Consider the following 115,343-nt stretch of genomic DNA (forward strand, 5'->3'; position numbering starts at 1 on the left):
AAATCGCTGGTTTGAACCCGGTCGTCATCAAGGATGTCAACATTCCCAAGGTCACCTACTGCGATCCCGAGATCGCTTCGATCGGCCTCACCGAAAAGCTCGCGCAAGAGAAGTACGGCGCTGAGAACGTTGAGAGCAAAGAGTTCAACCTGGCCGGTAACGGCAAGAGCGCCATCATCGGCACTAGCGGCACGGTCAAAATGGTCCGCCAAAAAGATGGCCCCATTGTTGGTGTGCACATGATCGGCGCTCGGATGGGCGAACAGATTGGCGAGGCCCAGTTGATTGTGAACTGGGAAGCTTACCCGGAGGACATTGCTCCGTTGCTACACGGCCACCCCACCCAGAACGAAGCGCTCGGCGAGGCCGCAATGGCACTCGCTGGCCGCCCTTTGCACGGCTGAACATGGTTCAATACCGCTTAAGCACTAGGCTCATTACCAAGACGAACAAAAGCGCATCGCTGAAGGAGAGACGGGGACGACATGTCTGAATCCGTGAATTTACCGGCACTCGGTGAAAGTGTCACCGAGGGTACGGTTACCCGCTGGCTCAAACAAGTCGGCGACCGAGTCGAAGTCGACGAGCCGCTGTTGGAAGTTTCTACCGACAAAGTAGACACCGAAATCCCGTCGCCAATTGCTGGCGTGATTGAAGAGATCCTGGTAGCTGAGGACGAGACTGCAGACGTCGGCGCACCGCTGGTCCGCATCGGCACCGGCGACGGCGCTGCGGCTCCCGCAGCTGAACCGGCCGTGGCAGAGGCGCCGGCAGAGGCAGCTGCTGCACCAGCCGCAGCGGCGCCGGCAGCTGCCGAGCCGGTTGCGTCCGCACCGGTTGCAGCAAGCGAAGGACACGAAGTGACATTGCCCGCACTGGGTGAAAGCGTCACCGAAGGTACGGTTACTCGCTGGCGCAAAGCCGTTGGTGACAGCATTGAGGTTGACGAGCCGTTGCTTGAGGTTTCCACCGACAAGGTTGACACCGAGATACCTTCACCGGTAGCCGGTACGCTTTTGGAAATCCGAGTTGCTGAAGATGAAACAGCCGACGTCGGCGCAGTGTTGGCCGTAGTGGGCTCGGCTTCCGCCGCGGCAGCTCCGGCCGCACTCGCACCGGCTGCGCCAGTTGCCGCACCAGTGGGGACACCGGTCGCTGCAGCTCCGGCACCGGTTCCTGCCGCGCCAGCTCCAGTTGCTACTGCCCCAGCGGCCGCCGCACCTGCAGAGCCAGCACCGGCAGCTGCTCCGGCTTCCGAATCGAACTACGTCACTCCCCTGGTTCGTAAGCTCGCGAACCAGCACGGTATTGATATCTCCTCGCTCAGTGGCACCGGCGTCGGCGGCCGAATCCGCAAGCAAGACGTGCTGGCCGCTGCAGAGTCGGCAAAAGCTCCGGCTGCTGCAGCCCCAGCAGCCGCTACCGTTGCGGCTCCGGCTGCGCCTTCTGCGCCGTCGCCGCTGCGTGGAACTGTTGAAAAAGCACCACGAATTCGGCAGGTCATTGCCCGTCGGATGCGCGAGTCCTTGGATACCTCGGCACAGCTCACTCAAGTGCACGAAGTTGATATGACCCGGATCGCTAAGCTGCGTAATGCGGCGAAAGCCACGTTCCAGGCACAAAACGGCGGCGTGAAGTTGACCTTCTTGCCCTTCATCGCAAAGGCGGTGGCCGAGGCGCTCAAGCAGCACCCGAAGGTCAACGCCTCCTACGATGAGGAAAAGCAAGAAATTACCTTCCACGACGCGGAACACCTGGCGATCGCCGTCGACACTGACCGTGGTTTACTTGTTCCGGTGATCGCTGACGCTGGCAACTTGAACCTGGCCGGTATGGCCAGCAAGATCGCTGACGTAGCCTCCCGGACCCGCAACAACAAGATCGGTCCGGATGAACTATCCGGTGGCACGTTCTCGATCACCAACTTCGGCTCGGTTGGCGCGCTCTTTGATACCCCGATTATCAACCAGCCGCAGGTCGCGATCCTCGGCGTCGGCTCGATCGTGAAGCGTCCGGTAGTTGTGACCGATGCTAATGGCGACGACACCATTGCGATCCGCCAGATGATGTACCTTTCGATGACGTATGACCACCGGTTGGTTGACGGCGCCGATGCGGGACGATTCTTGCAGACGCTGAAAGCACGTTTGGAAGAAGGCGCTTTCGAGGCTGACCTGGGTCTCTAAAAGCGGCTAGTTTCTCAAAGCCGGGGTAACTAATTTCAATTAGTTACCCCGGCTTTTTGCTGCCCAAATCTGAGCGTTGTCGGTGAATTCACAGCAATAAATCCCGAAAGATGCAGGAAGTTTTTCAATAATTTGAACGGGCACATTTCCATTCAAACGGCGCACAACCCAGCGCCCTGACATTCAGGAAACTTCTCATGATGAAGAAAACCCGATACGGATGACTGGCAGCAGCAGTTGTTGTCGCGGTCTCCGGAGGCACCATTGGCGCTGCCGCCGCGGCTCCCTCGGCAAAACACTCGGACAACGCCGTCCAGGTTATTGAATTCCAAGCCACCGGCATGTACACCGATAAGGTCAAGCCCCTGCTAGCCCCTTACGACGTCGAGGCTACGTCCGCCACGTCAGGCACTATTTTTTGGCAGCCACCAGGTTGCGTTAGACCTAGCAGCCAAAGGCATCAAGGTTGTCAAGGAAACCCCTTACGGTAGCGATTTCACCGCGGCTCCCGCTTCGCGAGCAGCAGCATCTTCACCCTTGCCAGACCGGGTAAAGAACAATACTTATGAAACCTATTTCGGCGGTTATAAAACCATTGCGGCTTATCAAAAACTTGCCACCGATATTGCCAGCGCATACCCGGAATTTGCTCAGTATGTCGATTATGGCGATTCTTGGCAGAAATCCAAGGGACAAACCGGACACGACCTCTTTGCACTGCGGATCACAGCTAACGCGAAAGACAGCAGCGATTGGAAGAACAACACCAATCACAAGCCTCGTTTTGTTTTCAGCGGCCAAATCCACGCGCGTGAAATCATCGGTAGCGAGTTTGTCTCTCGATTCACCGCCGACATTCTCAACGGCTACGGAACCGATGCAGAAGCTACCGCCCTGCTTGATTCGACTGAAGTTTGGGTTGTTTTCGGCACTAACCCGGACGGCATCGCTACCGTAGAGAAGGGCCTGAAGACGGCCAGTACCACTTCAAGTGGCGACGGTAACCCGGCAGCCAACAACACCGCTTGGCAGCGCAAAAACATGGACACTGACGGCTACAACGGTGGTACTAGCGACTACACGCGCAGCCAGCCCGGCATCGACTTGAATCGCAACTGGTCGTATGGCTGGGGCGGCCAGGGCACCTCAAATGATCCGACCGATCAGTCTTACCGCGGCAAAGGCCAGCTTTCGGAGCCAGAGTCCAAACAGCAAGCGGCCTTCTTCACCCAATTATTTGGCTCGCACCCAGTAACCGACTCGAACCCGGCTCCGGACACCACGCAAGGAACCGTGCTCAACTTGCACAGCTACTCCAACCTGGTGATCTATCCGTATGCCTACGACAACACGGTGATTCCGCCGAACATCGATGCCATTAAGAACCTCGGCTTCCGGCAGAGTTTCTACAATAATTTCGAAACCGGCACCGCCGGCGATGTCATCTACAACGCTGCTGGTGGCGATATTGACACCATTTACCAAAACAACGGCGTCCCGGCTTACACCTGGGAGATCGGCACCAGCAGCCAGGGCGGATTCTTCCCCGCGTTCTCCCGGACCGAAGGCTTGTACAACAAGTACCGTGGCGGCATTTTCTACGCTGCCAACGCTGCTTCAGCTCCGTACAAGACACCGGCCGGCCCAACGGTCACGAACCTGACCGGAACTCGCAACAGCGATAAGTCAGTTTCGATCAAGGCAACGGCAAACGACAATGCCTTTGGCACCAACCCTTCAAGCAGCAAACCTGACGCACAGAATGTTGTTGCTGCAGAGTATTCAGTAGGTAAGCTCCCAGCGGCTGCTGGACAAGGAACTACCCTGACTCTCACCGATGGAAATGCTAACTCGACTACCGAATCGTTTAACGGAACCGCTAGCAATGTTCCGGACGGCAAGCAGACAATCTTCGTTCGCACTAAGGACCCAGACGGCAACTGGGGCCCTGCGAAGGCAGCTTTTGTCCAGTAGTTTCTTTCGATCAGTAATATCGCTAAATAACTAGATATTGCAGCAACAAGATGGTGAGGAACTGCCCTGATTCCGGCAGGTTCTCACCATCTTTGCTGCCGCATTGTCCTGCCGCGATGGGGAAGAATAAAAAAGATCCAAAATTTATCGAGAATGTGTCAGTAACATGCTTCTACGTCCCGTAGAATATTTTTATGGACTTCGTCAAATACTTATTGATATTTCTGCACATTCTGGGTGGCGCGGCAATCGTGGGCGGCTGGTTCGCCAACTTTAAAAAGCCCACCATCTTGCCCATCCAACTCTGGGGCGCAATTGCGCAACTTGTCACCGGACTGGCACTGGTTTGCCTAGCGGGAGCCACGCACGCGCCGTTGAACTACATCAAGATCACCGTCAAACTGTTGATCGCCATCGTGGTTTTGGTGCCAGCGATCATTGGCTTCCGTAAAGCACAAAAGAACGAGCCGGTTTCCACCGGGCTGGCACACGCCGTTGGCGGAATGGCCCTGATCAATATCGCAGTGGCAACGCTCTGGCACTAATTTTGTCTAGGGCTACAAATGCACTGGTGTAGCAGTCACCCCGTTGGCTCGCGTCCAATTCCTTGGCGCGAGCCAACTGTGCGTTCAGGCTAGCAACTTGCCTCGGATTGGCAAGGTTCTGGGAATCGATGCCACGAGCTACCTAGGATGGACTAGCAAGTAATTTTCATCCCGAGGAAAGAGCGATAATGGCGACCGTACGTACAGCACACACAGTATGGCAAGGCGATCTGCCCACCGGCAGCGGTCAGGTAACTCTGGACAGCTCCGGGCTGGGCACTTATTACGTCACCTGGAAGGCACGCGCAGAACAAGCCGAAGGCAAAACCAGCCCCGAGGAACTGATCGCAGCAGCACATTCTGCATGCTTTTCGATGGCCTTCAGCCATGCCTTGGGCGAAGAAGGTAAGGTGCCCAACAATGTACAGACGACGGCGGATGTTAGCTTCCAGCCTGGCGAAGGCATCACCGGCATCCATCTGACGCTCAAAGCCTCGGTTCCGGAACTCAGCGAAGAAGATTTCCAGCGAATCGCCCAGGGCGCCAAAACTGGCTGCCCGGTATCAGCAGCGCTGACTGGCACCACGATCACCCTTGAAGCAACGCTAGAGTCCTGATCCTTACGATTCACGGACAAGGCCGCTCGGAAACATTCGAGCGGCCTTGTCCGTCTTAAGCTGGGCAGTATGAGTGAAGATCAAGCACGCCGAATCCGTATTCCGAAACTCCGGCCAGAATTTTATAAATCGCTTTCCGCAATGGATGCGGCTGGCGCTGAAGGCCTCGATGCCAAGCTAGTCGAACTAATTCGAATTCGTTCTTCGCAGTTGAACAATTGCGCATTCTGCCTAGATATCCATCTCACGGATGCACGTGAGAAGGGCGAATCTCAGCAACGATTAGACGTCCTGAGCGCTTGGCACGAAGCGCCGTCGTTTTTTACCGAGCAAGAACAAGCCGCCTTGGAACTCACTGAAACAATGACCTTGCTACCTCAGTCTGGCGTCCCGCACCTGATTTATCAGCGCGCGGCCAACGCCTTCGGCGACGACGAACTTTCAGGTGTGATGGCAACAATTATTGCCATTAACGCTTGGAACAGAATCGGTGTGGCAACTCAGCTCAGTCCGAAGCAGCGCTGAGCTCCCACACCGATTCCGACTACTCCGAGACCTGCGGCCTGGGCGGTAAAGCCCCGGGCCGTAGGTTTCGGTAACCGCTGTGCGCTGGTGCCCGATCAGTGGGGATTTCGCTGAGCATTTCGCGCAATACGCCCAAGCCGTATTCAAGCTGTGGATCAATGCCAGCTGCGTGCGCCTGCGGCGGAAACTGAACCTCAATATCCGGATCGACCCCGTAGTTTTCCACGGACCAGCCAACTCCCCCGCTAAACCAAAACGCGTAACGCGACTGGGTGACTAGGGTGCCATCGGCAAGCGAGAACTTCGCGTCGATGCCCACCACTCCGCCCCACGTTCGCATGCCAATTACCGGCCCAATGCCCCTGATCTTGGCGACCTGAGTGATGATGTCCCCGTCTGATCCAGCGAATTCATCGGTGAGGATCACCACCGGGCCACGCGGCGAAAATGCCGGGTATGTCTGGTCCTGCACGGCCCGCGACCTGGTCCACGCGCTGACTTTCCGGCCAATCAACTCCGCAACCAGTTGCGAGGTATGGCCGCCTCGATTACGCCGCACGTCAATGACTACCGCATCCTTGCTAAATTCCGAATCCAAGTCCCGGTGTAGCTGGGCCCAGCCCCAAGCCTGCATGTCCGGCACGTGCAGATATCCGAACTGATTCTGCGATGCGTCTCGGACAAACTTCCGATTCCGACTAACCCAATCTTGGTAACGGAGCCTGTCTTCATCGGCGATTGGCACAATTGCGACCCGACGTTGGAAGCCGGCTTTTTCACCATGCCCCTCGCCATTGCGCACGGTTAGTTCCACGATCTTGCCGGCGGCGCCTGCCAATAATGGATCCGGGCCAGCTGCGGTAAGCTCAACGCCATCGATTGCCATAATGACATCGCCTGGCTCAATTGCGGCTCCGGGAACCTCAAACGGCGAACGTGCTTTGGAGTCAGACGATTCGCCGGGCAAGACGCTTTGCACCGTCCAACCAGCTTCGGTTTGGCTAATCTGCGCACCTAACCGACCTTGTGGCCTGGTTCCCGGTTCGACTAACACGCGGGGCTTAACGTACGCATGCGACGTACCCAATTCGCCGTGCAGCTCCCAGAGTAAATCGACCAAATCATCGGCTGAGCCCAACCGGTCAACGATCGGCCGATAACTGTCGTACACGCCTGACCAATCAATTCCAGCCATGTCTTCAGTCCAGTAAAAATCACGCTGCAATCGCCAAGCTTCATCGAACGCTTGGCCCCAGACTTTGACCGGGTCAAGTGTTACTCGAATCCGGCTCAGATCAACTTTGACGTTGTCTTGGGACTTCTCATCAGATTTCTTATCGCTTGGCATTACTCGGACCTTTGACTCGTGCCGGACCACGAGCTTCTGCCCATCGCCGCTGAGCTGGAAAGAGTCTGCCTCGTCTACAAGGACCGTAATTTCGTGGCTCTGATATTCAAAACGCTCCAGCCGCGGCGCAACTTCCGGGTCAGCAATATTTGCTTTACCGTCACCGCTGACTCCGGCCAGCTCGCCGTTGAGCCAAAGCAACCCGCCATCAACGGCTAAAGCATCACGGTAATTGCCTTGTGCCACCGGAATCCCGATGATTCGTTGCGGAAGACCGGCGACGTCGATGGTTGTCTTTGCTGGAGAATCCCCTGCGCCAGTTTCATTGCTACTCGATTCCTCGCCGTCTGCTTCGTCACTACTGGGCTTGCCCAGTTCGACGCCCGAAACAACCGGCCCAAATGGTGACGGTGTTTTGGCAGCCAAAGCCAAGAGATAAGGCTTAATCGCTTGGGGAAACGCCAAGTCAAAATTGTGTGTGTCGTAGACCGGATCGAAGCTACGCCGAGAGAGGAAAGCGATGAACTTTCCGTCCGGGGTGAAGGAGGGCGAGAAATCTCGGAAGCGACCATCTGTAGCGTCAATCGGGTCACCGCCAGCTACCGATGCCAATCGAATCTGAGCCCGGTCAGATCCCGCACTCGTGGGCTCAGACCAAACTAGCCACAACGAATCAGGGCTGAACGCCAGTTCATCAATAGCGCCGATCGTGCTGGCAGCCAACTGGCGCAAGGTTCCCGCTGCCACGTCAAGCAAAAGGACATGGCCGTGCTCGGTTCCAATAGCAGCGTATTTTCCGTCCGGGCTGGTCTCCAAGGCGGCGGCCCGAGCCATATTTGGCACGTCAATCTTGCGAGGCTCAACTAACGAAGGTGCCGACCGAGCGGGAACGCCAGGGGCAGCCCCTTCGACCAACGGTGAAGCGGACGACCGAGCAGGCGAAACTCCCAGACTCTCCGCGGAATGGTTAACCGAACTCGCTGAAACCGGTTTGGGTAAATCGGTATCTGGTTCCGAATCCGGCGTGCCATTACTTGCCGCATTTTGGCTGAACTGATTATTTTGGCTGGCCCCAGCGGCCGGTCGATCGAGCTTGCTGCTGGCCAGGACCGGGTCCAAAGGAGCTAGATAAATTGATTCTGCGCCACCATGATCGGCCAGGTAGATCACTTGATCGGCACCTAGCGGTCGAGCCAATCGGGCTCGAACGCCGGGTGTTGCCTCAATCGTCCGGGAAGGACCGTCTTGATGGGTCAGTAAGTGGATCGTGCCGTGTGTTTCAACAAGGCTTGCGCGGCCGCGCTGATCTGGTCGCAGCTCGGCAAGGTGTTTGGCTGCATTCAAGGGGCTCTTGCGCCGTCCGTTAGCTGCGGAGCCAAGCTCAATGTTCAGTTGAACCGGTTCCACATCCAAGCCATCCATTAAGAACAAATGACCCGCGGATTCAAAAACTACCCGTTGGCCATCGGTGCTGGCGTGCCGAACGTAGAAACCTTCATGGTCGGTGTGCCTGCGCAGTTTTTTGCCATTTGGCTTGACCGAGTACAGATTGCCGTAGCCCTCATGGTCCGAAAGAAACGCGATTCGGTCCCCGATCCACATTGGATCAACCAAGTTGCTCTGCAGCTCCGGAAGCAACCTGACGAACTCGCCGGAACCGTCTCGATCGACCCACAGCTTGCCCGCGGTGCCACCACCATAGCGTTTCCACCACGCTGGCTCCCGTGAATATGGCGAAGAAATAACCAGCGGCTTTTCGTCACCAACCACCGGCCCGTAGGCAATGGAATCTATGGGACCGTAGGGAAGTTGGCTGCGCGAACCGTCTGTCGTCGACACGGCATAGCCCAGCGTCAGACTCGATTCAGGCTGTTCAAAGGCGCTTGCGACCAACGCCGAACCGTCCGGCGTGAAGCCGCGAAACTTCGTTGAAGCGTGACCAAACCAGGTCAATCTTTGCAAATCACCGCCAGCTACTGGCACACACACCAGCTCGGGCACTGAGCCTTGGATGACAGTCCACAACAGCTTGCTGCCATCCGGTGAAAAACGAGGGTTTTTGGCTGGCAAGCCCAACGAAGAGACGCGCCAGGCGCGCCCTCCGCTCAGAGGAGCGAGCCAAACATCGTCCTCGGCGACGAAGGTAACCAGGTCGCCATGCAGATGCGGAAAACGGAGATAGTGCGAAGACTGATCGGTCATGAATCGATCTTAGTCACATAGCACTGACAGTCCGAGAGTCCCGGCTGATTGACTTTTCAACCGTAAGAGGTGATCCAATGGAGTATGCGGGTATTAATCTCCGGAGCGTCAGGAATGATCGGCACGGCCCTCACGACGGCCTTGCGCAACAGTGGCGATGAAGTTCGCCGGTTGGTGCGCAGAACGCCGCAGACGGCGGAAGAAATCGCTTGGGACCCGGCGGCAGGGCAGCTGGATCCCAAGGTATTCGACGGCGTAGACGCGGTAGTAAATCTCTCTGGGTCATTGGTTATTCAGCCGCCACGGCGCTGGACACGAGCTTTTATTGAGGAACTGTATTCTTCGAGACTCGAGTCTACTAGGACGTTGGTAGAGGCAATGCAAAAGGCCGATACCCCGCCGCCGGTTTTTGTCAGTCAATCTGGCAAAGATTTCTATGGCGAGGGTGGCGAATTCGACGAAAGCTCAGCGCAAGACCACGGCACCGTGCTTTCGGATCTTTGCGGCCAATGGGAAGACGCAGCAAGTCAGGCACCGGCTGAAACGCAAACTTCCTTCCTACGCACAGGCATTGTCTTGGGACCCAAAGGTGGTGCACTGGGGAAACTGCTCATCCCGCTTCGATTGGGTGTCGGTGGACGGCTTGGCAGCGGAAAACAATTCTGGCCATGGATTGCGCTTCCTGACCACATTGCAGCAATCCAGTTCTTGCTAAAAAACCCCGTCCACGGGCCGGTCAATATGGGCGCCCCGCAGAATGCCACGGTAAGCGAAATTGTCAGCGAGCTTGGGCGGGCGTTGCACCGCCCGACAGTCATTCCGGTGCCTTCATTTTTGCTCAAAATTGGTCTGGGACGAGCAGCCGAAGAGGTGCTTCTGGGCAGCACTACTATGCGACCCGGCGTGCTCTTGACCCAGGGCTTTGAGTTTAAGTACCCAGATCTTGCCAGCGCAGCAGCTTGGGTGGCCGAAGAAATTCGGCACTCCTAGGCTTAGTTGTCCGCTTCGACCTCGGAAATTAGCCATTTTCCTGCATTTTTGACCATGATAAATCGCAAATCTTGGACTCGGGATGAGGCTTACACCTTGACCTTCTCCCGCTGCGCATTGAGCTCGGCAAACGGGCTCAGCTCCACACGAACCTTCAGCTCAGTCCGAGTGTCGATGGCAACAGGACGGACATCAAGAACCACCACTGAGAATCCGTCCAGAAAATGCTTTTGGGTAATCAACTGTTCGAGTTTCTGCTGGTCAATGGCCATCGCCGAAGATCCCATCAGATTGACTTCCTTCAATAGCTCAGCATTTGCTGTTCGAAATTCTTCTGCGCGCAACCAGCTAATGCCACGAATCGCTTGACCTGGATCAGGGTCGTTCAACTCCCGTTGTCGATCCGCAGGAATGGCAGCAGCTGACGCGGTTGCGCCGGCCTGAACAGATTCCTTTCCGTTGCCCGGTAACGATCCGTTGCCCGGTAGAAAGTCATTCAGTAAAAATGCGCCAGTAGCGCCACAGAACACTACGATCACGGCAGCAATGACTCGGGCCGGATGTAATCCGAAAAATTTCTGTGCAGCCCGCTTAGAAAACCGTTCGCGCTGCTTCTTTGCTCGACGGCGTCCGGTGTGCAAATCGGCGTTGGGCATCGGCTTTGACGTGGACCGCACCCGTATTTGTCGTCTAGTTAGCATTTGCGGCAGCACACTAGGGTGCACCGAAGGCATGAGATCCACCGGCTCGGCCGCCGCGCTCCGGTAGATCTCATGGGCCAAATCGTGTGCGTCCGGCCGGTTGGGCCAATCGGCGTCGAGCCCGCTTATCAATGCAGTCAACAAAGCATCCGGCACCATTTGCCGCATCTGATCCGAAATCTGGCCGGTTGGTTCGGGCGCACGGCCGAATAGGCGCCACCACCCGACAGCACACAAAGCGTAAATATCGGCCGCTATGGTGGCGCTCAGACTATTCTCTCCGCTAGCGCGCCTCGATGGTTGGGTACGCCGAAATCCCTGTGGATCGATAAAGCCTTCCGTGCCGATAACAAGATCGTCACTTGATTCACCGATGATCCGCGCTAAGCCCAAGTCAGCCATTAGTGGCTTACCTACCGCGCTAAAGAGAATGTTTCCCAGGGACATGTCTCCGTGCGTCACTCCTTGTCCATGCAGAAATTCAAGTACCTGAAACATCGGGGTCAGCACGGTGACCGTCTCCCCCGGGCTCAAAGAACCGCGGCAAGTCAAAACCGCAGCTAGTGAACCGCCCGCAGCGAAATCCATTAACAATCCCGACACACCACCCCATTCGTCTGTGAGTTTGACCACATAATGAACTGGCAATAAGTGACTATGACGGAAGTTGGTCAAGATTCTGACCTCGCGTCGCAGCTGATCCGCTGAAGTCAGATCCCTGTCGCTGCCAAGTTCCGACATTGCGGGTGGAAAACATTTGAGTGCCCGCTCTAGCCCGTCATCGCCGTGAAGCAACCAGACTTGTGCGGCTGAGCCAACACCAATGAGACGACCTGTCGTAAATTCGCGCACGACGGGTGCTGTGAGCGGAAATCCCTTTTCCATACTCAAGTGATACCCGAATTGTAAAATCTTCGCAGAAGTTATCCAAAGGTCATCAATTTAGGCCGCAGGGCCAACAGGGCTACGCTGTTACGCATGATGCTTGAGTTCTCCGAAGTCAGGTTAGCTCCGAACTTTGTTGACTACATGCAGGCCTGGGAAATGCAACAAAAGCTACACGACGCCGTTGTCGAAGGACAGGCTCCCAGCACTGTGCTACTGCTGGAACATGCTGCGGTGTATACCGCTGGCAAACGTACCGAAGACCATGAGCGGCCTTTCGACGGTACCCCGGTGATTCCGGTAGACCGTGGTGGGAAGCTCACTTGGCACGGACCTGGCCAGCTCGTTGGCTATCCGATTATTGCCTTGGCCGACCCGCACGCGATTCGTGAATACGTTGCGACTCTGGAAGACATTCTGATTGCGGTACTGGCTCAATTTGGTATCAAAGGTGAACGCGTCGATGGACGCGCCGGGATTTGGCTACTCGCCGATGCCAAAGGCCCCACCCGAAAAATCGCCGCGATCGGCATTCGCGTCCACAATGGCGTCACGATGCATGGTTTCTCACTTAATTGCGACAATGATTTAGCCCCGTATGGCCAAATCATCGCCTGCGGTATTACGGACGCCGGAGCTACCACGATGGAGCTTGAGACCGGTCGGAATATTTCACCCGCCCAGGTGCTTCCCCACATCATCAAAGAATTCTCAGCACGCGAAGCAACACTGATCGGAGCACCGGCCCACGAAGCCGTTGTGCCAGCCCGCGCCACAGAAGGAGCAACCCAGTGAGCAGTCAGACCGCCCCAGCACCCGAAGGACGTAAGATGCTCCGGGTCGAGGCCCGCAATGCACAGACTCCGATGGAGCGTAAGCCCGAATGGATCAAGGCCAAAGTCAACATGGGCCCGGAATACATCGGCATGAAAAACCTGGTCAAAAAAGAGGGCTTGCACACGGTTTGCGAAGAGGCAGGCTGTCCCAACATTTTTGAATGCTGGGAAGATCGCGAAGCCACCTTCCTCATCGGCGGCGCCCAATGTACCCGCCGCTGCGATTTTTGCCAGATTGACTCCGGCAAGCCCACCCCGATGGATCGGTTTGAGCCAACCAAAGTCGCGCGCAGCGTAGTCAAAATGAACCTGCGCTATGCCACTGTCACCGGCGTCGCCCGCGATGATTTGGAAGACGAAGGCGTTTGGCTCTATGCCGAGACCATTCGCAAGATTCACGAGCTAAACCCGGGCACCGGCGTCGAAATTCTGATTCCGGACTTCTCCGGAAAGCCGGAAAACATTCAGGCAATTTGCGATGCTAAGCCTGAGGTCTTTGCGCACAATGTTGAAACCGTGCCTAGGATTTTCAAGCGAATTCGTCCCGCATTCCGTTACGAGCGTTCCATGGATGTGATCACCCAGGGCCACGATTTGGGCATGGTAACCAAGTCCAACTTGATCTTGGGTATGGGTGAGACCCGCGAAGAGATTTCCGAGGCGCTCCGCGACCTGCATGAAGCAAAGTGCGATCTCATCACGATTACTCAGTACCTCCGTCCGAGCGAACGGCACCTACCGGTTGATCGCTGGGTCAAGCCGCAGGAGTTCCTTGATCTGCGCGACGAAGCTGAAGAACTGGGCTTCTTGGGTGTCATGAGCGGCCCGTTGGTTCGCTCGTCTTACCGTGCTGGTCGCTTGTGGGCAACGGCAATGCGCAAAAAGGGCCGCGAAATTCCTGCGGAACTGGCGCATATTGCCGAAGGCATTGAAGATTCCGGTCACACCCGCCAAGAGGCTGCCAGCTTGGTGGCCGCGCAAGCCTAGTCACACACTCTTTCGCGATAGCCAGACGGCTTCGGGATAGCCAGATGTACTGTGTTCTTGCTATCCCGAAGCCGTCTGGCTATCGCGAGTAGCGATTGACGCTGTTTCGCTGTTGGCGAGAGCCCTGCCGACGGCGACCGAAGCCGCCCGCTGAGCGGCTAGAATAGATCTACTATGGCCAAGAATTCCGCACCCGACGCTGCCTCCGAACCCAAAACCAGACGTAGCCTGTTTTCGCGTAAACCCAAAGATAATTCACCTAAGCCGGAAAAAAATCCCGGCAGGTTGAAGCAAATGGTGGACATCTTCAAGATCACCCGCCGTAGTGACCCCACCGTGGTCTGGCTGATGATCTTGGTGTTCTTGGGCGTAGTCGCGATCGCTTTGGCGGTTGGGTTCTTCGTGTTCGGCGGCAACTGGATCAGTGGCCTGATCTTGGGCATTCCCTTGGGTATTCTTGGCGCAATGCTGGTGCTCTCCCGACGCGCGGAAAGGGCGGCATTCGCGCAAATCGAAGGCCAGCCTGGGGCTTCAGGAGCAGCACTGGACACCCTCCGACGCGGCTGGATTGTCGAAGAACAGCCGGTTACGGTGAACCCACGCAGCCAAGATGCAGTGTTCCGCGCCATTGGTCGCCCCGGCGTCGTCCTGGTCACCGAAGGTCCAACGCACCGCGTTCGCACCTTGGTGCAAGCAGAGCAAAAGAAACTCAACCGGATTCTGCCGAACGTCAGCGTGCATGTGATCGAGTCCGGCCGCGAAGATGGCCAAGTGCCGCTGAACAAAGTTGCTCCCAGGGTTCGCAAGCTCAAAAACGAGCTGACTAAAGCTGAAGTCAGCGCGGTCAGCAAACGTATCTCTTCTCTGGGTACCCGGTTACCGATCCCCAAGGGCATCGACCCTTACAAGGCTCGACCAGACCGCAAAGCTGCGCGCGGTCGCTAATCACACCACGTAGAAAGCGCCCCTGGCTAATCTAGCCAGGGGCGCTTTGCGGTTAACGTTGAAGAGCTACGAGGCTGCTGCCACCGCCAAAGCTACCGCCTCGGCAACGCCAGGCTGCAGAGGGCTGGGCACGATCATTTCTGCAGTCGGTTCAGTGACAAGCCCAGCAATAGCCTCAGCGGCAGCAAGCTTCATGGCTTCGGTAATTCTTTGCGCACCGGCGTCGAGCGCCCCTTTGAAAATCCCGGGGAATGCCAGCACATTATTGATTTTATTCGGAAAGTCGCTGCGGCCAGTTGCCACCACGCGACAGTGTTTTGCCGCCAGTTCGGGATGAATTTCTGGCGTTGGGTTAGACAGTGCAAACACCATGGCGTCCGAGCTCATTCTCGCGATGTGTTCTTCCGGCACCTGGGCTGAGGAGACACCAATGAACACATCTGCGCCGTCGAGCGCCTCAGCCAGCGCACCGGAGACCTCACGTGGGTTAGTGACTCCGGCAAGCTCAGCCTTGATAGCGGTGAGATCCTCCCGCACGGAGTGGATGATTCCGCGCGAATCGACCAAAACCAAATCTCGGACACCAGCGGCCAGCAAGATCTTTGCCACCGCCACACCAGCAGCACCGACTCCAGAGATAACCACTTTAAGTCCGGGAATGTCCCGTTCCACAACATTGGCGGCATTGATGAGGGCCGCCAAAACCACCACGGCTGTCCCGTGCTGATCGTCATGCATGACTGGGCAGTCAAGAGCCTCAATGAGGTGAGTTTTCAGTTCGAAGCACCTGGGTGCCGAGATGTCCTCAAGATTGACGGCGCCGAAGCTTGGCCGCAAACGCACCAACGTTTCGATAATCTCGTCCACATCAGTGGTATCCAATACCAACGGAATGGAATTCAAACCGCCGAAAGTCTTGAACAGGGCAGCTTTACCTTCCATCACCGGAAGCGATGCTCGCGGGCCAATATTGCCCAGTCCGAGCACAGCGGTACCGTCGCTAACCACAACGACTAAGCGCTTGGTCCAGGTATACACGTCAACTAGCTCCGGCTCGGTAGCGATCGCGCTACTTACCTCCGCCACGCCCGGGGTATAGGCGATTGACAAGTCTTTTTTACTCAACAAGGGTGCGCGCGTTTCTACGCTCAGCTTGCCGCCCAAGTGGGCTTCAAATATTTTCGTCCCGGCTCAGCTCTACGCCTGCGCTAGGCTGGGCATTTACGGGGTTCTCCATCACAAGTTCTCCCTTGAACTTTTTGTGCGCCGTGTGCGCCCTGATGTGAGATTACCCTCAACGTCGCAGTAGTACCGTGTTCATTGCGCGATCATGAAGCCCCCGTTGATCAGGGTCAAAGATGATTGCTGGGATGACCAAGCAAAGCAAAAGAGCACGCACGACGCCGGCTACTGGGCCTGCGGGCAAGAAACCATTGGCTCCTTTGACAGTGTTCGGACCTTGCCGAACTACCTGGATATTGACGATCCGATGGCCGACGCTGAAACCGAGTGTGCCAACCAGCAGTGCCTGCTCAATGAAGAAAATTCCAATAGTGGCCAGCGAGTTTCCTTGAAAGATGAAGTTACTGATCAAAAGACACAAAGCCCAGTCAATGCAGATGGCTAAAATTCGCCGACCGGCTCGGGCAATCGATCCTGGGCCGGATTCCGGCAAGCCCAAACGCTCCCCCGGGTACTTCGAAATATGGGATGTATCAGGGCCGGAGAGCCAGGAGCCAAGGTCTTTGCGATCTACCACTCTTCAAGTTTAGCCGTCATCGCCGCACGCCAAGACCCGTAACCTACTGGAAACAATGTCGATACCGTCGAGAAATGCCCTCTGACTATGCTGTATAACACTTGCAAAAAAATCGACTGCCAGCCGTGCCAGTCGCACCGAAGGAGCATAGATGTTCAAGTCCGCGGACGAAGTCCTCGCGTTTATCAAAGACGAAGAGGTCAAATTCGTCGATATCCGCTTCACTGATCTACCTGGCGTACAGCAACACTTTAACGTGCCAGCGCAGAGCGTGGATGCGGATTTCTTTGTCAATGGTCAACTTTTCGATGGCTCGTCCATCCGAGGCTTCCAAGGCATCGCCGAATCGGATATGCAGCTCATCCCCGATGTGACCACGGCTTTTGTTGATCCTTACCGGATCGAAAAAACTCTCGCCTTGAACTTCTCCATCGTCAATCCGCGCACCGGCGAACCGTACCACCGCGATCCTCGTGGTGTTGCCGAGCGCGCAGAAGCTTACCTAGCATCAACTGGTATTGCAGACACCGCGTTCTTTGCACCGGAGGCTGAGTTTTACGTCTTCGATAACGTGCAATATGAATCGTCACCGCAAGGCTCGTTCTACAAAGTCGATTCGATCGAGGCACCGTGGAACACCGGCCGCAAGGAAGACGGCGGCAACTTGGGTAACAAGATTCCGTTCAAGGGTGGGTATTTCCCGGTAGCGCCGGTGGATCACCAGGCTGATTTGCGTGACGCAATGTGCATCGCACTTGGCGAAGCCGGACTTGAAGTTGAGCGCTCGCACCACGAAGTTGGCGCGGCCGGCCAAGCCGAGATCAACTACAAGTTTTCTACGCTGGTGCATGCTGCCGATGATCTGCAGAAGTTCAAGTACATCATCAAGAACACGGCCTCGGAGTGGGGCAAGACGGTCACGTTCATGCCAAAGCCAATCTTCGGCGATAACGGCTCCGGCATGCACTGCCACCAGTCGCTCTGGACCGGCGGGCAACCGCTGTTCTACGACGAAAAGGGTTATGCTGGCTTGTCCGACCTAGCCCGTTGGTACATCGGCGGCCTACTCAAGCACTCTTCCGCGGTGCTCGCCTTCACTAACCCTACGGTGAACTCTTACCGCCGTTTGGTCAAGGGCTTCGAAGCCCCGGTCAACATGGTTTACTCGCAGGGCAATCGTTCGGCCGGCATCCGGATCCCGATTACTGGTTCCAACCCGAAGGCCAAGCGGATCGAATTCCGCGCACCGGATCCGTCGTCGAACCCGTACTTGGCTTTCGCTGCACAGTTGATGGCTGGCCTGGATGGCATCCGCAATCGGATCGAACCACCCGCGCCGATCGATAAAGACCTTTACGAGTTGCCGCCAGAAGAAGCTAAAGACATTCCTAAGGCTCCCGGATCCCTCGAAGAGGCATTAGCGGCTCTGGAAGCTGATACCGAGTTCCTGCAGGCCGGTGGCGTGTTCACCCAGGATCTGGTTGACACTTGGATCGAATACAAGCGTGAATACGAAATCAAGCCGCTAGCACTCCGCCCGAACCCGTTCGAATTCGAGCTCTATTACGGCGTGTAATCCACAAGCAATGACGACGGCGGCCCGGTCACCTTTTAGGTAACCGGGCCGCCGTCGTCATTAGCGGTTACTCTCAGCCCCTTGCTTCAAAGCTTCAAGCCAGGCCTTGGCCGATGAGCGCTTCGTCTCACTCAGAGAAGCTTGGATGGGCATCTGAATCGCCCCGGTGTGTCCGGAGACTTTCTTGTTTGAGAGGATCAGGACATGGCAGGGAAAACTACGACACGGTATCCGCAGGAGTTGAAGGATCGTGCGGTGCGCATGGTTGCGGAGATGGAGGGTGCATCTTCGGAGTGGGCGGCGATGCAAAAAGTTGCCCAGCTTTTGGGTGTGGGTGTGCCGGAAACGGTGCGTAAATGGGTCCGGCAAGCCGAGATCGATGTTGGTACTAGAACTGGAACAACGAGCACGGAATCGGCCGAGCTGAAACGGTTACGGCGTGAGAACGCTGAGCTGAAACGGGCGAACGCGATCCTTCGGAGTGCTTCAGCTTTTTTCGCGGTCGAACTCGACCGCCACAACACTGATCGTGAAATACATCAAGGACCATGCCGGTCACCGCGAGAATAATGGATTGCGGTGGGGTGTCGAGTCGATCTGCCAGGTGCTTACTGGGACGGGGTGAAGACCACCCCGTCCACGTACTACGAATGGGTGGATAAAACACGATCTCACCGAGAACAACGTGATGAGGTGCTCAAGCCCGTGATCCAGAAGGTGTATGCCGCTAATTACGGGGTTTACGGCACCAGGAAAGTCTGGTTGGCGATGAACCGTGAAGGTGTGCCGGTGGCCAGGTGCACGGTAGAACGGCTCATGGGGTTACTTGGCATACAGGGTGCGGTCCGTGGCAAGGTCAAACGCACCACGATCAAAGACTCGAAGGCAGCCCGAGCGAAGGACTTGGTCCGCCGTGATTTCACACCAACGGCACCGGATCGGCTATGGGTAGCTGATTTCACCTATGTTTCGACCTGGTCCGGGTGGGTCTATGTTGCCTTCGTGATCGATGCCTACTCTCGGAGGATCCTGGGCTGGTCAGCGAGTGCTTCTATGAACACCGTGCTAGTGCTCAACGCAGTTAATCAGGCAATCTGGAGTCGTGAACGGGCCGGGGCTGAGATTTCCGGGGTGATTCATCATCACGATGCCGGGGCTCAATACGCCTCCTTGGCCTTCACCGAACGCCTGGCCCAGGCCGGTATCCGCCCCTCGATCGGTTCTGTGGGTGATAGTTACGACAACGTCTTGGCGGAAACCATCAACGGGCTTTATAAGACCGAGCTGATCAAACCCGGCAAGCCCTGGCGGACTCTAGAAGAAGTCGAAATCGGCACCGCTGAATGGGCCGATTGGTACAACCACCGAAGGCTCTACCAGTACTGCGGAGACATCCCACCAGTAGAGCTAGAAAACCACTACTACAATCACTACCAGAGCACGGCAGCCGCCGACAGGCTCATCGTCTGAGAAACCCTCCGGACACACCGGAGCGATTCAATCCGTTCAAATCCTTCCGGCACGAGCATCGTTTTGAACCCACCGACGAAGGCTGCCTGATGACCGATACGCTATGGGTTTCCGCACCGCTTGGACCGTTGGGCTGGCTGGCAGAGAAGCTTTTTTGAAGTCCTATTTACAGCGACTCATCGAGATTCGCAATGAGTATTTAATTCGCTAAGCACCACGGTCTTAGCTCTTGCCGAATTTCTTATGTACCGCTTGTTTACTGACGCCCAGACACACCGCGATCATTTCCCACGACATGCCGGATTGTCGAGCCCTTCGCACCAGAGCGGCCTCAGTCCGACCAACTTCACGCTGCAATTCGGACAAGGCGAATAAGGCATCTGATGGACTATTCCCGTCCATATCCCCTACTACAGTTTTCATCCGTTCTACCTCCATGCGTCAACTTTAGTTGACAGATGGAGTGGCGTCAACCAAAGTTGACGGAAAGCGTTTAGCCATCACAAATTGCGGGCCAGTTAGTTGGTCGAGGTAGCCACCAACGACGTCGTAACCGGCCTTTCGATACGCGCGCTGACCGGCCACATTCGCTTCGTTTACACCCAACACAACTCCCTCCGCATCCGCAAAGAGTTGTTGTGCAAGTAGCACCGATTCTGCCGCAGCCCGGCTTCCGTAGCCGTGTCCCTGGAACTGAGCTCCAATCAGAAAAGCACGCAAAAGCACCCAGTCTCCTGACCAGTTCAAGGCCTGCTCTGCCGCACCTCGGTGCAGGGTTCCGGTGCCCACCACGCGGGATCCTTCACCATCCACACGGTCAACTATGGCGAAGATTTTCCGAGCAGGCTCCGCTAATCCCCGCGCCACCAATTCACTAGGCACACCAACGAAGGCACCCTGCTCAGGCAGAATTTCCAAAGCGGCCACCGCTTCAATTGCCACGGCCCGTTCAGCTTCATCTAGATCTTTCAAAAGAATCAGCCTAAACACTCAGAGTACCTTTGCCAAAAAGTCCTGGAGCCTGGGCTGCTGTGGTGCATCAAAAATCTGCTCCGGTGCACCCTCTTCACAAATCACGCCGTCGGCCATGAAGATCACCCGATCGGATACTTCACGAGCAAATCCCATCTCGTGCGTCACCACCATGGTCATACCTTCGGCAGCCAAGTCTTTGATCACCTGCAGGACTTCGCCCACCATCTCAGGGTCCAAGGCGCTAGTGGCTTCGTCAAAAAGCATAATGCCGGGCGCCATAGCCAAAGCCCAGGCAATTGCTACCCGCTGCTTTTGGCCACCAGATAATGAGGCGGGGCGAGCATCTGCTTTTTCCGACAGTCCAACTCGGTTCAGCAACTCCATTGCCTTGGCACGAGCCTGCGACTTAGAAAACTTCTTGAGCTCCACCGGGGCCAACATGATGTTTTCCAACACTTTCATATGCGGGAACAGGTTGAAATGTTGGAAGACCATACCGATGTGCTGACGAACCTTGTTCAAATCAACTTTGGCATCGGTCAGATCAAAACCATCCACCACCACTTTGCCGCCGGTGATGTCCTCAAGTTTGTTCAAGCAGCGCAGAAAGGTCGATTTTCCGGAGCCAGAAGGCCCAATGACGCAGACAACCTCGCCCTCGGCAATCTGCGCATCAATGCCTTTCAGCACCTGATTGGTACCGAAGGTCTTCAACAGGCCTTCAACCTGAATTTTTGCCGATGGCAATCCGGTCGCTTCGCTCATTTGTTGAACCTCTTGTCCACGATATTGGAGAGCTTGGTCCGTGCCATGATGACGATGAAGTACATCACCGCAACGATGAGCAAAGTCTCGGAAATCCGGAAGCTATTAGAGTAAATTTGTTGGCCTTGGTAGAGCAGCTCGGCAAAGCCGATAGCCATTAGCAAAGACGAGTCTTTGAGCAGGATGACCAGTTGATTGATCAAGGACGGCGTCATGATCTTGAAGGCTTGCGGCACCACTACCTTACGCATCGAGGTGAGGTACCCCAGGCCAAGGCTACGACTGGCCTCAAGTTGTCCAGGATCAACGGACTGGAGGCCACCCCGGACGATTTCAGTCACGTAAGCGCCAGAGTTCAAGGCCAAAGTCAGTACGCCGGCAACCCAGATGTTGATCGGTTGTCCAGTCAGCTGCGGAATGCCGAAATAGAAGAAGAAAGCCTGCACCAACAAAGGCGTGCCGCGGAAAATATTCACGAACGTCGTCGCGACGCCGCGCAACACAATATTTTGCGAGACTTTCAAAAAGCCGAAGAACAAACCCAACAGCATCGCGAAAGCGAACGAGATGACCGTGACCAATAGCGTGTTACCCAAACCGCTGAGCAAGGCAGGCATGCTTTGCACAACCAAGTCCCAGAATGAACTTGTAGCGCTTGATGAAGCCGCAGGTTCTTTGAGATAGGTATCTAGCAATTTCTGGTAGTCGCCATTAGCTTTCAGCTTGGCCAAGCCATCGTTGAATGCTGCCAATAAGTCCGAGTTCTGCCCTTTGTTCACGGCGAAGCCGTACGAGGCACTCGGGACCTTCTCGGTTACCGTCTTCAAACCGTTGTTTTGCGCAATACCGTAAGCGAGCACTGGATAGTCATCGATTACCGCGACGGCATTTCCCGATTTGACCAGCTCGTACATTGTGGCCGATTGGTCCAGAGACTTGACCGTAAACCCGTACTTATCCGCGATCGACTCTGCGTAGGTTTCACCCTCGCTACCGGTTTTAGCAGTAAAGACCTTGCCACGCAGGTCCTCATAACCCTTGGTCGTTTCGTCGTTCTTTGCCACGGCCATCTGCACGCCGGAATCGAAGTATGGCTCGGAGAAGTCATAAACCTGTTTGCGCTTGTCGGTAATCGACATACCGGCAATGACGCCGTCTACCTGGCCAGAGCTCAGAGATCAGGGCTTGGAGCGCCGCACTAAACCCAAGGGACTTGATTTCAACGTTGAACCCTTGGTCCTTAGCAATTGCGCGCACCAAATCCATATCGATGCCGACTAGCCCACCACCGCTGTCGCGAAATTCGAACGGCGCAAAGGTGGTATCGGCGCCAATCGTGAAGGTTTTGCCTTGAACCGAAGCGTGCTGAACCGTCTGAGGTTGCACCACCGCAGCATTGGTGGCATTGGTGGCATTGGCGCCGACCATGCCAAAAAATCCGGTGCCAAAAAGCACCACGACGGCGGTCAGCACAGTCGCGATCAAAGCGATTACCGGGTTTTTGGTGCGGAACAGTCTGGATCCTGGAGGCTTACGAAAGAGTGATTGCACCAATAGAGAGTAACGAAAAGTGCGTCATATAACGTAATGCTCGGTTCAAGCTGGGCGAAAAATGAGCCAAATGCGCCGAGCCAAAAAATAATCTGCGCGAGTTGTCGATTTCCCAAACTCTTGTTCGACATACAGGTACAGCGCAAACTAAAAGTTAGTGGGCCACTGAAGACAGGAAAATTGAGATGACTGAAAGCAGTAACCTTTCCACTGAGCTGGATGAGTTCTTGATTCTCATTCATGGAAACGTTCGCACTTGGGATGAACGTACTCCGCAGGATCTTGAAGAACTGGGTAGCAATCATGGCAATTTTATCGGTCAGCTCATCAGCCAGAACCATTTTGTGCGCACCGCCGCCCTGGCAGACGGGCTGACCCTGCGTCAGTCAAAAACCGACATCACCAGCACCGGAGCAGAAATCGTTGGGGGCTTCTACATTGTCAAAGCAGCCTCGCTAGAAGAGGCTGCCGAGATGGCGCGCCAGATTCTCGATTTCGACGGCGTCGCGATGGAAATCCGCCCGATCCTCCGTCCCAGCAGCTAGAGCTACCGAAAGGTCATTCCGATGTCCCAGCACGAATCAGTCCCGCAAAAACAGTTTTTGATTTTGATTCGCGGCAATAACGACGTCTGGCAAAATGCTGACCCGGCGGTACTTGCCCCGATCATGCAGCAGTATTTCCGTTTCAATGAGCTTCTCCAACAACGGCAAGGCGAGGTCCCCTCCGCGGAGCTGAAGGAGTAAGGCGTCACCCTGCGCAAATCCGCGACTGAAGTCCTGAGAACCGACGGACCTTATTCGACCGGCGCAGAAATGGTCGGTGGTTTTTATCTCGTGAACGCAGAATCGCTTGAAGAAGCTACCGAGTTAGCCAGCAATATACCGATGTTTGCCGGAGATGCAGTAGAGATCAGGCCGGTCATGACCGATCTGGATCGGCCCGAGGCTCTGCGCGCAACGAACTTACGCTAGTGTCTGAGCGCTTCGGAGATCCAGGAGTCGCCGCGGCCATTACTTCGGCGCACCGATTGCACTGTGCCAGGCTTTTGGGCCTATTGGCGGTTCAATGGCGTGACCTCGATCTTGCCGAAGAGTGCCTAGCTGATGCTTTTGAAACGGCCGTCCGGCAATGGACATTGAGCGGCGTGCCAGATAATCCGCCAGCTTGGTTGCTGATTGTGGCACGCCGTCAGGCCATTGACGTCCGTCGGCGGGCCAGCACTCTTGCCGCGAAGCTACCGGAGCTTACCCCTTCCACTATTTCCAGTGCCGAGCAAACGATGGACGACAGGTTGCAACTCATGTTCATCTGCGCACATCCGGGCCTCAGCTCAACCGACCAACTGGCGTTGACGCTACGTTGCGTCAGTGGCCTAGCCGTTCCTGACGTCGCCAGGTTACTGCTTACCTCCGAGGCAACCATGGCTGCCAGGCTGACAAGGGCCAAGAAACGTGCTGCGTTGACCAAACAAGCATTTCATCTACCAGACGGCACGGAAATTGCCAGCCGAATGACGGCAGTCCTCCATGTGCTCTACACGCTGTTTACCGCTGGCTATGCTCCCGCTACCGGCAGCGGAGTCACTGATAATGCGCTGCTTGACGAGTCAATTCGCCTGACCAGACTGCTTATCGTGTTGCGAAGTTCAGACGCCCGGCCGCGATTCTTGCTGGCCTTGATGCTCATTCAAAACTCCCGCCGAGACGCCAGGACTGACGCCGGCGGAATGCCGATTCTGCTGTCTGACCAGGACCGCGACCGTTGGCGGCAACAAGACCTCGTAGAAGCTCAGAAGCTCTTATCTGAGATGCTTTCGACCGCTCCCGAGCCTTATCTACTCCAGGCGCTCATTGCTTGGGAAAGCAGCTCAAGCCTCCCTAACTGGCAGCTCATCCTGCACTACTTCGACCTGCTCAACAGCATCGCGCCTTCGCCGATAGTCTTGCTCAATCGTGCAGTTGTTTTGGCTGAAATTGAAGGGCCAGCGGCAGCCCTTCAAGAAATCGACCCGCTGGCCAAACCGTTAGCTTCGCACATGATGTATTACGCCATTCGGTCCGATCTCTACCGGCGACAATCGAGTCAGGACACTTCGAAGGTTCGCTGCGCGCTCAATGATTACCGTAAGGCGCTTTCGCTGAGCAGGAATACCGCAAACACAAAATTTCTTGAGGCTCGAATCGCCTATTTGCTGACCGATCCGCCGTCGTGATCGAACGATCAGCCAGCATCTGCAGCCAATTCGATTCGTAGTTCTTTGATTCGTTCCTGCACCGTCACGTAATACTCGTACAGATCGAATTGCGGATTTTCCGCGAGTTGCTTAGCCAAAGTGGTTAGTGGGAAGACCAAGATGGTGCTGCCTGGCACCCGTAACGCTGGGTCAATCCCCTGTTCGTCGTCAACCTGCACCCAGTTCAAACGGAACTTCAGGATCTTGCACTAAAGCATCGCCAAATACCGCACCCATCGCTTGCAGTGCGGCATCGTCGCCGTCGCCGACCCATCCCTCAGTCAAGATGGTACTCAAGATGCGCAATTTCATGCCAAGATCTTCAAAAGCTGGCTGATCTTCAATCGGAAGATGCCCTCGGACCCAAGCACGTAACTGATCGAGGAAATCGATCCGTTCATCATCTAATGCGGTGACGTTTTGCATATGAAAATCGTAACCTTGGCTAGATCGGCTTATTCGCCATAAAACAATCTCTCGAACACTGCCCGCGCTTGCCGAGTGATTCGCAAGTAGTCTTCCTCGAAGGCCCCACCGTGGCCGGGCGGATATCCGCACCAGCGTGCCACTGCCTCAAGGTCTCGACGTGAGGACGGCAAGGAGTCGGAACCCCTTCCCGTCCATAACACGTTGGCAGAACGAATTCGGCTGGCCAATCGCCAGGCCTTGGCAAGCGCATCGGCATCTTCATCCGCCACAAAACCCAATTCAGCCAGGCCGGATAATGCGGTCAGCGTCGACGTCGTGCGCAGCTGCACCTGCGCACGGGCATGCTGCAACTGCAATAATTGCACCAGCCATTCAACGTCGCTCAGCCCGCCACGGCCTAATTTGATCTGCCGTGCTGGATCAGCTCCGCGCGGCAGCCGCTCAGATTCCACTCGGGCCTTGACTCTGCGCACTTCGCGCAGATCCTGCTCTGATAGCTGATCCGGGTAGCGAACGGAATCTACCAACGCCATAAACTCGGCAGCCAATTCATCGCTACCGGCCATTGGCCGCGCCCGCAACAACGCCTGAGCTTCCCAAATCAACGACCATCGGCCGTAATACTCTCGATACGAGTCCAGCGAACGAACCAATGCACCGTTCTTACCTTCTGGCCGCAGATCCGCATCAATTGCCAAAACACGTTCAGCCCGAATCGCTGGTTTCAGCGGTTGGGTGAGCAGCGCAGAGAGCTGGCTGACGATTTGCACGGCCTGGGCCTGCGCTCCAGCAGGATCCACTCCCGGACGCGCTTTGTGCACAAACAGCACATCAGCATCAGAGCCGTAGCCAATTTCTCGGCCACCTTGACGGCCCATTGCTACTACCAGCACATCAGTTTTAGCTTCATCCTGTTGATTCTCAGCGACGTGCAGCGCACCCAGTACAGCGGCACGATCAACGTCCCCCAAGGCGGTACCGATGGCATCTTGGTCCAACAAGCCAGCGCTGTCTGCGAGCGCGATCCGCAAAACTTCGCGTCGCCGAATCAACCGAATAAGCCGCATCGCGCTGGAGGGGTCCGGATGCCTGGACATCTTCGATTGGATCTCTTGCCACTGCGCTTGGAAGCTCAACGGACGCAGATCTTTGTCTGACCCAAGCCATTTCGTCTCCTCCGGCGAGACCTCCAAGAGATCAGCAATCAAATGCGAGCTAGAAAGCACATGACAAAGACGCTCGGCCGCCGCTTGCGAATCACGCAACATGCCTAGATACCAATGCGTAGTACCCAGCGATTCGCTGAGTCGTCTGAAGGCCAGCAAGCCGCTGTCTGGATCAACGCCGTCGCCCAGCCAATCCAGCAAAACTGGCAACAGTTGCCGTTGCAAGGCGGCCCGCCGAGAGACTCCTGTGGTGAGGGCTTCAATATGCCGCATCGCACCAGCGGTATCTTGATAGCCCAGCGCCGCTAATCTCGCTTGCGCGGACTCAGGGCTCAACGAAGCATCTTCGGCACTCAGATTGGCTGCTGCGTTCAACAGTGGGCGGTAGAAAATCCGTTCGTGTAATGACCTCACCCGACGCTTAACGCTCTGCCATTGGTCAAGGAGAACTTTTGCCGACGGCCGACTCATGGCCATTGCACCTTGGCTGGACCGCGCGAGTGCCCGCAAGGCAGGCTCAGCTACTGGCATGAGGTGTGTGCGGCGCAAATGCACTAGCTGGATTCGGTGTTCCAACACCCTGAGGTATCGATACGCGCCGTCGAACTCTGCAGCGTCCGTGCGACCGACGTAACCTGCGGTGGACAATGCTTCGATCGCCCCGGTGGTGTCCTGTTTGCGTAAACTCGAATCGGCTTTTCCATGCACCAGTTGCAAAAGCTGCACGGTGAACTCGACGTCCCGCAAGCCGCCGGGGCCAAGTTTGAGTTGCCGGTTTTGCTCTTCCGCAGGAATGTTGGCGCTCACTCGGCGGCGCATTGCTTGGACCGACTCGACGAATCCATCACGTTCGGATGAATTCCAAATCATTGGTGCCAACGCCGAAGTATATTGCTCACCTAAGGCGAGATTTCCGGCAATTGGCCTGGCTTTGAGCAGGGCTTGGAACTCCCAGCTGGAAGCCCAGCGCCGGTAATATTCCAGGTGCGAATCCAGTGTTCGCACCAGTGGCCCGTCTTTGCCTTCTGGTCGCAAATTCGCATCAAGCTCCCATAGGCCGGGCTCGCGGTCTGGCGCGTTAATAATGCGGGCCAGCAGGGCTGCCAACTGCGTACCGACCTGGATTGGCAGCTCGTCATAGTCGGCAAGACCGTTCGCGGCCACGACATAAATAACGTCAACATCTGAAATGTAATTCAGTTCGCGTGCGCCACATTTGCCCATACCGATTACCGCTAGCTCGACGGCGGTCACTTGCTGGGCGGAAAAGGTGCCGACGAGCTCGGCACGAGCAATGGCTAGTGCTGCGTCCAGTGCCGCTCCGGCGAGGTCTGCCAGTTCGGCAGCAACGATGGGTAAGACGTCTGCGGGATCTGCGGCGCAGAGATCGCGAATCGCCAGCTCGGTGAGATGCCTGCGGTACTGCCTGCGCATCGCGGTGGTGGCCTCAGCAGTCCCCAGTCCAGACAGTGGCGTAGCAGATTCCGGGTCCGCCCCCACGGCTTGGAGCAAGGATGTGCGCAGCACCTTGCCTGGGACGCCGACGGGTTCAGCGCTGACTGAAATCTCTAATGCCGCAGACTGGCCCGGATTACGAATGAGGAAGTCCGCAAGAGCTTCGGACGCGCCAAGCAACCGGAACATTGGCTCGCTCCGCTTTGGGCCAGCTTGAACCAGCCTTGCTACCCGCTCGGCAAGTTCCGCGGGCGCCGCCAACATCCGGACCAGCGATTGCAGGGCTAGATCAGGATCCGCGGCAAAGGCCAGTCCGGCAAAAAGATCGTCCTGAGCAAAATCTAGTAATTCAGGCACTGCCAAGAACCGAGTACTTTTTTCTAGATCAGCGAAGCCTTGTTCGATTAGTACCCGCGGCAGACTTTTCACCATAGTTGCTTGCCCCAAGATTCTTGAGCGCCGCAGCGCTCAACGATCAGAGAATCCCCAAATTGCGCCGCAGCTCGAAAGGCGTCACTTCAAGTCGGTATTCTTGCCAGTCCGCACGCTTATTGCGCAGAAAATGCTCAAAAACCTGTTCGCCCAGGATTTCCGCCATCAGTTCGGAATCTTCAGTGAGCCGAATCGCATCGTCCAGGCTGGACGGCAGCGGGTCGTGCCCCAAAGCTCTACGCTCAGCGGTAGTCAACGACCAGACGTCGTCTTCAGCCGCAGCTGGCAGTTCGTAGCCTTCTTCGATTCCTTTCAATCCCGCACCGAGCAAAACCGCATACGCCAAGTACGGATTGGTCGCAGAATCGATACCTCGGTATTCGATGCGCGCAGATTGGCCTTTGCCGGGCTTGTATAGCGGGACGCGGACCAAGGCGGACCGGTTGTTATGGCCCCATGCGAGATGGCTCGGCGCCTCGCCGCCGCCCCAAAGTCGCTTGTAGGAGTTCACAAATTGGTTAGTGACCGTGGTGAACTCCGGTGCGTGCTTCAAGATGCCAGCGATGAACTGCCTTGCCGTGGTCGATAACTGGAATTCAGCGCCGGCCTCGTAAAACGCGTTCGTGTCGCCCTCGAAAAGCGAAAAATGCGTGTGCATGCCAGAACCAGGGTGTTCGGAAAATGGCTTCGGCATGAACGTGGCATACGTTCCTTGCTGCAAAGCGACTTCTTTGATCACGGTGCGGAACGTCATGATGTTATCCGCAGTTTGCAGGGCATCGGCATAGCGCAGATCAATTTCGTTCTGGCCCGGGCCGCCTTCGTGGTGGCTGAACTCGACGGAGATGCCGACGCTTTCCAGCATTGCCACGGCCGTGCGTCGGAAGTCTTGCGCTACCCCGCCAGGCACGTGGTCGAAATATCCGGCCTGATCTACCGGCACTGGCCGGCCATCTGCGCCCAGTTCTTCGGACTTGAGCAAATAAAACTCAATTTCCGGATGGGTGTAGCAAGTGAACCCCATGTCTGCCGCTTTGGCGAGCGTGCGTTTGAGGACATTGCGTGGGTCCGCCGTGGATGGTTCGCCGTCTGGGGTCAAAATATCGCAGAACATGCGCGAGGTCTGTTCTGTTTCGCCACGCCAAGGCAAGATCTGGAACGTGGAGGGATCCGGCTGCAACAACATGTCCGATTCAAAGACTCTGGCCAGGCCTTCAATGGAGGAGCCGTCGAAGCCTAGTCCTTCCTCAAAGGCTCCTTCTACCTCAGCCGGAGCCAAGGCCACTAATTTCAACGAACCCACGACGTCGGTGAACCAAAGTCGGACAAAACGCACGTCTCGTTCTTCAATGGTGCGGAGAACAAATTCCTGCTGGCGATCCATCGAGGCTCCTTTTGCTCAAATCTGTGCTGCCTGCAAGCTTCTTGCAAGCTCTGCCAACTCTACCGAGCATTCCGTCATGCTGGCATTGTTGCGACCCGAGTCAAGTAGACTCTTGCCATGAATTCCGTTGAACTGCCAGCTCCCTATGGGACGGGCGCGGCTAATACAGCTGCTCATAGTACCGGCCAAAACGCTTTGCCAAAGAAGATTCGGGTGCATCATCTACAGCAGGCCAAAGATGAGGGCCGCAAATTCGCGATGCTCACGGCCTACGATCAGTATGCTGCGCAGATTTTTGACGAGGCTGGCATCGAGACGCTACTCATCGGCGATTCAGCGGCCAATAATGTTTACGGCTACGAAACGACCATCCCGGTAACGGTTGATGAGCTACTGCCGTTGTGCCGGGCCGTCGCCAGGTCTACCCGTAGGGCGCTCGTGGTGGCTGATCTACCCTTTGGCAGCTACGAAGCTTCCGCTGAACAAGCGGTAGCCACCGCAGTGCGTTTCCTTAAAGAGGGTTTAGTTGCCGCAGTCAAGGTTGAAGGAAATGCTCGTCTTGCCCCGCAAATTCGCGCCATGGTGGACGCTGGCATTCCAGTGGTGGCTCATATTGGCTTCACCCCGCAAAGCGAACATGCCTTAGGCGGCTATCGGGTGCAGGGCCGCGGCGAGGCCGCTCAAACGGTCATTGACGACGCCGGCGCCTTAGCCGAAGCTGGCGCCTTTTGTGTGCTGATGGAAATGGTGCCGGCTGAGGTTGCTGCCGCAGTAGATGCTGCGGTCAAGGTGCCCACGATTGGCATTGGCTCGGGTTCAGCTACCACTGGCCAAGTCTTAGTTTGGCAGGATATGGCTGGGCTGCGCGGTGGCCAAGTAGCCAAGTTTGTGAAGCAATACGCAGATTTGCGCACGGTATTGTCCGAGGCGGCAATTACCTTCGGCGCTGAAGTGCGCGACGGCGCGTTCCCCGGCCCTGAGCACTCGTTCTGACCCAGCGACTAGGGAACCAGTGACTAGCTGACCAGGTGACTAGGGGCTGGGGTATTTGCTAGCCACTGCCGCTGGTGTAATCACATATTGCAAGACTTACCCAGACTTGCTGGTGTCTACGGTTACATCGATGCTGAGTTGAAAGCCCAAGGCGTTACCGCCATTGAGACTCACCGTGTGCTCGCGCTCTGGAGCTTTTTCAGCCGCAGCCAGAAAGCTTTCCACATCAGCTGAATCTAGGCCTGTCTTGGCAGCGTCTTCGCGCAGGGTCTGTGCCAGCTCGGCTACGTCGTCGAACGCCAGAAAGTAGCTGATCGTACGAATCTGGCCATCGGCGTCGTCGGCGAGCAGCCTGATGGTGCTGCTATCCGCCACCAGCTCGCCTTGCGAGCCCTTGATGGTGAGGTGAATCGATTTGTCCACCGGCACATTGACATCCCAGAAGGTATCCCCTGCCTGGACGCCGACGTCGCTGCGGTTGAGTGATCCGGAGCTCAGATCTAAGAACGCTGCTCGGCTCCGATTGATCTCTTCAACTCCGCTCTTATTGAAGGAAGAGTTCTTTCCAGTCATAACGGATTCTCCTTGACTCGACTGGGCCGGGGGCGAAACTGGTGTGCAAGCGCTCACGAAGATGGTCACGGCCGAAACTGCGGCCAGTAGTGTGACCTGTACTGCCCAAAGACGCGCCCGTGAAGCCATCTTCGTTGCCCTTTCGCCTGGATTACTGCTCAGCATCAACATCGAAGCCGCTCAATAATCGTTCCACGATCTGTGGAACGTTATGGGTGGGCCGTTGACTTTCCAGTCTCTCATTCATGAATCGCCCCGGTGTGTCCGGAGACTTTCTTGTTTGAGAGGATCAGGACATGGCAGGGAAAACTACGACACGGTATCCGCAGGAGTTGAAGGATCGTGCGGTGCGCATGGTTGCGGAGATGGAGGGTGCGTCTTCGGAGTGGGCGGCGATGCAAAAAGTTGCCCAGCTTTTGGGTGTGGGTGTGCCGGAAACGGTGCGTAAATGGGTCCGGCAAGCCGAGATCGATGTTGGTACTAGAACTGGAACAACGAGCACGGAATCGGCCGAGCTGAAACGGTTACGGCGTGAGAACGCTGAGCTGAAACGGGCGAACGCGATCCTTCGGAGTGCTTCAGCTTTTTTCGCGGTCGAACTCGACCGCCACAACACTGATCGTGAAATACATCAAGGACCATGCCGGTCACCGCGAGAATAATGGATTGCGGTGGGGTGTCGAGTCGATCTGCCAGGTGCTTACTGGGACGGGGTGAAGACCACCCCGTCCACGTACTACGAATGGGTGGATAAAACACGATCTCACCGAGAACAACGTGATGAGGTGCTCAAGCCCGTGATCCAGAAGGTGTATGCCGCTAATTACGGGGTTTACGGCACCAGGAAAGTCTGGTTGGCGATGAACCGTGAAGGTGTGCCGGTGGCCAGGTGCACGGTAGAACGGCTCATGGGGTTACTTGGCATACAGGGTGCGGTCCGTGGCAAGGTCAAACGCACCACGATCAAAGACTCGAAGGCAGCCCGAGCGAAGGACTTGGTCCGCCGTGATTTCACACCAACGGCACCGGATCGGCTATGGGTAGATGATTTCACCTATGTTTCGACCTGGTCCGGGTGGGTCTATGTTGCCTTCGTGATCGATGCTTACTCTCGGAGGATCCTGGGCTGGTCAGCGAGTGCTTCTATGAACACCGTGCTAGTGCTCAACGCAGTTAATCAGGCAATCTGGAGTCGTGAACGGGCCGGGGCTGAGATTTCCGGGGTGATTCATCATCACGATGCCGGGGCTCAATACGCCTCCTTGGCCTTCACCGAACGCCTGGCCCAGGCCGGTATCCGCCCCTCGATCGGTTCTGTGGGTGATAGTTACGACAACGTCTTGGCGGAAACCATCAACGGGCTTTATAAGACCGAGCTGATCAAACCCGGCAAGCCCTGGCGGACTCTAGAAGAAGTCGAAATCGGCACCGCTGAATGGGTCGATTGGTACAACCACCGAAGGCTCTACCAGTACTGCGGAGACATCCCACCAGTAGAGCTAGAAAACCACTACTACAATCACTACCAGAGCACGGCAGCCGCCGACAGGCTCATCGTCTGAGAAACCCTCCGGACACACCGGAGCGATTCACCTCGACTTTGAATCCTCGATTCGCTCAGCAGCTTTGTCCATGATCATGCCGAGCTCGCGCAACTCGCCGACGTTTGCGCCTAACATCTCGCCAGTCATCGCTTACCTCCACCAGTCATCGTCTCAGACTAGTTTCAGCTCACCATTTTCACCATGGGTGAGAACTCCCCTGGCCGGATTCTGGCTCCGGCCAGGGGAACGAGCTACTTCGCCGCGAGCATGATCCGCTCTGCGGTAGCACTGCCATCAGCTTTAACCGCGGACAGGCGGACGCTGTCGCCAACTTTGAGATCTTTGAGCGCTACGGTTGCCGGCTTGGGCCGATCAGCCTTATTTTTGTTGCCATCGCTCGAGCTCTTTGGCGTAGCTGCAGGCTTAGTTGGCGCCTGGAAGACCTTCGTCGAGGAATTCAGCAGATAACTTTGGCTGAAGCCGTCGCTGCTCTTTACCGTAACTGAGGTGTCCGAGATTGATTCGATCGTGCCGGACTGCACATCCAAAGTCACAGTTTTTCCATCACGGTCAACAACAGACTCGCCATGCAAGCATCTTTTCAGCGCCACGATGCCCCGCGTGTTTATTGGCATCCGAGCTGCCAAACTGGCTACTCGACGACGACGGTGAGCTTCCGGATGATGCATCTGCAGCATAAACCGCGCCTACTCCAACGCTGAGTACTATCCCGGCGGTCGCAGTCGCGATCACGGTATTGCGGACCCACCGGCCTCCGGGACGCTTCTTCAGGGCATGAGGATCGTTGTTAATTTCATTGTTCACGGTTGCTCCTATAAATAGTTCAAGAGCTTCCATCGTGACCTGGCAGCTTGTGATCAACCCCCGATTTGGCCAAGCCCTGGCTTTGTCATTGCCAAGATCTCTGTGACCACTTCGCAAGTTTTCACAGCCGATACCCTGCTGACGGCGTTCGTTAGAAAAGAGCTCGGACGGCCTGAACCAGTTTAGGTAAATCAATTTGTTGCGAGGTGTCTAGTTCAAGAACCGGGGAAAGTTCAATCGGAATGGCGCCTTCGGCAAGCCTGCGCCAATGTGCCATAGTGAATTGATCTCCGCTATGCACCGGATGCCGGGCTCTGCTAGCAGCTCGCGCCAGGGCAACGTCGACGTCAACACGACAATAGATCTCAACGACCACTTCTAGATTTGCCCGCTGCAAACCTGCGATAGCAAACTCACGGTCTCGTTCACGGTGCCAATTCGATTCAATGATTGACGCAGGTACCGCGGTGGCGGCAGTCCAAAGTGCCTCGATTGCCAGCATTCCCAATGCTTTCGCTGGAATGCCATCCGGACCAAAATCAAAGAACGTCTCTTTGAAATCGTCTTGACTGAACAATGGTAAGCCAAGCATCGGCGCCAAGTCTCGAGCTAGAGATGTTTTCCCTGCGCCGCTGATCCCGTTGATCAACACCACTCGACCCTGCGGCCTACTCATTGGTTAGTCTTCGTCTTGCGAATCCCAAGCGTCGTTACGAGCCTTTACCTTGGCCAGCGCTTGTTCGGCCTCGGCCCGAGTCTCATAGGGGCCGATCAGCTGCGTCCAATCAGACTGCGCATCTTCTTCGACCTCGTGCGTATTCACGTTGTACCAAAACTGCGGCATGCCCTACTCCGTTCGCCATGATTGCGTTGCCAAGATTTCCCGGCACTGTTTCAGCCTAACTCGATCCGAGCACGACCGCGGTCAATGGCTAGTATGGTTCTATGCTTCATACCCCACTCGGGACCTTAGTTCCCGGAACACTCAGCCCCGCCCGCAACGTACCCACTTCGATTCCGCGACCCGAATACGTCGGTAAAGCTGGCCCGGCCAAATTCACCGGCTCTGAAGTCAAATCAGCTGAGACAATCGCTAAAATCCGCATCGCATCAAAAATAGCCGCCCAAGCCATCGTTGAAGTAGGCAAGCACATTGCGCCGGGCGTGACTACCGATGAGCTAGACCGAATCGGGCACGAATTCATCGTGGCTCACGAGGCATACCCGTCTACCCTGGGATATCGAGGCTTTCCGAAATCCCTGTGCTCGTCACTGAATGAAGTGATTTGTCATGGCATTCCAGATTCCACGGTGTTACAAGATGGCGACATCATCAACATCGATATCACCGCTTTCAAAGACGGCGTACATGGCGATACCAATCACACCTTTCTGGTCGGTGATGTCGATGAAGAGTCTCGACTGTTGGTGGAACGCACCGAAGAGTCGCTGCGGCGCGCGATCAAGGCTGTTGCGCCAGGCCGTGAGATCAACGTCATTGGTAGGACTATCGAGTCCTATGCGAAGCGATTCGGCTATGGCGTAGTTCGTGATTTCACCGGCCACGGAGTCGGCGAAGCCTTCCATACCGGCTTGATCATTCCGCATTATGACGCGGCTCCGGCATACAGCACTGTGATCGAACCGGGAATGACGTTTACCATCGACCCATACTGACTTTAGGCACCGTGGAGTGGGATATGTGGGAAGACGATTGGACCGTGGTCACCCACGATCGCAAGCGCACTGCCCAGTTTGAACACACGCTTTTAGTCACCGATTCCGGTGCCGAAGTATTGACGCTGGCTTAGAACCTGACCTGCTTTTACCACCACCCTCGAACTATCCGGAGTAACCATGTCGAAGAACGCTGATAAGTCGCAAAACCCCCAGCACATCATCGGGATCGACATTGGTGGCACGGGCATCAAAGGTGGCATCGTCAACCTGAAAAAGGGTGAGCTCTCTGGTGATCGGTTCCGCATCGACACACCACAACCGTCAACCCCTAAAGCAGTAGCGGAGGTCGTCAAACAAATCGTCGACGAGCTGATGTCGCGCGAGGATGCCCCGTCCAAGGACAGTCCGGTTGGCGTTGATTTTCCGGCCATCATCGCGCACGGCGTTGCTCGGTCCGCCGCCAACGTAGACAAAAGTTGGATTGGTACCGACGTCGATGATTTACTCACCAAAAAATTGGGCCGACCAGTACATGTCATGAACGACGCCGACGCCGCCGGAGTCGCCGAGGTTGCTTACGGCGTTGGCCAAGGGCAAAAAGGCACCGTGCTAGTGATCACTCTGGGCACCGGAATCGGATCTGCGTTTATCTTCAACGGCAAGCTGGTCCCGAACGCAGAACTCGGACACTTGGAACTGGACGGATTCGACGCCGAGTCACGCGCTTCAGCGTCGGCCCGCGAACGCGAAGATCTTGACTGGGATGAATACAGCAAGCGGCTACAACGCTATTTCTCCCACGTAGAGTTCCTGTTCTCCCCCGAATTGTTCATCATCGGTGGCGGAATTTCCAAGCGAAGCGAAGACTTCTTGCCCAAGCTAGATTTGCAAACCAAGATTGTCACCGCGGAACTGAAAAATAACGCCGGGATTGTTGGGGCGGCACTACAGGCCTCGCGGCATTTCAAGAAAAAATGAGCAGCCGCACTGGTAAGCAACCAGTGATCCTCATCAGTGGTGCAAGCCGCGGTATTGGCGCTGCTATCGCAAGCCAAGCCGCGCAAGCTGGTTTTGCAGTTCTGGTTAACTTTGCCTCAGATCACGAAGGTGCCACCGCGGTAGTGCGTCAAGTGACTGAGGCCGGTGGCGTAGCGCGAGCATGCCAAGGTGACGTCAGCGATAGCGCAATCTGTGCGGAGCTTGTTACCGCCGCCGCGCAACTTGGTGAGCTGACCGCCGTCGTAAATAATGCGGCAATCACCGGCAACGCTCCGGGACCATTTATCGGTCTTGAGGAGTCAGTCCTTCGCCGAACCGTTGAGGTGAATGTCATCGGCACCATGCTGCTCAGCCAAGCAGCCTTGCGTTACTGGCGCGCTCATCCTGGACCTGGGCGTTCGATAGTCAATATTTCCTCGACGGCAACCAAAGCTGGCTCGCCGTCGGAATGGGTGCATTACGCCGCGACCAAGGGCGCCATTGATGTCTTTACGCGCGGGCTCGCCACCGAGACAGCCGCCGAAGGTATTCGAGTGAACGCTGTTGCGCCGGGGATGACTCAAACTCGGCTGCATGAGGATGCTGGGCTGCCGGATCGGGTTGCTAGGCTCAGCCCAACAATTCCGCTAGGCCGTGCCGCACTGCCGGCGGAAATCGCTGATGCAGTTTTCTGGCTTCTTTCGGAAAAATCTTCTTACGTCACCGGTGCGGTGATCCCCGTCAGTGGCGGGCGCTGAGCAACCTCATCCCTGTCAGCAGCCAGCCGAAAGCTGCTATTGGTAGGAAACGAACCAAGGTTGTGGCTGAACCTGCTGCATGGTCTCCGCTGGCGTGAGTAGCTGCGGATCTTCGTCGAGGAAATTTTTCCAACCCACGCGAACGAAAGTGGGCAGCCCAACCTGCAAGGCAGTCCAGGTTGCCATCTTGTCGCCTCGGACCCCTTGGCCATCGGCGTGGACCACTGCCGCCAACCCGGGGAAATTCGTCAGTTGCTCGCGTTCGGTCACCATGCTCCTGCGAAATTGATGCAACATGAATATTTTCTGCGGCAGGTTGGCAGACTTGGTGAGCTCGGCAAGCCATGCTCCCGCAGTATTGACCTCCGCCGCGGTTACCGAGCCGATTTGCGCTAACGGCAACTGTGCCGGCCCCAGTCGCAACTCCGGATCGAGTGCCAGCCTGACGTTGGGCCGCCGCAACAAAGCGCGATACATCTCAGCTTGCGTCGTGAAATCAGATCGACCGGGTTGAAGGTCGAGAACCACGTAAATACCAGCGTTTGCCGCAGCGTCGATCCAAAGTTGCAGTACGTCAACCCGCGACTCGTTGGAATAGTTGCCGTCCGGGCCCGGCTCGGCAGCGGCCACGGTCGCAATGATTTCGAACGCTGGCACCACCGGCTCGGCGGAATAGGGCTGATACTGGGCCGCGAGATCCTTAACTCGTGCAATCGATGCTGGAATATCTTGCTCACCCAAGGCACCCAGGCTCGGCGTTCCAGGGTGACCATAAAGTGCCACAAATCGTCGATCCGGAAAGACTTGTCGGCCGCCGCCAGGTAACACCGGCGACTTCGTCAGGGCCGCTCCGAAAGCTTTTTGTTTCGTAGCGGCCGCTGAACTCGGAGCATGACTATTTTGCGGGTTCTCGGCGCTCGGGCTACTGCTGCCAGAGCTACAAGCTGAGCAGAGCAAAAGAACAGCTGCAACAACTGCTGTGCCGAATACTCGGCCGTTTCGTTTCCGTAAAGTACTGGCTATTTTCGTTGGCTGCACGCCACACCCCGTATCGTTCGTCATCGTCTCGTTTCGTTCGCTCCCCCCGGTCAGAAAATTACTCTGCACCTCGGAAGCACCCATCAACCGTAACAATTCGGCTTTTGAGGACCAAGCGTGCAACGTGTCTAAATAAGTCGGATCCGGAGAAATTTCACACAGTTTTCAGCCTGCTTTCAGTCCTGATCCCTAAGGTCTTGGCACGTACCCAAAGAGCCGCTTTGGGTACGTTCGCCTTGAACATTTCATGATGAGGAATAGCATGGCTATCAGAAAACCCAGCTTCTCAGCTCTAGCCGGCGCCACTGGAGCCGCACTCATATTGCTCAGCGCTGGTGCTGGCATTGCGAATGCACAAACCCTCGCAGCCACACCGAAAGTCGCCCAGCCAGGCGTTACCAGCGCCAGTAATCCCTATGTCCCCACTGGCGCGGCATGGACACAGTCGTACTTTCCCTCCACTGACGACGTCGAGCTGCATGCCGATGTACTCCGACCACAGAACCTGGCCGCGAACGCCAAAACTCCGGTTATCCTTTCGGTTGGCCCGTACTTTAGTCACGCTGGCCAAACTGGCTCCGAAGGACGCAGTCAAACCGGCCCCTCGGACAGATTTACCGATCTGATTGATGGTGCCAAGTTAATGGATCGCGGATACACCGTGGTGCTAGTTGATTTGCGCGGATTTGTCGGCAGTACTGGCTGCTTGGACTGGCAGGGTCCAGGCGAGCAGGCCGACGTCGCAGCGGCGGTCAATTGGGCCGCCAACCAATCCTGGTCTACCGGCAAAGTTGGTCTGTACGGAAAATCCTATGATGCCAGTACCGGGCTGATGGGACTCGGCTCCGGTACTGCCGGGCTCAAAGCCGTGGTGGCCCAAGAGCCGGTTTACGATGCCTACCGCTACCTTTACAGCAACGGTGTGGCGCGACCTAACCATTCGGGAACTCCCGATGCTTATGGCGGCATTGCCAAAATTCCCCCGGTTGGTGGCGCCAATGGCGATGATTCGCACTATGCCAAAAATACCGCGTACGAAAAATCGCACCCGGAGTGCGAAAAGAACAATGACTCGCTGACCCAGAACGCTGATCACTCAGCCAAGTTCTGGAAAGACCGCAATGTGATCACTAAAGCCACTGGTTCAACCGTTCCCCTGTTTCTTACGCAGGGACTCATCGAGCCCAACACCAAACCTGAGGGCGTAGACGAGCTGCTCAGCGCGTTCAAGGGACCCGTTCGTGTCTGGTTTGGCCAATGGGATCACGTACGCGGAAACAACACCGATTCGGATGGCAACCTTGCCATGGGTAGGGCTGGCTGGTTCGACGAGGTCTTACGGTTCTACGACAAGAATCTCAAGGGCATCAGCCCTTCCGTGACCGATCCGGCCTTTGCTATCGAAGGCAGCGATGGCGTCTGGCGGCAGCAGGACTCATGGCCGGGAGAAAGCGTTTCGGCTTCAGCGAAAATCGGTTCCGACAGCTATCCCGCACCAAAACAAAGTGCATTTTCTGCCGACAACGCCGAGCAAGCCAATGAAAACTCGAATTCCAAAGACATGGACTCTGAGCCGAAGACGTTGAGCACAAAGGCAGCGGCCTCAGGAACCTCTGGGGTTTGGTCGCGTTCTCAGCCAGTCAGCGAGCGCACGCGAATCACCGGCACGCCGACAGTTCATCTGCAAACCTCAAAGGCCAAAGGTAACGCGGTTGCAGCACTGTACGACGTCGCAGCGGATGGATCTGCGGTTCAGATCGATCTGAACATTTCGGTGATTTCTGCTTCAGGCCAGACGGACTTTGCGCTCAAATCAACTGATTGGACGCTAGAAAAAGGTCATAGTCTCGCGGTACGTGTTTCCTCGGATGACGCGCGCAACTGGGCGGGCCTGGCAAATAGCGGCGCAATCAGCGTCTCTGGCGGCAGCATTGACTTGCAGCTGCAAAGTCCTTCATCGGATGTAGCTACCAAGGGCGACCGCTCGAGCTATTTGGATAGCTACTTGCAAGGTTCCCAAGCTACCGTGCCGAACACTACGCCAAGCTTTGAGCTGAGTCTCGGTAACTAAGCTGCGTTAGTTAGTTCAACCAGCGGCGACCATTGGATGCCGGTGGTGGCCCGGGCTTCCCCTCCCTGGCCACCACCGGAGTCTTAAGGGCGAACCTGTTTCTTCGCCGACTCTGCCGAACCGTCAAGGTCGGCTTCATGACGCAAGATTTCAATCGCGTGTTCAAAGTCGTCTAGCGACTCAAAAGCTTGGTAAACGCTAGCGAAGCGAAGGTAAGCGATCTTATCCAGCTTCTGCAACGGGCCAAGGATCGCTAGTCCAACTTCGTGAGCTTCAATCTCGGCGGCACCGGAAGCGCGGATGTTTTCTTCGACTTCTTGAGCCAGCACAGCCAAATCGTCTTCGCTCACCGGTCGGCCTTGGCAGGCCTTGCGTACTCCGTTGATGACTTTGCCGCGACTAAACGGCTCGCCAATCCCGGAGCGCTTGATAACGGTCAGGCTGGTGGTCTCTACCGTGGTGAATCGACGTTCGCACTGCGGACATTGCCTGCGACGGCGGATCGATGAGCCGTCATCGGAAACTCGGGAATCAACGACTCGCGAATCTGGGTGTCGGCAGAAGGGACAATACACGCTTCTACCTCCTATCCTGCGAAACTTTTCAACTCGATCTTACAACTACATATAGATGAATTACAAGAACTTAATTACTAGATGTAGTGGTTGAGCTTCGTGATTAGCGCAATCGAATTGAGACGGCATCACCGTGACCAGGCAGCCCCTCAACCTGAGCGAGCGCAATGATGTGACCAGCAACTTCTTCGAGTGCTGATCGGTCATAGTCGATTATTTGAATCGCTTTGAGAAAAGTGTGCACACCCAGACCAGAGGCAAAAGCCGCCGTTCCGCCCGTAGGCAAAATATGGTTCGATCCCGCACAATAGTCCCCCAAGCTCACCGGCGACGATGAACCTAAGAAGATTGCGCCTGCACTACGCACCTTGGCACCGTCTTCAGCCGAATTGACGGTCATAACTTCAAGGTGTTCGGCGGCGTACGCGCTGGCAACGTCAATGCCGGCGGCAATTGAATCCACCAGCACGACGGCGGCTTGCTCACCGCCGAGGGCCTGTGCGACTCGTTCCTGATGTTTCGTCAGGGCCAGCTGGACGACAAGCTGCTCCTGGACCGCCTCCGCCAAACGCGCGGAGTCAGTGACTAGCACAGAAGCCGCAAACGGATCATGTTCTGCTTGGCTAATCAGATCAGCCGCAACAAAAGGTGCCGACGCTGATTCATCAGCCAAAACCATAATTTCAGTTGGCCCAGCTTCGGCATCGATGCCCACCAAACCTTTGACCAGCCGCTTTGCCGTGGCAACAAAAATGTTGCCCGGGCCGGTCACCATATCCACCGGTTCAAGGCCAGCAAATTCCGCAGTTTCCGGAATGCCGTAGGCCAGTGCACCGATCGCTTGCGCGCCACCAATGGCATAGACCTCTTCGATGCCCAGGAGCGCCGCGGCGGCCAAGACACTAGGGTGCGGTAAGCCGTTATTGTCTTTTTGCGGCGGCGAAGCCAGCGCTATTGAACCAACGCCGGCCGCTAGCGCTGGCACAACGTTCATCACTACTGAGGAAGCGTAAGCCGCAAGCCCCCCGGGGACGTAAAGGCCAACTCGACGAATCGGCTCCCAACGCAAAAGCACGTTGGCGCCCGGGGCCAGTTGCACCGGAACATCTTCGGGGCGCTGGGCTTGGGCAACGGCGCTCGCGCGACGAAGAGATTCTTCAAGGGCAGCGCGTACCGCAGGATCCAACTCGGCTAGCGCCTGCTGCAAAGCACTCTGGGGTACCCGCGGCTGGTTCTGAGTTACGCCGTCAAACCTTTGTGCTAGCTCGCGTAAAGCCGTCAGCCCGCCAGTGCGGACCGAATCCAGAATATTTTGCACGCTCGCCTCGGCGTCATGAGCGCTCTGAGCTTCCACGCGGGGCAATTCTCGCCGCAGTTGCATGAGGGAGAGTTTTTGGCCGCGCAAATCGATACTGCGCAGAATCTGGGGATCACGGGTACTGGTCACCAAAAAAGTCTAGCCGCAGTGGCGCTAATTAGCCTTTTCCACCTACGGGCGAACGCAATAAACTCGCTAGGTTGGCGACAAAAAAGACCATCGCGCAAGCAAACGGCCAGAGTGCTAGCACGCCCAGCGAACGCAGCGAGAACGCTACCGATTCCGCTGCCGCGCTGGAGGTATCTGGCCCCCAAAGCACACCCGCAAACGTGCCAAGCTGCCAGGCAATCACCGCACCAACGGCACAGCCTAGGATCGTCACCACGGCGGAAAGCCAAGCGCCATTACGGTGCCGCTGTGGGATCAGTAATGCTCCAGTGATAATTCCGGCAACAAGAGTCAATCCGGCCAGCACCAAATCCCTTGGCAGCCAGGTCAGAGCATCGGCGCCTTTTCCGTAGAAGGCTCCGCCCGGTGCTGCACACCACCACAACAGTGCGACAACTATTCCAGCTGCTGCTGTGCTAGAAAACCAACGCAGCAACGACGCGGGCGGCGGCAAGGTGGTGTCGGCTGGATGTGGGGCCGCATAAACCTGTTGTGCCGTGCCGTAGGGCTGTTGATCCCAAGGCTGGTTTTGCTGCGACATCATGCCTCCAAACAAGTGGGGCCGAGTAAGACTTTCAAGTCACCGAAGAGCGCTGGGTTGGGATTCACGCGCCGGTGTAGCGGCAGTTTCATGACCTTGACGGACGACGATCCGGCCAGATGCAGCCGCACCTCAGAGTTGCCCGGGTGTGTGCCTAAAACATCGCCCAGCGAGGTGATCACGCTTTCGGTCGCCTTGTGTTCTTGGAGCAGGATCACCACTGGACCGCCGTCGCCCTCAGTGATATCTGGCACGGTGAGTTCCATCGCGTTGAGCGTGATCGAACCATCATCTCGCTTCTGCAGGCGGCCTTTAATCGTCACGATCAGATCCTCGGCAAGAATCGTCGAGATTGGTCCGTAAACCTGACCAAAGAACATCACTTCCATTGACGCGCCCAAATCTTCGATCTCCGCCCGGGCATAAGCGTTACCGCTGGCTTTGGCGATTCGACGCGAAAGTGAAGTAATCATGCCCGCAATGGTGACGATCGCGCCGTCGGACAGGCCATCTTCACCGATCAGATAACTGATGGTGTGTTCGGCATGCTGGCTCAGCACGCCTTCCAAACCGCGCAACGGGTGATCGGAGACGTAAAGCCCCAGCATGTCTCGCTCGAAGGCCAGCTTGTCCTTCTTCTCCCACTCGGGCAAATCGGGCACGTCTGTGGAGAATCCCGGCTCGGCTTCTTCGTCGCTGAATCCGGCAAAAAGGTCAAACTGACCCACTGCTTCATTTCGTTTGAGCACCACGACGGAATCGATAGCTTCTTCGTGCACAGCGACCAACGCGCGTCTTGGGTGGCCTAGCGAATCAAATGCGCCAGCCTTGATGAGCGACTCAATGGTGCGCTTATTACAGACGACGGCGGGCACCTTGAGTAGGTAATCACTAAAGTTTTCGAAGGCGCCCTTTTCTTCGCGAGCACCGACCATGGCTTGCACCACGTTTGCGCCAACGTTGCGGATTGCGCCCATGCCGAAGCGGATATCGGTATCTACCGGGGTGAAGTTAACTGATGATTCATTGACATCCGGCGGTAGTACCGTGATGCCCATCCGACGACACTCATTGAGGTAGATCGCAAGTTTGTCTTTATCATCACCGACGGAAGTAAGCAGCGCAGCCATGTATTCGGCTGCGTAATGCTCCTTGAGGTAAGCCGTCCAGTAGGAAATCAACCCATAGGCGGCCGTATGGGCTTTGTTGAAGGCATAATCGGCGAAGGATTCAAGCACCTTCCACAACGCATCCATTGCGGCCTGCGAATAGCCGTTGGTTTTCATGCCCGCGAAGAAGTCAGCTTGCTGTTTATCAAGCTCAGATTTCTTCTTCTTACCCATAGCGCGACGCAAGATATCCGCTTGACCAAGTGAGAAGCCAGCCAACTTCTGCGCCGCCGCCATCACCTGCTCTTGGTAGACAATAAGGCCGTAAGTTGTGCCCAGAATGTCTTCGAGCGGAGCCTCAAGCTCCGGATGAATCGGAGTGATTTCTTGAAGCTTATTCTTGCGTAGCGCGTAGTTAGTGTGTGAATTAACACCCATCGGACCCGGACGATACAGTGCCAGAACCGCGGAGATATCTTCGAAATTATCTGGCTTCATCAACTTGAGCAACGAACGCATCGGCCCGCCGTCAAGCTGGAAGACACCCAGTGTGTCACCGCGAGCAAGCAGCTCATAAGACGGCACATCGTCAAGTTCCAGGCCCTCTAAATCAAGGTCGAAGTCGCGATTGAGTTTGATGTTCTCAATGGCATCCGAAATGATCGTGAGGTTACGCAGACCCAAGAAGTCCATCTTGATCAGGCCTAGGCCTTCACACGTGGGGTAATCGAACTGGGTGATGATCTGGCCGTCTTGCTCACGGCGCATAATCGGGATGATGTCGATCAGCGGATCTGAGGACATAATCACGCCGGCAGCGTGCACGCCCCATTGACGCTTGAGGCCTTCAATGCCAATCGCGGTATCAAAGACTTTCTGCGAATCCGGATCGGTTTTGATCAACTCACGGAGCTCTTCGGCCTCTGAATAGCGCTTAGCTTCCTTGTTATGTACGTCGGTCAGCGCCATACCTTTGCCCATGACATCCGGCGGCATAGCCTTGGTCAGGCGCTCGCCCGTGGAGTATGGGTAGCCCAACACCCGCGAAGAGTCTTTCAGCGCCTGTTTCGCCTTGATAGTGCCATAGGTGACAATCATCGCGACGCGTTCGTCACCATATTTTTCGGTCACATACCTAATAACCTCGCCGCGGCGACGATCATCGAAGTCAACGTCAAAGTCGGGCATTGAAACGCGTTCCGGGTTGAGGAACCGTTCGAAGATCAGGCCGTGTTTCAGCGGATCCAAATCAGTGATTCGCATCGCATAAGCAACCATGGAGCCCGCACCAGAACCACGGCCCGGCCCAACGCGGATTCCGTTGTTCTTCGCCCAGTTGATGAAGTCGGCCACCACCAGGAAGTAGCCGGGGAAACCCATCTGAGTGATAACGCCAACTTCGAACTCCGCCTGCTTGCGCACGTCTGCCGGAATTCCGCCCGGGTAGCGATAGTGCAAACCTTTTTCGACTTCTTTGACGAACCAAGATTGCTCGTTTTCGCCTTCCGGCACCGGGAACCTTGGCATGTAGCTGGCACCGGTATCGAAAGCTACTTCGCAGCGCTCCGCGATCAGTAAAGTGTTGTCGCAAGCGTCAGGGAAATCCCTGAAGAGTTCGCGCATCTCAAGGGGCGACTTCAAGTAGAATTCATCGGCGTCGAATTTAAAACGCTTCGGATCCGCCAAAGTTGAGCCAGATTGCACGCAGAGCAAAGCAGCGTGTGCGGACGCATCTTCGGCGTGTGTGTAGTGCAAGTCGTTGGTGGCCACCAGCGGCAAGTTCAGTTCTTTGGCGAGCTTCAGTAGATCGGCTTTGACGTTGCGCTCAATGTCCAGCCCGTGATCCATCAGCTCACAATAAAAATTGCCCTTTCCAAAAATATCTTGGAAATCGCTAGCCGCTTGCACAGCTTCTTTGTAGAGACCCAAGCCCAACTTAGTTGGCACCTCACCGGAAGGGCAGCCGGTGGAAGCGATCAGGCCTTTTCCATAAGTCTGCAACAAATCACGATCCATACGTGGTTTGTACAGATAACCTTCGAGCGAGGCCAAGGAAGACATCCGGAACAGGTTATGCATCCCCTGCGTCGTCTCCGACCACAGCGTCATGTGCGTATACGCACCAGCGCCGGCGACGTCCTTGCCGGAACCGTCGCCCCATTTCACCCTGGTGCGGTCGTTGTGAGCCGTACCAGGGGTCAAATAAGCTTCGACGCCGATAATCGGCTTGATGCCTGCGTTTTTGGCCTTAGACCAGAAGTCGAAAGCACCAAAAACAAAGCCATGGTCCGTCGTCGCAAGCGAGTTCATGCCTAATTCGGCTGTGTGTTCAAAAAGGTCAGTCAGCCTGGCCGCGCCGTCAAGCATCGAGTACTCGGTGTGATTGTGAAGATGTACGAAAGAAGATTCAGTGCCGGTCACCTGTCCATTCTAGGACCGTTGTGACCGTGAAGCTGACCGACGCGCGCTCAACCGCGCAAGCTACTGCAGATCCAAGATCAGCAAGCCCGGCCAACGAGCTGTTGCGCCCTGTAATGCCGAGATGAAATGCGGATATTCGGCAAAAACCGGGCGCTTCCCTCGATAGGTGCTCTGCCCCAACAACACAGTCCGTCGCTGCCCATCCAAGGCAAACAGCTCAAGCGAATTGTTCTGTCCCAGCCCATAGTTTGGCGGCGAGGCCCGGATTTTACGCAATGAAGCAAAAGGGTAGAACTGCTGCTCCACGTAGATTCCGCCCTGGTCTACGCCAATCTGGCTGGGGGTCTTTCCCTTCACCTTTGCTACCGCGGCTAAGGCAATAAGGCAGATAACGATCACAATCGCCAGGAAGATGAGCAGATTACGACCGCGACCGGAATACGCCTCGCGGTTGAGTACAAATCCTTGGCTCTGAACTGGTGTTGAATACTGATCTTGTCACGAGGTATCAACAAAATACCCAGCTGGCGTAGGAGCGGCTTGCGGCTGAGCTACTGCAAAGCTTTGCAACTGCGAAACCATGGTACTGAAGGCTTCACAGCTGAATCGGGAGCAAACAAAACGCTGCTCTAAGCCGCCGTGATCCACAATCAGGGTACGTGTGGTTGAGCTAGGGATGCCATTGGTGGACTGCTTGAGCACGTGGCTCCGAACCTCTACGTTCCGAGCATCGAACTCGGCGAACGTCCGAAACGCCTTAATGATCGTGACTTGGGAACCTTGGATCCGCACCGTCATTCGCTTCCACCACAACGCGGAAAGCAGCATCAGGATCAAGACCACTCCGCCAACGCTGAAGGAAATCAGCGTCACCAATTGCGGATTAGTCCGCAACGGAATACTCCAACCACGGAGAAAAATCAGTCCGGCCAGCGTCACTAAGCTGGCAAAAAAGTCCACCTAATTATTGCCGCAATCAGCGATCCCACAGACTGCCGATACTCCGTGACAGTGGATTCCTGATAAGTCATCTCAATTCCGATCCCTCTGGTGCGACAACGCGTCTCAATTTACTAATTGAGCCAAAGTTAGCAGAATCAGCCGCGCAGTGCTTGCAGTGCATAATCCAGGTCAGCAGGGTATTCACTGCTGACTTCAACCCACTCGCCCGTCACCGGATGATCAAAGCCAAGCGACTTTGCGTGCAGCCACTGTCGAGTCAGGCCCAGTTCAGCTGCCAATTTAGGGTCTGCGCCGTAGGTGAGATCGCCAACACAGGGATGATTCAGAGCAGAAAAATGCACCCTGATCTGATGCGTGCGTCCGGTTTCTAGATGAACTTCAAGCAGCGAAGCTTTACCAAATGCCTCAAGAACTTCATAGTGCGTCACCGATGGTCGGCCGTCCTCGATCACGGCGAACCGCCAGTCGTGGCCAGGATGCCTGCCGATCGGCGCGTCAACCGTGCCCCGTAGCGGGTCCGGTAGGCCCTGCACTACTGCATAGTAGACCTTATTGACCGTACGCTCCTTGAAGGCCCGTTTGAGCACCGTATAGGCCTGCTCGGTCTTAGCCACGACCATCACGCCAGAAGTGCCAACATCAAGACGATGCACAATGCCAGCCCGCTCAGCGGCCCCGGAGGTGGAAATCCGGTAACCCGCAGCTGCTAACGCGCCCACGACCGTGGGGCCAACCCAGCCCGGTGAGGGATGCGCAGCAACGCCAACCGGCTTATCGATCACTACGAAAGCGTCGTCATCAAGGAGAATGTTTAAATCGTCAACGGCTTCGACGACGACGGCGAGCGGATCACGTTGCTCCGGAATCGAAACCAAAACTGACATTCCAGTGAATAATCGCGCTGACTTGCCTAGCGATTTCCCTTCGCTGCTAACGTGACCTCCGTTCAGCAGCACCGCTGCCGCTGAACGCGAAATCTCCAACAACTGAGCCAGTGCCGCATCAGCGCGGACGCCGTCGAACTCGTCGGTAACGCTCAACCGGACCTTATCTTCAGGCATCGGACGTTTCACTGTCTTTGCTCCGGCGCGGTCCGCCGCCAAACGGAACACCCAGCAAAGTGAGCAAACAGATCAAAATTACGCCACCAACCACAGCCATATCCGCCATGTTAAAGATGGCAAAGTTTGGCAACGAGATGAAGTCGACAACATGGCCTTGGCCAAACGACGGCGGCCGAAAAAGCCGATCAGTCAGATTGCCTAGCGCGCCGCCCAACACCATCCCCAGTGCCACGCCCCACCAGGCGGAACCCACTTTCCAGATTCGCACCACAATAGCCACGGCGACGGCGGCCATAATCAGGGAGAAAACCCAGGTGAAATTCTCGCCGATGGAAAATGCTGCGCCTGAGTTAGTGATGTAGTACCACTGCAGAACTGGCGGGAAGACTGGCGTCTTTTGGTACAGCTCCATCGTGCTAGTAACCCAAAGCTTTGTCAGCTGATCCAAGCCGTAGGCAAGCACAGCAAAGCCGCTGAACCAGATGATGGCCCGCCAAAATATTGGTCTTCTGGTCGGAGCTGGGGTGGGAGGAGTCGCTGTCATGGTCTTCCAGTACGAGAAACGTTTGGCCGCTGCTTGATTTATTCAATGCAGAAGCCGGTGGTGAGCATACCCAACCACCGGCTTCTGTCTAACTATGTCTGATTTAGATCAGGATTCGTTGTTGCTATCCGAAACATCGGGAGCAGCAACAGAACCGCGTGAATCCAGATCGCGCAGCTGACCTTCAATGTAGGTCTTCAGGCGAGCACGGTAGTCACGCTCAAAGCCGCGCAGCTGCTCGACCTTGCGCTCCAGCACTGAACGCTGTTGCTCCAAAGCACCGAGAGTCTTACGGCTCTTCTCCTGGGCATCATTAACCAGGCTAGAAGCCTCAATCTGAGCTTCAGCAATGATCTTGTCACGCTGCTCAACACCTGCGTTGACGTACTCGTCGTGCAGCTTCTGAGCCATCGCAATGACGCCAGCGGCCGATTCGGCGCTTGGCGAAACGGTAGCGGCGGCCGGCACCGGAGTGCTAACCGTCGGCGTAGCAGGCGAAGTAGCGGCCAGCGGCGAGGCAGCAGCTGCGCTCGGCTGAGCCGGCGTGGCAGCAGGAGTCGAAGCCTGCGCAGGAGCAGCCTTCTCCTCAGCAGCGTCAGCCTTGACTGACTTCGCGGCGTCATAAGCTTTGTCATCCTTTGCAGGCGACTTCGGCGCTGAGGCGATCGGAACAGCAGAAGCAGGAACTGCGGAACCCAGATCAGCGAGCTTCTTACGGAGCTCTTCGTTTTCTTGGGTCAAACGTCGCAATTCAACGACGATTTCGTCCAGGAAGTCATCGACTTCATCCTGGTCGTATCCCTCACGGAATTTCGTCGGCTGAAACCGCTTGTTGACAACATCTTCTGGCGTCAGAGCCATCTAGTCACCTCGTTGGGTTTAGTGAGTTAAGACCGCCTGCGGCCATCTTAACTACGATACCTAATAGGATTTCTCTATCGGTAATCAGGGCATTGCATTTGGTTCGCTCGTGAATCTAGAGTATAACTATTCGCAGCCGAAAACTAACCAGAGTTTCCTATGCTGCAAAAGTGAATGTGATCGACATCGCAATACCGGTCACAAACAGTAGAACTAAGAAGCCAATATCCAGCGATACTGCACCCAGATTCAGCGGCGGCAATAACCGTCGTACGAGCTTCACGGGCGGATCAGTCACCGAATAAACTCCAGTCGCAGCAACCAGAGCGATTCCACGGGGTCGCCATTCCCTCGCCAGCTGCTGCACCCAGTCAAAAACTAGGCGCACCATCATGGCCAAGAAGAACAGAAACAGCAGCAGATAGAGCAATGCGAATATCAGAGGCACGGGATAAGTCTAAGACTTAGCTCTGGTTGAAGAAGCTAGCTTGATTCTCGCTGGCCTTTTTGTCGTCGCCAATGACTTCAACAAAAACCGGAGAGAGCAAGAAAACTTTATTAGTCACGCGCTCGATCGAGCCATGCAGACCAAAAACGAGTCCTGCGGAAAAGTCGACTAAACGCTTAGCGTCGCCTTCGCCCATGTCAGTCACGTTCATGATGACTGGAATGCCGTCACGGAAGCTCTCGCCAATGACCTTGGCATCGTTATAGGAACGCGGGTGCACAGTAGTGATCTGGCGCAATCCGGATGAATCATCCCGGTTTGACGCGGCGCGCTTGATCGGAGTCACCGGTGCCCGGTATTCATCTTCGGAAGCCTGATGAGCCGAAGCCGGCTCCGTGTGACGAATTTCCTGGTCCACGTATTCCTCATTCTTCTGTGCGGGTCGCGTTTGCTTACCCTCAGGTTGGGGCTCGTAGTGCTCATCGCCGTCAGCGAGCCCAAGGTAAATCATTGTCTTGCGCAGAGCGCCAGCCATTTTTGCTCCCGTTGTCTAGTATCGTTTCTTGCTGCTGCAATTTCGACGCTACCGCACGGCGGGCCGCGGGCCGAGGACATCAGAGCCGACACGCAGGTGTGTCGCGCCATGCTTTATTGCTGCTGCTAAATCGCCGCTCATTCCGGCCGAAATAGCCTTCGCCGCCGGATGTCTATTCACTAACTCGGCGCTGATTGTGGCGAGTCGAGAAAACGCTTCATCCGGGTCTGCTCCTAGCGGTGTAACCGCCATAACACCCAGTAGCTCCAAACTGTCGGCAGCAACAATTTCATCCGCAATCGCCAACACCTCGTGCGGTCGAGCGCCGCCGCGCGGGCTTGATCCAGGGACCAGCTCAAGTGGGTCTAGATCCACCTGGACCAGACACCCCAGAGTCGTTGAGCGATGGCCAGCTGCGAGCTCCGCAGTAACCGCTTTAGCCAGCGCTTGGACCAGCGCCGGTCGGTCGACGGAATGGACGGAATAGGCGTATCTGGCGACTGATTTTGCTTTATTCGTTTGCAACTGACCAATAAAATGCCAATGCAGGTCAATCCCCGCCCTGGCCAGTTCGGCCTGTTTCGCGGCAGCTTCCTGGTCACGGTTCTCACCAACCTCCATGACGCCAAGGTCGGCAAGTAGTGCGACGTCGGCAGCAGGATGGAATTTGGTCACCACGATCAGCTGCGGAGTATCTACTCGCCCCGATGCCGAAACAGCAACCGCTATCCGCTGTTTTACTGCATCCAAGTTGGCGCCTAGTTCACGCCGACGTGCTTCAGAAGTCATGACGTCTGATTCGTTCGGTAGAGCAGACCAGCAAAGCGGCCAATAGGCTCAGCTCGCCGATGGGAAAAAAGCCGCGGCTCCTGCAAGGTGCAGACCGCTATATTGTTCACTTCAACATCAAGGTGCCTCAGCTGACTCATTATACCAGCGCGCAGATCAATCGACGGCGTACCCCAGGATGTTTGAGCGAAGGCCGCCGGAAAGTCAGCCGCCATCTCGGCCCGCATGGCTTCCGGAACTTCATAGCATTCACCGCAAATTGCTGGGCCGACCCAAGCCGCGATGTTGCTGCCGCCGCGCTCCCCCAACGCTTGCGCTGCAGCCGCCACAATATTTGCGCCAAGTCCTTTGCGTCCGGCATGGACGGCAGCCGCTAGACCTTTACCGTCTTCCGTATCTGCGAGCAGCAGGACTGCCGCGCAGTCTGCCACCAGCACAGCAAGTGGCAAACTGCTCGAGATCAGGCCATCAGCTTCAGGCTGCGCAGAATGTTCGTCTAGCTCAACGACTTTCGACCCGTGCACTTGATGCATAAATTGAAAATCCTGATCAAGACCCAGCTCCCCGCGGACAGCTGCCCGATGAGTGATCCCCGCAGAGCCTTCCGGCACTGAAGTACTCATCGAGCCCGCGCTAATATCAGTAAAAGCGACAGACCATCCTGGCCTGACTTCACGTCGCCAAAAAAACACGCTGCTGCCTATTTGAGGAAGTCGGGCACGTCCAGGTCGTCCTGACGTGCGGCGCTGAGATCGGGCTCGACGACGGCGGGCAGATCCAAGTCGAACCCGTTGTCGGCTGGCACAGAGCTGGCACCATTCTGACTCCAGCTAGACAAGCTCGGCGCTGCGGTAGCAGGCCTAGCAGCTTCGCCGCTCTCGGCGGACTTAGCGGCTGCTTTCGCTACTGGATCGCCAGCGGGCGCGCTAGTGGCATCGACGTTGTCGAAGCCCGCTGCGATAACCGTAACCCGAGCCTCATCGCCGAGGGCGTCGTCAATGACCGCACCAAAGATGATGTTCGCCTCGGGGTGGGCGACTTCTTGGACCAAACGCGCTGCTTCATTGATTTCAAACAGACCCAAATCGGATCCACCCTGAATCGATAACAACACACCGTGTGCGCCGTCAATCGAAGCTTCCAACAGTGGCGAGGCAATCGCGAGTTCAGCGGCCTTGACTGCGCGGTCTTCACCACGAGCCGAGCCAATGCCCATAAGCGCTGAACCAGCGCCCTGCATCACGGACTTCACATCGGCAAAGTCAAGGTTGATCAAACCAGGAGTGGTGATCAAGTCGGTGATGCCCTGGACGCCGGAAAGCAGCACCTGATCGGCCGACCGGAAGGCATCCAGCATTGACACGTTCCGGTCGCTGATCGACAGCAAACGATCGTTCGGGATGACGATCAAAGTGTCGACTTCATCCCGCAGTCCCTCAATGCCAGTTTCGGCTTGATTTGACCGACGGCGACCTTCAAAGGTGAAGGGACGCGTCACAACACCGATGGTCAGCGCACCCAGGGCACGAGCGATCCGAGCTACGACCGGCGCACCGCCAGTGCCGGTTCCGCCGCCTTCACCCGCGGTCACAAACACCATGTCTGCGCCGCGAAGAACTTCTTCGATTTCTTCAGCATGATCCTCAGCAGCTTTACGACCTACTTCGGGGTCTGCTCCCGCGCCTAGACCACGGGTAAGCTCACGGCCTACGTCAAGCTTTACGTCTGCATCAGACATCAGTAGGGCCTGTGCGTCAGTGTTGATCGCAATGAATTCGACGCCGCGCAGTCCCACCTCAATCATGCGGTTGACTGCGTTTACGCCGCCGCCGCCGATGCCGACGACTTTGATGACGGCCAAGTAGTTCTGCGGTGCTGCCACGGTTGCTGTCCCTTGTTCGATAGTGCTTGAAGTTCGTCTACTGCCTGGAATTCATTTACTGCTTGAAGCTTCAAAACCTTAACCCTCTACTTGAGGGTTATAGTTATGTCAAGTAATCCTTGATTGCGACGCTATGGGGCTTAGCCTCGTGTTGCAATAACCTTGCCCGCGTGTCGTGCGAATCTACTCATAATCAGTGTTGTTCATCGAGTTACTGGATGCTTCGGAGCGCTCACATCGTAGAACTTGATCGGCGCCAGGGCAGGCTTTCCCGGTTCAGCTTGCGGCGGATTCTTCAACATGGTCTGCAAGACCTTGGCTTTGAGCGCCATTTGCGAAGCATCGCCCCAGGTTACTTTTTTTCCGTCCACTAGTGTCAGTTCAACAGCGTCCGGAGAACTTGCCGAGGCGGAAGCCATTTGCGCACGCACTTCGGTGGGCAAAGCTGCTAGCACCGCGGTAATGGCAGAAAAGGTCGCCTGTCCAATAACTCCCGTGCCGCCGTCGATCAGCGGTAGCTGAGCCGCCGCTGCGTCGGCCACGGTGCCGAGCTGAATTCCCTGCGGATCAACCAGCACGTACTGTTCACCGTTCTTGAGGACGGCAACCGGAATCCGTTCCACTAGGTGAACTAATAACGTCGACGGTGGACGAGCTTCTACCGTGACGGACTGAACTTGGACCAATCCAGTAAGCAGTTTCTGCACTTCCGATTGATCGATCCGGGGCAACGGTTTGCCTTTGAGCGATGCTAAGGCACTTTGGACTTGATCTGCAGAGGCAAGTTTTGAGCCGTCGACAGTGATGGTTTTTAGTGCCAGCAACGGCGAAAAGAAAACCGCAAGCATCAGCAGAGCCGCTACAACGACTATCGCGGCCAAAGAAGTCCAAAGTCGCCAATGTTTGCGCAGACCAGCACCTGATCTAACTCTGCGCTCTTTGGCAGCCGGAAACGACAACACGTTCGTCCGAGCTGCTGTTCTGGCCTCCGCAGCGTCGTCGTGCTTTTTTGCTTTCGGAGCACGCTTTTGCCGAGGGGCTTTTGCGGCTTCTTGCGACTCCTCGGTCTCGAGTTGCGGCGCTACCTTCGGCTCCGGAAGCGGCTCTACCATGACCGCAGGAACACTCGGGGCGGCAGGAAGGTCGCGCTCCAGACTACGTTCTTTGGCCTGGCCACCACCGGTTGCCGGCACCGGCGGTTTCCGTTTACCCGCCATGGCTGACCTCCTGTGCCGGAGTCGCCAGAGCGTCAAGAATGGCGGCACCAGCCTCGGTAACGTCGCCGGCTCCGACGGTCAGGACAATATCGCCGTTAGCCGTACGCGCCACAAGTTCTTGAATTGCTTTGGCACGGTCCGGTTGGAAGGTGAGTTTCGCGTTAGCCTCGGTGATTAGCTCACCGGTGACGCCCGGAATCGGGTCCTCACGCGCGGGATACACATCAAGGACCATAATCGAATCCGCCAGGCTCAGCGCAGCCGCAAATTCAGCAGCAAATTCGTGAGTCCGACTGAATAAATGCGGCTGAAACAGCACCAGCACATGATGCCCGTCAGCTACCGTTCGAGCAGCGGTCAGTGCTGCCCGAACTTCTGTGGGGTGATGCGCGTAGTCATCAAACACCCGGATGCCACGGACCTGACCCTTGAACTCGAAACGGCGCGCGGCACCGGTGAATCCAGCCAGCGCAGAAAGGGCCTGCTCAGCTTCGACGCCCAGCTCTAAGGCCACAGCAAACGCGGCTAACGCATTAAGCGCGTTGTGCTCCCCCGGGACTTGTAACTCCAAGACCAGGCGCTGTGGGCCAATAGGCGTAATGAATTCGATCGCGCGGTGTGCCCCATCGTTGATCAGCCAAACTTCCGCGGCAGCAGAGCGACCATAGGTAACCACCCGGGTGCCGCGGGCGGCGGCTTGCTTCGCTAAAGCTAGCGCACCGTCATCGTCCGTACAGGCTACTAAGAGCCCGTCAGCCGGGATAAGACCGATGAAGCTTTGGAAGGCTTCCATCACTGCTTCAGCGGTGCCGTAGTGGTCCAAATGGTCAGGCTCGGCGTTCGTCACTACCGCAATCTGCGGCCGATAGTTGAGAAAAGAGCCATCTGACTCGTCAGCTTCAGCAACAAAGATGCCGCCAGCACCATGGGCGGCGTTTACCCCGAGCGCGGGCACCGTCCCACCCACGGCAAAAGATGGGTCCAGCCCGGCCTCACGCAGAAGTACTGCGATCATCGCCGTCGTCGTGGTTTTGCCGTGCGTACCCGCAACGGCAACTACGGTGTCCTGCGCCATTGCCGCTGCGAGCGCTTCCGAGCGATGCAAAACCCGCAAGCCTTGTGTCCGGGCAAATTCAAGTTCAGGGTTGTTAGCCCGGATCGCGGTAGAAATCACCACGGTATCTGCCCCCGCTACATTCTGAGCCGCATGTCCCGCGTGCACAGAAGCCCCGAGCGCGCCAAGCTCCAGCAAGCCCGCTGATTCCTTAGCATCACTGCCGCTGACAGATATGCCGCGGGCCAACATGATCCGCACAATCCCAGACATTCCAGCACCGCCGATGCCAATAAAATGCACGCGGCCCAAGTCATTCAGTTCAACGCTCACTGTGTTGCCTCCGCTGCTTCTTTAACGGCAAGTGCCATCTTGCTGGCCGCATCGCGGATTCCGGATTGATAAGCCTTTGTGCCCAGCGCTATGAGTCGTTGTGGATCCGCTAGCAGCTCGACGACGTAACTGGCCAACCAACTGCCGTTGAAGTCGTTGTCTGCCACCACAAGAGCCGCGCCTTTGCCCACCAAAGTCTGTGCGTTCAGCGCCTGTTCGCCGTTGCCAACTGGCAAGGGGACGAATAGCGCTGGAGTTCCGGTTGCCGCGACTTCGCTCACGGTTCCGGCCCCTGAGCGGCAAATGAGCAGATCCGCTGCCGCATAGGCCTGTTCCATGCCATCAACGTATTCAACTTGCCGGTAGCCCGGAGCACTCACGGGCACCCCGGCAGCATCAAGAACTGATTTTCCGCCGCCGGTAATATGCAAAATTTGAATTCCGGCGGCCGTTATTGCCGGAATCGCGTTGACCACGGCGTTGTTGATGCGCACGGCGCCGAGCGAACCGCCAGTAACGATAAGTGTTGGTCGATCTTGCGCCAGTCCCAAAGCAGCCCTGGCAGCAGTCTTATTGGCTGCTCGATCAAGATGGGCAACCTGTTCCCGCATTGGCATACCGACCCAGGTGGAATCGCGCAGAACAGTTTCAGCGAACGCGGTACCAATGGTCTTTGCATATCGCGCACCAAGCCGATTAGCCAGGCCCGGCTTGATATTGGCTTCGTGGATCACAATCGGTATCCCCGCCCGATGCGCGGCGATATACATCGGTGTGCAGATATAGCCGCCGACGCCCAGAACGACGTCGGCCTTTGCCTCGCGCAGAATCCGCGTCGAGTCCGCGATTGCGCGACGCATCCGCAGCGGAAACTTGAGCGCGGCCAGATTGGGTCGACGCGGCATGGGAACCCGGTCAATAAATGCCAGCTCTAACCCGGCTGCCGGTACCAACCTGGTTTCTAGACCATCTTTACTGCCGACGGCGAGCAGCTTCGACTCTGGCGCAAGTTCGGTCAAAGCCACGGCAATCGCAAGCATCGGCGACACGTGGCCTGCGGAACCGCCGCCCGCTAGCACTGCGGAAAATGGACGGTTTGCGGAATTGCTGGTCATGAAGTTTTAGTTTTCCTGTTCTGTTTTACGGATTTAGCAGCGGCATCGGGTTGATTTCGGGCAAAGGAGAGCACCATGCCCATTGCGGCAAGCCCCACGGTCAGCGCGGTACCGCCATAGGAAATAAAGGGCAGCGGAACGCCGATCACCGGCAGAATTCCGGTCACCATTGCAATGTTGACGAAGCCTTGGCCGATCACCCAGGTCATGATGCAGCCACAAACCACCCGAACAAATAGATCGTTGAAGCGCACGATCACGCGGAACATCGCAATCGCGATCACCGCATACAGCACCACGATGACGACGGTGCCAAGCAAGCCAAATTCTTCACCAACAATCGCGAAGATAAAGTCGTTGTGCGCTTCCGGGATCCAATTCCATTTTTGCCGGCCTTGGCCTAAGCCCACGCCCCACCAACCACCGGAGGCAAGCGCAAACATGCCGTTCTGCGCTTGGTCGCACAAGCCCTGCGGATCCTGGTCCGGGCCACATTTGCCCAACCACGCGCTGAGTCGATCCTGGCGATTGTTATTGGTGAACGCCAAAACCAACCCGGCCAGCACTCCAATAACTGCCGCGCCGACGAAAATCTTCCGCTGAGCGCCAGCGAAAAACAACCCTGAGGCCGCAATAACCATCAGGATCATCGAGGTGCCCAGGTCATGACCAAGCAAAACCAAGCCAACGGCTAAGGCCGCTACTGGTACTACCGGCAAAAACATGTGCTGCCATTTGCCCAAAAATTTTTCTTTCGCGGACAGCACGGTAGCCATCCAGAGCGCGAGGGCGAATTTCGCTAGCTCCGATGGCTGGAAAGTAAAGGTGTCGCCCAAGGCAATCCAGTTTTGATTACCACCACGATTGGAACCAATCAGCAGCACCAAAACGAGCGCAACGAGGGTCAAGCCCATCAAAGGCCAGGCTGCTTTTTTGAACAGCGAGATCGGCATTCGAGAAAGCACGAACATCGCAATGATGCCAACAGCCGCGAACATGGACTCTTTAAGGCCCATACTGAAAGGATTCTGATCGCTAGAACTTAGTTCAACCGCAGATGCCGAAAAACCCATCATCAATCCGATGAGCACAAGCGCGAGCGTTGAGCCCAGAATTAGATAGTAGTTGGACGTTATTGAAATACCCGCACCTTCTAACCGCGGCCAGAAGTTTTTCACGAAACTTCGCAGACGGGGCTCTGGGCGCGTGCCATTGGCTCGTTGGACCGGTGGCTTAGTGCGAGAGGGTGTGCTAACCATTACTACCTTGCCCTTCGCTACTGTTTGCCTTGCCTGTGCCTTCCAACAACCCTCGCACGGCCCCAATAAAGGCATCACCGCGGTGGGCATAGGAAGTAAACTGGTCGATGGAAGCAGCAGCCGGAGCCAAGAGCACCGTATCGCCGTCGGCGGCGATTCCAGCAGCTGCCTGCACGGCCCACGTCATCACAACGTCCCCCCAAGAGGTACGCAGTTCTGACTGGGTCCTGTGTGGGACAGCCACGGCCTGCTGAACCTTTCCAGTCTCGCTCGATTCCCGCTCGATCACCGGGACATTCGGTGCGTGTCGCTGCAACGCGGTACGTAACGCTGAGGTATCCGCACCAATCAGCACCACGGCCTTAATCCGATTTACGTGTTGCTGAATCAGGTCTGAATAATCAACGCCCTTCGCATCACCACCGGCAATCCACACCACGGGATTGAAGGCGGAAAGCGACGCTGATGCCGCATGCGGATTCGTTGCTTTCGAGTCGTTAACCCAGAGCACACCAGCGTTTTGCGCCACTGCTTGGATACGGTGCGCGCCGTTGTCGTAGGAGCGCAAACCTTCGCGAACCGCGGTTGGCTCAACGCCGTAGGCTCGGCTCAGTGCGGCGGCGGCAGCGGCATTTGCCACCAAATGCCGCGGGACTAGATCGCCAATATCTGAAATCTGCGCCAATTCCGCGGCTGAGTCTTTTCGCTCGGCAATAAATGCACGGTCAACCAGTAAACCTTCGACCACGCCAACCATGCTGATCGAGGGCATACCGGTACTGAAACCTACCGCGCGGCAACCTTCAACGACGTCGGCCTCTTCGACCATCCGCTCGGTTTCGATTTGCTCGGCATTGAAAACGCAGGCTTTTTGCGTGTTGTGATACACCTTGGCCTTGTCTGCGGCGTAGGCGTCAAAGCTGCCATGCCAATCAACATGATCTTGCGCCAGGTTCAGACAAACGCTTGCCACTGGCGAGACGGACTCCGTCCAGTGCAGTTGAAAACTTGAAAGCTCGATTGCCAAAACTTCGTAGCCATTTGGGTCGCGGACGGCATCCAAAATCGGCGTGCCAATATTGCCCGCCGCAATCGCTTCCAATCCGGCCGCGCGCAAAATTGACTCGACTATCGTGGTCGTAGTGGTTTTTCCGTTGGTCCCGGTGATAGTAATCCAGTCCGCAGTTTTACGGCCTTGGCGACGTCGAACTCGCCAAGCAAGCTCGATGTCGCCCCAGATGGGGATGCCCGCAGCCGCAGCCTGCGTCAACACAGGGTGCGACGGCGGTAAGCCGGGTGAAGTCACCACTAGCTCGGCAGGTTGTCCATCAACTTCTGGTAATTTCCGCGAGCTTTCCACGCCCAGAATGACTTCGTGAACCCCTACGATTTTGAGCGTATCTGCCGCCGATTGAGCCGCATCATCGTCTGAGGCGGCGACTACGACCACTGCAGCCCCCAGCTCAGCAAGGGTATCTGCAATGGAAAAACCAGTTTTACCCAGGCCGGTCACCACAACGCGCAGCCCGGCCCAATCAGATTCCCACTCCGTTAAGGTCGCCAGACGAGAGGAGATGAGCGAACTTGAGTTATCTGATTGATCGCGCGCAGGAGTGCTCACTGCTAAAATACCACCCATTCGGCGTAAAACGCGCCTAGTCCGATTGCGACCAACAATCCACCCAAGATCCAGAATCGGACCACGATGGTTACTTCAGCCCAGCCCTTGAGCTCAAAATGGTGCTGTAACGGTGCCATCTTGAAAAGACGTTTGCCACCGGTGAGCTTAAAGAAACCGACCTGTAGTATCACCGACAAAGTAATCAGCACAAAGAGACCGCCAATAATAGCCAGCAGAATCTCGGTGCGCGAGAGAATTGCGAAGCCAGCAATTGCGCCGCCGATTGCGAGCGAGCCAGTGTCGCCCATGAAGATTTTGGCCGGTGAGGTATTCCACCAGAGGAAGCCGATCAAGGCGCCAAAAATAATTGCCGCGAGCAAGGCGAGGTCCAACGGGTCCCGAACTTCATAGCAGACCGTTGAGGACACAGCTCGCGGTGAACCACAGCTTTGGTTGGATTGCCAAATACCGATCAAGGTGTAGGCGCCAAAAACCATCACCGAGGCACCGGCCGCTAAGCCGTCCAAGCCGTCGGTGAGGTTTACGCCGTTTGTTGCGGCGGTGATGATCAGGTTAGCCCAGATAACAAAAAGCAGTACGCCTAGGCCAGCGCCAGCAAAGGCCAAATCCAGCCCGGGGATATCCCGCGCGAAGGAAATCTTCGTCGTCGCTGGGGTCCGGCCATTGTGGTCAGCAAAGTTGATCGCCAGCACCGCGAAAAGGATTCCGATGGCGGCCTGCAGAATGAGCTTCGCCTTAGCGTTGAGCCCGAGCGAGCGTTGTTTTGAAATCTTGATGAAATCATCCAGGAACCCGACTAGCCCCATTCCCGCCATCAGCAGGAGCAAGAGCCACCCAGAGACCGAGGGGCCAGGCGCCTTCGGGTTAATCCACCAACTGATCAAGTGGGTGAGCAAATAAGCCAGGATCACCGTGCCAATTACTACCGCGCCACCCATAGTTGGCGTGCCACGTTTGGTGTGGTGCGACGTCGGTCCATCATCACGAATGAACTGCCCATAGCCCTTGCGGATCAGCAGTCGGATGAAAAGCTGGGTGCCAATCATGACCAGAGCGAGGCTGATTCCAGCACCCATAAGTAAAGGGATCATCGTCGCTCAGTCCTCCCCGCGGATCTCGGTTGAGACAACTGAAATGTCGTCTTTCGTGGATGTCACCGTGTGGTGCTCAGAGTCCTGCGTTTCGCCTAATGCTATCCGATCACCCAGTAAACGAAGCTCAGCGTCATGGCCCGATTTGAACAGAACAATATCCCCCGGTTTCAATTCTTCTTGCAACAAAGCGTAGGCAGAGTCGAGGTCTGGCACGTGTACCGACTCCTCGCCCCAAGAACCTTCATTGATCGCGCCAATGTGCAATGCACGTGCCTCGGCACCAATAACCAGCAACCGCGAAATATTCAGCCGGACCACTACTTGGCCTAGCGCGTTGTGCTCGCGAATCGATTCCGCACCCAGTTGGAACATTGGGCCCAGCACTGCCCAAGTTCGGCGTTGCGGGAGGATCTTGCCGTTCTCATCGGCCCCGCCACGGCCCAGCTCAGCTAGTACCCGCAGCGCCGCGCGCATCGAATCAGGATTTGCGTTGTAGGCATCATTGATCACGGTCACACCGTCGGCACGCTCACTGCGTTCCATCCGCCAGCGGCTTTTAGGCCCTTGTCCGTCAAGGCCGCGAGCGATAGTTTCGCCATCTGCGCCGGCAGCCCATGCGGCTGCGGCAGCGGCGAGCAAATTATTTACGTGGTGTATTCCGATCAATCCAGATCTGATCGGCCAGCTGCTGCCGTCGGGGAAGCGCAAATCGAAGGATGGCGTTGCATTCGAGCCAACCTGCACATTGCCAGCCAGTACCGAAGTCTGGCCTTCCGGAATCCGCAGACCCTCTTCACCGAACCACAAAACTGGCGCGACCGTTCTACTGGCCATTGCTGAAACCCGACCATCGCCCAGGTTAAGAACTGCAGTACCGGTAGGGCTGAGAGCTTCAACCAGCTCGCCCTTGGCTTGGGCAATATTTTCGACGCCGCCAAATTCACCAGCGTGTGCCGAACCGATGCCAAGTACGACGCCGATGTCCGGCTTTACTAAGCCGGCCAAGTACTCAATATGGCCAATACGGGTTGCGCCCATCTCAATCACCAGGAAGCGCGTCGTGAGATCGGCTTGAAAAACCGTTAACGGCACGCCGACCTCGCCGTTATACGAGCCTATTGGCGCTACGGTCGGCCCAAGCTGACGGAGAATGCCCGCAAGTAGATCTTTAGTGGTCGTCTTACCAGCAGAACCAGTGATGCCCAGCACGGTGACTTCGCCATTGGCACGAATCAGTTGCACCACTTCGGCGGCAATATCGCCCATCGCCTGCACTGCATCCGCGACGATGATCGCGGGAAAAGGCTGGCCTTGAGCGTCAGCTATCTCGCGTTCAGCAATGATCAGAATTGCGCCGGCTTCGATTGCTGCCTCAATGAAGGTATGGCCATCACTGTGCTCGCCAGGTTTGGCGACATAAACCGACCCCGGTTGCACCTCACGTGAGTCAGTACAAATCTGAGCGACGTTGATGCGCAACTCATCGGCGACGGTGCGGCTCAGCCGTCCGCTAGTTAAGGCGGCGATGCGCGGCGCGGTAAGTTCAATCATCTCGGTTTAGGACTCTATCTCGGGAACTGGCACAGCTGTGAATCCATACCGAACTAACGCTCGACGCAATTCGTCCCGATCGTCAAGCGCAATATTGACCCCTTGGACTTCTTGCCAGTTCTCGTGACCACGTCCAGCAATCAAAATCGCATCGTCTTTTCCAGCCAGTGCTACTGCCCGATCTATCGCGGCAGCACGCGGTGCCACCAGCTCAAGCACAGTGTCCAATTGGCCAGCTTTAACTGCCTTCGCAGCGCCGTCGAAAACCTGGTCACGTATCTGCTCTGGATCCTCGTCATGCGGGTCATCGTCCGTGATTATTACCACATCAGATCCACGTGCCGCCAAGGCACCCATGATCGGGCGTTTGGTCTGATCCCGTTGACCAGTGGCACCAAAAACCGTGATCAAACGACCCCGAGTTTCATTATTATTTGGCCGAACTGCATCCATAGCGCGTTGTAACGCATCTGGATTATGTGCGAAGTCCACTACCGCAACCGGCTCTTGGCTAATCAGCTGCATTCGGCCAGGCACATTGATACTCAGCGGATCGTGTTCATCAAGAGCCCGTTGCAGCGCCCCGGTATCAACCCCAGAGGCATAGACCATCAAAACGGCCAATGCCGAATTAGCAATATTGAATTCGCCAGGCAGGCTAGTCGTAAATTTGAAAGAACGCTCGGCGCCATCTGCCTCAAAGCCATGCAGTTCGATTCGCCAACCTAAGCCAAGGGGCTCAGATTTCAGCACGCGCCAGTCCGAAGGGTCCTCGAGCGGGGTTTCAGTCGGTTGAATTTGTAATCTCAGTACCGGTACGTCAGCCCTAGCCGCAATCTGGCGCCCCCACTGATCGTCTACCGTCACCACAGCACGTTTGCTGCGTCGAGAACTAAAAAGCTCGGCTTTTGTCGCAGCGTATTCTGCCATGGTGCCGTGTAGATCCAAATGGTCTTGCGTCAGGTTGGTGAAACCGGCCACGTCAAAAACCAAGCCGTCCACTCGGCCATAGGCCAAAGCGTGCGAGGAAACCTCCATCACCACGGATCCAAGATTCTTTTCCGCCATCAATGCCACCAGCGCGTGTACATCTGTCGCCTCTGGCGTAGTCAGCGTGGAAGGGATGACCGTCTCCCCCGCGAGCATTTCTATCGTGCCAATCAGCCCGCTGCTGCGCTCTAGCGCCGCCAGAATAGAACGGATGAGATAACTCGTTGTGGTTTTGCCATTCGTGCCGGTCAAGCCGAAAAGGTCCAGATGCGGACGTTGGTAGATTTTCGCGGCAAGCGGTCCGGCTAGCGCCCGCGGCTCGGCAACGCCTAATACCGGAACGTGTTGCGGAACCTCGGCGGAGGCGATTTGCGCACCGGCCCGATCAGTCAGGATCGCAACGGCTCCCGCTGCCACCGCCGAAGCAGCAAACTTAGCGCCATGCACCCGGTCACCGGGGAGCGCTAAATAGAGATCGCCGGGCAAGATTGTTCGGGAATCAAGGCTAATTCCAGTCACTTGTAGCTTCGAGTCCAATTCGATCCCACAGAATCTAGCCAACTCGGTCAAAGGCACCGGAACGACATTGCTCGGCCGCTGCGCTGAGGGCGAGTCATGAGAGGGCGATTGGCTTGCGGTCACGCTGTAATTTCCTCAACTTCGATTGGTCTGTCACCAGGTCTGCGGGAGCTTCACCGGTGGGGTGTTCGACGGCGGCACTGAGTAATCCTGCAGAACCTGAGCCATCACCGAGTTGAATACTGGCCCCTGGGTAATGCCATAGATATTACCCTGCGGATGCTGAACAGTAACTAAAACCACGTATTCGGGGTTTTCCATCGGCGCCATTCCGGCGAAGGAAGCGGTGAAGCCACTGAAACCGTCTGCCCCGGGAGATTCGGCAGTACCTGTCTTGCCGCCAATCCGGTAGCCCGGGACGTCAAGCTTGTTATAAGCGTACTGCGTGGCAACACCTTCCAGCATGTTTCGCACTTGCTGTGCGGTGTCTGGCGAGATCACCTGGGTAGCCGGCGCGCCCGGCATTTTGTGTTCGGTACCATCTGCGTCGATCACTGAGTCCACGAGCCTAGGCTCCAACCGGACGCCATTATTGGCAATGGTTTGGTAGATCATCGCGGTCTGCAACGGCGTTTGTGATACACCTTGGCCAAAGAGCACCGTGTACTGCTGCCGAACATCCCATTTATCCGGCGGAGCCAAAATGCCGCTGTTTTCACCAGGCAACGGAATTCCGGTTGCCTGGCCAATGCCAAACTTTGTCAGATAGTCAAAACGTTGCTGCTTGGTCAGTTGCGAGCCAACCATCACAGTGCCGGTATTGAGCGATTCGCCAATGACCCCAGCGAAAGTCTTATTGATAGTGCCGTGCTCTTCTGCATCCGCAATCCGTTGACCATCGATCAGCAGAGTGGGCGGCAGCGTCAACTTGGTCTCGGGTGTGACCTTACCTTCTTGAATCGCCGCAGATGCGGTCACTGACTTTTCCGTTGAACCCGGTTCAATGGCGTTGGTGACCGCCCGAGAATCACGAGATTCAGGCGGCGTAGCACCAGGATTATTCGGGTCAACCGTGGTGTCCTCAGCCAGCGCAATAATATTGCCGGTCTTGACCTGAACCACGACGATATTTCCCCAGGCCGCTTTGAGATTCTTCACCTGGTTAGAAATTGCCTGCTGCGCAAAATATTGAATGTCAGAGTTGATAGTCAGTTTGACGGTTTTGCCATCGACAGCGGGCTTGATTTGTGCTGGCGCATTCGGAATTGCGATGCCATCCCGGCCACGCTGATAGGTGCGGGATCCGGGCTGACCTTGGAGTTTTTGGTCGTAAGTAAGCTCGATGCCGCCACCGGGGCCATTCGCACCCGTGAATCCGACAACGTTTCCGCCCACCTGACCCATCGGATAGACACGCTGCTCAAGGGCTTGCGAGGCAACGCCAGGGACCCTGAGAGCGGAAACTTTAGCTTCCACCTCGGGTGTAACAGCCTTAGCCAGTACCGAGTATTTGGAGGTTCCAGTGGCTAGTTTCCGGACGTCGTCAACCTTCATGCCCAAAGCAGTTGCCAGTTCTTGGAGCGCCTGGTCGCGGCTGATTGTCTCGGTCTCGCCCTTGTCTTTGTTGTACCGCTTATAGCCCTTTTCCGAGATCGCCACGTTGTTAACCTGATCCACCACAATGTCGTAACGCACTACGGATTGCGCCAAGATCTTGCCATTGGAGTCAACAATCTCACCGCGATTCGCGGCGAGAACCTGCGTTTGCGTCAATTGGCTTGTCGCGGCTTCGGCGTAATTACCAAGGTCTAGCCCTTGAACCAGAACCAGCTTTCCAGAGATCAACAGCAACAATGCGAGCACAAAGCCCAAGCCAAAGCGCAATCGTCGTCGGGCTTTGAGCGACATTTTCGCCTGGGTCGTTTTGTTCGGCCGGTTGGGGCTGTTCAGCTGTCCTGCCACGGAAAGACCTCGTTACGTTTCACATCGTTTATCGGTTATTTCTGGGGAGCTTTTTGTTCCGGCGGTGGGACGGTGCCACCATGCAAATCTACGGGCGGCACTGCCGGTACCACGGGAGGCGCGACCGTTTGTTGACCAGTTGTTGCTGTTCCCGAAGTTGACGTACCAGCTGCTGCATCGGCAGGTTTCGTGCTGCCTGGCAAAGCTGGCGCGGCAAGAACTGGAGAGGTGGCGTCGGGCTTCGTTGCTGGTTTAGGATTTCCAGCGACTGTTCCTGCCTCTACATTGATCTGCCCCGTCGACGTCGAATTGATCATGCCCAATTCTTGCGCCTTCGAGACCAAATTCTGCGGAGCTTGGAAGTTTTGTACCTTCTGTGTCAGATCCTGATTTACCTTGTTCAGGTTGCTTTGCTCTGTTTTGAGCTGAACAAGTTCGTACTGGCTCGAAGAGACTGAGATGTTCAGCACAAGAACTGTCGCTAACGCGCCAACAAGTGCCAAGAAGCAAAATACGGCGAAGGGCGAACGACGCCGGGCTATGGCTTTTGGTACCACTGACAGCGGAGTGCGGACCCGTTTCGGTGCGGCACTCGGCTGCCCTGGGGTGCGCTGCGGGTTGAGTTTTCGAGCGGTATTTCCGATGACGGGTCCGAAGGATCCCGCACGGGCTTTTCCGGCGTTTTGCGCAGCGGTGCTCATGATGTTCTCCTCGGTCGGATTCGTTCAACTGCTCGTAGTCGTGCGGACGCGGCACGTGGATTCTCCGCGATTTCTGCTTCAGTGGGCACCTCAGTGCCTTTGGTTAAGGTCTTCAGCTCCGGCTTTTGCGAGTCGAGCTCAACGGGAAACCCTGGCGGGGCAGACGAAGTTACCCCAGTGCTAAAGAACTTTTTCACAATCTTGTCTTCAAGCGAGTGGTAGGACATGACCACAGCTCGGCCACCGATTGCTAAGGCGTCCACCGCGGCCGGAACCGCACGTTCAAGCACAACGAGCTCTTCATTTACTTCTATTCGCAATGCTTGAAATGTCCGCTTCGCTGGATGCCCTCCGGTGCGTGCGGCGGCAGCCGGCACCGCTTTTCGGATAACTTCAACGAGCTCGCCGGTTCCTGCGAAAGGTTTTTCCGCTCGGGCAGCAACAATGCGATTTGCGATTCTGCCCGCAAATTTCTCTTCGCCCCAGCGCCGGATGATCGAGACAAGCTCGGTTTCGGAGTATGAATTGACCACATCGGCCGCACTCTGGCCACGACTGGTGTCCATCCGCATGTCTAAGGGCGCATCGTAAGAATAGGCAAAGCCACGTTCGGCCTCGTCCAGCTGAAGCGAAGAAACGCCAAGATCCATCAAAACGCCATCGATGCTTTCGAAGCCTAGATCGTCAAGAACCTCGGTGATTTCGTCGTAGACCGCGTGGACAAGATCGGTGCGGTCCTCAAACGGTTTTAGCCTAGCGCCGGAGAGATCCAGAGCTTGGGTATCACGATCGATCCCGATCAAATGCAAATTTTCGAATCGCGTTAACATCGCTTCGCTGTGCCCACCCATGCCAAGGGTGGCATCGACGACGACGGCACGGCGACCTGCGAGGTTAGCAGCTTCAATTGCTGGCGCTAGCAGATTGACACAACGGTCACGAAGCACCGGAACATGGCGGGGAGCGTCGGCTGGCGGTGGTGTCGTTGCCACTGCTATCCCCTGTCTGAATCGATACTGCTGTTTCTTGCCGTGCGATGAGTCCCGCTTTGGTTCTGAGACCAGATCCCCCTCCGCGCCGTTTGCCCCGCCTGACACCGGGGAAGGTGAGTCAGGATGGGCCGGGCGGCTGGAGATCTCGTCCAAGAACCGTTACAGAATTCCTGGTATGTCGTTGTCGTCGGTATCCGAGAAGGCGTTTTCCTTCTCTTCGAGGTATTCCGCCCAAGCGGTGGCGCCCCAAATCTCTGCTCGAGAACCAGCACCGATCACGGCAAGCTCCCGATCCAGTCCGGCATATGCACGAAGCGCCGCCGGGATGGTGACGCGGCCTTGCTTATCCGGCATTTCGTCTGAGGCTCCAGACAGGAAAACTCGAATGTAATCACGGGCCTGTCGGGACGAGATTGGCGCGTCCCGCATTTGCTCGTGCACACGTTCGAACTCGCGCTGGCTGAAAACGTAGATGCATCGTTCTTGACCCCTGGTGAAAACAAGCCCGTTGCCAAGTTCATCTCTGAATTTGGCTGGAAGGATCAAGCGACCCTTCTCATCAAGACGCGGCGAATGAGTTCCAAGGAACACATCACCACCTCCTATACACCATTACCCTCTTATCTGCTCCACTTTACTCCACAATGCCCCACCGTCAACGCGACATTGCCCTTTTATTCCCGTGTGTCGTGTGCGTAGAGCGAATTTTTTCCCGAGATCTCAAGGTTTTTGCCGACTGGGAGGAAAGTGGAGGGATTTTTTGGCAGATTTTGCACTGGAAGGTCACAGAAAGCCAGAATCGCCAGCGAAGCAGGAGAATCCGGGCCCCGAGGCGCGCAAATCAACCAAGCTAACTTGGTAGTGGAGGCGCCTGGGTGCGCGCCCCATACACCGGAAGCTTCCGCAGAATTGACGGTGCGGGCTGAGTCCAGAAATAGCCGTGACCCCGGAATTTACTCCGGGGCCACGGCGATCTGGTGCGAATCCTAGTTGCGCGCGGATCCCTTTTCCCAGCCAACAACAGTCCAACCGCGCAAGGCAAAGAGTTCCGGACCCCAGTTAGCTAAGCCCTTCTTGACTGCGAAGATATTTGGCCCGTTGTAAACCGGAAGAATTGCGTACAGTTTGGAGAATTCCTTTTCCACTTCATTCGCAGCAGCCATTCGCGCCTCCTTGTCCGCGATGGCTGGAACTTGCTTGATTAGCTCGTCGATCTGAGCTGTGCCAGCACCGGTGGCGTTGCCAGGGTTTTGCGAATTGAACAACTGAGCTAGGCCGGATGTTGCATCCGCGCCCACGCCATTTCCTGAATAAGCCGTGCTGAACTTCTTTTGCCCCATGTAATCAGCGAAGGCCGCGACCGGTTGGGAGTCAATTGCTACCTCGACCCCGATGGCTTTCATCTGAGCTTGAAAGCTCTGGGTGAAGGCCGCAATTGTCGTGTCGTCACCAAAGTAGGTTGCTGCAGTGCTCAATTTCTGGCCATCTTTTTCGCGAATACCATCGGTTGAAACTTTCCAGCCCGCATCGTCAAGAACCTTTTTTGCGCCTTCAACATCAAAGCTGAATGCTGCGTTGTCTGAATAGTTTGGATCAAAGGGCATGAGTATCCAGCTATTTGGCGCTTTTCCGTCCAGTTCAAGCCGTTGAAGATGATCTTGGTCAGCTTCTCTCGATCAGTTGCCATAAACATTGCCCGGCGAACATTCACATCAGTGAGTGTCCCTTTAGCGGTGTTTAACACCATGCCAAAGACTGCGGTCTTCTGTCCGCGGCGGATTTCCGTGCCTGTGACGTTTTCTACCTGCTTATAACGGCCAAGTGTTGTTGCCGGAGTCACGTCAATTTCGCCGTTTTTGAAAGCTGGGATTGTTGCATTAGCTTCCATCCCCCGAACCGTTATTTTGCTGAGCACCGGCTTCGCGCCCCACCACTTTTCGTTAGGCACGAAGGCTGCGGTTTTGGTCGTGTTATCTAAGGCATCGAGCTTGAACGGCCCCATCCGCCAACCAGGCTTCAGATCGTTGACGAAGCCATTGTTAAAAACTTGCGGATCTACATCTGACTTTGGATGCATGAATCCTGAAGCGCCGTTTCCGATGCTAAATAGATCGGTATACGGCTCATAAATCGACTTCATCTTCACCAAGACTTCGCGGTCGTCTTTGCCCGCAGTCACTGATTCAATCAGATCGTAGCCCTGTGTTGAGGGCACATCGAAGTTCGTATTTGATCCGTTGAGCGCTTGCCACTGATTCGCAAAGGTCTTCACATCAATCGGCGTGCCGTCGTTCCAGACTGCTTTGGGATTGAGCGTATAGGTAATGGTTTGCTGGCCGTCTTTTATCTCCTCCTTGACGTCCGTGCAGTAATCCTTATTCAAGACCGGTGTGCCGTCGAGCGTTAATTTGTAACAGCCGGTGTTGTCAATTGGCTGCAACGTCTGACTCACGCCGTCGGAAAACCCGGAACTTGTGCCGAAGTTGAAGTTTGGACCGAAGTCACCCACCGCGAAAGTGAAGCTACCGCCTTGTTCCAGTTTGTCGATCGGTTGCGGATTGTTGGCAGCCAATTTGGCAGTATCCGCATCCGAGGTTGCCGACGCCGGCCCAGATGAGTTATTTCCTCCGCAGCCTGCCAGAAGCAAAACTAGTCCAAGCGCTGCCGCACCAGCGGCTAGGTGACGTCTTATCATCGGGTAAATCCTTTCGTCATTTTGCTGTCCTCACGGGCATATCTCGCAGAATTTAACACAGCAATCCCCGGAGAACCTGGCAGGCGAAAGGTGCCTGGTTTAGCGCTTACCAAACGCAAAATGCCCCGGCATCATCACCGGGGCATTTTGCGAAATATTAGGCTGTACGGCTACTTCACCGTGAAGTCAGTTATTTATTCAACAGTTCATTCGCCTCTGCGACGTTCGTCCCAGCGGTCTTCTAGCGAGCTCATAAAGCCAGTCTTGCTACGCCCGACCTTTGCGCCATCGTCCGATGCCGGGGTCTTAGCGGTTCCGCGCCGAATTGTTGCCACATACACACCGACACCCATCACCAGGAATCCTAGAACTCCGACAATGATTTGCTGAATGGTTACACCAAAGAGCAATACCAAGATGCCAACAATGCTGATCAAGACGCCAAGAATGATGTGTCGAGTTGAAAGCGTTCGGGCACGATCATCACCCAAGGCACTTGCAAACTTCGGATCAGTCGCGTGCAATTGCTGCTCCAACTGATCGAGCAACCTCTGTTCGTGCTCCGACAGGGGCATCACGACCTCCTTAAGGCCAATGCCATCTCCATGACCAACCGTTGACTGTGAGTTACACACACTCAACGAATTATGCCCTGGTTCTGGTTCCCAGTGTTGACGGCAACTTCAGCGATGGGCTGCTGCCCAGACACTTTTAGTCGTCGTCTTAACTTTAAGAATAGGCTTCTTGGCCCAGAACCGAAAGCCGGAGAGAGCCAAAGAGCTCAGTCGTTACTCATCGGTAAGTTTTTCGGGCCGTTTTGCAGCGTCATTCGCTCGTTTAAGTAGCCTTGCCGGAAGTATCTGATCTGCACCGAAACGCGCGCCTAGCGCATCAATAACCACCTCCGCACTTCGCCAGTTATCTTCGCTGCGTTCCAAGCTCAATTGCACGGCAACTTGGCCGGCAAGTTCCAAGCCTTCGCCACGCAAGCCGATCAATCGAACCGCCATTGGACGCTTACCCAAGGCTTGAAAGAGCTTCAACCCTTCCTGATACAAAAGCTGCGCGCTATTGACCGGCACCGAAAGCGTTCTTGATCGAGTAATCACGGAGAAGTCCTCAAAACGAATCTTGATTGCCACGGTTCGAGCCAGATAGCCAGCAGATCGCAGCCGCTGCCCCGTCCGGTGTGCCAACCTCAGCAATTCTCGATGCAAAATCTCATCGTCTCGAGTATCTTCTGCGAAAGTTTCCTCTGATCCGATGCTTTTGTCGATCCGCACCGGAGTAACTGCTCTGGGGTCGATTCCCCAAGACAGTCGATAGACGTGATCGCCCGTTGCACCTAGCACTCTTCGCAACATATGCACCGGTGTGTTGGCAATTTGAGCCACCGTGTGGATACCCATATCTGCTAAAACTTTTCGAGTTTTCGCGCCCACTCCCCACAATGCTTGCGCAGGCAAGGTGTGCAGGAATGCGACCGTATCTTCGTGGGGAATCAGCAATAAGCCATCCGGTTTGCTCTGGGTAGAGGCAATTTTGGCGACAAACTTTGTTGAAGCGATCCCGACCGAAGCGGTAATGCCCAGCTCGTTGCGCACGCGAGTTCGGATAAGGCGAGCAATTTCCAGAGCTGAGCCGAGCCGCCGACGCGAGCCAGCAACATCGAGAAACGCCTCATCGACGCTGAGCGGCTCTACTTTGTCTGTGATTGATTCGAAAATCTGCATCAAGACTTTAGACACTTCGTAATAGCGGGAGTGCTTAGGCTCGCAAATTACTGCCTGCGGGCAAAGTCTCATAGCAGCCGCCATCGGCATCGCAGAACGCACACCAAAGGCACGCGCCTCATATGAGGCGGAAAGAACCACCGAGCGACCCTGCGGGAAGCCGACGATAACCGGTTGACCAACTAGCTCTGGGCGTTCAAGCAACTCGACAGCTACAAAAAACGCATCCATATCCACATGAAGGATGGTGCATTCTGAGTAGCCGCTAGCCACCTCACCACCGGGTCCCTGAGTCGGTCCAGAATTAGTGCTGACCATAACTAAAGCCATAATAGTTGGGGGCACCGACAGTTAGACTGGCAAGCATGACTGAACGCCAAGCCTTTACCAAGGTCGCCATCGCCGGAGCCGGGGTACTATTTGCCCTAGCAGCTATAACAGCATGCACTGACGCCAACCCCAAGCCCAGCGAATCGACAGGTTCGGCTTCCGCTTCATCATCAGAAAAGCCCACTAGCAGCACTTCGAGCGTTAGTACCCCGCCCACTTCATCGCCGTCGGCGCAGGCCACCTCAACTGTTGGTAATTTGGTCGCCGGTTTCCCTAGCACCTTGCTGCCGTTACTCCCCGGCGCACAAGTGAAACAAAGTGCTTTCGACAAGACTAAAGAGCCTGCCGGCGCCTCCTTGGTAGGCGCTACGACGTCGTCAGCTACTGACATTGTTGCCTTCTACACCAAGGCCTTCGGCGATCAAGGTTTTAGCTTGCTGCCAGGAGAAGACGTGGGAGCAGTGGTGAGTAAAGACTTTGTGCGCAATAACGGCCAAGAAACCATCAACCTTTCGGTGACTACCGATGCTGGCACTAGCACCTTTACCTTGGGCGCAAACGTAGCGCAGGCCTCACTGAAGTGACAACGCAACCTCATAGCTCGGTGCAAGACGACTACACGCAGGCTCTTGGTCTGGAACTTCAAGAATTTCTCGCCGTTAAACGAAACGAGCTTGCCGAGATTTCTGTTGATGCCCCGGCGCTCATCGATACAATTTCTGGGCTAGTCACTGGCGGTAAAAGAATGCGCGCTCTACTGTGCTACTGGGGCTGGCGAGGAGCCGGTGGCAACCCTGAAACCAGCAGCCCTATCACCACCGCTGGCGCGGCCCTAGAACTTTTCCAAGCGGCAGCTCTCATTCACGATGACATCATTGACCGTTCAGATATACGTCGTGGGGCGCCAAGCGTTCATCGGCAATTTAGCCAATTGCACCAACGGCAGCGCTGGGCTCTCGACCCGGAGCGATTCGGGCACGCTGCAGCGATCCTTGCCGGGGACCTCTGCCTTTCCTTCAGCGAGGAAGTCTTTTCATCGATTAACGTACCGGCGCCACAAAAGGCTCGCTCCGTCTTTAACACCATGCGCGCCGAGGTGATGGCTGGGCAATATCTGGACATTCTGGAGGAGGTCGCTGGCCCATCACGGGGGCCGGAAAACGCTGTGGAACGCGCTCAGTCAATTATTCGCTACAAGTCGGCAAAATACTCCAGCGAACATCCACTAGTACTAGGCGGAGCACTAGCCGGCGCAGACGCAAATCTGCTAAGCGGATATTCTGCCTTTGCCTTGCCGCTAGGCGAAGCCTTCCAACTACGCGATGACATGCTCGGCGTCTTTGGCGATCCGGCGACTACGGGCAAGCCAGCTGGCGACGATCTGCGCGAAGGTAAACGTACCGTTTTGATCGGGTACACCTTGCGTTTAGCAGACTCGGATCAGGCCGACTTTGTCGATCAACGACTGGGCATCCCCGATCTAGGCGAAGCCGATATTGAGCAAATTCGGTCCATCATGGTTGGCTGCGGAGCAGTTGCCGCTACCGAAGACTTAATTGGCCGCTACAGTGACACGGCATTCGAAGCTCTAGATTCGCTGCCAATCGACGAAAACACCATGCTTGCTCTACGATCGATGGCTCAGGCGGCAGTCCAACGAAGCGCCTAGCGGGCCTCTACGGGTTCCCGCCTGCGGGAGAATTTGCGAGTTGCGCTACCAAGCCAAAGCTTGCGCGCGACGCCGGATCTCAGTTTTGCGTCCAGCATGCAACGCATCGATGGGACGGCCGGGCAAGGTCTCATCGGCGGTAAAAAGCCAGACGATTGCTTCTTCATCCGAGTATCCAGCGTCCAAAAGCACGGCAAAGGTGCCCTTCAGGCTGTCAACTACCCGGTCTCCGGCCAAAAATTCTGCCGGTACCGACCTAATTTTGCGCTCTCCAATGCGTATTGCCAGCAGCGCGCGCTCATCAAGAAGCGCGTGCACTTTAGTGATCGAGACATCAAGGATCTCTGCGACGTCCGGTAAAGGTAGCCAGGCTTCCACCATGGATTCCGCACTGGACGCCGGTTGATCAGTGTTTTTCGACTCTGGGTTTTCAGCAATTCTCACCTGATAATGGTGCCATATTTTTGGCTTCGCTTCAGCCAGAACTAGGAAACTAAAGCGGCAAAACACTACTAAAAAGTCGACTAGCACAGATTTCGACACGCCGGAAATCAAAATACTAATTTTCTAAGCCCACTTGTGATAATCGAAAATTCGTGTAAATTCACAATAGTCACATAGGAAACACAGTTAACTCTGGCCACTTTAGCCACTGACGATGAGGATCGACCATGACATCCCCCCCCCAGCCCAATTCCAAGGCTGCCAAGCAGGCAAAGCAGCTTGCCGTCGTCAGCACGGCCGCGCTTCCGGTCATCATGCTTTCTTCGCTAGCGCTCGCTCAGCCAGCGAATGCGGCCCCCACCAGCACTCCGCAATCCGCGGGCACGCTTAATGCCGCGGTCAAAAATGCGGTAGCTAAAGTCTTAGCAAATCGGCCTGCTGGATCTTTTATCCCGGCAGGAAACGTAGCCGCCAGTCTGCCCAATCTGAAGACAGCGACTACGCCATCGGCAATCAAGCCAGCAGCGCCGTCGTCGAGCACTTATACCGTGCGCGCTGGCGACACGATTAGCTCGATCGCTGCCCGCAATGGCCTAAACGTCAATGACGTGCTGAGCCTCAATAGCCTGGGCCAAACCAGCCTGATCTTTCCTGGCCAGCAAATCAAGCTAACCGGCGTCGCTGCCGCTGCTGCGCCGGCGGCCGGCCCGAGTGCACCGGCGAGCGGCACTGCCTCCTACACGGTTCGCGCCGGCGATACTGTCAGTGCGATCGCCGCCAAAAACGGCCTCAAACTCAACGATGTCTTGCGGCTCAACGGCCTAGGCATGACGAGCATTATCCGACCGGGACAGGTACTTCAGCTTGGTGGCAATGCCGCACCAGCCGCGCCTGCACCAGTAGCCAGCACGCCAGCGCCAGCAGCGCCGAGCGCCCCGGCACCCAGCGGCGGTTACAAGATCAAATCTGGCGACACGCTCAGCTCAATTGCCGCGCGCAATAACGTCAGCTTGAACGACTTGCTCCAAGCGAACGGGCTCTCCATGAGCAGCGTGATCTACGCCGGAAAAACGCTCAGCATTCCCTGCGCGGTAACTCCGGCGAGTAACGTCACTCCGGCTGCACCTGCCTCAGGCCCGAGCACCTTTGGCAACTACACCTACCCTGAAGCCGTAGTTTCACAAGCGAACGCTAACCGCGCCGCATTGGCCGCTGCCCCGTTGCCAAGTCAGGCCGAGATGAAACAGCTCATCGCAGCTACCGCAGCCCAAATGGGTGTGGATCCTTCCCTGGCACTTGCCTTCGCCTTCCAAGAATCAGGGTTCCAGGCCCAGGTAGTGTCGCCGGCGAATGCTATTGGCGCCATGCAGGTCATCCCGCAGTCAGGGCAATGGGCCTCCGAGATGGTCGGACGTCATTTGAACCTCCTCAACCCGCAAGACAATGTGGTTGCAGGCATTGCCATCATCCGCGCGTTAGTACGTACCTCCCCCTCGGTAGAAACTGCAATCGCTGGCTATTACCAAGGTCAGACTTCGGTCAAGCTCTACGGCATGTACTCGGATACCAAGGACTATGTTGCGGCAGTACTTTCGCACCAAAACAACTTTCGCTGAGTAGCTAATCTGCTTGCTTAGGTAACGAAAAGCTCCCGATTCCGTGTTGGATTCGGGAGCTTTTCGCATCAGCATCTAGGATCGAAGGGTGCAAGATAAGGTTCAAGAGCCGTTGGTTGGCACACTCGTCGACCAGCGGTATCAAGTGTTGAGCAAGGTAGCGCGTGGCGGGATGGCCACGGTGTACCTTGCCACTGACCTGCGCCTGGACCGAGAAGTGGCGCTCAAAGTGCTGCATCCGCGTCTGAGCATGGACGATTCGTTCCTCGACCGATTGGGGCGCGAAGCGAAGGCTGCTGCCCGGTTGTCGCACCCGCACGTGGTTGGCGTACTGGACCAAGGTGAAGAGCTACGCGACGGTCACCAGCTGGCCTATCTGGTGATGGAATACATTCCGGGCCACACTTTGCGTGATGTTCTCAACGACCACGGTGCCTTGTCGCCGCGACTTGCCTTGGCCTATCTCGACGCCGTGGTTGAAGGATTAGCCGCAGCACACCGTGCAGGCTTAGTGCACCGTGACGTCAAGCCCGAAAATGTACTGATTGCCGACGACGGTCGAATCAAGGTGGGCGACTTTGGCTTAGCCCGAGCGGTTACCACCTCGACCAGTACCGGAACCCTGATCGGTACCGTGGCTTACCTCTCCCCCGAGCTAGTTATGGGTAAGCCTTCCGATGCGCGCAGCGATATTTATGCCGCCGGAATTATGCTTTTCGAGCTGCTCACCGGTGAGCAGCCATTCCGTGGTGAGGTGCCAATTCAGGTCGCCTATCAACACGTGAATTCCGTGGTGCCGCCGCCCTCCAGCGTGCTACCCGGCCTGGCCCCAGACCTGGACGAACTTGTTCGCTGGTGCACGGAATCTGATCCAGAAGATCGCCCGCACGATGCAAATGCATTACTTGGTGAACTCCGGCATATTCGAACCTCCCTGACCGACGCCCAACTTGATTTCAGCGGTGATCCGAACCGCACCGCGGCAGTCCCTGCGCCGCCGTCGTTCCCGCCGAGTTCTGCCGGACTCACCGAAGCTCTCAGTAGCGCCGCTCAGCCCACCGAGATTTTCACCGGGCCGCCGGCGCCGCAAGCAACGACAATCATGGACCGGCAGGTCAATCCGACCACCATGATGGAACGCCCAGCTCCGCTGACAGTGGATACGGAAGACGCGCCACGAATTAGTGCCCGAGCGGCGAAAAGCGCGCAGAAAAAGTCCGATAAGGCAGCAGCCCGCGAGGCAGCTCGCAATGCTTCTACGCCAGTGACTACTTTGCGAAAAGGCAACTCGCGGCGCAAAGGCATGATCTGGCTGGTACTAGTGCTGATCTTGATTTTGCTGGGCGCAACAGCTGGCTGGTTCTTTGGCTTAGGCCCGGGCGCCTTGGCTACGGTGCCCGATTTAAAAGATAAGACAGTCGCCGAAGCCCAAGCTGAATTGAGCAAGCTGGGCTTCAATTCGACGACGCAAGCCATCGATGATGAGACGATCGTCCAAGATCATGTGGTATCCAGCCAACCCGCAGCACAGAGCCAGCAGCGAAAGTTCCTCTCGGTAGTGTTGCTGGTCTCGCATGGGCCGACGCTTTACGCAGTCCCGGCAATGGTTGGTGGCAGCCTTGACGCAGCCAAATCTGCACTTAACTCGGCGCATATGGCCCTTGGCGCCGTGACCCAGCAATACGAAGAACAGATTCCTGCCGGTCAAGTACTGAGTCAAGATCCGGCGGCCAATGTGCAGAAACGGGCTGCCACACCCATCAACCTCTTGGTGTCGCAGGGGCCCAAACCGCTACCGGTGCCAGCCGTCGTCGGGCAGACTCAGGAGGCCGCGGTTAAGGCACTCACCGACGCTGGTCTCACGCCCGTGGTGGCAACCGATCAGGTCAATGACGCCAAGGTTTCAGCTGGCTCCATCGTTTCGCAAGATCCCGCCACCGGAACGCTTAGCAAGGGTGGCAAAGTAAATCTGGTGGTATCCAAAGGGCCGAAGATGGTTAATGTACCCAGCTTTATCGGTAAGCAGGTGGATCAGGCCGTTGAAGAACTTAAACGCCTGAATCTGCCGTACAAAATCAACGAAATCCTAGGCGGATTCTTTGGCACCGTGAGAGCTCAGGACCCAGTGAACGTATCGGTCCCTGAGGGCACCACGATCAACCTCACCGTCGTCTAATTCCCCGTTTCAGATAGCAAGACGTCTTTGCGATAGCAAGGAAACCATCGTTCTTGCTATCGCAAAGGCGTCTTGCTATCTCAGCTGAGTTTTGACGCCGGCGGCGCGCAGTTTCGTTGCAAGCCGTCTGGGGTCGTTCGCCGTTTCCCAGGTCCAGCGAACCACGGTAAGGCCCAACGCCCGCAGTCTGTCTTCGCGTTCCTTCTCCGCGATGACCACTTCACTCGGATCGCGGCCACGAAGATACTCTGGGTTTCGATACTTCACTCTGCCGTCGAGCTCTCCCGCTACGCCGAATTCCTGCCAATCGAAATCCGTATACCAAATCAGGCCATCCGTGTCGTCGAACCTTTTTTGCAGCGTAGGTGTAGGTAGCCCGGCCAGATGCATGTTGGCGCGGCTAATTGATTCGCCAACAGATCCAGATTCAGCCACCGCTAGATCCACAACGGCAAGCTCTCTTCGCATTTTGGTTTTGCTCGGCAATTTCAAAATCGCTTCGATGACCTGCGGCGCTAACACCGGATGAGAAAACTGCTCCGCGGCCAAGGGCTCAATGTTCAATAATCTGTCCATAGCCGCGAGCGCCGAGGGAAATTGTTGTCGCAAAGCCAATTCGACCGCAGTCTGGATCTTGCCCGTGACGGCTAAGCCATCGATTTCCCACGGTCCCGGTTCGATCGTCGGAAATATTCGACGTCGAGCCAATCCTGCTGAACGTTGCCCGCTACCCGGCGAAATGTTTATCTGGACGTGTTCAGGCAGCGCCGCAACCGGAAGTCCCCAGAGAATAGCCGCAGATTCTCCGCTACAAATCGGTGCGCAATGTTTCGCCGATGCGTTGACGGCATGCATTTTGAGCCGGTGTTTTTCTCCGCTGTCCAAAGTGACCCAGGTTTCCGCCTCGACGTACTTCGCATACCGCAGTCGGTGCAAAGTTCCGGTTTTGGCGGCACCGAGCAATCGGCGGGCACGGCCTTCAGCCAAGGGATCATCTGACGGACTGATCAGCAGCTTACGAAGGTCATCCATGGGAAAACTATTGAGCTTCAACCGGGAGAGCGCCAGCTAAACGTCGGAGCCTGTGGATAAAACAAGATAGCCAGACAGCTTTGCGTTAGCAAGAACGTCTGTCTTCTCGCTAACGCAAAGCTGTCTGGCTATCTGAAACGGGTTTAGCGCTGGGCTAGGGCTCCTGAAACCAGGAACGCCATTTCTAGCGACTGCATGTGGTTCAGGCGCGGGTCGCACACTGATTCGTATCGAGTCAGGAAGGCTTCCTGATCGATCGGATCAGCGCCACCAAGGCACTCGGCTACATCGTCACCGGTCATTTCGACGTGCAAGCCACCGGGGAAGGTGCCCAAGGCTTGGTGCACTTCGAAGAAGCCACGCACCTCGTCCATTACGTCGTCGAAATTGCGAGTCTTGTAACCATTAGGTGAGGTCACCGTGTTGCCGTGCATCGGATCGGTCACCCAAAGCACCTGCGCACCAGAGTCAGTAACCTTCTGCACCAAGGCGGGCAGCTTCTCACGAATGTTTTTCGCGCCCATCCGAGTGATGAAGGTGATCCGACCCGGTTCCCGGTTTGGATCCAATTTGTCGATCAAGCGCAGCGCATCGTCGCCGGAGGTGCTTGGGCCAAGTTTGACGCCGATCGGGTTGCGCACCTGAGAAAGGTAATCCACGTGCGCAGCATCGAGCTGCCGGGTCCGCTCGCCAATCCAGAGGAAGTGTCCACTTGTGGCATACGGCGTCCCGGTCCGCGAATCGATACGAGTCAGCGAACGCTCGTAATCCAGCAGCAGCGCCTCGTGGCTGGCAAAGAACTCAGTGCGCTTGAGCGCCTCAAAGTCTGAGCCGCAGGCTTCCATAAACCGGATTGCCCGGTCGATCTCCCCCGCCAATGATTCGTAGCGTGCGTGCGCCGGATTCTGCGTGAAGCCCTTGTTCCAGTGATGCACTAATCGGAGGTCGGCAAAACCACCCTGAGTGAAGGCTCGAATTAAGTTCAAGGTCGACGCCGAGGTATGGTAGGCGCGCACCAGCCGCTGTGCGTCGTGGCCGCGTGATTCGGGCGTGAATTCGTAATCGTTGACCATATCGCCGCGGTATGCCGGCAAAGTCACGCCGTCGCGCGTTTCGTCGTTCGAGGACCGTGGCTTAGCAAACTGGCCAGCCATCCGACCCATCTTGATCACGGGCAATGACGCGCCATAGGTCAACACAACCGCCATCTGCAGGATGGTTTTGACGCGAGCACTGATTTTATCTGCCGTGGCACCATCGAAGGTTTCAGCACAGTCGCCGCCTTGCAACAGAAATGCCTTGCCCTGCGCTGCGGCGGCAAGCCGGTCACGCAGAATATCAACTTCACCAGCAAAAACCAGCGGCGGCAGCGAGGAAAGCTCTTTGATCGAAGACTGATAGACCGCTTCATCTTGCCATGTCGGCTGCTGGGAAATCGGCAGCGAGCGCCAGGCATCCAAGCCCGGGTAGTTCGCGGCGCCGGCTTGGCCAAGCCGGACAGCAGAGTCGTCAAGGGTCATGAAGGGTGAATTCGTCTGATCTTGCACCCGTTAAGACTAGTTGTTCGGAGGCTACAGTGGGTGGCCGGTGCATAACCTATCAGGCGATCTTCGTCACACAGCGGGCGGTGGCTCCGATTTGCCCTTGCGCGCAGCCTGCCGTTCCTTGACCGTGCCAGCATAAATATCAACGTACTCTTGGCCAGAAAGCCGCATTAGTTCGTACATGATCTCGTCGGTAACACTCCGCTGAACGAAGCGGTCGTCTTCGAGCCCTTCGTACCTGCTGAAGTCCAATGGTTCACCAAAGATCATGCCAATGCGACGAATATTAGGTAGCTTGCGGCCAATCGGTTGCACTTTGTCAGTTCCGATCATGGCAACCGGGATAACTCGGACACCAGAACTGAGAACGAGCTTCGCTACGCCGACCTTGCCCCGATAGAGCTTGCCATCTGGGCTGCGCGTACCTTCTGGATAGATGCCCAGTAGGCCACCGTTTTCCAGTACCTCAGTTCCGGAGCTGAGCGAATTAGCCGACGCCGTGCCGCCGGATCGGTCCATCGGCAGTTGGTTCGTGAGTCGAAAAAACAAAGCGGTCAGCTTACCTTTGATCCCTTTGCCCGTGAAGTAATCGGATTTCGCCAAAAACACCACTGGACGAGGCACCATGAGCGGCATAAAAATCGAGTCAGAAAAGGACAGATGATTACTTGCCAAAATTGCTGGACCGTCACCTGGAATGTTGTCTAGCCCTTTGACCCAAGGCCGAAAGAGTAACTTGAGCAACGGACCGAGAAAAATCCGTTTCATCACCCAATAAAACACGCTGTTCGCCTTTGTTCGGCCTGAGAACGCTTTGAGTACGGCAGATCGCTCCGAACTCGCGGCAAAGCTTTCTGCCAGCCTACTCTAATGAGATAACCTGCTCAGTGGGAGAACCTAGACGAAATTCCAGTCGATTCGGCCGGTGGTGACGAACTAGGACGACAAGCCAGATGGAGGCAACCACAATGGCCTTGCATGATCCAATGACGTCGCCGGGACACGGCGATTTGGCGCGCATCGGCGTCGTAGTTTCGCATGGCTTCTCCGGTTCGCCCGAAAGCGTCCGGCCTTGGGCAGAACATTTCGCTGCCCAAGGTTTCGCGGTCAGAATGCCATTGCTACCCGGGCACGGTACTAGCTGGCAAGAAATGTCTCGAACACCCTGGCAACGCTGGTACTCGGAAGTGGAACGGGCCTATTTTGAACTGGCCAGCACTTGTGAGCAAGTTTTTGTTGCTGGACTTTCGATGGGCGGCGCGCTTGCGCTACGAATCGCAGAGCATCATCCAGTGGCGGGCCTTGCCTTGGTCAATCCGGCGCTGGCTGTGGTGGACCCCCGAGCCAAGCTCGCTGGCCTGATGCAATATGTGCTCAAATCGACGCCGGCAATTGGCAATGACATTTTGAAGCCTGGCGCGGAGGAATACGCCTACGACCGAACGCCAGTTGCCTCGGTAGCTCAACTGATGAAGCTCATCAAGGACACCAGCGGAAATCTAGCGAAAGTTACCGCGCCGATCACAGTTTTTCACTCAACCGTGGATCACATTGTTGCGGCGTCCTCGGTGGCCCGGATTCAGGCCGGAGTTTCCAGTAAAGACGTGCACATTCTGAAATTGTCCAACAGCTATCACGTAGCCACTTTGGATAATGACGCCCCCGAAATATTTACCCGTTCAAGCGATTTCTTCAAGGAGCTGGCCGGTGTCCACAACTCCTGAGCGCCGAGAAGGCCCCAGCGAAGACGAAGTATTGGAAGACCTCGTTTCCCGCCTCAAGGAAAATTCCGACGACGCGTTGCTGAACTCGGATTCCGACTTCAGCCGCTTCGATCCGCTTAATGTCAGTCAGCGCAATGATCCACCTCCCGCAGCAATGCCGGCGCGCGGACCGCGCGACTACAGCCCGCCAGAAGAACCCGAAGAAGACTTCGTGCCAGCTGAACCGGAGTCGCTATCTTCGGTGGAGCCAGCAATTGCCCTGGGTTGGATTGGCGCGGCCGGTGCGCCGATCGCACTTTTGCTCTCAGCAATGTTCTGGCGCAGCCTGCCTTCGGTAGTGATAATCGCGCTGGTATTGGTTTTCTTGGTCAGCGCTGGTTACCTGGTCTACCGCTTACCCGGGCATCGAGATCACGACGACGACGGAGCTAAACTCTAGCTGCCCGACGCCGACCGAGAGAGGTCAGCTGCTCCTATCAAGCCTGCGCTGGGCCCGAGCTCGGCAAGGGCAATTGCGGCGGCTGGCCGGAATCCGCGACCAGTCAGGTTCCGCCCGAAGGCTCGTCTAGCTGGTTCAAGCAGCAACTCCCCGGCCTCGCACAGTCCGCCACCAATCACGAACATGCCTGGATCGAGCGCAGCGGCCAAATTAGCCATCCCCAGACCTAACCAGCTGCCAACATCTTCGATGAGTTCAATCGAAGCAGCGTCACCGGCGCGCGCTAGGTCGGTAATGATCGCGCCGGTGATCAGATCTGCATCGCCATCTACTGCGCGCAAGATCTCCTGGGCAACCGGAGAATTAGCCCGTGCCAGCTCTCGAGCTTCACGGCCTAAAGCATTTCCCGAAGCGTATTGTTCCCAACAGCCGCGATTGCCACATTCACAACGATACCCACCCGGCATGATGATTTGATGGCCGAATTCACCGGCCACACCAAAGCGCCCTCGTTCAATTCGGCCGTCCATCACCATGGCACCGCCTATTCCGGTGCCAAGCGTGATGCAAACTAGCCGGGACTCATCCCGCCCCGAGCCGAACCGCCACTCAGCCCAGGCAGCGGCGTCGGCGTCGTTCGTGAGTCGAACCGGGCGGCATAAAAGTCGTTCCAAGTTTTCTCTGAGCGGCTCGTTACGCCAGGCCAAATGCGGGCTAAACAACACGGTTCCGCCGCTAAGATCCATCCAGCCAGCGGCGCCGATGCCGACCGAAGCAATTTCATGACGCTGGCCAAGATCGCGAACCAACTCCACAATCGTCTCTTCAACGGCCCGCGGGTCGCTGCCGGGGGTACTGCATCGTCGTTCTTCTAACACCACACCGTGCTCATCGACGACGCCAGCCGCGACTTTGGTTCCGCCAATATCTATGCCAATTGCCAGTGTTGAAGGCACGTCAAAGCTTGCGGACAGCTCGGGATCGGCAGGGTTAGATACCGATTCGGCTACGGATGCCCGGTCAAGGGGCGAATTATTGCTGCTCATCAGGCATCATTCTAGAAGAAGCTGCTGTTGGAACCTACCTGGTTGTAGGCGCGTTGGTTGGGGAGAGACTCTATGGCAGACTAATGTTACTGACCAGTAGCTTTTTGATGCAGAATCGAAGAGCTGCTTGGTTCAGCCGAAGATATCGAGGGAGCTATCGTGCAGGAAATTTCTGTCCCACCGGTCGTCGTGATTCCAGAAACGACCAATTGCACCGACTTTGTTGAGCGCCAGGCGCAAGACCCCGCAAACCGAGCACTTTTCGCGGTTCTTGGCGACAACGGTCAGTGGCAAGATATTCGGGCCACTGAATTCCGCGCTGACGTGATTGCCTTGGCCAAAGGGCTCATCGCCCTCGGCGTGCAGCCGGGCGACAAAGTAGGCATCATGTCCCGGACTCGGTACGAATGGACCCTGGTCGATTTTGCTATTTGGTATGCTGGCGCGGTCTCGGTACCCGTCTATGAGACTTCCGCCCCGAGCCAAATCGCCTGGAATCTTTCCGACTCAGAGGCGATAGCAATCTTCGCCGAGTCTGAGCAGCACGTAGCCAGCATTCGGCAAGCAATCGCTTCCGAAGGGCTAGAAGCGGTCAAACATCTCTGGCAAATCACCGGCAACGGACTCGATGAGCTCCGAAATGCTGGCCAAGAAGTTAACGACGCCGACGTCGAAGCCCGCCGCACCTCCGCTGGCCTGCGTGACTTGGCCACCATCATTTACACCTCGGGAACCACTGGCCGACCCAAGGGTGTTGAGCTCACACACGGCAACTTTGTTGAGCTCGCCGACAACGCCATGGGCGTCTTAGGCCGTTCTGTTGTCACTGACGATGCGCAGACCATTATGTTCTTGCCACTCGCTCACGTATTCGGCCGCTATATCTCGATTATGAACATCGCTGGCGGCGCCAGGGTGGCGCATACCCCAGATATCAAAAACCTGTTGGCCGATTTCCAAAGCTTTCACCCAACCTACATTTTGGCCGTGCCCAGAGTGTTTGAAAAGGTGTATAATTCGGCGGTACTCAAAGCTGAGCCTGAAGGCAAAGGCAAGATCTTTGCTCAGGCGGCCGACGTCGCTATTGCCTACTCTCGGGCCAAGCAAGAAGGCAAAATCCCCTTCATGCTCAACCTGAAACACACCGTCTTCGACAAGCTTGTCTATAACAAATTGCGCGCGGCAATGGGCGGGCAACTAACCTACGCCGTTTCCGGTGGCGGTCCACTGGGCGAACGGTTAGGTCACTTCTTCTACGGCGTTGGCGTAATGGTTCTAGAGGGTTACGGTCTGACCGAGACCACAGCACCGGTCACGGTGAATCAACCAGATCAAATCAAAATCGGCACGGTTGGCCGACCGCTGCCCGGCAACTCCGTAAAGATTGCCGACGACGGCGAGGTGCTGGTCAAGGGTGTTTGTCTGACTCGCGGGTATCACGGTCGCGACGACCTGACGCAAGAATCATTCAGCGGAGAATGGTTCCGAACGGGCGACATCGGCGCGCTTGATGACGAAGGCTTCTTGCGAATCACTGGTCGCAAAAAGGAAATCATCATTACCGCTGGTGGCAAAAATGTGGCGCCGGCTCAGCTGGAAAATCAAATTCGATCTGACGCTTTGGTCTCGCAATGCGTGGTTGTTGGCGAAGGCAAACCGTTTATCGCGGCACTAGTTACTTTGGATGAGGAAGCTTTGCCACAGTGGGCCAGCCAGCACGGACTGAGCCAGCAAATAACACCGGAGCAAGCCAGCACCGATCCAATTGTGTTGGCCGCGGCGCAGAAGACCGTCGATCACGCCAACGAATCCGTATCGCATGCCGAAGCAATCAAGGCATTCCGGATTGTTCCGACCGACTTCTCGGAGGCTTCCGGCCACCTCACGCCATCGCTGAAAATCAAACGAGCCCAGGTGCTCAAAGATTTCTCGAACGTGGTCGAGGAGATTTACTCAGCACCCAAGCCAGCGTAAATAGTTCGGCTGATACATGAGGAGGGGCGCCAACATATGTTGGCGCCCCTCCTCATGTATCAGTTCTTAGCGACTGAATAAGTTTTAGAGACCTTGCAGATCGTCGACCACCAGGGCGGCGAGTTCGAAGACTGCGTCCCGGGTAGCTGGTTTGAGCCTGTCTAGGCTCACCCGGCTACCCTAGGCTAGATTCCGGTCATAAGGCAACCGGACAACGGACTTTGCCCTGGAGCGAAAATGTCCTTCGATTTCCTCAATGTTCACCAGCGTTCCTTCACCAGCGGGCATATTGACCACTACGATGGCGCGGGCGACTAAATCATGCCGACCGTGCGCTTCGAGCCAAGACAGCGTCTCAGAGGCCAATCGAGCCTCATCGACGCTGCCACCGGAGACCAAAACCACGGTATCGGCCTTCTCTAAAAGTGCCCTTCATGACTGAGTGCACCATTCCGGTGCCAGAGTCTGTGAACACAACGGAGTAATACCGGCTCAGAATATCGGTCACAGCCCGATAGTCCGAGTCGTCAAAAGCTTGGGCTATCGCCGGATCAGTATCCGATGCAAGAACGTCGAGTCGTTATCCGTCTCTTGCCACGTAAGCAGCTAGTTGCGAAAAGCTCGTGACATCGAAACGGTTTTTTACCAAATGCCTGGCGGTGAAATCCGCCCGGCCCGGTGAACGGTCCGAGAGGGTGCCACGATCCGGATTCGCATCCATGGCGATGACGCGGTCCTCGCGCATATCCGCAAGCGCCATGCCCAGCAATGTGGTCACCGTAGTTTTTCCCACGCCGCCCTTGCGGGAAAGCACTGGCACATATCGAGTCCGCTGCCCCAGCCGCATCGAAATTCGGTGCGCACGCGCACGCTGCAACCGAACTTTATCCGAATCGCCAACGTTGATGTAGCCGAAGGAGGCACTGTAAAGCACCCGTCGCCAGCCCGAGACCGGAGGCGTCTCCCGCGTCGTCAGCAATCGGTCTGAGGTTAGCGCAGCGGCTGGCTCAGGACCATCCTCACGTTCGCGCCGTGCGCTCGGCCGCGGCGCGTCTTCCGAGGCAACTAACTTCTGGCTGTTAGAGACGCCAGAAGGCTGCCACGTTGACGTTTCATCGAAAGCTGGCTGTTCTGCCGCGGGCTCAGCCACCAGGGGCTCGGAAACCGACGTCGTAGTTTCTGCTGCTATTTCTGCATCAGCCTCGACCTCTGCGGCACCTTCTGGATCAGCCGAGTTTGATGCCTCAGCACCAGGTTGAGCCGCAATAACCGGCCCAACCTTCGTCATCACTCCGGTGCTCGTCGGATCACCTGCAGCATCACTGCTCAGGTCTCTGTGCGACTGCGGATCGGTTTCCACCTTGTCCTGCGGCATTTCGTTCTCTTTTCTCTGCATGCTGTTCGTTCCCCAGCATGAAACATGCATGAATCAGCATTCACCCTAACGCACAGAAGGTTCATAGGGCCAAACGCAGGACAGCACTCAGCGGCCGAGGCATGAACGGAAAGTGAACGAATCTGCGCTCAGTTGGCGATGATCAGCAGCAAATCTCCACCCTGCACCTGCTCCACAGGCCCTATGGCAGCACGCGCGACAGTGCCGGCTACCGGGCTAGTGATCGAGGCCTCCATCTTCATTGCTTCGATCGTTGCAACACTCTGCCCAGCACTAATTGAGGCGCCCGGTTCCACCAAAAGCGTGACTGCACCGGCAAAGGGGGCCGCAATCTGCCCGGGCACACTTGGGTCTGCCTTCTCCGCTGCTTTGACCGTGGATTCAATATTGCGATCGCGCACGCTGACCGGCCTTGACTGGCCGTTCAATTTGCACATCACGGTACGCATACCCTTTTCGTCCGGATCAGAAATCGCCTCCAGCGAGGCAATCAACCGGACGCCCTTTTCCAACGGAATCACGTGTTCTTGGCCTTGCTGCAACCCGAAAAGATAATCCCTAGTATCGAGCACCGATACGTCGCCATAGCTTTCCCTCGTGGCAAGGAAATCTTTAGTTGGCCCGGCAAACAAGAGTCGGTTGAGCGTTCCGCGGCGGCTGGCCGAGTCCCCCGCAAGTCCAGCCTTATCCTCGGTGGTTAGCTCCGTGTCGCGAACCTTTATTTCTCGACCCTGCAGCGCCTTGCTCCGGAACGGCTCCGGCCAGCCGCCAGGAGGGTCGCCCAGCTCGCCAGAAAGGAAGCCAATTACCGAATCTGGAATGTCATAATTCTGCGGGTTCTCTTCGAAGTCCGCTGGATCAGCACCAAGACCAACCAGGTGCAAAGCCAAGTCACCGACGACCTTCGACGACGGCGTCACCTTGACCAGGTGGCCAAGAATTCGATCCGCCGCCGTGTACATGTCTTCAATCGCTTCAAATCGCTCACCAAGACCCAGTGCAATTGCCTGCTGGCGTAAGTTCGAAAGCTGGCCACCAGGAATTTCATGCTGGTAAACCCGGCCTGTCGGCCCTGGCAATCCTGACTCGAATGGCGCATAGAGCCTCCGGACAGCTTCCCAATATGGTTCAAGCGCGCTGACGTCGGCTAGCGACATTCCGGTATCCCTGGGGGTGTGTGCCAACGCCGCAACCAGGGCAGATGCCGAGGGCTGACTTGTAGTTCCGGCCAAAGAGGCCGAAGCAACGTCTACTGCATCGACTCCGGCGTCAATGGCAGCGAGCAAGGTTGCTAGCTGGCCACCGGCGGTGTCATGGGTGTGCAGATGGACTGGCAAGTCGAAGCGTTCACGTAATGCGGTGACGAGCTTCGCGGCCGCTGCCGGACGAAGTAGCCCAGCCATGTCCTTAATAGCCAAAATGTGTGCGCCGGCGTCGACAATACGCTGCGCCAATTCAAGGTAGTAGTCCAGCGTGTAAAGCTTTTCTTCTGGATCTAACATGTCTGAGGTGTAGCAGAGCGCGACCTCAGCAACCGCAGTTCCAGTGGCCCGGACCGCCTTGATAGCCGGTGCCATTTGGTTGACATCGTTGAGTGCATCGAAGATGCGGAAGATATCAATCCCGCTAGCTGCTGCTTCTTGCACAAACGCCTCGGTGACCTCCGTGGGGTACGGGGTGTATCCCACGGTATTTCGTCCGCGCAAAAGCATCTGCAGACAGATATCTGGCAACGCCGCACGCAAGGAGGCAAGACGCTCCCAGGGGTCCTCGCCCAAGAACCGCAAAGCAACATCGTAGGTAGCTCCGCCCCAGGCTTCGACGGAAAGAAGTTGCGGGGTCAAAGCAGAGACCGCCGGACCCGCTGCGACGAGATCCCGGGTGCGGACTCTAGTGGCCAGTAGCGACTGGTGCGCGTCCCGGAAGGTTGTGTCAGTAACAGCTACCGCTTGCTGCGCACGTAGTGCAACTGCGAAGCCCACCGGACCCAGCTCAGCGAGCCGTTGCCGGGAACCGTGCCCAGCTTCCAACGTGGTGTTCTTCACGACCGGAAGCTTTGCCTCCGGGGCCGAATGCACGGTCAATTCGCCATGTGGCTTATTGACGGTGACATCTGCCAACCAGGTCAGCAACTTGGTACCACGATCGGCCGAGGGCCGAATTTTAAGCAGCTCTGGGCGTTCCTCAATGAAGCTGGTGGCTACGTTTCCGGCGACAAAATCCGGATCGTCCAGCACAGCTTGCAAGAACGGAATATTGGTTGAGACACCACGAATCCGGAACTCCGCCAAAGCACGCCGAGCCCGCGCAACCGCGGCAGGATAATCTCGGCCGCGGCAAGTTAGCTTGACCAGCATTGAATCGAAGTGTGGGCTGATCTCAGCGCCAGAATAAACAGTGCCACCATCGAGCCGCACGCCGGCGCCGCCAGCGGAGCGGTAGCCGGTGATTTTGCCGACGTCGGGCCGGAATCCATCGGCCGGGTCTTCAGTGGTGATTCGACACTGTAAGGCCGCACCCTTGATGAAAACTGTGTCCTGACTCAAGCCAAAATCTGCCAGCGTAGCCCCGGCGGCAATGCGCATTTGCGCCTGCACAAGATCGACATCGGTAATTTCTTCAGTGACCGTGTGCTCAACCTGAATCCGCGGGTTCATTTCGATGAAAACGTGCTGGCCGGCGCGTTCGCCGACGGTATCTACGAGGAATTCGACAGTGCCCGCGTTGACGTAGCCAAGTGCCTGCGCAAAGGCAACCGCGTCGCGGTAAAGCGCTTGCCTGATCGTGTCGTCTAGTTGCGGGGCCGGTGCGATTTCGATGACTTTTTGGTGCCGCCGTTGCAAAGAACAATCGCGCTCAAAGAGGTGCATCACGTTGCCTTGAGCATCAGCTAAGATTTGGACTTCAATATGGCGAGGCCGCAACACGGCTTGTTCCAAGAACATCGTCGGATCGCCAAAGGCCGCATCTGCCTCACGCATTGCCGACTTGAGCGCCTCGGGCAGATCCTCGCGGGTTTCCACTCGGCGCATGCCGCGACCGCCACCACCGGCAACAGCTTTAGCAAAAATCGGGAAGCCGATCTCGTCCGCGGCCGCAATCAATTCGGCCACGTCCTGGGACGGTTCCGAAGATTTGAGCACCGGCACGCCAGCCTTTTTCGCTGCTTTCAGCGCTGCTACCTTATTGCCTGCCAATTCAAGGACTTCAGCTGGCGGGCCAACGAAGGTGATGCCTGCGTCTTTGGCGGCACGGGCCAAGTCCGGATTCTCGCTCAAGAATCCGTAGCCCGGGTAGATTGCATCCGCGCCAGCTTCTTTGGCAACGCGAATGATCTCCTCAACATCTAGATAAGCACGGACTGGATGGCCCTCTTCACCGATCAAATAGGCTTCATCAGCCTTCTGTCGGTGGATTGAATTGCGGTCCTCGTTGGGGAAGACGGCAACGGTCTTCGCGCCGAGTTCGTAGCTGGCACGGAAGGCGCGGATCGCGATTTCGCCGCGATTTGCCACCAATATCTTGGAAAACATTCATTCCCCTTGTTCCCGATGTTTGCTGTACTGTCTCAGATCCCTACTGCTGCTGAGCTAGCATACCGTTTCGCGAGGCTGATTTTGGTGGCGAGTGTCACTGCGTTACTCAGCAAAGTTGTCATCACCAGATGGTTTATCAGCAGCTAACCGCACCATACCTGGCTGAATAACTCGAAACTCATCCGGATCAACATATGATGAAGGGAAGTTTGGACTGAAAATTTCTACTCAGTTGGGATCTCGAGTGCAGGTAGTGAGTATTAGCTCGTTGAAGGGCGGTGTGGGCAAAACCTCGGTGACACTGGGACTTGCATCAGCCGCTTTGGCCGCAGGTATTCCCACGCTTGTCATCGACTTAGACCCGCATGCCGATGCCACAACTGGCCTGGGCGTGCGTGCGGACGCTCAGCTGGACATTGGTCGAATGCTAAAAAATCCGCGCAAAGCTAATCTGGCTGGACAAGTAGCCCCGTCTGGCTGGATTGAAAATGCGATCGCGCGCGCGGCAAGCACCTCGCCCACCGCAGCCGTCGGCAGGCGTAGCCAGCGAACCCACCAGGGCGATTCGCACCCCGTGCTTGATGTGGCTGTTGGTTCCGCCTACGCCGGAATTTTTGACCGCCCCGATCTTGGTAAACGCGATTTGCGTCGGCTTTCGGCAGTATTAGCAGGGCTGGATCGCCGTGAACGCGTGCTGGGCGATAAGCCAGACTACGAACTGGTGTTGATTGATTGCCCGCCGTCGTTGAACGGTCTGACTCGAATTGCTTGGACCGCGTCTAACAAAGTTTTGCTCGTTGCCGAGCCTGGCCTGTTCTCAGTTGCAGGCACCGAACGTACCTTGCGAGCTATCGACTTGTTCCGCAATGAGTTTACCCCGGGTCTTTCGGCGGCCGGAATTGTGGCCAACCGGGTACGACAGTCCTCAGCGGAGCACCAATATCGGCTTGACGAAATGGCCACGATGTTCGGTTCGCTTTTGCTGAGCCCGACCATGGAAGAACAAACTAACTGGCAACAAATCCAGGGCGCTGCCCGCTCGGTGCATCAGTGGCCTGGCGAGGCTGCGAAGAACGCTGCTGCTGGATTCGATGAACTCCTGCAACAAATCCTCGGCGCAACCCGTTAGCCTCACCAGGCCGGGCTTAGGCGCGCTGTCGAGCGACCACCGTCATACTGACGCCAAGGCCTAAGAGGAGCAGCGCAGCCGTAGCGAGCGCCCAGACCAATTCCGGTACGCCGGTCGCGGCGAGCGGCGCCGTGGCCGCAGACGGCGGTGTTACCGGCGGCACCGCTGGATTGCTGGGTGGGTTCGAGCCGCCGGGTTGAATCGGATCAGTAGGTTGTTTTGCCGTAACGGTAATTTCGATAGTTTGACTCATAGGCGTTGCTGGCAATTTGCTGAGGTCAACGATCAGATACTCGCCGTCATCTTGGCTACCATTTGGCAGCGTCTTCGGGTGCAGTACATTATGGATTCTTACTGCCGTCGAAAACTGCATCGATACCAAAATCATTGTCATTAGAAATCAATAATTTGCGGCCACCGTCAAGCGGGAAAACTCCTTCGATTTTATCGTGGCCAAAGAATGCACCACTTGGATTGAGCGAGGTAACCAGGGCGCCCAAGTCCAGCGTCAGCTTCTTGGCGGCAGCTTTGATGCCTGCCGCGGCAAGAGTTGCAGTGGCAGCTTCAGTCGTAGACTCCCCTACCGTCACTTCAATCGTTTTACCAGCAATGAGCAAGCCGCCCTTGGCCCCGTCATAGCTTGTACCAGCTACAGTAGCTGCCGGGCCGACGTCGGTCGCGTCTTTGAGGTCGACGTTGTAGAACAGCTTGCGGCCGCCGGGCTGCATAAGACCGTCACGCTCATCGATCAAGAATTCGGTCGCAGAAAGCGCAGTGATTTCGCTGACCGCATCTTTTGTGCTGCCGGGGTTTTCCAACATCACCAAATATTCATGAACGCTCTGATCGTTAAGGCCTATGGTGACGATTCGAGTGGGCGCGACTTTCTTCGCACTGACCCCTTTAGCAAGATCCGGCTGATTCAGCCCGCTCTGCATAATGCCAACCAGCGTGCTGCCGTCCGGGGTAATAGTCAGCCCCTCCATGCCTTGGTTGGGCGTCCGGTTGGCTAATTTAGCTGGCAGCCCGGCACCGAACGGACTCATTCGGCCGATCTCTCGCCCGTCAGCAGCGAAATGCACAATAAAAGGGCCGTATTCGTCTGAGACGTAAAACGTGCCATCAGCCATTGCGACTAAACCTTCAGAATCAAGGCCATTTGCCGAAGCGGGCAGCACATTACCGTTGAGATCTCTGATGGTTTCTCCGGTTGAAGCGCTGGTATTTACTTGACCGTTCATTGGAGTGCCGTCTGCGGCTTTTAGCGGGATATTTCGAATCAGCGTTGCTTGGCCGTCAATCAGCTGAAACTCGCCAATCGACGGCGTGAAGTCCGCAATGGCCTCGATCTTAAGATTTTTCTCCGGACCGTCAACGTTCGGACCACGATCGGTCAGCCCGTAAATGAATCCGGGTTTACCGGGTACCGCTACCACGGAGGATCCATAGCCACCCGCAGTAATATTCGTACCGCTGAAATTTTCCAGTGCTGGCAGCTGAGTGCTGAAAAGCTGCAAGGCATCCGAGCTACTGACGGAAAAGGAGTCTTTGCCGGTGAAGCCTGCCGCTGGGGTGTACTGGTAATCGCCATTCGAGCTGATGCTGAGATCGCCGTGGCTCGGCTGCGAATGCCCGACGACGGTGGAGCGGTAACCTTCGTTGCCGCCGAAGGCGTTTGCTTTGACCGCGGTATCTTGCGGCGTGGAAACCTGCACGGGCGAAGCGGCAAAAGCGGTTGATGTACCAAGAGTTGTGAGCGTAGCGACAAGTGCTACCGCCACTACCGGTAGGATAATTTGCCGAATTTTAGACCCGGCAGTAAAAGATGGTGAATGAGTGCTTGGCATGCTGAAACGCTGCCATCTTGGCATGAACGCAATACGCCTAAAAGACGAACTCCAGGTGACTAAAAGTCAGGAGATCTTTCGCGATGCCCGAAGCTTGCTGAGCTCATCATCCGGGAATGACTGGTCAACGGCATGTTCGCTGGGCAAATCGGAAAGGCTTCCTTCGACTTCGCGCCAAACCTTACCTACAGCAATACCGAATACGCCCTGGCCACCCTGAACCAAATCAATAACTTCATCAGCCGAGGTGCATTCGTAAACCGAAGCGCCATCGCTCATCAAAGTGATTTGGGCAAGGTCATCGACGCCGCGCTCACGGAGGTGCTCGACGGCTGAACGAATCTGCTGCAGGGATACTCCAGTGTCCAAGAGTCGCTTGACGACTTTGAGCACCAAAATGTCACGAAAACCGTATAAACGCTGAGAACCAGAACCAGCGGCATTGCGCACGGTTGGCTCTACCAGGCCTGTCCTAGCCCAGTAATCGAGTTGCCGATAGGTGATTCCGGCAGCCTTACATGCAGTGGGTCCGCGGTAGCCAGCGTCCTCATCCAGGACCGGCAAATCCTCAGTAAAAAGCAGTCCCTGCGCCCCGGCCGGTATGACCGCGGTGGGATTGACGGCTTGTTTCAGCTCGCCACCTTCACCCATCGGACCCTCCGTCTTTTGTCCATCAAAGTTCCCAGGGAAGGTGCAGTCCGGGCTTCGTCACAACCGAGCAAAAAACACGGCGATGAAAAATTCATCAAAGTAACTTCTCAACCTAGTGTGACGAAACATCGTCGGACATGCAATGGGAACTGTCTAATTCGACGTTAGAACCGCGGAGGCCTTTGGTCAAAGATGCCGAAGAAAATCTTCTGGCGTGTCGAAAGTTTCACCTTCTACTTAAAGCTTAGCCCAAGCGTTGAATCTGGCTTAATTTCCAAAATCTTCCGGCTCAAGGTCGTCCAAAAAGGCCCGGAATCTCTCAACTTCCCGCTCTTCACCCTCGGTTGACTCATCGTCGTCAGCATCGCTGATCCGTACGCCGGCTTCATCCATGACGGAGTCCGCGCACCAAATCGGACAAGCCGCACGCTGGGCCATGGCCAATGCGTCTGAAGCCCGCGAGCCCACCACCGTGCCGTCGTCGAGCACCAATTGCGCAAAGAACACGGCATCTTCAACTGAGGTGATGGTGATGTGCGAAAGGCTACGCCCCACAGCGGCCAAGACATCAGCCAATAAATCATGAGTCAAGGGTCGCGGCGGCGTAACACCCTGCTGGGCTATTGCGATGGCGCTAGCTTCCGGAGTGCCAATCCAGATTGGCAAATGACGATCCCCGTCGATTTCTTTGAGCAGCACTAGCGGTTGGCTAGAAGGCATCTCGATGCGGACCCCTACGAGTTCGAGTTCAACCATCTGAACCCCCACCTAACACGCCTCAGCTATCCATCCGGGCAATATGGCCTTGCACAAGGGCTGAATGCAAGCCGAGGCACAGTTCGCTGATTTCCCGCGCAGCTTCGGCAGCCCGAGCTTGCGAGGACCCATCCTTACGGGAGACCAACGGTGAAACTGCGCGCTCAACTAAGCCGAACTCACGTTCTGCCGCCGCTTGGAACGGCCGAAGGTGGCGAGGCTCAAGCCCATGAGCAGCTAAGGCCGTGCAAGCTTTAGCGACCCGCAAACTGTGATCGTCAAAATGATTGTCAACACTGCTGATGAGGCCAAAGCTCAATAACGACTCGATGAGTTCACTACTAGCCCCGGATTCGATCCGCAGCTGTTCTGCGGTCAACCTGCGTGCTCGGCCAGCTAATTCGGCGGCTAACTCAGGATTAACCGGACGTGGCGCGATGGATGCGCTAACGCGGGGCGGTAAGTTTTCTGGCCCTCCGCCCCGATCAATGGCATCAAGGTAGTCACGAATCACTTTCAACGGAAGATAGTGATCCCGTTGTAACGCCAACACAAATCGAAGTCGCTCAACATCCGACTCGGAAAACTGTCGATAGCCGGCCGGAGTCCGTTGCGGGGTAACCAGACCCTTTTCCTCATAGAAACGAATTTGTGAAGCTGTCACCGAGGGAAAGTCTTCGATAAGCTGCGCCAAAACCTCGCCGATATTGAAAATCACCGGACGAGAGGACGAAGATCTACCCTCACCCAGGCGAGTATCACTCAACTGACGGCGGGCACTTTGCAAACTCATCAATCAGTCCTAGACCGCCGGGCTGGCGTAAAAGGTCAATCGGAACTTGCCGATCTGCACCTCATTGCCGGTTCGCAAAAGCAAGGAGTCCACCCGATCACCGTTGACATAGGTGCCATTGAGGCTACCTGCGTCTACGACCCGGAAGCTTGACCCTTCGCGGCGAAACTCAACATGGCGCCGGGAAACAGTCACGTCATCAAGGAAGACGTCTGCGTCAGGGTGGCGACCAGCCAAGGTCGTTTCCGAATCGAGCAGAAATCTGGCTCCTTGATTCGGTCCGGAGCGCGCAATCAGCAACGCCGAACCTGCTGGCAGTGCTTCAACTGCGGAAAGCTCTTCGCTGCTCAAATTTGGCGTAATTACCGGTTCTGCAGCCGCTGACGGCAGATGGATCGACGTCGTCTCGGAAGCAGTGGGCGTATGAGCCTCTTCCGGCGTCGCATTCAGGGCGTCGCGCTCAGTGCCACCCATGTTGTTCCCTCCGCATGATGATGATTATTCCTAGCAAATACCTGTCGAATCACTGCCAATTGCCGCGCGCTTACCCAGCGCACCGCATGATTGCGAGGTATCAGACTACCCTACCTGTTGTTCGTACTCTGAAGCACTGAGCAAGCTGCCAAATGTGGAAGAATCCTCGAGTTTAATTTCCAACAACCAGCCCTCGCCATACGGGTCCGAGTTGATCAGCGCGGGATCGCTGTCTAGGCCTTCATTGCGACCAGAAACTTCCCCGCTCAATGGCGCAAAAATGTCGCTGACGCTTTTCGTCGACTCAACTTCGCCAACTACTTCATTTGCGGTGACCGAGCTAGCCACCTCAGGTACCTGGACATAAACCACATCACCCAAGGCATCTTGAGCGAAATCGGTGATGCCTACCCGCACCACACCATTAGCATCCGGAGCGGTGATCCATTCGTGCTCGGCGGTGTAGGACAACTCGGTGGGGATGTTGCTCATGGAAAGCCTCCAGGTCTAAGCGAGATGTAAAACGAGCTCTGCCACTGCATCACTCGTCGAAAAACTATTGCTCCCAGTCAACAGTGCCGCGGCGGTCTAGGGCAAGTGCAATCCAAATCCGATTCGGGATAGTAAGACGGCTCCGCGTTAGCAAGAAAACAGTGCATCTTGCTAACGCGGAGCCGTCTTACTATCGCGGACACGTGGTCAGCGATAAATTAGTGCCTCTTACGCGGGGATATTCAATACCTGTCCGGAGAAGATCAAGTTCACATTGCTAATAGTGCTAGCGTTCGCATCGGCAAGTAAATCCCAGCCGCCAGAGATTTTCAGCGCATCTGCGATGCTGCTGAGCGTATCTCCGGCCTTGACGGTGTAAGTCTCACCAGAGACCGGCGCGGTGCCTGCATGCGCCGGAGCTTGCTTCGGCTGAACTGCATGCGCTGGTGCTTGCTGCACGGGCGCTACTTTAGCCGGAGCCTTCTGCTGGACTGGCGCCTTTTGCTGCGGAGCTTGGTAAGCCGCCGGAGCTGCTGCGGCCTTGCCACTCAGGCCAAGTTTGGCCGAGCATGCGGGCCAAGCGCCCCAACCCTGGGTCTGTACAACGCGCTCAGCAACTGCGATCTGCTGTTCCCGTGAAGCGCCTTGCGGGCTGCCCGTGCCACCATTGGCGACCCAGGTGCTAGGCGTAAATTGCAAGCCGCCGCTGAAGCCGTTTCCCGTGTTGATACCCCAATTGCCGCCCGATTCGCACTGAGCCAGTGCGTCCCAGGTGCCCCCGTCTGCAGCTTGTGCGGTGGTTCCACCGACAGCGATTCCTGCGCCAGCAATCGCGGCGATGGCCAAAACACGGCCAGCAGTTCGGCGGATATTCTTTGTCTGCTTAATCATCAGTTTGGTTGTTGCCAGCCATCCACGCGGCTATGCCAAGAAATTCTCGGGACCGACTACCGCCATCCAGCTTCCATAATGGGGGACAAATCTGAAGCAAACCTCGTGGCGGTAGCGGATGCTAGGTGCCCATCGTTTCCACAATTGACGTCTTCCGAACAATCGCCGGAACATCCCTGGCAGAAACTTTTAAGCGACGGTACGGGAGGCAACAGTTGATAACAAATCGATAACGGTCAAAAGGCAATTCCGGTGCAAAGACGGCCCTGCCCGGATCCTTGCCGCTGCAGGGATCCGGGCAGATCGCTATGAAGTTACTGAGATTCTGGCCACATGTGCCAAAAACTAGCGTGCACCCCAGCTGCACCTAATTCATCAAACGATCAGCTTTTCTGCCGAAATTCCGCTCTTTTGTGCCATAAGTTTGCCGATGGTACTTCCATAATTGGACGGCATTAGCCTGGCAATGACATCCAGGAACTTGGCTTCTTTAGTAATCACCAGCCTGTTCTTTCCGGCCGCAACTGCAGCAAGGATTTGCTCAGCAGCAACTCGTGGCTCCATAGTCAGCAGTTTGTTGCATGAGCTACGCACATCACCAACCTGCTCCCGGCGCACGTTTTCGCCAATCCGAGCAGCATTGGCAATATTTGTCTTAATTCCACCGGGGTGTACTTGAAGCACCTTGACGCCCTGATGTGCCAGTTCGGGCCGCAAAGCCTCGGAAAAACCTCGAACACCAAATTTGCTCGATGAATACGCAGCCTGTCCCGGAACACCAATAATCCCGAACAACGAAGAAAGATTCACCAACTGAGCTGGCGCTGCTTCGAGTAGATCCGGCAAAAATGCCTTAGTCATCCTGATCGTCGCCCAGAAATTGACGTCCATGACAAACTCGAAATCCGCCAGCGATACATCTTGGAATGCGCCACCAAGAGCCACTCCGGCATTGTTGATCAACATGCTCACCCGTCGATGCTGCGATTTAACCGCCTCCGGCAAGGCAGCGATTTGATCCGCATCGCTTAGGTCCACCGCATGCGTGCTGATATTCAACCGTGGATACTTGGCCCGCAAATCCGCTGCGAGCGCCGCTAGACCCTCTGCGTTCTTATCTATTACGGCAAGGTCGACGCCGCGCAGGGCAAGTCCACGCGCCAGCGCGTCACCGATTCCACTAGCTGCACCTGTGAGCACCGTAGCTCCAGAGGTATAAGGAAATTCAGACATTTTTGTCATACCGCTTTCTCGATGAAATTCTTGCTGGACGAGGAATTTTGGCCGAATGTGTGCTTGCTGACGAACTGGAAACTTCGCGCATCGAAATTGCCTAGCAATCTGCGGAAAGCGGCCGCCCGGTCTGGCCATAGCGTGGTGTTCTTTCCGTTACTGGAAAGGTAGTAACTCGAGCAGCCGCCGCGTACCCAAACCAACCGCTTCATCCGCTTCTGAATCCATTCGTTGTATCCGGCTTGCGCCTGTGCACTTGGCACCAATCCCACCGCGCCGCGCCGCTTGGTGTGCTTGAGGGCTGCTAGTACATAGCGAACCTGCGCCTCGATCATGTAGATGATCGAATTATGACCGAGCGCGGTATTCGGCCCCACGATCAGGAACAGGTTGGGGTATCCCGCAACCATCGTGCCGCGATGTGCCTCAAAGTCTGCACCCCAACGTTCGGCCTACGAAATTCCGTCACCATCCCGGATCAGCCCGGCAATCTTGGGCTGAGTTGCCACAAAACCGGTACCATCAATCAGCACATCAACGGGATGCTCCACGCCATCTTCGGTGACGATGCCGGTCTCGGTAATACGTTGGATCGACTCCGTAACCAGTTCAACATTGGGTTGCTGAACTGCTTTGAAATAGTCATCAGAAATCAGAATCCGCTTGCAACCAATCCGGTAATCCGGGGTGAGCTTGGCGCGCAGTTGTGGATCCTTGACCTTCCGCTCCAAGTAGCTGAGTGCAAAATCCTGCATGACTTTGTTGAATCGTGGTGTGGTGAAGCCCAAATGTCGAGTTTCTAAGATTCGAAACTTTCGCTGCCGATCGATTTTTTGCAGGATCGGGTATTTGACGAAAAGTTCCCTACGGCGCTCGCTCGTCGGATGCCAACCTCGTGGAGTGATCCAAGGCGCTGTCCGCTGGAACACGGTCAGCTCGCCAGCGATCTTCTGAAGATGCGGGACAAACTGGATGGCACTGGCACCGGCGCCAATCACTGCAATTCGCTTGCCTGCTAGTTCAACGCTGTGATCCCACTGCGCCGAATGGAAGGCGGTGCCTTTGAAGCTCGCTAGACCCGCAATTTCGGGCCACTTTGGCGTAATGAGCGGCCCGTGCCCCGAGATCAGGTAGCGAGCGTGTACCGTGCCGCGATTGGTTTCAATACGCCAATGCTGCGCGATCGGATCCCAATCTGCACCCTGCAATTCGGTACCGAAGCTAATGGTGCAATTTGGCACGTTCGGCAGTTCGACGTCGTCCATCGCCTTGTCGGTCGGCTCGCCATGTTTTGGCGCCAGCAGTCCAAACTGTGCGGCTACCCGTCGCAAATAGGCCAAAATTTCTGGCTGCGAGGCGTAATTGCTCGACCAATAAGGGTTTGGTCTGAAGGAGAACGAATAGAGATCGCTGGGAATATCGCAAGCGCAGCCGGGGTACGTGTTGTCTCGCCAGGTGCCGCCAACGGTGTTGCCACGTTCCAACACAATGAAATCCCGGCGACCTTTTCTGACCAGTTCACACGCCACCCCTAAGCCGGAAAATCCGCTACCCACAATGGCAATTTCGATGTGCAGTTCAGCTGGCTTCAGATCAGTCATGGTGGCTACTCGCTAAAAAAGGTTCGACGACGGCCAGGAACGCTTCGGGCACCTCAGGTCTGTGGCATATGCCCCACTCGTTGAAAAAGGTGATGTTGTGCCTGCGGCAGCTCACGCTTGGCATTCTCCATATGTGTGGCCGGCAAGATCTTGTCGTGCGTACCCCAAATCACCAACGTTGGCTTACCCAGGGCTTTGAATTGGTCCAGCAGCGTCCGTCGCCACGCTTCGTGGACTCCTCGAAAACTTCCTAGGAAGCGCGCAGTTTCTTCTAGAGCACGAACCGCATTCGGTTGGCTAAGCATGTCGAACCCCAGCTGGATTCGCTCACTTGTCACAATGCGCTGGTCCCGGTAGAGCGAACGTTCTACATTTTTCGCCATGACCATCGAAGGCATCAGTAATTTGGGGCCAATAACAGGAATGTCTAAGGCTCGGATAGCGATAGTGACGGTTTTGCCAAACCCGGCACTGTTGACCAAAGCCACCCGGTCTACGCGCCCTGGTTGCGCAACGGCAGCCTGCATGATCACCGCGCCGCCTAGTGAATTGCCTACTAGACGTACTGGCTCTTACACCCCGGCAGCGTCGAGAAAACCCCAAAGGTACTCCGCCAGGCTGTCCAGCGTGTACTCCGGGATATCGTCAGAGAAGCCAAATCCGGCCAGATCGGGCGCAAGTACCCAATAGTGCTTTGACAGCGGGTCAATCACTTGGCCCCAGTCTTCAAGACTGCGGATGATCCCGTGCAGTAACAACAGTGGCGGCCCCTCGCCAACGTCAATGTAGCGAGTACTTCGACCGTTGATCGAAATTCGCTTCACGTCCGGTCCAATTGGCAAAACTGGCATTTAGAACCTCTCTCCATCGAGTGTCAATACATAATGTATTCAAAACATTCTGTATTGGATAGACTCTGGCCATGATCGGCACCGAAAAAATTCCCCGACGCAGATCCGAGACTCGTAAACGCCTCCTCGAGGCCGCCGGCAAAATATTGCTAGAACACGGCATTCAAAGAGCGAGCATCGAAGAGATCTGCGAGCGAGCCGGCTACACCCGCGGCGCCTTTTACTCGAATTTCAGCTCTGTTGATGACCTATTTTTTGCGCTTTATGACTACAACGTGGGCATCTATCTAGAGCGCCTCGAAGAAGCGCTCACCCAGCCCGCAACCCCAACGGACGTTCGTGAAATCGTGAGTAGCGTCTTATCGCTGCTACCGCTAGGGAACACCTGGCAATTACTCAATGCCGAATTCGCGGCTCAAGCAATGCGTAATCCAGCAGCAGCCCAAGCCTTAGCCGAACATCGAGGGCGACTACGCGAACGCTTGGAGCCGATGTGGCTAGCCGCCATCAAACGCACGGGCAGGCGCCCCACGGTGCCGCTCACCACATTGGTCAGAATTGTCATGGCCGTCTATGACGGTGCCATGACGCATTCACGCTTTCCTGAATCTCCAGCACTCGAACCCAGTGATTTGATCCCTTTGGCGCTGCAATGTGTATTTGAGGCTTTGACGCAGGAAGAAATATGACGTGTTAGTAAAAGTATAACCAGAAGGTTATCCGGTCGGATATTGCAATTACACTCAGGGTCTAGTAGACATGAAATGTATTTAAGCTGATTGAAATGACTTTGATACAGTCACAAATCGCAATGGCTGCTGGCAATTTTCCGTCGTTGAACTTATACGATACTTTCATCGGAATTGACCCGAAAAATTCTCTCATGTAACGAATATCACATGGCTGATAAATTACTGTTGAGCCACTAAATCAGGCGCTCCCACCTTCGAGCTAACCACACCCATGCGCCAATCAGGCCCGGTAGCTCAAGGAGTAGCGGCACTCTCGAGCATTTATGCAACAAATTGTCGCTTAATAATATTGAATCGCTTATCGCAATTAACTTCGCAAAAAAATATGCCAGATGTATTTCAATATATTTCAGATTTAATAACTTTGAGCACCTAACAGGTAAACAAGACGTACATCCTTCAATCACCGCTTGACGCATGGAATTATGACTCTACAATAAAGATTGCAGTAAGCAGGAGATTATTTTCTTCGCTAAACGCCTTTGCCGGTTAACTTTTTTACATTGGAGCCTTTCGGCATCCAGGGATGGGAAATTCCATGCGCCCTGATATTGCACATCGCATCTCGATCATCGCGATAAGCCCTTTCGCCACTCCGGACGCACGGCTAGCAGCCGCAGCATCAAACTCCGGAGCATTGGGTGTACTCGATCTGGGCGCATCTGCGAACCAAGCTCAAGACGCGCTCCGTTCTTTGCGGAAATGGACCTCTGAACCTTTCGGAATCCGGGTAGATACCGCTTGTGCCCTGCGCCCAGAGCAAGTCTTCGCTGAGGGCCAACCGCATCCAAGCCATGTTCTCTTAGCCCGCGAAGTTGCCGCAGTCAAAGACTGGGCACCTGGCGCTCTGCCCGCAGTAACTGTCGTCTTTGCCGAAGTAAGGACTCTCGACGAAGCGCTGGTTGCCCAGCGTGCCGGAGTTCATGGTCTCATCGCCCACGGGAGCGACGGCGGTGGCCTGGTTGGCCCGCTCAGCTCGTTCGTGCTGCTTCAACAGCTGACCAGTTCGACCGACATTGAGCTACGGGTATGGGCCAGCGGCGGAATCGGAGCTCATACGGCTCGCGCTGCTCTTGCTGGCGGGGCAGCCGGCGTGGTGCTAGACACCCAGCTTGCGTTGCTCGCCGAAGCTGAGACATCGCCCGAGCTCAGCAACGCGCTGGCCGGTATGGATGGCTCTGAAACCGTCGTCATTGACGGGTATCGGGTGCTCCGCCGGCGTGGCCCTGGCCGCGATAAGTCGGCAGCGGAAATCTCACTCCCCGCTGGACTTGGCAGCAATGACCTCAACAATCAGTTGGTCCCGATTGGCCAGGACGGCTTTCTCGCAGCGCGCTTCAAATCACTTTGGCGTACCGTACCAGCAGCGGTAAAAGGGCTACGCAAAGCAATCGAGCTGCCCACCGACACTTCGATCCTGCTGGCTGATTCTCCGTTAGCGCAGGCAATGGGAACTCGCCTAGGCCTGGCACAAGGACCAATGACTCGGGTAAGTGACCAGCCCGAGTTCGCTACCGCGGTGGCCCAGGCTGGCGGCCTGCCCTTCATCGCGCTGGCGTTGTCCAATGCGGAGCAAAGCCGCAAGATGCTTGAAGGTACCCGCGATCAGATTGGCAACAAGCCCTGGGGCGTGGGCATCTTGGGCTTTGCCGACGACGCAACTAAGGACGCTCAGCTAGAAATCGTGCATGAAGTGCGTCCCAGCCACGCAATCATCGCCGGTGGCCGGCCTGCCCAGGCGGCAGCGCTGGAAGCAGTGGGCATCAAGACTTTTCTGCACGTGCCCTCCCCCGCACTTTTGGATCAGTTCCTCACCGCTGGCGCACGCCGCTTCATTTTCGAAGGTTCTGAATGTGGCGGACATATTGGTCCGCGCAATAGCTTCGCGCTCTGGGAGGCGCAGCTGGCGGTATTGGAAGACCGGATCGACAAGCTCGACGGCGAACCAGTCACCATTTATTTTGCTGGCGGCATCAGCGACGAGCGATCCGCGGCGATGGTCGCCGCCATGGCCGCCCCGCTCGCCGCAAAGGGTGCGCTGATCGGCCTACTCGTGGGCACGGCTTACCTTTTCACCGCTGAAGCTGTCAGTTCCGGAGCGATCAGCCGGGTTTTCCAGGATCAAGTAGTAGCTGGCGAGTCCACGGCAAAGTTGGAGACCGCGCCTGGGCACGCTACCCGCTGCGTCACGAGCCCCTTCACCGAGGAATTTTTGGCCATCAAGGCCAGGCTCAGCGCCGAAGGAACTCAAGATCGCGACGCTTGGCAAGAGCTAGAGGCACTCAATCTGGGTCGCTTGCGATTGGCCAGCAAAGGCATTGAGCGAATCGGTTCCGAGTTGCTTGAAGTTGATGCTGATCGGCAGCTTTCCGAAGGCATGTTCATGGCTGGCGAAGTTGTCGCCTTGCGCTCATCGATCATTACTGTCGCTGAGTTACATGAAACGCTTAGCAGCCAGGCCGCTGCCTTCCTCGAAGAACACTCCCCCAAGCTCGTCGAAGCGTCAGCAGAGGCTGCCACCCCAGCGCCGCTGGACATCGCCGTCGTCGGAATGGCCGGCATGTTTGCCGGCAGCCCTGACCTAGCCGCATTTTGGGCCACGATAGTGAATGCAAAAGATGTGGTTACCGAAGTGGATCCGGACCGTTGGGACCCGGCTGTGTACTACGACAATCCGACGTCGAACGGCATTCACAGCCCCTCAAAATGGGGCGGATTCCTCCCCGAAATTCCCTTCGATCCACTACGTTATGGCATTCCGCCAGCATCTCTGGCAGCAATCGAACCAGCTCAGTTGTTGGCGCTTGAGGTAACTCGGCGCGCGCTTGAGGACGCCGAGCTTAGCTCTGACATTGACCGCAGCAGAATCTCAGTATTCTTTGGTGCTGAAGCTGGCAGCGATATGTCCAATGCCAGCCTGATCCAAACAATTCTGCCGAATTACGTTGAAAATATCCCGGCAGAACTGGCAGACCAGCTCCCCCGGCTCACCGAAGACTCGTTCCCCGGCATGCTCTCAAACGTTATTGCGGGCCGTATTGCGAGCCGCTTGGACTTGGGCGGCGCAAACTACACGATGGACGCCGCCTGCGCTTCATCACTAGCCGCGCTCGATGTCGCTTGCAAGGAACTCACGCAAGGCACCAGCAACATTGTGCTCTGCGGCGGTGTTGATCTGCACAATACGATCAACGATTATTTGCTCTTCGCTTCGGTCACCGCGCTCAGCCCGACCGGTCGTTCGCGAGCCTTCGACGGTAATTCGGACGGCATCGCGCTCGGTGAAGGCGTCGGCTGCCTTGTGCTCAAGCGGCTCGAGGATGCCGAGCGCGACGGCGATCGGATCTACTCGGTCGTCCGCGGCATCGGAAGCTCAAGCGATGGAAAGTCGCTCGGGCTAACCGCGCCCCGGCCGGAAGGCCAACGTTCTGCGCTTGAGAGGGCGTACCGCAACGCTCGCGTTGCGCCATCGCAAGTTGGGTTGGTCGAAGCGCACGGAACGGGCACCGTGGTTGGTGACCGCACCGAATTGTCTATGCTGACCAAAGTCTTCCTGGAAGCTGGCGTCCCGGTTGCTAACGCGGCTATCGGCTCGGTGAAATCCCAGATTGGCCACACCAAATGTGCCGCTGGCGTTGCCAGTATGATCAAGGTTTCTTTGGCTATCTACAACGGTGTCAAACCGCCAACGTTGCACGTCAGCACCCCCAGTGCCGCTTGGACAAAGGGGCAAAGCCCGTTCGTTTTCAATAAGGAATCAGCACCGTGGCCAATACCGTTGAACGAACGGTTTGCCGGTGTCAGTGGATTTGGCTTCGGCGGCACGAACTTCCACATTGTGCTCAGCGGGCATAAGGTTTCAGCTCCACAGCGACACAGCCTCGACGAATGGCCAGCCGAGTTGTTCTTGTTCCGAGGCGAGGCGACGGACGCCATTCGCGCGGTCAAAGAACTGGGCGCGATGGTCTCCCTTGGCGACGACAAAGGTCGTCCCTGGAAGTTGCGTGATCTGGCCGCCAATAATTCGCTTCGCGCAGCCAATAGCGTTAAACCGGTCTCGATCGCCGTCGTAGCTCGGGATATTGACGAGTTGACCCTGTTACTTGCCAGAGCGGCTCAAGGCGAATCAGACCCAGACGCCGGGCTGTATACGCCAGCCGCCCAGAGCGAATCAGGCTCGCTCGCCTTCCTATACCCAGGACAAGGCAGCCAACGCCCTGGCATGCTCAAAGAACTATTTGTCGCATTCCCCGAGCTCCACGAGGTGCTGGCTTTGGGCAGCGAATGGGCCAGTACAATGCTTCCGCCGGCCGCCTTCGACGCCGAAAACTCGGCCGAACAAGTCGCACAAATAACCGACACCACGGTTGCGCAACCAGTCTTGGGTTTGGCTGCTTTGGCTTTGGGTCAATTGCTTCACAAGAGCGGCGTACAGCCAGACGTCGCCGCTGGCCACAGCTACGGCGAGCTTGCTGCGCTGGCAGCCGCCGGCGTTGTGGACGCCCAGACCTTGATCTCACTCAGTGCGGCAAGAGCGCAATCTGTGGTCAAGGCCATCGGCGAGGAGCCCGGAAAAATGGCTGCCATTTCTGCCTCAGCGGCAGACATCGAGGCTGCGCTGCAAACTGCGGGCCTCTCCGGAACTGTCACACTGGCAAACCGAAATTCGCCCACTCAGACCGTGATCTCTGGCGCTAGCGTATCCATTGAAACCGCGGTAGAAAAACTTCGCGAAACCGGGCTCAGCGTCAAAACCTTCCCGGTTGCCTGCGCATTCCACAGCCCGGTCATTGCCGAGGCTTCGACCAACTTCGCCGAAGCTCTGCGCACAGTGCCATTATTGGAAGCCAACTTCCCGGTTTGGAGCAATCGACAAGCTGCTCCCTATCCGACCGACGTCGAAGCGATTCGCGCCGAACTCGCCGCACAAGTTACTGCGCCGGTCCGGTTCATGGAACAAATCGAATCAATGTACGCCGCGGGCGTTCGAACTTTCGTAGAAGTCGGTCCAGGACAGGTTCTTTCTAAACTCGTTGCCGCGATCCTAGGCCAACGACCACACACGGTGGTTCCGCTGGCGCCCAGCTCGCACGGCAGCATCCGCGAGCTGCTGGTTGCCCTGGCAAGACTCGCAACCACAGGTATCTCGGTTAGCAGTGACTGGCTTTACCGCGGTCGCAAAATTCAACACATCAATAGCTCAGTGATTCCGACGACGCCCGCGTGGACCGTCAACGGCGTCACCATCAAAACTCGCGACGGGAAGATCTTGCCCGGCGCGCTAGCCCCAGCCCGACGTCTCCAGGAGGTCACCGTAGTGCACCAGACCCAGCAGCCAGCCAGCGAGCGTGACACCCTAGTCGCCGAATTCCTGCGAACCAGCCGAGAAATGGTCGCAGCACAACGAGACGTACTGCTCGGGTATCTTGGCAGCACAGGTTCGGGCCCAGGCTTACCGTCCAGCCCGTCTCAGGTTTTCAACCCCGCACCGCTAGCGGCTGCGCCAGTTCTGCCTGCAGCTCGACCGGTTGAAACTAGCTACGCCGCTCCCGTGCCAGCTCCGGTCTTGGCCGCTACGGCAACGCTCTTGCAGGCGCCAGCTCAGCAGGCAACCCAGCAACAGGCACCCGCTGGCCTGACACCTGCCGCAATTTTAGCCGCCGTCGTCGAAATCATCGGCGAGCGCACGGGCTACCCAGCGGACATGATCGAACCCGATCTGGACCTCGAAGCAGACCTCAGCATCGACTCGATCAAACGCACCGAAATCGCCGGCGAACTGGCCAGCAAACTTGCAGGTAGCGGCTCGTCTACCTCGTTGACCGATTCGCAGCTTGAAGAACTGTCCAAGGCACGAACCACCGGCGCCATTGCCGAATGGCTTTCGGAAAAAATTGGCACTCCCGCTGCTGCTAGCCAAGCTGCTGTCTCCAGCGCAGTTGCTGCACCGGTTGTTGAAGCAGCTACTGCGGCGGTGAGCTCGGCGAGCATCTTGGCCGCCGTCGTCGAAATCATCAGTGAGCGCACTGGCTACCCAGCGGACATGATCGAACCCGATCTGGACCTCGAAGCTGACCTCAGCATCGACTCGATCAAACGCACCGAAATCGCCGGCGAGCTGGCAGCGCGCTTCGGGGCTCAAGGCTCCGCACTGAACGAAGCGCAATTGGAAGAACTCTCCAAAGCCCGCACCACTGGAGCAATCGCCGAGCAACTGTTGCTTTCGCTCAACGGCCCAGCGGCTACGCCGGCAGCTCAAGTGACCCAGCCAGCTCAGCAGGCACCGGTTCCGGCCGTTGCCCCGACTGCCGCCCCGACTGCCAATGTCCAGGCCGACGTCCAAGGCCACGCTCCCGAAAGGTTAGTTTTTCGCAAAACACGCTTAGACCTGCCCGTTCCAACGGCTGGCGCACTGGCCGGTAGCAAGATTCTGGTGATCGGCTCCGGAGAAATTGCTGCGAATTCCGTTGCTGCGGCTAATGTTCTGGGCGCTTCTGCCCAACGTGTGGAGCCGTCCGCGGCTCTTCACGTTTTGACCGCGCCTGACGCCGCATTCGATGGCGTGCTGTACCTAGACCCGCTAGATAACACCGGCACCGCAAATGTGCCGGAGATCTTCCCGCTCATCAAAGCCGCAGTAGCGCTAGCTCCGCGATACTTGATCGCGGCCAGGCCGCTTGCCTCCGACGGCACCGGTAGCGCTGAGCGAACCATTGGCTTACGCGGACTGTTCCGCAGTCTGGCCAGAGAATATCCGCAGACTTTGGTGCGGCTTGTCGACTTGGAACCGACCAAACCGGCCGACGTCGTTGCTTCGGCACTGATAGCCGAGCTTACTGACACATCTAATGAACCAATCGTGAACCTAGTCAATGGCGAACGAAGCGGTTTAGAACTAGCCACAAGTGACTTAGGACTACTCGGTTCCACCGGAGCTGGCCCAGCTGGTGAGGGTGCGGCTGAGGCTGAGGCACTTCAGCTTGACCGAGATTCCGTGGTTGTTCTGGTTGGTGGCGCTCGTGGAATCACGGCGAAATTTTCCGCAACGTTGGCGGCAACTAGTCGCTGCCGGATCGAGTTATTCGGTCGCACCGCATTAGCTACCGAAGCTGAAGCTGCTGACACCGCGGCAGCAACCGACCGTGCCGGCCTGCGTCGAGCCTTGGCTGTGCGGGCTGGCGCTACTGCCGCATCGGTGGAACGCGAAGCTACCGAAATTTTGGCACGCCGCGAAGTGAACTCGACCATTGAAACGCTGCGCGCGGCCGGCAGCACGGTGGAATACCAATCAGTTGACGTTCGCGACGCTGATTCGGTACGCACCGCGCTGACCTCAGTCTTTGATCGCTACGGTCGAATTGACGGCGTGGTCTACGCCGCCGGCGTGATCGAAGACAAATTGGTTGTCGATAAGGATCCGTCTTCCTTCAGCCGGGTTTACAACACCAAAGTCGACGGCGCGGCAACCATCCTGAGCGTGGTGGACACGCTTCCGGTGAGCCCCGGGTTTGTGGTGTTCTTTGGCAGTATTGCTGCGGCGCTAGGTAACCGCGGTCAAAGCGATTACGCCGCGGCTAACGATGCGCTTGAAGCTATGGGGGCGGCCTGGGCGCTACGCACTGGACAGCGAGCAGTAACCGTGCACTGGGGACCTTGGGCACCGTCGGGCAACAACCCGGGCATGGTCAGCCACGAACTGGGACGCGACTACATCCGCCGCGGTATCAAACTGATTGATCCGGACGCCGGTACGCATGCACTACTGAAAGAACTGGCCTGGGGCGAGCGCGATCTCAATGCCGTCGTCTACACCGCCTCGGGGTGGTGAGTTTGGCAGCCGAACGCGCCGGAGACGAACTGGTGAACAAGCACACTCAGGAGCCAATCGCCGTCGTCGGAATGGCTGCGATGTTTCCTGGCGCGCGGAATCTGCGCGAGTACCGGGACAATCTTTTCGCCGGGTTCGACGCCATTACTGATGCGCCAGGTAGTCGTTGGGACCCAGCTCTTTACCACCCTGAGGCAGTGCACGAATCGGCAAGTTCCGATCGGTTTTACTGCCGTCGAGGTGGTTTTATCGACGATTTCCCCGAAGTTTCTGTGGCCCAGTTCGGCATCATGCCGAACTCCGTCGAAGGAACGGAACCGGATCAGCTCATCGCTTTGGAACTGGCCGCAGCAGCGCTCGCTGATGCGGGACTTTCCGGAAAGCTACTCGACGGCGTGGACCGGTCCCGGGTCGGCGTTATTTTGGGTCGCGGCGGCTATATCTCCCCCGGAATTGCTCGGCTAAGTCAGCGGGTGGGCACCGCAGGCCAGGTGGTTGCGACGTTGAGTCAGCTCCTGCCAGAGCTCAGCGAGGAAGTTCTTGCGCAGGTCCGGAGTGCTTTCATTGATCAGTTAGGCCCGGACCGGCCAGATAACGCGATCGGTTTGGTGCCAAATTTGGCCGCCTCCCGGGTAGCTAATCGTCTTGATCTTCGCGGACCGGCTTACACCGTTGATGCTGCCTGTGCTTCCTCGCTGCTTGCTGTAGGTCATGCGGTGCAGGAGTTGGAAAGCCGCCGCTGTGATATGATGCTCGCTGGCGGCATGCACCATGCGCATGACGCAACCCTGTGGAGTGTTTTCACCCAGCTCAAAGCTCTTTCGGCAGCACAGCTGAGCCGACCGTTCGACGCCGATTCAGACGGCATTCTGATTGGCGAAGGCACCGGAGTGCTTGCGCTAAAACGTTTGGAAGACGCCATTCGCGATGGCGACCGGGTCTACGCCACTATCCGTGGCACCGGCATTGCCAGCGACGGACGGACGTCGAGTTTGATGAATCCGGATCCGGGCGGTCAAAGCCGCGCAGTTCGTGCCGCCTGGAACCGAGCGGGCTCAGATCCAAAAGCAGCGGGCTCAGTTGGCTTGATTGAAGCGCACGGCACCGGCACGCCCGCTGGTGATGCCTCCGAACTGACCACCTTGCGCGAAGTCTTCGGACCCACCGATCCGGACGGTCCCCGAGCGGGCCTCGGCTCGGTGAAATCGATGATCGGCCACGCGATGCCAGCAGCCGGTGCGGCAGGATTAATCAAGGCCGTTCTTGCCGTCTATCACGGCGTATTACCGCCGACCTTGGGCGTCAGTCAGCCACATCCTGCCCTCTCCGATACTCGATTTGCACCGGTTTCCCAGGCAGCCGAATGGACGCCAGATGCTAGGCAACCGTTGCGCCGGGCTGGGGTGAACGCTTTTGGTTTCGGCGGTATCAACGCCCATATCGTTGTTGAACAAGTATCCGGCCAAGCGGCGGTTCCGGTCTCCATCAACGGCACGCTTTTCGATGTGGACCAGCAAAGCGTCGCTTCCCAGAGTGTCAGCAAAGCTGAGCGGCTCCCGATTTATCCGCCGGAGCCCGGCGCAGCACCTGTTTTGCTTTTGGCCGCAGCGAGCCAGGAAGAACTCCAGCTCATCTTGGCCGAGACCGATGATCAGCTATTAGCGCGAGTTGGCAGCGCACCCGGAACCGGATCAGTGCGGCTAGGCATTGTCTCCCCTGGAGCCAAACAGTTCTCAATTGCCCGGAAAGCAGTAGCCCGTGGCAAAGCCTGGCACGGGCGCAGCGACGTTTGGTTCCGGCCGGAACCGTTGTTGGATGCCGACGGCGGCGGCCTCGCCTTTGTCTGCCCGGGCTTGGAAGTGGAGTTCAGCCCACGGATTGACGACGTCTTAAGTTATTTCGATTTACCAAGAATTCGAGGCATCGCTGCCGGCAGCGAATTCACCGAAAACATCAATCTCCAGGGCAGCGCCGTGCTTCAGGTATCACGGACTCTTTCGGCGGCTTTGGCGAAACTTGGTGTGCAAGCTGATGCTTTTGCCGGGCACAGTCTCGGCGAATGGTCCGCCATGATGTTGGGCGATATGTTCGACAGCGAAGAAGTCGATGCTTTTCTCGACGAATCCGGCATGGCCGAGGCTCAGTTCTCGGGTTTGGCTTTTGCCGTCATTGGTGCACCCGCTTCGATGGTGCTCACCGAGTTGGCCGGTCGCGAGGACGTCGTCCTTTCGCATGACAATGCACCACAGCAATCAATGATTTGCGGGCCTGGCGACGTCGTAGACGAACTGGTGGAACTTTTCCGCGGCCGCGGCTACGTCTCAAAGACACTGCCGTTCACTTCGGGCTTTCACACGCCGATGTTTGCCAAGTACTTGGACCAGCTTGAAATATTGACCGGGAGCCTAGCCATTACCTCAGCTCGGACTCCGGTCTGGTCCGCAACTACCACGCAACCTTTTCCGGCCGATCATGACGAAATTCAAGAGATTTTTGTCCGGCACCTTTTAGAGCACGTCCGTTTTAGAGAACTCATCGAGAACATGTCCGGCAGTGGAATTAGGTTCTTTGTTCAGCTGGGTCCAGGACAATTGGGTAGCCTGATCTCGGATACTTTGCATTCAACCGAGCATGTGGTTGTTAGCGCCAATAACGCTAACCGGAGCGGACTTGATCAGCTGCGTACGGTGTTGACCGCGCTGTGGGCCGCTGGCCGGAACGTTGACTTGGACTTCTTGGGCCAAAAGGTTCTCCAGCTTGATGCGACTGCCAACACGGCGAAATCTCTTACGCCAAATTTGGCTGCGGTAACGGACGCTGAAGTAGCTCACGCCGTAGCCGGCCCGCGCAGCAAATTAGATCTTTCCAGCCCGGTTATTGTGCTTACACAAGAAGCAGCACAACGGCTGGGGAAGTCGCTACACTCGGCTTCGGTCAACACTGCAGCAGCAGGAGGTGCCACGGAACTTTCGGCTGCCGCTCTGGCCCCTGGCAGCAATCTGGCCCCCACAGTGGCCGCCGAGCTCAAGGCTTTCCTCGGCGAGACCGATGCATTCGTTGCCTCGGTGCTTAGCGGCAGCTTGGTGGGAAACTCGGATCACGTTGTACCCACAGCTCCGACGCCGCCCGTGCCAAACGAGCCAACTGTTCCGCCGTCGATGCCAGAGATCGCAACACAATTTCTCGACGTCTCGTTGGCGTCCATGCCGCATTTGGCTGACCACAGTTTCTTCACTCAGCGTGCGGACTGGCCAGATTTCACCGACCGGTTCCCGGTAGTTCCCGGCACGACGATGATCAGATTGATGATGGATTCCGCGGAACAATCCACCGGGCGCCATGCGGTGGCCGTGCATTCGGTCCGCTTCCATCGTTGGGCTGATCTCTTCGAGCCAACAGTCATTGAGGTCAGCGCAAAGTGGATCGATGAGAATCGGCTCGCAGTCTCCTTTGGTAATTTCTCGCACTGCACGGTAGAGCTAGCCTCGGAGTACGGCACCGCTGAATCGCCGCTTTGGTCTATTGAGCCGACCGAAGTGAAGGACATGATCCTCGAAGAGGACATCTCCGAGTTCTACCGCCAACGCTGGATGTTCCACGGACCGCAATATCAGGGGCTCACCGCAGTGCACGGCCGCAGCGAAACTCATATTCGCGGTACGGTTTTGGCCAAACCAGCCAAAGGCTCCCTCATGGACAATGTTGGTCAGCTTGCCGGGTACTGGCTGATGTCTGAATTTACCGAGCGCGCTACGGTTTATCCCGCGGGAATTCAAACTTTGCGTTTTTACGGCCCGGACCCTGCGCCAGGTGAGAGCGTCGAGTGCCATATGCGCATCACCGAAGTCAACGATTCCATGTTCCAAACTGACGGTCAGTTAGTGCACAACGGCAAGCTTTGGTGCGAAGTCACCGGCTGGCAAGACCGGCGATTTGATAGCGCTCCGAACATCAGAGAAGTTGAAGCGGCAGTTGAGCATCACGCTTTTGCACAAGCGGAACCGGGCGGTTGGGTCATGGTGCCGGATTATTGGCCAGATCTTGCTTCGCGCGACCTCACGATGCGCAGATACTTGGCTAAAGCCGAGCGCTTAGAACATCAAGCCAGTGCACCACTCGGGCGCCGTCAGCGGTTGCTCGGCCGACTCGCGGCAAAGGACGCGGTGCGTCTGCATGTTTGGGAGTCTGATCCAGACCGGCCGTTGTTCCCAGCAGAGGTGGGCATTGGCCACCTCTGCTCGGGTCAGCCAACGGTTAGCGGTATGCATGGCACTGAGCTACCCGAGTTGGACATTTCCATTGCGCACAGTCGCGACATCGGCGTTGCTATTGCCTCCCCGCGCAAAGCTGGCTCGGTCGGCGTCGGAATTGATATTGAGTCCATCGAAGAACTACCGGACTCGGTTGAAAATATCGCCTTCACGGCGCGCGAGCAGCAGCTCCTTGACCAACACCGGGCCAACACCGAAGCCGGTTCTTTTGAGTACCGGAGTTGGTTCACCCGATTCTGGTCGGCAAAAGAGGCAGTCGGCAAAGCGCTGGGTACCGGTCTGGCTGGCAAACCTCGGCAGTTCGAAGTCCGCACGGTGCGCTCCGGAAGTGCCGAGTCAGACTATATTTTCGACGTCAACGACGGCCAAAACCG

Annotated in this window: 97 protein-coding genes and 5 pseudogenes (2 of these 102 running past the window's edge); 33 read left to right on the forward strand and 69 right to left on the reverse strand. The window is 56.5% G+C overall.

The window, feature by feature from the left end:
* From lpdA to RSAL33209_RS10790, 6 genes are all read left to right on the forward strand, one after another.
* Positions 1-404, forward strand: partial view of a dihydrolipoyl dehydrogenase gene (gene lpdA, locus RSAL33209_RS10765; protein WP_012245820.1) — the final stretch only. It extends 1,006 nt beyond the left edge of the window; only the last 404 of its 1,410 coding nucleotides appear in the window; its start codon lies off the left edge, out of view; its stop codon occupies positions 402-404.
* Positions 405-485: 81 nt separating this feature from the next.
* Positions 486-2,186: a 2-oxoglutarate dehydrogenase, E2 component, dihydrolipoamide succinyltransferase gene (gene sucB / locus RSAL33209_RS10770; protein ID WP_041684701.1), complete on the forward strand. Its 1,701-nt coding sequence runs from the start codon at positions 486-488 to the stop codon at positions 2,184-2,186.
* A gap of 537 nt (positions 2,187-2,723) precedes the next feature.
* A complete protein-coding gene (locus tag RSAL33209_RS10775; protein ID WP_012245824.1) occupies positions 2,724-4,160 on the forward strand; it encodes a M14 family zinc carboxypeptidase in 1,437 nt (478 codons plus the stop codon).
* A 194-nt stretch (positions 4,161-4,354) separates the two neighbouring features.
* Positions 4,355-4,705, forward strand: a complete 351-nt coding sequence (locus RSAL33209_RS10780) for a hypothetical protein (RefSeq protein WP_012245825.1) — start codon at positions 4,355-4,357, stop codon at positions 4,703-4,705.
* A gap of 188 nt (positions 4,706-4,893) precedes the next feature.
* Positions 4,894-5,322 carry an OsmC family protein gene (locus tag RSAL33209_RS10785; protein WP_012245826.1) on the forward strand — a complete coding sequence of 143 codons (429 nt, stop codon included), beginning with the start codon at positions 4,894-4,896 and terminating at the stop codon, positions 5,320-5,322.
* A gap of 69 nt (positions 5,323-5,391) precedes the next feature.
* Positions 5,392-5,847: a carboxymuconolactone decarboxylase family protein gene (locus RSAL33209_RS10790; RefSeq protein ID WP_012245827.1), complete on the forward strand. Its 456-nt coding sequence runs from the start codon at positions 5,392-5,394 to the stop codon at positions 5,845-5,847.
* A 19-nt stretch (positions 5,848-5,866) separates the two neighbouring features.
* On the opposite strand, the gene RSAL33209_RS10795 is transcribed toward RSAL33209_RS10790, so the two are convergent.
* Positions 5,867-9,397: a S41 family peptidase gene (locus tag RSAL33209_RS10795; RefSeq protein WP_012245828.1), complete on the reverse strand. Its 3,531-nt coding sequence runs from the start codon at positions 9,395-9,397 to the stop codon at positions 5,867-5,869.
* Positions 9,398-9,481: 84 nt separating this feature from the next.
* On the opposite strand from RSAL33209_RS10795, the gene RSAL33209_RS10800 reads away from it, so the two are divergent.
* Positions 9,482-10,387 carry a TIGR01777 family oxidoreductase gene (locus RSAL33209_RS10800; protein WP_041684703.1) on the forward strand — a complete coding sequence of 302 codons (906 nt, stop codon included), beginning with the start codon at positions 9,482-9,484 and terminating at the stop codon, positions 10,385-10,387.
* Positions 10,388-10,476: 89 nt separating this feature from the next.
* Here the strand turns inward: RSAL33209_RS10800 and RSAL33209_RS16350 are convergent, their stop codons facing one another.
* Complete coding sequence (locus RSAL33209_RS16350) at positions 10,477-11,973, reverse strand: protein kinase domain-containing protein (protein ID WP_049758968.1); 1,497 nt, start codon at positions 11,971-11,973, stop codon at positions 10,477-10,479.
* A gap of 93 nt (positions 11,974-12,066) precedes the next feature.
* Here RSAL33209_RS16350 and lipB point away from each other — a divergent pair, with 93 nt between their 5' ends.
* From lipB to RSAL33209_RS10820, 3 genes are all read left to right on the forward strand, one after another.
* The gene (gene lipB / locus RSAL33209_RS10810; RefSeq protein ID WP_012245831.1) at positions 12,067-12,768 is read left to right on the forward strand and encodes a lipoyl(octanoyl) transferase LipB; all 702 of its coding nucleotides are present in this window, start codon (positions 12,067-12,069) and stop codon (positions 12,766-12,768) included.
* Between the two features lie 35 nt (positions 12,769-12,803).
* Positions 12,804-13,796 carry a lipoyl synthase gene (lipA, locus tag RSAL33209_RS10815; protein WP_041685626.1) on the forward strand — a complete coding sequence of 331 codons (993 nt, stop codon included), beginning with the start codon at positions 12,804-12,806 and terminating at the stop codon, positions 13,794-13,796.
* Positions 13,797-13,970: 174 nt separating this feature from the next.
* Positions 13,971-14,741 carry a DUF4191 domain-containing protein gene (locus RSAL33209_RS10820; protein WP_012245833.1) on the forward strand — a complete coding sequence of 257 codons (771 nt, stop codon included), beginning with the start codon at positions 13,971-13,973 and terminating at the stop codon, positions 14,739-14,741.
* 66 nt (positions 14,742-14,807) lie between these two features.
* Here RSAL33209_RS10820 and RSAL33209_RS10825 read toward each other — a convergent pair whose 3' ends face one another.
* Positions 14,808-15,905: an NAD(P)-dependent malic enzyme gene (locus tag RSAL33209_RS10825; protein ID WP_012245834.1), complete on the reverse strand. Its 1,098-nt coding sequence runs from the start codon at positions 15,903-15,905 to the stop codon at positions 14,808-14,810.
* A 130-nt stretch (positions 15,906-16,035) separates the two neighbouring features.
* Positions 16,036-16,500, reverse strand: a complete 465-nt coding sequence (locus RSAL33209_RS10830; RefSeq protein ID WP_012245835.1) for an RDD family protein — start codon at positions 16,498-16,500, stop codon at positions 16,036-16,038.
* 151 nt (positions 16,501-16,651) lie between these two features.
* On the opposite strand from RSAL33209_RS10830, the gene glnA (RSAL33209_RS10835) reads away from it, so the two are divergent.
* A complete protein-coding gene (gene glnA, locus RSAL33209_RS10835) occupies positions 16,652-18,076 on the forward strand; it encodes a type I glutamate--ammonia ligase (protein WP_012245836.1) in 1,425 nt (474 codons plus the stop codon).
* A gap of 204 nt (positions 18,077-18,280) precedes the next feature.
* Positions 18,281-19,546: pseudogene (locus RSAL33209_RS17155) on the forward strand (IS3 family transposase).
* 222 nt (positions 19,547-19,768) lie between these two features.
* On the opposite strand, the gene RSAL33209_RS10850 reads toward RSAL33209_RS17155, so the two are convergent.
* Genes RSAL33209_RS10850 through RSAL33209_RS18795 form a run of 5 tightly spaced genes read right to left on the reverse strand, consistent with a single transcriptional unit; the run spans position 19,769 to position 22,837 of the window.
* Positions 19,769-19,984: a transcriptional regulator gene (locus RSAL33209_RS10850; RefSeq protein WP_012245839.1), complete on the reverse strand. Its 216-nt coding sequence runs from the start codon at positions 19,982-19,984 to the stop codon at positions 19,769-19,771.
* 9 nt (positions 19,985-19,993) lie between these two features.
* Positions 19,994-20,536, reverse strand: a complete 543-nt coding sequence (locus RSAL33209_RS10855) for a GNAT family N-acetyltransferase (RefSeq protein WP_012245840.1) — start codon at positions 20,534-20,536, stop codon at positions 19,994-19,996.
* Positions 20,537-21,286 carry an amino acid ABC transporter ATP-binding protein gene (locus RSAL33209_RS10860; RefSeq protein WP_012245841.1) on the reverse strand — a complete coding sequence of 250 codons (750 nt, stop codon included), beginning with the start codon at positions 21,284-21,286 and terminating at the stop codon, positions 20,537-20,539.
* The gene (locus RSAL33209_RS10865; RefSeq protein WP_233494179.1) at positions 21,283-22,425 is read right to left on the reverse strand and encodes an ABC transporter substrate-binding protein/permease; all 1,143 of its coding nucleotides are present in this window, start codon (positions 22,423-22,425) and stop codon (positions 21,283-21,285) included. Before RSAL33209_RS10865 ends, RSAL33209_RS10860 begins: the two co-directional genes overlap by 4 nt.
* A complete protein-coding gene (locus RSAL33209_RS18795; RefSeq protein ID WP_233494180.1) occupies positions 22,391-22,837 on the reverse strand; it encodes a transporter substrate-binding domain-containing protein in 447 nt (148 codons plus the stop codon). The genes RSAL33209_RS10865 and RSAL33209_RS18795 overlap by 35 nt, the downstream gene beginning before the upstream one ends.
* Before the next feature lie 185 nt (positions 22,838-23,022).
* Here RSAL33209_RS18795 and RSAL33209_RS10870 point away from each other — a divergent pair, with 185 nt between their 5' ends.
* Genes RSAL33209_RS10870 through RSAL33209_RS10880 form a run of 4 tightly spaced genes read left to right on the forward strand, consistent with a single transcriptional unit; the run spans position 23,023 to position 25,052 of the window.
* A complete protein-coding gene (locus RSAL33209_RS10870) occupies positions 23,023-23,382 on the forward strand; it encodes a YciI family protein (RefSeq protein WP_012245844.1) in 360 nt (119 codons plus the stop codon).
* Positions 23,383-23,403: 21 nt separating this feature from the next.
* Positions 23,404-23,583 (forward strand): YciI family protein, encoded by a 180-nt coding sequence (locus tag RSAL33209_RS10875; protein WP_012245845.1) that lies wholly within the window; start codon positions 23,404-23,406, stop codon positions 23,581-23,583.
* 33 nt (positions 23,584-23,616) lie between these two features.
* Positions 23,617-23,811 carry a YciI family protein gene (locus RSAL33209_RS17160; RefSeq protein WP_267895945.1) on the forward strand — a complete coding sequence of 65 codons (195 nt, stop codon included), beginning with the start codon at positions 23,617-23,619 and terminating at the stop codon, positions 23,809-23,811.
* Entirely contained in the window at positions 23,811-25,052 is a 1,242-nt protein-coding gene (locus RSAL33209_RS10880; protein WP_012245847.1) for an RNA polymerase sigma factor, read from the forward strand. The genes RSAL33209_RS17160 and RSAL33209_RS10880 overlap by 1 nt, the downstream gene beginning before the upstream one ends.
* An 8-nt stretch (positions 25,053-25,060) precedes the next feature.
* On the opposite strand, the gene RSAL33209_RS10885 is transcribed toward RSAL33209_RS10880, so the two are convergent.
* The 4 genes from RSAL33209_RS10885 to glnA (RSAL33209_RS10900) are packed head-to-tail and all read right to left on the reverse strand — an operon-like array spanning position 25,061 to position 29,939.
* Entirely contained in the window at positions 25,061-25,252 is a 192-nt protein-coding gene (locus RSAL33209_RS10885; RefSeq protein WP_041684705.1) for a DUF3806 domain-containing protein, read from the reverse strand.
* Positions 25,242-25,499, reverse strand: coding sequence for a DUF3806 domain-containing protein (locus tag RSAL33209_RS10890; RefSeq protein WP_012245849.1), 258 nt, complete (start codon positions 25,497-25,499; stop codon positions 25,242-25,244). Before RSAL33209_RS10890 ends, RSAL33209_RS10885 begins: the two co-directional genes overlap by 11 nt.
* Positions 25,500-25,528: 29 nt before the next feature.
* Entirely contained in the window at positions 25,529-28,555 is a 3,027-nt protein-coding gene (locus tag RSAL33209_RS10895; RefSeq protein WP_041684707.1) for a bifunctional [glutamine synthetase] adenylyltransferase/[glutamine synthetase]-adenylyl-L-tyrosine phosphorylase, read from the reverse strand.
* A 43-nt stretch (positions 28,556-28,598) separates the two neighbouring features.
* Entirely contained in the window at positions 28,599-29,939 is a 1,341-nt protein-coding gene (gene glnA / locus RSAL33209_RS10900; RefSeq protein WP_012245851.1) for a type I glutamate--ammonia ligase, read from the reverse strand.
* Between the two features lie 117 nt (positions 29,940-30,056).
* Between glnA (RSAL33209_RS10900) and panB the strand changes: the two genes are divergently transcribed.
* Positions 30,057-30,932, forward strand: a complete 876-nt coding sequence (panB, locus tag RSAL33209_RS10905) for a 3-methyl-2-oxobutanoate hydroxymethyltransferase (RefSeq protein ID WP_012245852.1) — start codon at positions 30,057-30,059, stop codon at positions 30,930-30,932.
* 96 nt (positions 30,933-31,028) lie between these two features.
* Here the strand turns inward: panB and RSAL33209_RS10910 are convergent, their stop codons facing one another.
* Positions 31,029-31,634 carry a hypothetical protein gene (locus tag RSAL33209_RS10910; protein WP_012245853.1) on the reverse strand — a complete coding sequence of 202 codons (606 nt, stop codon included), beginning with the start codon at positions 31,632-31,634 and terminating at the stop codon, positions 31,029-31,031.
* A gap of 167 nt (positions 31,635-31,801) precedes the next feature.
* Here RSAL33209_RS10910 and RSAL33209_RS10920 point away from each other — a divergent pair.
* Positions 31,802-33,067, forward strand: a pseudogene (locus RSAL33209_RS10920) (IS3 family transposase).
* Positions 33,068-33,300: 233 nt separating this feature from the next.
* On the opposite strand, the gene RSAL33209_RS10925 reads toward RSAL33209_RS10920, so the two are convergent.
* From RSAL33209_RS10925 to RSAL33209_RS17580, 3 genes are all read right to left on the reverse strand, one after another.
* Positions 33,301-33,747: a DUF5666 domain-containing protein gene (locus RSAL33209_RS10925; RefSeq protein ID WP_012245855.1), complete on the reverse strand. Its 447-nt coding sequence runs from the start codon at positions 33,745-33,747 to the stop codon at positions 33,301-33,303.
* Positions 33,748-34,025: 278 nt separating this feature from the next.
* Positions 34,026-34,550 carry a P-loop nucleotide/nucleoside kinase family protein gene (locus RSAL33209_RS10930; RefSeq protein ID WP_012245856.1) on the reverse strand — a complete coding sequence of 175 codons (525 nt, stop codon included), beginning with the start codon at positions 34,548-34,550 and terminating at the stop codon, positions 34,026-34,028.
* Between the two features lie 3 nt (positions 34,551-34,553).
* A complete protein-coding gene (locus tag RSAL33209_RS17580; protein WP_012245857.1) occupies positions 34,554-34,718 on the reverse strand; it encodes an SPOR domain-containing protein in 165 nt (54 codons plus the stop codon).
* 101 nt (positions 34,719-34,819) lie between these two features.
* Between RSAL33209_RS17580 and map the strand changes: the two are divergent.
* The 3 genes and pseudogenes from map to RSAL33209_RS10945 all read left to right on the forward strand — a co-directional run bounded on the left by map (position 34,820) and on the right by RSAL33209_RS10945 (position 37,290).
* Positions 34,820-35,685: pseudogene (gene map, locus RSAL33209_RS10935) on the forward strand (type I methionyl aminopeptidase).
* A gap of 46 nt (positions 35,686-35,731) precedes the next feature.
* Complete coding sequence (gene ppgK, locus RSAL33209_RS10940) at positions 35,732-36,532, forward strand: polyphosphate--glucose phosphotransferase (protein ID WP_012245860.1); 801 nt, start codon at positions 35,732-35,734, stop codon at positions 36,530-36,532.
* The gene (locus RSAL33209_RS10945) at positions 36,529-37,290 is read left to right on the forward strand and encodes an SDR family NAD(P)-dependent oxidoreductase (protein WP_012245861.1); all 762 of its coding nucleotides are present in this window, start codon (positions 36,529-36,531) and stop codon (positions 37,288-37,290) included. The genes ppgK and RSAL33209_RS10945 overlap by 4 nt, the downstream gene beginning before the upstream one ends.
* A 36-nt stretch (positions 37,291-37,326) precedes the next feature.
* Here RSAL33209_RS10945 and RSAL33209_RS10950 read toward each other — a convergent pair whose 3' ends face one another.
* Positions 37,327-38,118: a hypothetical protein gene (locus RSAL33209_RS10950; protein ID WP_233496556.1), complete on the reverse strand. Its 792-nt coding sequence runs from the start codon at positions 38,116-38,118 to the stop codon at positions 37,327-37,329.
* A gap of 472 nt (positions 38,119-38,590) precedes the next feature.
* Here RSAL33209_RS10950 and RSAL33209_RS10955 point away from each other — a divergent pair, with 472 nt between their 5' ends.
* Positions 38,591-40,399, forward strand: coding sequence for a CocE/NonD family hydrolase (locus tag RSAL33209_RS10955; RefSeq protein WP_041684711.1), 1,809 nt, complete (start codon positions 38,591-38,593; stop codon positions 40,397-40,399).
* A gap of 83 nt (positions 40,400-40,482) precedes the next feature.
* Here the strand turns inward: RSAL33209_RS10955 and nrdR are convergent, their stop codons facing one another.
* From nrdR to RSAL33209_RS18800, 31 genes and pseudogenes are all read right to left on the reverse strand, one after another.
* Complete coding sequence (gene nrdR, locus RSAL33209_RS10960; RefSeq protein WP_012245864.1) at positions 40,483-40,974, reverse strand: transcriptional regulator NrdR; 492 nt, start codon at positions 40,972-40,974, stop codon at positions 40,483-40,485.
* Between the two features lie 103 nt (positions 40,975-41,077).
* Positions 41,078-42,424, reverse strand: coding sequence for a histidinol dehydrogenase (gene hisD / locus RSAL33209_RS10965; protein ID WP_012245865.1), 1,347 nt, complete (start codon positions 42,422-42,424; stop codon positions 41,078-41,080).
* Positions 42,425-42,449: 25 nt separating this feature from the next.
* Positions 42,450-43,001, reverse strand: a complete 552-nt coding sequence (locus RSAL33209_RS10970; protein ID WP_049758969.1) for a hypothetical protein — start codon at positions 42,999-43,001, stop codon at positions 42,450-42,452.
* Positions 43,001-46,531 (reverse strand): DNA polymerase III subunit alpha, encoded by a 3,531-nt coding sequence (gene dnaE / locus RSAL33209_RS10975; RefSeq protein WP_012245867.1) that lies wholly within the window; start codon positions 46,529-46,531, stop codon positions 43,001-43,003. Before dnaE ends, RSAL33209_RS10970 begins: the two co-directional genes overlap by 1 nt.
* 60 nt (positions 46,532-46,591) lie before the next feature.
* Complete coding sequence (locus RSAL33209_RS10980) at positions 46,592-46,930, reverse strand: hypothetical protein (RefSeq protein WP_012245868.1); 339 nt, start codon at positions 46,928-46,930, stop codon at positions 46,592-46,594.
* 99 nt (positions 46,931-47,029) lie between these two features.
* Positions 47,030-47,491, reverse strand: coding sequence for a hypothetical protein (locus RSAL33209_RS10985; RefSeq protein ID WP_012245869.1), 462 nt, complete (start codon positions 47,489-47,491; stop codon positions 47,030-47,032).
* Between the two features lie 137 nt (positions 47,492-47,628).
* Positions 47,629-48,555, reverse strand: a complete 927-nt coding sequence (locus RSAL33209_RS10990) for an RluA family pseudouridine synthase (RefSeq protein WP_012245870.1) — start codon at positions 48,553-48,555, stop codon at positions 47,629-47,631.
* Positions 48,548-49,102: a signal peptidase II gene (gene lspA, locus RSAL33209_RS10995; RefSeq protein ID WP_012245871.1), complete on the reverse strand. Its 555-nt coding sequence runs from the start codon at positions 49,100-49,102 to the stop codon at positions 48,548-48,550. Before lspA ends, RSAL33209_RS10990 begins: the two co-directional genes overlap by 8 nt.
* A 108-nt stretch (positions 49,103-49,210) precedes the next feature.
* Complete coding sequence (locus RSAL33209_RS11000) at positions 49,211-49,963, reverse strand: DivIVA domain-containing protein (RefSeq protein WP_012245872.1); 753 nt, start codon at positions 49,961-49,963, stop codon at positions 49,211-49,213.
* A 157-nt stretch (positions 49,964-50,120) separates the two neighbouring features.
* Positions 50,121-50,411, reverse strand: a complete 291-nt coding sequence (locus tag RSAL33209_RS11005) for a YggT family protein (RefSeq protein ID WP_012245873.1) — start codon at positions 50,409-50,411, stop codon at positions 50,121-50,123.
* A 16-nt stretch (positions 50,412-50,427) separates the two neighbouring features.
* Complete coding sequence (locus RSAL33209_RS11010; protein ID WP_012245874.1) at positions 50,428-50,946, reverse strand: cell division protein SepF; 519 nt, start codon at positions 50,944-50,946, stop codon at positions 50,428-50,430.
* 48 nt (positions 50,947-50,994) lie between these two features.
* The gene (locus RSAL33209_RS11015) at positions 50,995-51,735 is read right to left on the reverse strand and encodes a YggS family pyridoxal phosphate-dependent enzyme (protein ID WP_012245875.1); all 741 of its coding nucleotides are present in this window, start codon (positions 51,733-51,735) and stop codon (positions 50,995-50,997) included.
* Entirely contained in the window at positions 51,732-52,358 is a 627-nt protein-coding gene (locus RSAL33209_RS11020; RefSeq protein ID WP_114597630.1) for a purine nucleoside phosphorylase YfiH/LACC1 family protein, read from the reverse strand. The genes RSAL33209_RS11015 and RSAL33209_RS11020 overlap by 4 nt, the downstream gene beginning before the upstream one ends.
* Before the next feature lie 77 nt (positions 52,359-52,435).
* Positions 52,436-53,617: a cell division protein FtsZ gene (gene ftsZ, locus RSAL33209_RS11025; RefSeq protein WP_012245877.1), complete on the reverse strand. Its 1,182-nt coding sequence runs from the start codon at positions 53,615-53,617 to the stop codon at positions 52,436-52,438.
* A 203-nt stretch (positions 53,618-53,820) separates the two neighbouring features.
* Complete coding sequence (locus tag RSAL33209_RS11030; RefSeq protein WP_041684713.1) at positions 53,821-54,834, reverse strand: cell division protein FtsQ/DivIB; 1,014 nt, start codon at positions 54,832-54,834, stop codon at positions 53,821-53,823.
* Positions 54,824-56,221, reverse strand: a complete 1,398-nt coding sequence (gene murC, locus RSAL33209_RS11035; RefSeq protein WP_012245879.1) for a UDP-N-acetylmuramate--L-alanine ligase — start codon at positions 56,219-56,221, stop codon at positions 54,824-54,826. Before murC ends, RSAL33209_RS11030 begins: the two co-directional genes overlap by 11 nt.
* The gene (gene murG / locus RSAL33209_RS11040; RefSeq protein WP_012245880.1) at positions 56,218-57,336 is read right to left on the reverse strand and encodes an undecaprenyldiphospho-muramoylpentapeptide beta-N-acetylglucosaminyltransferase; all 1,119 of its coding nucleotides are present in this window, start codon (positions 57,334-57,336) and stop codon (positions 56,218-56,220) included. Before murG ends, murC begins: the two co-directional genes overlap by 4 nt.
* Positions 57,333-58,514 (reverse strand): putative lipid II flippase FtsW, encoded by a 1,182-nt coding sequence (gene ftsW, locus RSAL33209_RS11045; RefSeq protein ID WP_233494184.1) that lies wholly within the window; start codon positions 58,512-58,514, stop codon positions 57,333-57,335. The genes murG and ftsW overlap by 4 nt, the downstream gene beginning before the upstream one ends.
* A gap of 73 nt (positions 58,515-58,587) precedes the next feature.
* A complete protein-coding gene (gene murD / locus RSAL33209_RS11050) occupies positions 58,588-60,234 on the reverse strand; it encodes a UDP-N-acetylmuramoyl-L-alanine--D-glutamate ligase (RefSeq protein ID WP_012245882.1) in 1,647 nt (548 codons plus the stop codon).
* Positions 60,219-61,328 carry a phospho-N-acetylmuramoyl-pentapeptide-transferase gene (gene mraY, locus RSAL33209_RS11055; protein ID WP_012245883.1) on the reverse strand — a complete coding sequence of 370 codons (1,110 nt, stop codon included), beginning with the start codon at positions 61,326-61,328 and terminating at the stop codon, positions 60,219-60,221. The genes murD and mraY overlap by 16 nt, the downstream gene beginning before the upstream one ends.
* A gap of 6 nt (positions 61,329-61,334) precedes the next feature.
* Positions 61,335-62,882 (reverse strand): UDP-N-acetylmuramoyl-tripeptide--D-alanyl-D-alanine ligase, encoded by a 1,548-nt coding sequence (locus tag RSAL33209_RS11060; RefSeq protein ID WP_012245884.1) that lies wholly within the window; start codon positions 62,880-62,882, stop codon positions 61,335-61,337.
* Between the two features lie 6 nt (positions 62,883-62,888).
* Positions 62,889-64,514 (reverse strand): UDP-N-acetylmuramoyl-L-alanyl-D-glutamate--2,6-diaminopimelate ligase, encoded by a 1,626-nt coding sequence (locus RSAL33209_RS11065; RefSeq protein WP_012245885.1) that lies wholly within the window; start codon positions 64,512-64,514, stop codon positions 62,889-62,891.
* A 30-nt stretch (positions 64,515-64,544) separates the two neighbouring features.
* Complete coding sequence (locus tag RSAL33209_RS11070; RefSeq protein ID WP_041685640.1) at positions 64,545-66,299, reverse strand: peptidoglycan D,D-transpeptidase FtsI family protein; 1,755 nt, start codon at positions 66,297-66,299, stop codon at positions 64,545-64,547.
* An 89-nt stretch (positions 66,300-66,388) separates the two neighbouring features.
* Positions 66,389-67,054, reverse strand: coding sequence for a cell division protein FtsL (ftsL, locus tag RSAL33209_RS11075; RefSeq protein ID WP_012245887.1), 666 nt, complete (start codon positions 67,052-67,054; stop codon positions 66,389-66,391).
* Positions 67,051-68,046 (reverse strand): 16S rRNA (cytosine(1402)-N(4))-methyltransferase RsmH, encoded by a 996-nt coding sequence (rsmH, locus tag RSAL33209_RS11080; RefSeq protein ID WP_041684714.1) that lies wholly within the window; start codon positions 68,044-68,046, stop codon positions 67,051-67,053. Before rsmH ends, ftsL begins: the two co-directional genes overlap by 4 nt.
* Before the next feature lie 159 nt (positions 68,047-68,205).
* Entirely contained in the window at positions 68,206-68,637 is a 432-nt protein-coding gene (mraZ, locus tag RSAL33209_RS11085; RefSeq protein WP_012245889.1) for a division/cell wall cluster transcriptional repressor MraZ, read from the reverse strand.
* Between the two features lie 395 nt (positions 68,638-69,032).
* Complete coding sequence (locus RSAL33209_RS19295; protein ID WP_080503813.1) at positions 69,033-69,650, reverse strand: ABC transporter substrate-binding protein; 618 nt, start codon at positions 69,648-69,650, stop codon at positions 69,033-69,035.
* A gap of 44 nt (positions 69,651-69,694) precedes the next feature.
* Positions 69,695-70,741: pseudogene (locus RSAL33209_RS19300) on the reverse strand (ABC transporter substrate-binding protein); the annotation flags it as partial.
* Between the two features lie 206 nt (positions 70,742-70,947).
* Positions 70,948-71,316, reverse strand: a complete 369-nt coding sequence (locus tag RSAL33209_RS11095; RefSeq protein WP_041684715.1) for a DUF3040 domain-containing protein — start codon at positions 71,314-71,316, stop codon at positions 70,948-70,950.
* A 213-nt stretch (positions 71,317-71,529) separates the two neighbouring features.
* A complete protein-coding gene (gene dinB / locus RSAL33209_RS11100) occupies positions 71,530-72,792 on the reverse strand; it encodes a DNA polymerase IV (protein WP_114597735.1) in 1,263 nt (420 codons plus the stop codon).
* Entirely contained in the window at positions 72,779-73,084 is a 306-nt protein-coding gene (locus RSAL33209_RS18800) for a hypothetical protein (RefSeq protein WP_233494186.1), read from the reverse strand. Before RSAL33209_RS18800 ends, dinB begins: the two co-directional genes overlap by 14 nt.
* Position 73,085: 1 nt before the next feature.
* Here RSAL33209_RS18800 and RSAL33209_RS18805 point away from each other — a divergent pair, with 1 nt between their 5' ends.
* Positions 73,086-73,388, forward strand: a complete 303-nt coding sequence (locus tag RSAL33209_RS18805) for a hypothetical protein (RefSeq protein ID WP_233496557.1) — start codon at positions 73,086-73,088, stop codon at positions 73,386-73,388.
* Complete coding sequence (locus RSAL33209_RS11110; RefSeq protein ID WP_012245895.1) at positions 73,385-74,473, forward strand: polyprenyl synthetase family protein; 1,089 nt, start codon at positions 73,385-73,387, stop codon at positions 74,471-74,473. Before RSAL33209_RS18805 ends, RSAL33209_RS11110 begins: the two co-directional genes overlap by 4 nt.
* Positions 74,474-74,518: 45 nt before the next feature.
* Here RSAL33209_RS11110 and RSAL33209_RS11115 read toward each other — a convergent pair whose 3' ends face one another.
* Positions 74,519-74,854 (reverse strand): Rv2175c family DNA-binding protein, encoded by a 336-nt coding sequence (locus tag RSAL33209_RS11115; RefSeq protein WP_041685642.1) that lies wholly within the window; start codon positions 74,852-74,854, stop codon positions 74,519-74,521.
* Between the two features lie 290 nt (positions 74,855-75,144).
* On the opposite strand from RSAL33209_RS11115, the gene RSAL33209_RS11120 reads away from it, so the two are divergent.
* Complete coding sequence (locus RSAL33209_RS11120; RefSeq protein WP_012245897.1) at positions 75,145-76,533, forward strand: LysM peptidoglycan-binding domain-containing protein; 1,389 nt, start codon at positions 75,145-75,147, stop codon at positions 76,531-76,533.
* Positions 76,534-76,621: 88 nt separating this feature from the next.
* Positions 76,622-78,709 carry a Stk1 family PASTA domain-containing Ser/Thr kinase gene (locus RSAL33209_RS11125; RefSeq protein ID WP_012245898.1) on the forward strand — a complete coding sequence of 696 codons (2,088 nt, stop codon included), beginning with the start codon at positions 76,622-76,624 and terminating at the stop codon, positions 78,707-78,709.
* 75 nt (positions 78,710-78,784) lie between these two features.
* Here RSAL33209_RS11125 and RSAL33209_RS16360 read toward each other — a convergent pair whose 3' ends face one another.
* The 3 genes from RSAL33209_RS16360 to RSAL33209_RS11140 all read right to left on the reverse strand — a co-directional run bounded on the left by RSAL33209_RS16360 (position 78,785) and on the right by RSAL33209_RS11140 (position 82,068).
* Positions 78,785-79,741, reverse strand: coding sequence for a hypothetical protein (locus RSAL33209_RS16360; protein ID WP_049758970.1), 957 nt, complete (start codon positions 79,739-79,741; stop codon positions 78,785-78,787).
* A 143-nt stretch (positions 79,742-79,884) separates the two neighbouring features.
* Positions 79,885-81,261, reverse strand: a complete 1,377-nt coding sequence (locus tag RSAL33209_RS11135; protein ID WP_041684716.1) for a class II 3-deoxy-7-phosphoheptulonate synthase — start codon at positions 81,259-81,261, stop codon at positions 79,885-79,887.
* A 93-nt stretch (positions 81,262-81,354) separates the two neighbouring features.
* The gene (locus RSAL33209_RS11140; RefSeq protein WP_012245901.1) at positions 81,355-82,068 is read right to left on the reverse strand and encodes a lysophospholipid acyltransferase family protein; all 714 of its coding nucleotides are present in this window, start codon (positions 82,066-82,068) and stop codon (positions 81,355-81,357) included.
* A 185-nt stretch (positions 82,069-82,253) separates the two neighbouring features.
* On the opposite strand from RSAL33209_RS11140, the gene RSAL33209_RS11145 reads away from it, so the two are divergent.
* The gene (locus RSAL33209_RS11145; RefSeq protein ID WP_114597736.1) at positions 82,254-83,009 is read left to right on the forward strand and encodes an alpha/beta hydrolase; all 756 of its coding nucleotides are present in this window, start codon (positions 82,254-82,256) and stop codon (positions 83,007-83,009) included.
* The gene (locus tag RSAL33209_RS11150; protein ID WP_041684717.1) at positions 82,993-83,448 is read left to right on the forward strand and encodes a hypothetical protein; all 456 of its coding nucleotides are present in this window, start codon (positions 82,993-82,995) and stop codon (positions 83,446-83,448) included. The genes RSAL33209_RS11145 and RSAL33209_RS11150 overlap by 17 nt, the downstream gene beginning before the upstream one ends.
* Here the strand turns inward: RSAL33209_RS11150 and RSAL33209_RS11155 are convergent.
* The gene (locus tag RSAL33209_RS11155; RefSeq protein ID WP_012245904.1) at positions 83,445-84,494 is read right to left on the reverse strand and encodes an ROK family glucokinase; all 1,050 of its coding nucleotides are present in this window, start codon (positions 84,492-84,494) and stop codon (positions 83,445-83,447) included. The two genes, RSAL33209_RS11150 and RSAL33209_RS11155, sit on opposite strands and share 4 nt — an antisense overlap.
* A gap of 159 nt (positions 84,495-84,653) precedes the next feature.
* On the opposite strand from RSAL33209_RS11155, the gene RSAL33209_RS11160 reads away from it, so the two are divergent.
* The gene (locus RSAL33209_RS11160; RefSeq protein ID WP_012245905.1) at positions 84,654-86,468 is read left to right on the forward strand and encodes an AMP-dependent synthetase/ligase; all 1,815 of its coding nucleotides are present in this window, start codon (positions 84,654-84,656) and stop codon (positions 86,466-86,468) included.
* A gap of 180 nt (positions 86,469-86,648) precedes the next feature.
* Here the strand turns inward: RSAL33209_RS11160 and RSAL33209_RS18810 are convergent, their stop codons facing one another.
* The 3 genes from RSAL33209_RS18810 to RSAL33209_RS11170 all read right to left on the reverse strand — a co-directional run bounded on the left by RSAL33209_RS18810 (position 86,649) and on the right by RSAL33209_RS11170 (position 91,397).
* Positions 86,649-86,873 (reverse strand): hypothetical protein, encoded by a 225-nt coding sequence (locus tag RSAL33209_RS18810; protein ID WP_012245906.1) that lies wholly within the window; start codon positions 86,871-86,873, stop codon positions 86,649-86,651.
* 175 nt (positions 86,874-87,048) lie between these two features.
* Complete coding sequence (locus RSAL33209_RS18815; protein ID WP_233494188.1) at positions 87,049-87,843, reverse strand: nucleotide-binding protein; 795 nt, start codon at positions 87,841-87,843, stop codon at positions 87,049-87,051.
* A 149-nt stretch (positions 87,844-87,992) separates the two neighbouring features.
* Entirely contained in the window at positions 87,993-91,397 is a 3,405-nt protein-coding gene (locus RSAL33209_RS11170; RefSeq protein WP_012245908.1) for a pyruvate carboxylase, read from the reverse strand.
* A 247-nt stretch (positions 91,398-91,644) separates the two neighbouring features.
* Between RSAL33209_RS11170 and RSAL33209_RS11175 the strand changes: the two genes are divergently transcribed.
* Entirely contained in the window at positions 91,645-92,529 is an 885-nt protein-coding gene (locus RSAL33209_RS11175) for a ParA family protein (RefSeq protein WP_041684718.1), read from the forward strand.
* Positions 92,530-92,545: 16 nt separating this feature from the next.
* On the opposite strand, the gene RSAL33209_RS18190 is transcribed toward RSAL33209_RS11175, so the two are convergent.
* The 12 genes and pseudogenes from RSAL33209_RS18190 to RSAL33209_RS18820 form a co-directional block, all read right to left on the reverse strand.
* A complete protein-coding gene (locus tag RSAL33209_RS18190) occupies positions 92,546-92,902 on the reverse strand; it encodes a hypothetical protein (RefSeq protein ID WP_041684719.1) in 357 nt (118 codons plus the stop codon).
* Positions 92,871-94,310, reverse strand: a complete 1,440-nt coding sequence (locus RSAL33209_RS11185) for an esterase-like activity of phytase family protein (RefSeq protein ID WP_199533169.1) — start codon at positions 94,308-94,310, stop codon at positions 92,871-92,873. Before RSAL33209_RS11185 ends, RSAL33209_RS18190 begins: the two co-directional genes overlap by 32 nt.
* Positions 94,311-94,442: 132 nt before the next feature.
* Entirely contained in the window at positions 94,443-95,027 is a 585-nt protein-coding gene (locus RSAL33209_RS11190) for a MerR family transcriptional regulator (protein WP_012245913.1), read from the reverse strand.
* Positions 95,028-95,294: 267 nt separating this feature from the next.
* Positions 95,295-95,783 carry a bifunctional nuclease family protein gene (locus RSAL33209_RS11195; protein WP_041684720.1) on the reverse strand — a complete coding sequence of 163 codons (489 nt, stop codon included), beginning with the start codon at positions 95,781-95,783 and terminating at the stop codon, positions 95,295-95,297.
* Positions 95,784-95,805: 22 nt separating this feature from the next.
* Positions 95,806-96,579 (reverse strand): transcriptional regulator FtsR, encoded by a 774-nt coding sequence (ftsR, locus tag RSAL33209_RS11200; RefSeq protein WP_012245915.1) that lies wholly within the window; start codon positions 96,577-96,579, stop codon positions 95,806-95,808.
* A 6-nt stretch (positions 96,580-96,585) separates the two neighbouring features.
* A complete protein-coding gene (locus RSAL33209_RS11205; RefSeq protein ID WP_012245916.1) occupies positions 96,586-97,050 on the reverse strand; it encodes an FHA domain-containing protein in 465 nt (154 codons plus the stop codon).
* A 105-nt stretch (positions 97,051-97,155) separates the two neighbouring features.
* Positions 97,156-97,542 carry a glycine cleavage system protein GcvH gene (gene gcvH / locus RSAL33209_RS11210; RefSeq protein ID WP_012245917.1) on the reverse strand — a complete coding sequence of 129 codons (387 nt, stop codon included), beginning with the start codon at positions 97,540-97,542 and terminating at the stop codon, positions 97,156-97,158.
* 228 nt (positions 97,543-97,770) lie between these two features.
* Positions 97,771-98,433, reverse strand: a complete 663-nt coding sequence (locus RSAL33209_RS11215) for a transglycosylase family protein (protein WP_012245918.1) — start codon at positions 98,431-98,433, stop codon at positions 97,771-97,773.
* A gap of 375 nt (positions 98,434-98,808) precedes the next feature.
* Positions 98,809-99,666, reverse strand: coding sequence for an SDR family NAD(P)-dependent oxidoreductase (locus tag RSAL33209_RS11220; RefSeq protein WP_012245919.1), 858 nt, complete (start codon positions 99,664-99,666; stop codon positions 98,809-98,811).
* A 5-nt stretch (positions 99,667-99,671) separates the two neighbouring features.
* On the reverse strand, positions 99,672-100,076 hold the full coding sequence (locus RSAL33209_RS17585; RefSeq protein ID WP_012245920.1) for a hypothetical protein: 405 nt from the start codon (positions 100,074-100,076) through the stop codon (positions 99,672-99,674).
* Between the two features lie 42 nt (positions 100,077-100,118).
* Complete coding sequence (locus RSAL33209_RS11225) at positions 100,119-101,267, reverse strand: flavin-containing monooxygenase (RefSeq protein WP_012245921.1); 1,149 nt, start codon at positions 101,265-101,267, stop codon at positions 100,119-100,121.
* Positions 101,268-101,320: 53 nt separating this feature from the next.
* A pseudogene (locus tag RSAL33209_RS18820) lies at positions 101,321-102,118 on the reverse strand (alpha/beta fold hydrolase).
* Positions 102,119-102,189: 71 nt separating this feature from the next.
* Here RSAL33209_RS18820 and RSAL33209_RS11235 point away from each other — a divergent pair.
* The 3 genes from RSAL33209_RS11235 to RSAL33209_RS11245 form a co-directional block, all read left to right on the forward strand.
* Positions 102,190-102,807 carry a TetR/AcrR family transcriptional regulator gene (locus RSAL33209_RS11235; RefSeq protein ID WP_012245924.1) on the forward strand — a complete coding sequence of 206 codons (618 nt, stop codon included), beginning with the start codon at positions 102,190-102,192 and terminating at the stop codon, positions 102,805-102,807.
* 601 nt (positions 102,808-103,408) lie between these two features.
* Positions 103,409-110,698, forward strand: a complete 7,290-nt coding sequence (locus RSAL33209_RS11240; RefSeq protein WP_041685652.1) for a type I polyketide synthase — start codon at positions 103,409-103,411, stop codon at positions 110,696-110,698.
* 32 nt (positions 110,699-110,730) lie between these two features.
* Positions 110,731-115,343 carry the 5' portion of a type I polyketide synthase gene (locus RSAL33209_RS11245; RefSeq protein ID WP_199533170.1) on the forward strand. 112 nt of this gene lie beyond the right edge of the window, so 4,613 of the gene's 4,725 nt are visible here — the first part of the coding sequence; its start codon is at positions 110,731-110,733; the stop codon falls past the right edge of the window.

The organism is Renibacterium salmoninarum ATCC 33209 (genome assembly GCF_000018885.1).
Taxonomy (GTDB): Bacteria; Actinomycetota; Actinomycetes; order Actinomycetales; family Micrococcaceae; genus Renibacterium; species Renibacterium salmoninarum.

Coding starts and splice junctions, on each gene's coding strand:
- RSAL33209_RS11010 (WP_012245874.1), bottom strand. CDS start 50,946: ATGGCTGGCGCTCTGCGCAAGACAATGATTTACCTTGGGCTCGCTGAC.
- glnA (WP_012245836.1), top strand. CDS start 16,652: ATGTTCAAGTCCGCGGACGAAGTCCTCGCGTTTATCAAAGACGAAGAG.
- RSAL33209_RS11030 (WP_041684713.1), bottom strand. CDS start 54,834: ATGGCGGGTAAACGGAAACCGCCGGTGCCGGCAACCGGTGGTGGCCAG.
- RSAL33209_RS10800 (WP_041684703.1), top strand. CDS start 9,482: ATGCGGGTATTAATCTCCGGAGCGTCAGGAATGATCGGCACGGCCCTC.
- RSAL33209_RS11225 (WP_012245921.1), bottom strand. CDS start 101,267: ATGACTGATCTGAAGCCAGCTGAACTGCACATCGAAATTGCCATTGTG.
- lipB (WP_012245831.1), top strand. CDS start 12,067: ATGATGCTTGAGTTCTCCGAAGTCAGGTTAGCTCCGAACTTTGTTGAC.
- murG (WP_012245880.1), bottom strand. CDS start 57,336: ATGACCAGCAATTCCGCAAACCGTCCATTTTCCGCAGTGCTAGCGGGC.
- RSAL33209_RS11095 (WP_041684715.1), bottom strand. CDS start 71,316: ATGCCCCTGTCGGAGCACGAACAGAGGTTGCTCGATCAGTTGGAGCAG.
- RSAL33209_RS18815 (WP_233494188.1), bottom strand. CDS start 87,843: ATGCCGCAGGACAAGGTGGAAACCGATCCGCAGTCGCACAGAGACCTG.
- RSAL33209_RS10955 (WP_041684711.1), top strand. CDS start 38,591: ATGGCTATCAGAAAACCCAGCTTCTCAGCTCTAGCCGGCGCCACTGGA.
- RSAL33209_RS11190 (WP_012245913.1), bottom strand. CDS start 95,027: ATGGGTGAAGGTGGCGAGCTGAAACAAGCCGTCAATCCCACCGCGGTC.
- RSAL33209_RS11195 (WP_041684720.1), bottom strand. CDS start 95,783: ATGGTTGAACTCGAACTCGTAGGGGTCCGCATCGAGATGCCTTCTAGC.
- RSAL33209_RS10820 (WP_012245833.1), top strand. CDS start 13,971: ATGGCCAAGAATTCCGCACCCGACGCTGCCTCCGAACCCAAAACCAGA.
- RSAL33209_RS16360 (WP_049758970.1), bottom strand. CDS start 79,741: ATGGATGACCTTCGTAAGCTGCTGATCAGTCCGTCAGATGATCCCTTG.
- RSAL33209_RS11060 (WP_012245884.1), bottom strand. CDS start 62,882: ATGATTGAACTTACCGCGCCGCGCATCGCCGCCTTAACTAGCGGACGG.
- panB (WP_012245852.1), top strand. CDS start 30,057: ATGAATTCCGTTGAACTGCCAGCTCCCTATGGGACGGGCGCGGCTAAT.
- lipA (WP_041685626.1), top strand. CDS start 12,804: ATGCTCCGGGTCGAGGCCCGCAATGCACAGACTCCGATGGAGCGTAAG.
- RSAL33209_RS11020 (WP_114597630.1), bottom strand. CDS start 52,358: ATGAGTACTTCAGTGCCGGAAGGCTCTGCGGGGATCACTCATCGGGCA.
- RSAL33209_RS11240 (WP_041685652.1), top strand. CDS start 103,409: ATGCGCCCTGATATTGCACATCGCATCTCGATCATCGCGATAAGCCCT.
- RSAL33209_RS10895 (WP_041684707.1), bottom strand. CDS start 28,555: ATGGTGAAAAGTCTGCCGCGGGTACTAATCGAACAAGGCTTCGCTGAT.
- RSAL33209_RS10790 (WP_012245827.1), top strand. CDS start 5,392: ATGAGTGAAGATCAAGCACGCCGAATCCGTATTCCGAAACTCCGGCCA.
- glnA (WP_012245851.1), bottom strand. CDS start 29,939: ATGGATCGCCAGCAGGAATTTGTTCTCCGCACCATTGAAGAACGAGAC.
- ppgK (WP_012245860.1), top strand. CDS start 35,732: ATGTCGAAGAACGCTGATAAGTCGCAAAACCCCCAGCACATCATCGGG.
- ftsL (WP_012245887.1), bottom strand. CDS start 67,054: ATGAGCACCGCTGCGCAAAACGCCGGAAAAGCCCGTGCGGGATCCTTC.
- RSAL33209_RS11000 (WP_012245872.1), bottom strand. CDS start 49,963: ATGGCTCTGACGCCAGAAGATGTTGTCAACAAGCGGTTTCAGCCGACG.
- RSAL33209_RS16350 (WP_049758968.1), bottom strand. CDS start 11,973: ATGGAAAAGGGATTTCCGCTCACAGCACCCGTCGTGCGCGAATTTACG.
- RSAL33209_RS10795 (WP_012245828.1), bottom strand. CDS start 9,397: ATGACCGATCAGTCTTCGCACTATCTCCGTTTTCCGCATCTGCATGGC.
- RSAL33209_RS11115 (WP_041685642.1), bottom strand. CDS start 74,854: ATGGTGGAAGCCTGGCTACCTTTACCGGACGTCGCAGAGATCCTTGAT.
- RSAL33209_RS10890 (WP_012245849.1), bottom strand. CDS start 25,499: ATGCAAAACGTCACCGCATTAGATGATGAACGGATCGATTTCCTCGAT.
- murD (WP_012245882.1), bottom strand. CDS start 60,234: ATGGGTGGTATTTTAGCAGTGAGCACTCCTGCGCGCGATCAATCAGAT.
- RSAL33209_RS11205 (WP_012245916.1), bottom strand. CDS start 97,050: ATGGGTGGCACTGAGCGCGACGCCCTGAATGCGACGCCGGAAGAGGCT.
- RSAL33209_RS10990 (WP_012245870.1), bottom strand. CDS start 48,555: ATGCCTGAAGATAAGGTCCGGTTGAGCGTTACCGACGAGTTCGACGGC.
- RSAL33209_RS11235 (WP_012245924.1), top strand. CDS start 102,190: ATGATCGGCACCGAAAAAATTCCCCGACGCAGATCCGAGACTCGTAAA.
- RSAL33209_RS11145 (WP_114597736.1), top strand. CDS start 82,254: ATGGCCTTGCATGATCCAATGACGTCGCCGGGACACGGCGATTTGGCG.
- RSAL33209_RS11220 (WP_012245919.1), bottom strand. CDS start 99,666: ATGTCTGAATTTCCTTATACCTCTGGAGCTACGGTGCTCACAGGTGCA.
- RSAL33209_RS11070 (WP_041685640.1), bottom strand. CDS start 66,299: ATGTCGCTCAAAGCCCGACGACGATTGCGCTTTGGCTTGGGCTTTGTG.
- RSAL33209_RS11215 (WP_012245918.1), bottom strand. CDS start 98,433: ATGATTAAGCAGACAAAGAATATCCGCCGAACTGCTGGCCGTGTTTTG.
- RSAL33209_RS11170 (WP_012245908.1), bottom strand. CDS start 91,397: ATGTTTTCCAAGATATTGGTGGCAAATCGCGGCGAAATCGCGATCCGC.
- RSAL33209_RS10945 (WP_012245861.1), top strand. CDS start 36,529: ATGAGCAGCCGCACTGGTAAGCAACCAGTGATCCTCATCAGTGGTGCA.
- lspA (WP_012245871.1), bottom strand. CDS start 49,102: ATGACAGCGACTCCTCCCACCCCAGCTCCGACCAGAAGACCAATATTT.
- dinB (WP_114597735.1), bottom strand. CDS start 72,792: ATGGTCAGCACTAATTCTGGACCGACTCAGGGACCCGGTGGTGAGGTG.
- RSAL33209_RS11135 (WP_041684716.1), bottom strand. CDS start 81,261: ATGACCCTTGACGACTCTGCTGTCCGGCTTGGCCAAGCCGGCGCCGCG.
- RSAL33209_RS10850 (WP_012245839.1), bottom strand. CDS start 19,984: ATGGAGGTAGAACGGATGAAAACTGTAGTAGGGGATATGGACGGGAAT.
- RSAL33209_RS11015 (WP_012245875.1), bottom strand. CDS start 51,735: ATGACTTCTGAAGCACGTCGGCGTGAACTAGGCGCCAACTTGGATGCA.
- mraY (WP_012245883.1), bottom strand. CDS start 61,328: ATGATCCCTTTACTTATGGGTGCTGGAATCAGCCTCGCTCTGGTCATG.
- RSAL33209_RS10925 (WP_012245855.1), bottom strand. CDS start 33,747: ATGCTGCAGATGCATCATCCGGAAGCTCACCGTCGTCGTCGAGTAGCC.
- RSAL33209_RS10785 (WP_012245826.1), top strand. CDS start 4,894: ATGGCGACCGTACGTACAGCACACACAGTATGGCAAGGCGATCTGCCC.
- RSAL33209_RS10910 (WP_012245853.1), bottom strand. CDS start 31,634: ATGGCTTCACGGGCGCGTCTTTGGGCAGTACAGGTCACACTACTGGCC.
- RSAL33209_RS10875 (WP_012245845.1), top strand. CDS start 23,404: ATGTCCCAGCACGAATCAGTCCCGCAAAAACAGTTTTTGATTTTGATT.
- RSAL33209_RS10865 (WP_233494179.1), bottom strand. CDS start 22,425: ATGTCGATTACCGACAAGCGCAAACAGGTTTATGACTTCTCCGAGCCA.
- RSAL33209_RS11120 (WP_012245897.1), top strand. CDS start 75,145: ATGACATCCCCCCCCCAGCCCAATTCCAAGGCTGCCAAGCAGGCAAAG.
- RSAL33209_RS10860 (WP_012245841.1), bottom strand. CDS start 21,286: ATGAGCGAAGCGACCGGATTGCCATCGGCAAAAATTCAGGTTGAAGGC.
- RSAL33209_RS10870 (WP_012245844.1), top strand. CDS start 23,023: ATGACTGAAAGCAGTAACCTTTCCACTGAGCTGGATGAGTTCTTGATT.
- RSAL33209_RS10930 (WP_012245856.1), bottom strand. CDS start 34,550: ATGAGTAGGCCGCAGGGTCGAGTGGTGTTGATCAACGGGATCAGCGGC.
- RSAL33209_RS18190 (WP_041684719.1), bottom strand. CDS start 92,902: ATGCAGTTTTCGACGGCAGTAAGAATCCATAATGTACTGCACCCGAAG.
- RSAL33209_RS17585 (WP_012245920.1), bottom strand. CDS start 100,076: ATGGTTGCGGGATACCCCAACCTGTTCCTGATCGTGGGGCCGAATACC.
- RSAL33209_RS10970 (WP_049758969.1), bottom strand. CDS start 43,001: ATGTCGCAGCAAAACCAGCCTTGGGATCAACAGCCCTACGGCACGGCA.
- RSAL33209_RS11155 (WP_012245904.1), bottom strand. CDS start 84,494: ATGAGCAGCAATAATTCGCCCCTTGACCGGGCATCCGTAGCCGAATCG.
- RSAL33209_RS17580 (WP_012245857.1), bottom strand. CDS start 34,718: ATGCCGCAGTTTTGGTACAACGTGAATACGCACGAGGTCGAAGAAGAT.
- RSAL33209_RS10780 (WP_012245825.1), top strand. CDS start 4,355: ATGGACTTCGTCAAATACTTATTGATATTTCTGCACATTCTGGGTGGC.
- sucB (WP_041684701.1), top strand. CDS start 486: ATGTCTGAATCCGTGAATTTACCGGCACTCGGTGAAAGTGTCACCGAG.
- gcvH (WP_012245917.1), bottom strand. CDS start 97,542: ATGAGCAACATCCCCACCGAGTTGTCCTACACCGCCGAGCACGAATGG.
- RSAL33209_RS19295 (WP_080503813.1), bottom strand. CDS start 69,650: ATGCCCTTTGATCCAAACTATTCAGACAACGCAGCATTCAGCTTTGAT.